The sequence below is a fragment of the Streptomyces purpurascens genome (assembly GCF_045040895.1).
Taxonomy (GTDB): domain Bacteria; phylum Actinomycetota; class Actinomycetes; order Streptomycetales; family Streptomycetaceae; genus Streptomyces; species Streptomyces purpurascens.
Genome location: NZ_CP108341.1, coordinates 2101670 through 2215116 on the forward strand (window position 1 = coordinate 2101670; position 113447 = coordinate 2215116).

The following is a 113447-nucleotide window of genomic DNA, read 5'->3' on the forward strand; positions in this document are numbered from 1 at the left end:
GCCGTGGTGTCAGTCGTGGCCCGTATCCTCAGGGACCATGCTCGATGACCTGACGACCGCAGTGCCCTCTCCCACGTCATGGCCGGCCGCGTATCCCCAGGGGTACGCGGTTGTTGACGTGGAGACCACAGGTCTGGCCCGGGACGATCGCATCATCTCCGCGGCCGTCTACCGGCTGGACGCGCGCGGCGAGGTCGAGGACCACTGGTACTCGACGGTCAACCCGGAGCGTGACCCCGGCCCCGTGTGGATCCACGGACTGACGAGCGAGGCGCTCGAGGGCGCGCCCCTCTTCCAGGACATCGCCGAGGAGTTCACGACCCGGCTCGAGGGGCGGGTGCTCGTCGCGCACAACGCCGTCTTCGACTGGCAGATGATCGCCCGGGAGTACGCGCGCGCGAAGCGGGAGGCTCCGGTGCGGCAGCGGCTGTGCACCATCGCGCTCTCCAAGGAACTCGGCCTCCCCCTGCCCAACCACAAGCTGGAGTCCCTCGCCGCGCACTTCGGCGTCGTCCAGCAGCGGGCGCACCACGCGCTGGACGACGCGCGCGTGCTGGCCGAGGCGTTCCGGCCCAGCCTCAGGGCCGCGGCGGCGAACGGCGTACGGCTGCCGCTGCTCGAGTGCCGGCCGCTGACCGAGTGGTCGGACCGTCCCGCGCCCCGCGTCGGACAGCAGGCGGGCTACGGCGGCTACCGGCCGACCAGTTGGCGCCCCGCCCGGAAGCGGCCCGCCTGCCCCTACCCCAACCCGGGGCGCTACGAGGCGGGCGGGCGGCTCAAGCAGGGCATGCGGGTCGCCTTCTCGGGTGACACCTCGGTGGAGCGCGACCTGCTGGAGGACCGCGCGACCGAGGCCGGGCTGCACGTGGCCACCAGCCTGTCCCGGCTGACCAGCCTGCTCGTCACGAACGACCCGGACTCGGGCACGTCCAAGGTGGTCAAGGCGCGGCAGTTCGGGACGCCGGTCGTGGACGAGGCGGCGTTCGGGCAACTCCTCGCGGATGTGGAGCCGGCGTCACAGGGGTGACCGTACGGACGGGTGATTGGCGAGCGACTCGCCCGGCATCCGCTCGCCCGGGCCGGGGTGACGGCTCACCCTGTGGCGCATGGCGACCTGTGAGGTATGTGGCAATCAGTACGGAATGACCTTCGAGGTGCACGCGCAGGGCGCGGTGCACGTCTTCGACTGCTTCTCCTGCGCGATCCACCGCATGGCACCCATCTGCGAACACTGCCGTGTACAGATCATCGGCCAGGGCGTGGAGGTCGAGGGCCATTGGTACTGCGGCGCGCACTGCGCACGCGCGGAGGGAAAGGCGGGAATTGTCGACAAGGTGTGAACCCGTACCCGCCTGAATGCACCCCACGACCGAGTTGTACGGTCGTGGGGTGTACCGCTTCCTGATGTCCCGGCAGTGGGTGATCCTCACACTGATCGCCCTGCTTCTCATCCCCACGATGATCAGGCTGGGCATCTGGCAGATGCATCGCTACGAGGAGCGCACCGCCCGGAACCAGCTGGTCTCGGACGCGCTGGCGGCCGACCCGGTGCCCGTGGAGAAGCTGACCGGACCCGGGCACACCGTCACCAGCGCCGAGCGGTACCGCACCGTGACCGCGAAGGGTCACTTCGACACGGAGGACGAGGTCGTCGTCCGCCGCCGCACCAACTCCGACGACGAGGTCGGCTACCACATCCTCACCCCGTTCGTCCTCGACGACGGCAAGGTCCTGCTGGTCAACCGGGGCTGGATCCCCTCCGACGGCCCGAGCCAGACCGCGTTCCCGAAGGTTCCCGTGCCGCCGGCCGGCGAGGTCACCGTCACGGGGCGGCTGATGCCCGACGAGACGACCGCGGCGAGCGGCATCAAGAACCTCGAGGGCCTGCCCGACCGGCAGATCATGCTGATCAACAGCGAGCAGGAGGCACGGCGCCTGGACGTCCGGGTGCTCGGCGGCTACATCGCCCAGACGGCACCCGAGCCCAAGGGCGACACCCCCGAGCTCCTCGGCAACCCGGGCAAGGAGGACGCCGCGCTGAACTACGCCTACGCCTACCAGTGGTGGCTGTTCGCCGCGGCCGTCCCGGTCGGCTGGGTGGTCCTGGCCCGCCGCGAGGCCCGGGACCGGGCACAGGCGGCGGCCGAGGACACCGACGCGACGGAGGCGGAGCCGGCGGCCGTGTGACCGCCGGCCGCCGGCTGTCGGCTGTCGGCTGTCGGCTGTCGGCTGTCGGCTGTCGGCCTCCCCACGGTCCAGGTCAACAGGCGCCCGCGGCCACGTCGACAGCAACGCCCCTGCGGCCGCCCCGGGCCACTGGCGGCAGCGCCGCTCAGGCCGAGCCCTGAGCCGTCACCAACCCCCCAGCGGGCCCGACCCCGACCCAGCGAGCAACAGGCACTGCCCCCACGGGCCGACCACCCGCAGCGCCCCCGCAGGCCCGTCCCCCGGCCCCATCAGCAGCACCGCCCCCACAGGCCTGCCCCCGGTCCGCTAGCAGCACCTCCCCCGCGGACCCGACCCGCGGTCCAGCGTGCGCAGCAGCTCGCGGACGTACCAGGCCACGGCCCGCGCACAGCGCACGGCCCTCATGAGCGGGCCCCTGCCAGGGACTCGGCCGGCTCCCCCGGCACCTCGATGCGGGACTCGGTGTAAGGCGCCTCGGAGAGCGGCTGGGAATCCGGGTTCCGGACCGCCCTTACGCACACCACCGCCGCGTTCACGAGCACCACGGCGACCAGCAGCAGGAACAGCGCGATCAGGACGCCGTCGACCGTGGAGTTGGTGACGACGGTCTGCATGTCGGCCGGGCTCTTGGCGGGCGGCAGGACCTGGCCGGCGTCGAGGGCGTCGGCGTAGCGGGCACGCTGGGCGAAGAAGCCCACCTTCGGGTCGTCCGAGAAGATCTTCTGCCAGCCGGCGGTGAAGGTGATGGCGACGACCCAGGCGAGCGGGACACCGGTGACCCAGGCCCAGCGCAGTTTCCCGGACTTGATCAGGACCGTGGTGCAGACGGCCAGGGCGATCGCGGCGAGGAGCTGGTTCGCGATGCCGAAGAGCGGGAAGAGCTGGTTGATTCCGCCGAGCGGGTCGGTGGCGCCGGTGTACAGGAAGTAGCCCCAGGCCGCGACGACCAGGGCGCTGCACAGCCAGATGCCCGGCTTCCAGTTGACCCGGCCGGCCGGCTTCCACACGTTGCCGAGCATGTCCTGCAGCATGAAGCGGCCGACCCGGGTGCCCGCGTCGACGGTCGTCAGGATGAACAGCGCCTCGAACATGATCGCGAAGTGGTACCAGAAGGCCTTCATCGCGGTGCCGCCGATGACCCCGGAGAAGATCTCCGACATGCCGACGGCCAGCGTCGGGGCTCCGCCGGAGCGGGCGATCAGCGTCTGTTCCTCGACGGCCTCGGCGGCCTGGGTCAGCTGGTCGGGGGTGATGGTGAAACCGAGGCCGGCGACCGCGTGGGACGCCGACTCGGCCGTCGTGCCGAGGAGAGCAGCCGGGGCGTTCATGGCGTAGTACAGGCCCGGCTCCAGGGTCGCGGCCGCGATCAGCGCCATGATCGCGACGAACGACTCCATCAGCATGGCGCCGTAGCCGATCATCCGGACCTGGGACTCCTTCTGGATCAGCTTCGGCGTGGTGCCGGAGGCGACCAGGGCGTGGAAGCCGGACAGCGCGCCGCAGGCGATGGTGATGAAGAGGAAGGGGAAGAGCGCGCCCGCGAAGACGGGCCCGGCGCCCGAGGAGGCGAAGTCGCTCACCGCGTCCGCGCGCAGCACCGGGGCGGCGACCACCACGCCCACCGCGAGCAGCGCGATCGTGCCGATCTTCATGAAGGTGGAGAGGTAGTCGCGCGGCGCGAGCAGCATCCACACCGGCAGCACGGAGGCGACGAAGCCGTAGCCGACCAGGCAGAACACGAGGGTGGTGGGGCTCAGGGTGAAGGCGGAGGCCAGCGAGGACTGCTGGATCCAGCTGCCGCCGACGATGGCGAGCAGGAGAAGCACGACGCCGATCAGGCTGGTCTCGACGACCCGGCCCGGCCGGATGACGTGCAGCCAGAAGCCCATGAACAGGGCGATGGGGATGGTCATCGCGACGGAGAAGGTGCCCCACGGGGAGTGGGCGAGGGCGTTGACGACGACCAGGGCCAGCACGCCCAGCAGGATGATCATGATGGCGAACACGGCGATCAGGGCGGCGGCCCCGCCCCACCGGCCGATCTCGTCCCGGGCCATCTGCCCGAGCGACTTCCCGTCCCGTCGCATGGACAGGAACAGCACGACCATGTCCTGCACCGCGCCCGCGAAGATCACACCGGCGACGATCCACAGCGTCCCGGGCAGATAGCCCATCTGCGCCGCGAGCACCGGCCCCACCAGCGGTCCGGCGCCGGCGATCGCGGCGAAGTGGTGGCCGAGCAGCACCCGGCGGTCGGTGGGGTGGAAGTCGACGCCGTCCTCGAGGCGCTCGGCGGGGGTGGCCCGGCGGTCGTCGGGCCGGAGCACCCGCCGGGCGACGAAGCGGGAGTAGAAGCGGTAGGCGATGGCGTACGAGCCGAGCGCCGCGACGACCAGCCAGACGGCCGAGATCTCCTCGCCGCGGGCGAGGGCGAGGACGCCCCAGGCGATCGCGCCGAGCAGGGAGACGGCGGTCCAGAGCAGGAGGGACCGAGGGGGCATTCGCCGCTTTTCGGGCGCTGGTCGGCCGGATTCGGGCAGGACTGATACGGGCATGGCGGCTCCTCACCGTGGCGGTGGTGTGCGACAGGACCTGCGCGGGGGCCGGTGCGGGGGCGCTTCGCTGACCTGCGCACCTCTCCCGCTCGCTGTCGGTCTGTGCAAGAGTTGCGCTCCCGCCGGAAGTGGATGACACGGCGTTCCCAGAAGATTTTTCGCCGGTTCCCTGTCCTCCGGACGGGCCGTCCGCGCAACTCTCGCGCAAGGGCACAGGCACACCAAGGACGGTGACCCATGGCTGAGGGCGCCATGACCGCGACGTTTCTCGCCGTGATCGGCGGGGCGTCGCTGCTCGCGGTCACCGCACGGCGGCTGCGTCCGGTGGACCGGCTGCCCTCCCTTGAGGGCTGGGCGCTGGCCGACCGCAGCCTGGGCCCCGGCTGGACCTGGCTGCTGCTCGGCGGCACGATCTTCACCGCGTACACCTTCACCGCCGTGCCCGGTCTCGCGTACGGCAACGGAGCGCCCGCCTTCTTCGCGGTGCCGTACACGGTGATCGTCTGCCCGCTCGCCTTCGTGCTGCTGAGCCGCCTGTGGAGCGTGGCCCGCCGGCACGGCTATGTCACCGCCGCCGACTTCGTACGGGGCCGCTACGGGTCGCCGCCGCTGGCCCTGGTGGTCGCGCTGACCGGGATCCTCGCGACGATGCCGTACCTGGCGCTGCAACTGATCGGCATCCGGGCGGTGCTGACCGCCGGGGGCGTCCATCCGCGGGGCGTGGCCGGTGATCTGGTGCTGGTGGCGTTGTTCGCGGGGCTCGCGGTGGCCACGTACCGGCACGGACTGCGCGCGCCCACGGTCATCTCCGCGCTGAAGGCGGTGGCCGTGTTCGTCTCGCTGACCGCCGTGACCTGGCTGGTCCTCGAACGGTTCGGCGGGCCCGGCCCGGTCTTCGACGGCGCCGCGGCGCGGCTGGGCGACCCGGCGCTGCTCCTGTCCCCCGCCCAGCAGCCCGCCTACGCCACCCTCGCCCTGGGCTCGGCCCTCGCCCTGCTGATGTACCCGCATGTGCTCACCGCCGGTTTCGCCGCCGACGGTCCGCGCACCCTGCGCAAGGTCTCGGTGGCGCTGCCCGCCTGGACCGGGCTGCTCGCGCTGTTCGGGTTCCTCGGCTTCGCCGCCCTCGCGGCGGGGGTGCGGGCGCCGCGCGGCGGTGCCGAGGCGGCCGTGCCGATGCTGGTCGACCGGCTGATGCCGGCGCCGCTGGCCGGGCTGGTGTTCGCCGCGATCGCCGTGGGGGCGCTCGTCCCGGCCGCGGTGATGTCGATCGCCGCGGCGACGAGCTTCGTCCGCAACGTCTACGTCGAGTACGTCCAGCCGACGGCCACGCCCAAGCGCCAGGTGCGCATCGCCAAGGCGGTTTCCATCACCGCGAAGGCGGGGGCCGTGGCGTTCGTGTTCGGGCTGCGCGACCAGGACGCCATCAACCTCCAGTTGCTCGGCGGCGTGTGGATCCTGCAGATCTTCCCGGCCGTAGCCGTCGGGCTGTTCACCGGTCGGCTGCATCCGCGGGCGCTGCTCGCCGGGTGGGCCGTGGGCATGGTGTCGGGGACGTACCTGGTGGTGCGCGAGGGGTTCTCCTCGATCGTGCCGCTCGGCACCGGCGCCGGGCCGCTGGAGATCTACGCCGGGCTCGCCGCCCTGCTGCTCAATCTGGCCGTCGCGATGGCCGGCACCGCGGCGCTGACCCGCCTCGGCGTCCCGCGCGGCGCCGACTCGACCGACCTGCCGCCCCGCCTGACCGTCCGGCGACGCCCGGAGACCGGAGCGAACAACCCGTGAGACGCAGCCAGAACTCCCCCACCGCGGCGCCGGCCGTGCCGGCGCCCGCCGCCGTGCCCCTGCCCCCGGCGGCCGCCGATCCGGCCGACCTGGAGCGGGAGGCAGGCGTGGCCCGCCTCTTCGAGCTGCACTACTCCTCGATGCTGCGCCTCGCCGTCCTGCTGGGCGCCGACGACCCGGAGAACGTGGTGGCCGAGGCGTACTACCAGATCTACCGCAAGTGGCGGCGCCTGCGGGACGCTGCCGCGGCGGAGGCGTATCTGCGGTCCACGGTCTGCAATCTGACGCGGATGCGGATACGCCACCTCCAGGTCGCCCGCCGGCACGAGGAGAACCCGCCGAGCCCGCCGGACGAGATGGTCGCCTCCGCCGAGCACGCCGCGCTGCTGCGCGACGACCAGCGCGTGCTCATCGACGCGCTCCAGCAGTTGCCGCCCCGGCAGCGCGAGGCGCTGGTGCTGCGGCACTGGCTCGGTCTGAAGGAGAGCGAGATAGCCGCCGCGATGGGTATCTCCGGTGGCTCGGTCAAGACACACACGGCACGCGGCATCGCCGCCCTGACCCAGGCGATGGAGGCCCGGCGATGACGAATCGAGACGCGACTCCGTCGCCTGGCACCAGCCCGGACCGGACCGGCCACGGCCGCACCGAACGCGAGCTGCGCGAGGCACTCGAGGCCCTGGCCGGCGGGGTGCTCCCCGACCCCGCCGCCTACCGCACGGCACGCGGCGAGTGGCTGCGGCGCGAACGCCGGCGGCGGCTCGTGCTCGCCGTGCTGATCGCGGTCGTCTTCACCCTGGCCACGCTGATCGGTCTGTGGGTGCTCAACCAGGCGCCGTCGGATCCCGGTGTCATCTTCTCGGGCACCGGCTCCCCCGCTGCCGAGAGCATGTCACTCCCCCGGCTCCACCCCTGATTGCAGGCCCAACTTGCCGGGAACCCGCACTCCGTGCATACCGGTATCGAGGACTACGCGCTCATCGGTGACGAACAGACAGCGGCCCTGGTGGGCACGGACGGCTCGGTCGACTGGCTGTGCCTGCCCCGCTTCGACTCGGCCGCCTGCTTCGCCAAGCTGCTGGGCGACGAGGACAACGGCTACTGGCGCATCGCCCCGGTGGGGGCGGACCGGTGCACCCGGCGCGCCTACCGCCGCGACACCCTCGTCCTGGACACCGAGTGGGAGACCGAGCAGGGGGCGGTGCGTGTCACCGACCTGATGCCCCAGCGCGACGAGGCCCCCGACGTCGTACGGATCGTCGAGGGCCTGGACGGCGAGGTGACGCTCCACAGCGTCCTCAAGCTGCGCTTCGACTACGGCTCGATCATCCCCTGGGTCCGCCGGGTGGACGGCCACCGCGTCGCCGTCGCCGGCCCGGACTCCACCTGGTTGCGCAGCGAGCCGGAGGTGCGCAGCTGGGGCGAGGACTTCGGAACGCACGCGGAGTTCACGGTCAAGAAGGGCGAGAAGGTCGCGTTCGTCATGACCTGGCACCCCTCACACGAGTCGCGCCCGTCGCTCGTCGACCCGTTCGAGGCGCTGCGCCACAGCGTCGAGGACTGGCGGGCCTGGGTGTCGCGCTGCCGCTACCGAGGGCCGTACCGGGACGCCGTCGTCCGCTCCCTGATCACCCTCAAGGCGCTCACCTACGCCCCGACCGGCGGCATCGTCGCCGCCCTCACCACCTCACTGCCCGAGGAGCCGGGCGGGGTGCGCAACTGGGACTACCGCTACTGCTGGCTGCGCGACTCCACCCTCACCCTGGGGGCGCTGCTGGCGGCGGGCTACCAGGACGAGGCCGAGGCCTGGCGGAACTGGCTGCTGCGCGCGGTCGCGGGCGACCCGGCCGACCTGCAGATCATGTACGGCGTGGCGGGTGAGCGGCGGCTGCCCGAGTACGAGCTGCCGTGGCTGTCCGGCTTCGCCGGGTCCGCCCCCGTCCGGATCGGGAACGGCGCCGTGAACCAGCTCCAGCTGGACGTCTACGGCGAGGTCATGGACTCCCTGTCGCTGGCCCGCGAGTCGGGCCTGTCCGCCCAGCCGGACGTGTGGGCGCTGCAGACGGCCCTGATGGACTTCCTGCGAACCCACTGGCGCCAGCCCGACGAGGGGCTGTGGGAGGTGCGCGGCGGCCGGCGCCAGTTCGTGCACTCGAAGGTGATGGTGTGGGTGGCCGCCGACCGTGCCGTACGCACCCTGGAGCGCCATCCGGAGCTGGACGGCGACCTGGAGGGCTGGCGCGCGCTGCGCGACGAGGTGCACCGCGAGGTGTGCGAGCGGGGCTACGACCGCGAACGCAACACCTTCACGCAGTCCTACGGTTCACGCGAACTGGACGCCGCCCTGCTGCTCATCCCACGTGTCGGATTCCTGCCGCCCGACGATCCGCGGGTGATCGGCACCATCGACGCGATCCGCGAGGAGCTGGACCACCGCGGGCTGCTGCTCCGCTACACGACCGACGACGCGGACGTCGACGGGCTGCCCGGTTCCGAGGGCACCTTCGTGGTGTGCTCGTTCTGGCTCGCGGACGCCCTGCACATGACGGGCCGGACGAAGGAGGCCCGCGCGCTGTTCGAGCGGCTGGTGGGGCTCGCCAACGACGTCGGCCTGCTGTCCGAGGAGTTCGACCCGGTGACCGGCCGGCAGCTCGGCAACTTCCCGCAGGCGTTCAGCCACATCGGCCTCGTGAACACCGCCCTCGCCCTGTTCGGTGAGGAGGGGGCAGGATAGGAACCATGGATCTTGGACTGAAGGACCGGGTGTACGTCGTCACCGGGGCCACGCGAGGCCTCGGCAACGCCTCCGCGCGCGAGCTGGTCGCGGACGGGGCGAAGGTGGTCGTCTCGGGCAGGGACGAGAAGAGCGTCGCCGAGACGGCGGCCGAGCTGGGCCCGAACGCGGTCGGGGTGGCCGTCGACAACGCCGACCCCGAGGCGGCGGCCCGGCTGATCGGGGCCGCGCGGGAGAACTTCGGGCGCTTCAACGGTGTCCTCATCAGCGTGGGCGGCCCGCCGGCCGGGTTCGTCGCCGACAACACGGACGAGCAGTGGCAGGCGGCGTTCGAGTCGGTGTTCCTCGGTGCGGTACGGCTGGCTCGCGCCGCAGCCTCCGAGCTGGAGCCCGGGGGTGTCATCGGGTTCGTGCTCTCCGGCTCGGTGTACGAGCCGATTGCGGGGCTGACGATCTCGAACGGGCTGCGGCCCGGGCTCGCGGGGTTCGCCAAGTCGTTGTCGGATGAACTGGGGCCGCGGGGGATCCGGGTGGTCGGGGTGCTGCCCGGCCGGATCGACACGGACCGTGTACGCCAGCTGGACGGGTTGTCGGCGGATCCCGAGGCGACGAGGGCCGCTTCGGAGTCGCGGATTCCGTTGCGGCGGTACGGGGCGCCCGAAGAGTTCGGGCGGGTGGCCGCGTTCCTGATGTCGCCGGCGGCCTCCTATCTGACCGGGGTCATGGTGCCCGTTGACGGGGGAGCACGGCACGGGTTCTGAAGTTGGCCGACCGCGGGTGTGTGGGGGCTTGTCGCGCAGTTCCCCGCGCCCCTGACGGGGCGGTCGGGCTCAACTCACTCGTTCCGCACGGTGCTTGACGCCCCGCAGCCTCACCTCCGCCGGGAGTGCGGCAAGGCCCGCCGATGTTCTGGCGTGGGCCAGGGCGCCGGTCGCCAGGTCCTGCAGGGCCGTTCCCGGGTCCACGTGCGGTTCCAGCGCGAGCCGTACCCGGGCCTCGGGGGTGGTACGGCGGCCCGTCAGGCGGGCATCGGCGCGGTCCACGCCGTCGGCCTGTTCCGCCTCCTGGGCGAGGGCGTTCTCCAGGGCCCGGCCGCGCAGCAGCGCGCCCTCGCCGTCGCCCGTGTCGACGAGGACCTCGGCGAGGCGGCGCCGGCGGAGTACCGCGACGAGCCACCACAGGGCGAGCAGCAGGAAGACGGCGAGTACGGCGATGACGGTCGGCCACCACCAGCCGTCCTCCCGCCAGCGCGTGCGTTCGGCGTAGCTCAGCAGAACGTCGTGCCGGCTGTCGTGGATCCACCACGTGGGTGCCGGGGCGCCGAGGCCGACGGCCAGTACCGAGCCGCCCAGCACCACCAGGACGAGGCCCACGAGCCCCAGGAACACACGGTTGACGATCCGGAGCACCGCCGTCACCCCTTCCTGCCGGGCCGCCGCACACGCACCGACACGGCGGGCGGCCGGGACAGCCCCAGTCCGCCGACCGCGTCGGTGAGCACGGCGTCCAGTTCGGTTCGTACGTCGTCCAGTTCACGGAAATGCGACGCGGCGCGTACCTTCGCCCGGGTCCGGCGCATCCGGACCTCCGCCGACTGCACACCGGCCACCTCCATGGCCCGGTCCCGCAGCGCGGACGCGGCGGCATCGCGGTGCAGTCCGGCGCGTACGTCGGCGTGCGCGCGCCGCATCGGGAGCACGTCCCGCAGACCGGGTGTGGCGGCCAGGACGAGCAGCCAGAGCCCGAGAGCGGCGGCGACCCCGGCCCCGACGAGCACCCAGGTGTCGTCCAGGGGCCGTTCGGCGAGCTGCCGGGCGAGCTCCCGGCGCCAGCTCATGACGGGCCGGTCGGCGCGCACGGACACGATGTCGTACAGGAACAGTCCGGCGAGGCCGAGGAGCAGCAGCGCGACGATGCCGGCGGGGACACGGCGGGCCGACCAGAAGCGGCCTTCGCGTCCGCCCTCGCCGTCGGGTGCGGGCGGCTGTCCGTCGGCGTCCGCCGGCGCGGACTGGTCGGGTCCGGCGCCGGTCTCCGACGCTTCGACGACCGGCAGGCGCTGTGTGGTGCCCTCGGGCTCGGGCGGTTCGGCCGGAGGGTTGCCCCGGGGTTCGCTCATCGCGTCCTCCCCTGTGCCGCGCCGGGCCCGGCGACCAGATGCAGCCGCTCCACCTGGACGACGACCTCCGGCACCTCCATTCCCGCCAGCGCGCCTACTCGATCGACGACCTGGTGACGCACCTGGCGGCAGCGGTCGCCGACGTCGCAGGGGTAGTCGAGTTCGACATGTACCCGGACGTGGGCGGCCTCGTGGTGGACGACCACGCTGGCGGACGGCCGGCCGGCGTCGGGCGGCAGCGTCCCCACGGCCTCGCGGGCCGCCTGCGAGGCGATCTTCGCGACCACCCGGTCGGCGATCCGGGTCGCGCCGCGCTCACCCGGCGGGACGGCGGTCAGGAGTCTGCCGAGCTCACCGGCCCCCGCGCTCACGGTCGTCACCGCCGCCGTTCGTGACGTGGACGGAAGAAGTCGCCGAAGTCCATGTCCCCCTCAAGGAACCGGCCGACGACGAAGCCGACGGCGCCCAGCGCCGCCACCAGCAGGAAGGCGCCGAATCCGCCGAAGTATCCGGCGAATGCCAACGCCATGCCGGCGATCATGCCGACCACGGCCATGCTCATGCGCTCCTCAGCTCCTCAGCCGCTGTGTTGTCCGATGGGCCGTGCCTCACTGAATCCGCCGCTCGGGTTCCTCTTCCTCCTCGTCCGGCAGCTTCACGTCGCTCACCGCGATGTTGACCTCGACGACCTCGAGGCCGGTCATGCGCTCGACGGCGGTGATGACGTTCTCCCGTACGTCCCGGGCCACATCGGCGATCGACACGCCGTACTCGACGACGATCTCCAGGTCGAGGGCGGCCTGCACCTCTCCGACCTCGGCCTTCACACCGCGCGACACCGACTTCGCGCCACCGGGCACGCGGTCGCGCACGGCTCCGAAGGTGCGGGAGATGCCGCTGCCCATGGCGTGCACGCCGTCCACGTCGCGTGCGGCGAGACCGGCGATCTTCTCCACCACGCCGTCGGCGATCGTCGTCCGCCCGCGCGAGCCCGGGTCTCCGCCACTGCGCTTGGCCAACGGACTCCTGCGTGCCGCGGGCGTCTCGCTCTCCCCGCCCCGGTTCTCGGTCATGTCAGTCATCGGCGTACGTCCTTTTCGGTTGTCGTCCTTCGACCACCGTAAGCACGGTTACGTGGTTGCGCGCCTTTGATGCGGCAGGCTGGAGGAATGACGGGTGACCAATGGACGCAGGCAGTGAGACATCAGCTGGGCCTCGGCAGGCTCCTGCCGCTGGGTGATGCGCGCGACGGCGCCTGGATCGCCGAGCAGGCGGCCGAGGCGGTGCTGCGGCGCGCGGCTCAGGAAACTCCGGGCGTACGCCTCGACGCGCTCCGGGTCGCGCTCGCCGACCCGGCGGACACCGGGGAGCCGGCCGTACCGGCCCCGCCGAGCGCGCAGCCGCCCGGACCCCTGCGGGTGACGGCGGAGTTCGCGGCCACGGCCTCGCAGCCGCTGCCGACGACGGCGTCCCTGCTGCGGGCGACGCTGGCGAACGCCGCGACGCAGGGGCTGGGTCTGACGGTGTCAGAGGTGGACCTGCAGGTGACGGTGCTGCTGGACGAGGAGCCGGAACCCGGGCCCGCCGTACGTCTCCCCGAACCGCCGCGGGCCGCGCGGCCCGTGGACGGCGACGAAGCCCGGGTGGCGACCGCCGCCCTCCATGTCCCGGGCGTGCTCCACCTGACCGGCGCGCTGGGCCACCCCGTGCACATCGAGAACCTCCCGGGCGAGGCCGCGCTGCCGCACCGTCACGTCCGGCTGGAACTCGCGGTGGCGGCGGACCACCGGGCCCGGGACGTGGCCCGCGAGGTCCGCACGGCGGTGCGGAGGACACTGTCGGACCACCCGACGGTGGCGGTACTGGTGAGCGGGATCGGCTGAGGGATCCCTGATCCGCCGGGCGGTCCCGCCTCAGTCCCCGATGCCCGCGAGGTCCCGCAGCCGACGGGCCTGGGCCTGGCGTTCCGCGCCGCGTTGGGCCTCGTACGTGCGGTCCTGGGCGCCGCGCAGCAGTGCCTTGGTCTCGATGACGGCGTCGCGGGGCGCGGCGAGGACGGCCGAGGCGAGGTCGCGGACCGTGTCGTCGAGCTGACCGGCCGGCACGGCCACGTTGGCCAGCCCGGTGGTGACGGCCTCCTCGGCCGTGACGAAGCGCCCGGTCGCGCAGATCTCCAGCGCGCGGGCGTATCCGACGAGTCCCACCAGCGGATGCGTGCCCGTCAGATCGGGCACGAGTCCGAGGCTGGTCTCGCGCATGGCGAACTGCACGTCGTCGGCGACGACGCGCAGGTCGCAGGCGAGGGCGAGCTGGAAGCCCGCCCCGATGGCATGTCCCTGGACGGCGGCGACGGAGACGATGTCGCTGCGCCGCCACCAGGCGAACGCCTCCTGGTACTCGGCGATGGTCGCGTCCAGCTCGGCGTCGTCACCACGCGCGAGGTCGATGAACGACGGTTCCCCGTCGAAGCCCTCGGGCGTGAACGCCTGCCGGTCGAGACCGGCCGAGAAGGACTTGCCCTCGGCCCGCAGCACCACGACACGGACGGAGCCCGGCAGCTGCCGACCGGCCTCGGTCAGCGCCCGCCACAGAGCGGGGCTCTGCGCGTTGCGCTTGGCCGGGTTGGTCAGCGTCACCGTGGCGACCGCGTCGTCGACGGTGAGCCGTACGCCGTCCTTGTCGAGTACGGGAACGAGGTCCTTGTCGGGCGAAGCCATGGACGCCTCCGATGTGTGCGGTCAGCTAAGTGACTGCACAGTAACCACCCGGTCGATCAGCCGACCGACCGGGTGGCCACCATCGGAGCCGAGGGGCCACCCGGGGTCAGGCCGTGGCCTTTTTGCCCCGGGTCGCCCCGCCACGCCCTCGCAGCGTGACGCCCGACTCACTGAGCATGCGGTGCACAAAGCCATACGAGCGGCCGGTCTCCTCGGCCAACGCCCGGATGCTCGCACCGGCGTCGTACTTCTTCTTCAGGTCTGCCGCGAGCTTGTCGCGCGCGGCGCCGGTCACCCGGCTGCCCTTCTTCAGAGTCTCGGCCACCCGTGCCTCCTCATGGGAAGTGCGCTCTGGTCTCCTCATGATCACCCCTCCGGGCCTTGATGGCCACCCATTCGGCAAGGTCCGTGAGACAAGGTTGTGACGACGGGAGCACATCCCCACATCCGGAATACGGAATTCCGAAGAGTGGCGTCCGTACGGCCGAACGGATTGCCCCGGAAAATGCCAGGTCAGAAAGGCGTCGCGGCCGAGCCCGGAAGAATCGGGGGCTCGGCCGCGAAATCGATGTAGGACACACCTCGGTACGAGGAGATCTCACACAGATGATGGATCACCGCTAGGCCGAATGATCCATACGCCGTTGATCACGTATTCGATCAAGCGAGGGCGACGAGGTCCGCGTAGTCGGCACCCCACAGGTCCTCGACGCCGTCCGGCAGCAGGATGATCCGCTCCGGCTGGAGCGCCTCGACCGCGCCCTCGTCGTGCGTGACGAGGACGACCGCGCCCTTGTACGTGCGCAGCGCGCCGAGGATCTCCTCGCGGCTGGCCGGGTCGAGGTTGTTGGTCGGCTCGTCGAGGAGCAGGACGTTCGCCGAGGACACCACCAGGGTCGCCAGCGCCAGACGGGTCTTCTCGCCGCCGGAGAGGACCCCGGCCGGCTTGTCGACGTCGTCGCCGGAGAACAGGAACGAGCCGAGCGTCTTGCGGACCTCCACCAGATCAAGGTCGGGGGCGGCCGAGCGCATGTTCTCCAGGACCGTGCGCTCCGGGTCGAGGGTCTCGTGCTCCTGCGCGTAGTAGCCCAGCTTGAGGCCGTGGCCCTCGATGACCTCGCCGGTGTCGGGCTTCTCGGCCCCGCCGAGCAGCCGGAGCAGGGTCGTCTTGCCCGCGCCGTTGAGGCCGAGGATGACGACGCGCGAGCCCTTGTCGATGGCCAGGTCGACGTCGGTGAAGATCTCCAGCGATCCGTAGGACTTCGACAGGCCCTCGGCCATCAGCGGGGTCTTGCCGCACGGGGAGGGCTCGGGGAAGCGCAGCTTGGCGACCTTGTCGGACTTCCGCTCGGCCTCCAGGCCGGCCAGCAGCTTGTCCGCCCGGCGGGCCATGTTCTGCGCGGCGACGGTCTTGGTGGCCTTGGCCCGCATCTTGTCGGCCTGCGAATGCAGCGCGGAGGCCTTCTTCTCGGCGTTCTGCCGCTCGCGCTTGCGGCGCTTCTCGTCGGCCTCGCGCTGCTGCTGGTAGAGCTTCCAGCCCATGTTGTAGACGTCGATCTGGGAGCGGTTGGCGTCCAGGTAGAACACCTTGTTCACGACCGTCTCGACCAGGTCGACGTCGTGGGAGATCACGATGAAGCCGCCGCGGTAGGTCTTCAGGTAGTCCCGCAGCCAGATGATCGAGTCGGCGTCGAGGTGGTTGGTCGGCTCGTCGAGCAGCAGCGTGTCCGCGTCGGAGAACAGGATCCGGGCCAGCTCGATACGGCGGCGCTGACCGCCGGAGAGCGTGTGCAGGGGCTGGCCGAGCACACGGTCGGGCAGGTTGAGCGCGGCGGCGATGGTCGCGGCCTCGGCCTCGGCGGCGTACCCGCCCTTGGTGAGGAACTCCGTCTCCTGGCGCTCGTACTGCTTGAGCGCCTTCTCGCGGGTGCCGCCCTTGCCGCTGGCGATGCGCTGCTCGTTCTCGCGCATCTTGCGGATCAGTATGTCCAGGCCGCGCGCGGAGAGGATGCGGTCGCGGGCGAGGACGTCGAGGTCGCCGGTGCGGGGGTCCTGCGGGAGGTAGCCGACCTCGCCGGAGCGGGTGATGGTGCCGCCGGCGGGGATGCCGTCGCCGGCGAGGCATTTGGTGAGGGTGGTCTTCCCTGCGCCGTTACGGCCGACCAGGCCGATGCGGTCGCCCTTGGCGACACGGAAGGTGGCGTTTTCGATGAGGACGCGGGCACCGGCGCGCAGCTCGATACCGGAGGCGGAGATCACGGACAGACTCCAGGGCGGATACGGGGGCGGGATGGGCGGCTGAGGACGTTCCCGCCGTCTAATGCGCGAGGAGAATGGCCATGCGGACAGTCTAACGGGGCCATGCAACCAACTTTTTCTGCGTGTGCGTGTTCGAGGGTCGCATCCCGGGGCGGGGGCCGTTGTCAGTGGTCGGTGGAAGACTGAGCAGCAGGCCGGACTCCGGCTTTCCGGCAGCGGGACACTCGGCGAGACACAAGGAAGTGATCGCTATGGCAGGCACGTCCGGCGGACGTCCGAGCATCTATCCGACGCTGCTCTACGCGGACGCGAAGACGGCGATCCGGCAGCTCACGGAGGCCTTCGGCTTCACGGAGCTCTCGGTGTACGAGGGCGAGGACGGCTCGGTGATGCACGCCGAGCTGACGCAGGGCAACGGCGCGGTGATGGTCGGTACCAAGGGCCGCGGCGGCGTGTTCGACGCGGCCATGAAGGAAGCGGGCACCACGGGGGTGTACGTGGTGGTGGACGACGTGGACGCACACCACCGCCGCGCCGTGGACCACGGCGTGGAGATCCTGATGCCCCCGACGGACCAGGACTACGGCTCGCGGGACTACATGGCCCGGGACCTCGAGGGCAATGTGTGGAGCTTCGGGACGTACGCGCCCGAGATAGCGGGCTGAGAGCCCCACCGGGCCCCTAGCTGCCGCCGGTGTGCACCTGGAACGCGGCCCGGCGTACGGCCTTGGCCAGGGCCGGGTCGGGGTGCGCCGCGGCGAGGGCGACCAGGACCTGCACGGTGCGCGGGTGTCCCACGGCACGTACCTCGTCGAGGAGCATCGGGATGGTCGGCTGCACCGCGGACTCCAGATGGCGCACGAGCAGCGGGGCCTCACCGTGGTCGGCGACGGCGGCCGCGGTGTCCACCCACAGCCAGGTCGCCTCCTGACGGGTGAGGACCTCGTGGGCGTCCTCCGGGTCGGCCCCGTCGTGCTCGGCCAGCCACAGCAGGGCGTACGGCCTGAGCGTCGGCTCGGCGACCACGCCGCGGACGTCGGGCTCGGCGGGGGCGCCGACCACGCGCAGCGCCTCGAAGGCGAGGCCGCGCAGCAGGGCGTCCTCGCCGCGGGCGGCACCGAGGAGTTCGGTGACGGCGCTGCCGACGGGGCGGGCGGCGAGCCAGGCGCGGTACTCGGCGCGGGCCGCGTTCGGGCGCAGCTGGGCGCAGCCGCGGAGCATGTCCTCGGCCGCCTGCTCGATGTTCCCGGCGGGGCTCTGCGCGGCGACGCAGATCTGCTCCAGCTTGACCCAGACGGCCCAGCTGCCGAGCGGGGTGAGCGTGGCCTGGCCGTCGCCGTAGGTGAGGGCGCCGACGGAGGCGAGGGCGCGCAGGGCCCAGTCGAGGAGGGGGGCGAGCGGGGCGTCGGTGGGCTCCGGTTCGGCCACCGGCTCGGGCTGGGGGCCGTAGGGGATCTCGCAGCGTGCGGTGCGCAGCTCCGTGACGCGCTGCTCCAGGAGGTCGAGGAGCTGCTCCACGGGGACGGGGCCGGCGGACAGCTGGAGGAAGGAGAGCGCCTGCGGCATGGCCGAGACGACCTCGGCGACGGCGGCGGGCTCGCGGTCCTCGGGCTCCGGGTAGGCGAGCGACCAGGCGTCGAAGAGGGCGACCCAGCCGCGCAGGACGGCGCTGTCGTCGCGGTCCCAGGCGCGCAGCCGCCAGCCGGGGCGCGCACTGTCGCCGTGCACCTCGACGAGGCCGGCGAGGCGGGCGGTGTCCCAGTCGCCCCTGACCTGAGCCGAGGTCAGACCCAGGTCGCGGGCGGCCCGTTCGGCGGTCGCGTCGGAGAGGGTGGCCTTGCCGTCGGCGGTGGCGCTGTCCCCGCCGGGGCCGAGCGCTGCGTCGGCCCAGCGGGCGACGCGGGCCGCGGCGGCCAGACCTGAGCGCGCCATTCTGGCCAGCTCCGCCGGTGCCGGGGTGCCCTCCGGGGGGCGCGGTGCGGGTCGGCGCGAGCGCCGCTGGTTCATCGCTCTGGGGGCGGCGGCCAGGGGTCGCGGGCGGACGAGTCGAAGCCTGGAGTCGCGCGGGATACGGGACGTCACGGGTGCAGTCTTCCGGTTGACGGTCCGAAAACCCAAACGGAATGTCACGGCGGGCGACGGGGATGGCCAACGCACCGGGCCCCGCGAGCGGCCGGGGGCCGGAAACAAGCCAGTCGTACGACGCTAAACGGAATCATTGCGACCGGTCGGTGGAGAGCGGGGCGGGACATGGTCGCGACGGGGCGCAGGGATGGTGGACGAGGTCACATGAGAGGCGTCAGGAAGCGTCGCAGCGCCTCCTCGTAGGCCTGCGGGTCGGCGTTCCACATCGCTCCGTGGGGCGCGTTGCCGACGGTGTACAGAGCGACCATGTCGGGGCGCGCGGCGGCGAGGTGGCGGGAGAACCGCCAGGGCGCCACCGTGTCGTCAGGTCCGTGGAAGACGAGCGCCGGGATGCGGAGGCCGTCGAACGGGGCCGGGCCCGCGACGCCGTCGTCGTACAGGCCGGTACGGCCCTGGGCCGCGCGGACCGCCAGGGGCAGCAGCACGCCCGGGGTGCGGCGGGCCGCGGCGAGGGCGCGCAGGGTGGTCTGCCAGCTGAGCACCGGGGAGTCCAGGACGAGCCCCGAGACGCGGTCGCGCAGTCCCGAGTGCGCGGCGGCGCGCAGGGCCATGGTGGCGCCGGTGGACCAGCCGTGCAGGACGACCTGCCGGGCGCCGTTGCGCACGGCGTAGCGGATCGCCGCGTCGAGGTCGCGCCACTCGGTCTCGCCGAGGTGGTTCAGACCGTCGGGCCGGCGGGGTGCGCCCAGGTCGCCGCGGTAGGCGAGGGCGAGCACCGGGAAGCGGTTGCGGTGCAGGAACTCCATGACGTTCATGGCCAGTTCCCGCGTGGTGCCCAGGCCGTGCACGGCGATCACCCAGGTGTCCCGGGCACCGGGCACGAACCAGGCGGGCAGGGCGCCGAGTTCGCCGGGGATGTCGACGTCGGCGTGATCGAGGCCGAGGGCCGCGCTCGGGTTGCCGACGTACACGTTCGGCGTGAGCCAGGCCTTGTCGCCGGCCTTCAGGGTGCCGTGCGTGACGCTCTCCAGGCGGCGTACGACGGTGTCGGCGGTGTGCGGGGCGGTGGTCAGGACGGGGCCGACCACCGCGTGGGAGCCGTCACCGGAGAGGCCGTAGCGGCCGGGGCGCAGGGCGGCCAGGTCCCGGGTGAGGATGATCTGCCCGGCGGCGGTGCCGTGCACGGTGAGCCGGGGTTCGGTGGGCAGCGGCCTGCCGGGAGGCGCCTTGAGCGCGGCGTCGCTGGCGAACCGTCCGGCGGCCACGGCGGCTGCGCCGGCTCCGATCACGGCGGTGGCGGCAGCGGCCGCCGCTTTGACAGTGCGCACGGCTCCAGTGTCCCGGCGGACGGGGCGAGGGACCAGTGGGCGGGGGCGGCGGGGTGACGAGCGCCGGGGGCGCGGCCGATCGGCGGGGTGGCTGTTGCCTGGCGGGCAGGGTTGGGCGGTCGGTGGGGGTGGCTGCGCCCGCGAGGCCGACGGTGGTGGCTGCGCCCGGCTGGACGGGGTGCCGGTGGCCGACGGAGGCGGGTACGACCGGCTGGACGGGGTGCCGGTGGCCGACAGAGGCGGGTACGACCGGCAGGGCGGGATGCCGGTGGCCGACAGAGGCGGCTGCGCCCGACTGGACGGGGCTCGGTAGCCGACGGAGGTGGCTGCGCTCGCAGGGCGAGGCGCGGGCTGTCGGTGGTGTGGCGGCTGCGCCCGAAGGCCGGGCGCGGGCGCTCACCCCATGGCCTCCGTGCCCGGGGCGGTGGCGCGGGCGGCGAGGGCCGGCGGGGCAGGGGGCTGCCGGAAGGGCGAGTCCCGCGGCACCGGATGTCCGGGGCGGGCGGTTCAGCCGCGCTGGCCGTACCCCCGTAGCCGGTCCTCCACCTCGGCCAGTTGTTCCGTGGACAGCAGGCTCGGGGACAGGCCCGGTACCGATGTGGCGGTCAGCCACAGCCGGCACATCCATTCCAGCTGGGCGGTGCGGTCGTAGGCCTGGTCCAGGGTCGCGCCGTAGGTGATCGTGCCGTGGTTCCCGAGGAGACAGCCGGAGCGGTCGGCGAGGGCGCGGAGCATGTTCTCGGCCAACTCGTCGCTGCCGTACGTCGCATACGGCGCAACCCGGACGGGTCCGCCGAGCGCGGCGGCCATGTAATGGATCAGCGGGAGCTCGCTCACGAGCGTCGAGACGGCCGTCGCGTGCACGGCGTGGGTGTGGACGACGGCGCGGGCGCCGGTCGTGCGGTAGACGGCGAGGTGCATGGGCAGCTCGCTGGTCGGGACGAGCGCGCCGAGGACCTGCCGGCCGTCGAGGTCGACCCCGGTCACGTCGTCCGGCGCCAGCCGGTCGTAGGGCACGCCCGACGGCGTGACCAGGACGGTGTCCCCGACGCGCACCGAGACATTGCCGGACGTTCCGACGACGAGCCCGTCGGTGACCGTCCGGCGGGCCGTCGCGACGAGGTCCTCCCAGGCGCGCGCCTCCTCGGGGCGCACACCGCTCCGCCGTGACTCCCCCACATCCTGTCCGCCGCCTCGGACGTCCCCCGTGCCCCGCCCGTCGCCTCGCTGCTCAGCCATGCGGCGATCCTGCCAGGCAGCCCTTCAACGCGCCGCCGGGCGGGGGCACTTTAGGCCGGAAACCGAGCATCCGTAAGGGCGCAGACCGGCACAAACCCGTCATGGATCTCTCTTGGCCGGAGATCATCGGGCATTCAACGGCCTTCCAGTACTCTCTGGGGGATTTGCCGTGCACGCAGCCATTCCGGGGGGAATCACATGGCCCGTGACCACATATCGACCCGCCGCCGCGGCCGCCTACTGGCGGCCTCCGCGGCGGCACTCGCGCTGGGAGGAACCGCGCTCGCGGAGTTTCCGGCCGCGGCGGCGAGCCGCCCGAAGGGACACGACGTCTCGTCCCACCAGAAGAACGTCGACTGGCGCAGCGCGAAGGCGAAGGGCGCCAGATTCGTCTACGTCAAGGCGACCGAGTCCACCACCTACCGCAACCCCTACTTCAGCCGGCAGTTCAACGGCTCGCGCGCGGCGGGCCTCGTCCGCGGCGCCTACCACTTCGCACTGCCGAACAGGTCGTCGGGCCAGGCGCAGGCGGCCCACTTCGTACGCAACGGCGGCAGCTGGAGCGCGGACGGCTGGACGCTGCCGCCGGCGCTCGACATCGAGTACAACCCGTACGACAAGAAGCACAAGTGCTACGGCCTGAGCAAGGCCGGGATGGTCAGCTGGATCAAGTCGTTCAGCGGCGAGGTCAAGCGGCTCACCGGCCGCCGCCCGGTGATCTACACGACCACCCACTGGTGGAACACGTGCACGGGCAACAGCCGTGCCTTCGCCGCGAACCACCACCTGTGGGTGGCCCGCTACGACGCGGCGAGCGCGGGGCCGCTGCCGGCCGGCTGGTCCTCCTGGACCTTCTGGCAGTACGACAACGGCGACGGCACCCTGCCGGGTGACCAGAATCTCTTCGACGGGTCACTCGATCGACTGAAACAGTTCGCAAGGGGTGCTTGATCGTTGGGGCGTGAGGGCAGCCATACCAGGGCGGAATGGCAGTCCCCTGTTGCGGACACCCCTGCGCCCCTCCCAGTTCATCTTCCGTTCACTCTGGTTACCTACGTTCGTCCCGCCAACGACGCCGAACGATTGCCTGGGTAAATGGAAAGCTTCTCGCTGATCCTCGCGATTGTGGTGGTAACCGCACTCGCGTTCGATTTCACGAACGGTTTCCACGACACCGCGAACGCGATGGCCACGACCATTTCCACGGGCGCCATGAGACCGAAGATCGCGGTGGCCATGTCCGCGGTCCTCAACCTGGTCGGCGCCTTCCTGTCCGTCGAAGTCGCGAACACGATCTCCAAAGGCCTCGTCGACGAGGCCGGCATCCGTCCCGAGGTCATCTTCGCCGCCCTGGTCGGCGCGATCCTCTGGAACCTGCTGACCTGGCTCGTCGGTCTGCCGTCCAGTTCGTCGCACGCCCTGATGGGCGGCCTGATCGGCGCCACGATCGCCTCGGCGGGCGTCGGCGCGGTGCACGGTGACGTCCTGGTCACCAAGGTGCTGATCCCGGCGATCGCCGCCCCGCTGGTCGCGGGCATCGCCGCACTGCTCGCCACCCGGCTGACGTACTCCCTCGGCAGGAAGGCCGACGGCGAGGCCTCCAAGAAGGGCTACCGGGCCGGCCAGATCGCCTCCGCGGGCCTGGTCTCGCTGGCCCACGGCACCAACGACGCCCAGAAGACGATGGGTGTCATCACCCTCGCCCTGGTCGCCGGCGGCGCCGTCGCCCCCGACTCCGACCCGCCCACGTGGGTCATCCTCTCGGCGGGTATCGCCATCGCGCTCGGCACCTACCTCGGCGGCTGGCGCATCATCCGCACCATGGGCAAGGGCCTGACCGACCTCCAGCCGCAGCAGGGCTTCGCCGCCCAGACCAGCGCGGCGACGGTCATCCTGGCCTCCTCGCACCTCGGCTTCTCCCTCTCCACCACCCACTCCGTGTCCGGCGCGGTGATGGGTGCGGGACTCGGCCGCAAGGGCGGCGTGGTCCGCTGGTCGACGGCGACGCGGATGTTCGTCGCCTGGGGTCTCACGCTGCCGGCGGCGGCCCTGGTGGGCGCGCTCGCCGAGTACGTGACCGGCTTCGGGAACTGGGGCACGGCGGTCGTGGCGATCTTCCTGGTCGCCTCCAGCGCGGTGATCTGGAAGCTCTCGCGCCGTGAGGTCGTCGACCACACGAACGTCAACGAGGTCGAGGAGGAGCCGGCCGGCGTCGTGACCACCGCGATCGCCGCGGTGACGCCGCCTCCGGCGGGCCCGTCCGAGGAACTGGCCGCCACGATCCCGGCCCAGGCCTCGGCCGAACGTGAGCCCTCCACCACGACCACCACGGTCTGATCCCGCCCACCGGTGACAAGGAAGAATCTCTGAGATGAAGATCGACTGGGCGACCCTCGGCTCCGTCTTCGGCGTCAGCCTCGTGGCCACCGTGACCCTCGTCGGCCTGTTCACCCTCGGCATCACGGGCCTGTCGCGCCGCGAGCGGGCGGTGGCGGCGGGCGGGTCGGCGGGGCTTGCGGTGACGGGGGCGTATGCGTGCTTCGCGGCGTGTGCGGCGGCTGTGGGGTATGGGATCTATCTGATCGTGGCCTGACCGGCCGCCTGGCCGCCAGAGCCTTCAGCGCCCTGCGACGCCCTTTCGATGGGCGGCGCAGGGCGCCGTCGTCTCCATGCCGGCGGGCGCCTCGCGCAGTTCCTCCTGCAGGAAGTCCCGGTCGGCATGCGCGCGGGCGCACAGAGTGCGCAGCCACCGGTTCGGGTCCAGCGGCACCGCCAGTTGCTCGCCGCCACCGAAGACCGCTGACGCTCCGTCCTCGTCCAGCCGCCAGGCCTCGGCACTGTGCCATTGGCCGCCGGCGCCTCTCGGCGGAAGGTTCAGGCGCAGGGAGAGGGCCGACCGCAGGTCCCAGAATCGGATCCGACCCGCGGTGTCCTGGAGGAGAAGCCCCTGCTCGCTGAAGTCCACGATCTCGGCGACCCCCGGCTCCTCCAGCCGCCGCCCGAGCCAGCCGCCCCCGGCGACGTTTCGCAGTGACACCGTGTCAGAACTGGCGGAGACGAGAGCGACCGTGCGGCCGTCAGGCCCGAACACCACATGTCGGCCCGATCCCCGCGCCACCCGCGCGCCCAGTTCGAGGGGACGGCCGACGAGGCGACCCTGAGACAGGTCCCGGATCCGAAGCACTCCGTCGGCGAGAACCGACACGTGGTCCGGATGCTTCGGGATCGCCGCCAGACTGCAGCCGACGCGGACGCAGTCCCGCCGCACCGCGCGTACGGGGTCCGCGAGCCGCTCTCCGGTGGCCGCGTCGATCCACTCGAGTCCGGCGTCGGTGATCACTGCCAGCCGGTCGCCCTCCAAGGGCACGATGTCGCCCAAGGACGTGCTCCGGACCAGTGTCACCCGGTCCTTCAGAGCCGGCACCGAGTAGCTCCACACGCCAAAGGCGTCCCACACCACCGCACGGCGTCCGGAAGAGGTGAAGACGGCGCCCTGCAGCAGGGTCCCCAAGGCAGGCACCCGTACGCTCCTGAACTCGCGGGCACGGCCGACGAGTTGCAGTTCGCGGTTCGAGGTGAACACCAGCCGGAAGCGGCCTCTGCGGTCCGGCACACTGGGTGTGCTTCCGCCACGCGGGCGCAGCGACTCCCCTGCGGCCGGTTCCGCTTCCACGACCAGGAGGTCCGAACCGGCCGGAAGCAGCACCCGGATCCGGTTCGCGCTCACCCGTTTCACCACCGGCTGGACATCGTGGAAAGTCTCCGCTTCCCGGTCGGTGGGCACCGTCGTGTAGTAGCGGCGGCCGTCGTCCCAGGGCGTGAAGGCGAGGAGATCGATGGTTCCGGCCTCCTGCTGTTCGGCCTGGGCGCTGTCGACCAGGCAGCAGCCCGTCATGTCGATGCCGCTCGCGGTACTGCCGGAGAGCCCTCGAACGCGTCGTCCGGTCACGGCGTCGTGCACCGCCACAGGTCTGTCCAACTGCTCTACGAGGATCCGGCCGTCAGGCAGCAGGTCCGCAGCGTGCTTCACCGGGGCCCTCAAGAGTCGGTCGCCGTCCAACGACCAAGCCCGGGCCTGGTCCCAGTCCTCGTCGGGGGTGCCTGTCAACAGCACGACGCCCTGCCCCTGAGGAAGCAGCCGTGCCTCGCTGATGCCCAGGCGGCCGGGCAGCGGCACCGAGCGGGCCCTCGGCGGCTTGCCCTGGCCCCTGTCCCACAGCACGACATGGCTCGCGTCCCGCTCCCGCCCCGAGGACGTCTCGTAGGCCAGCAGCAACCGGCCTTCCGCGTCGAAGTCGAGATTGTCCACGGAGTCGACCGCGCCGCTGCCCCTGGGCAGCCGCAGCACTTGCGACCGCCACCGTCCGGGACAGCCTGTGGGACGCACGGCGACGCGGTCGGCCACGACGGCGGCCAGCAAGCAGCCGTCGTCACTCAGTTCCAGCGCACTCGCGTCAGCGACCGGCAGGTCCAGGGTGCTACGAGTGAAGCCGCCGATCGCCCAATCCCGCCACACGACCGTGTCTCCCACATTCGACACGCTCACGACGGTGTCGCCTCCAGCACTCGCGACGAGGTACGACAGGCTGCCTGCCCAGGCGTTCCTGCGCTGTCCCACCACCGACCGCATGGCCAGGTAGCGGTCGAGGACGGCCTGCCGCGCGGCCGGGGTGTCCGCGTTGTTCAGCGCGGCAAGGGACAGTTGCAGTGATGTGGACGGCGATTGGCCGGAGAGGGTGCCCGCTTCGGCGGCCAGCGCCTGCGACGCCTGCTGTCTGAGCTGTTCGGCCCGGGCGGCACTGCTCCGGCCGAACTGGACGGCCAGCACCACCGACACGACGAGCAGCAGGGCGACCGTCGCCGCCCCGGCCCTCCAACGCCGGAGTCCGCGCCGCCGGTGCCGGACACTGCGCTGGATGAACTCCCGCTCCACTGCCGACACGTCCTCCGGGCGTGAACGGCTCCTGCTCAGAGCCGTCTCCAGCGCCACTCCCCTGAGAAGTCGTCCCGGGTCCCGGAACTCCTCCTCCCAGAGCGCCCGTTGTTCCCGCACCTGCTCCTGCCAGGTCCTGAAGCGCCTCGACTCCTCCAGCCACACGCGCAGCTGTTCCCATTTGCGGGTCAGGGCTTCGTGCGCCAAGTCGGCGACCACCGCACCGTCGTCTCCCTGCGTGATGCGCAGGAAACGGGTCCGCACCGCGAGGGCTTCGGCAGCGGCGCGCTGGCCTGGGGGAAGATCGGCGAGGCGGGCCGGTCTACGGGTGAAGCCACCCCCGTCGTCGGGCCGGGCCAACTGCACGAAGAGCCTGCGGACCGGGTCCTCGCCATGCTCCGCGATGACCTCCCCGACCCGCTTCTCGGCGTGGGTGGACAGCGCGCCGGTCACTCCGCCGAGGGCCTCGTAGCCGCTGTGGGTCAGGCGTACGCCGGCCTGGAGGGACCAGAGTTCGGTGAGGGCGAATTCCACCATGGGCAGGTGGCCGGGTTCGTTCTCGGCGTCGTCGACGATGCGTTCCGCGAGGCCGGGGTCGAGGGTGAGGCCGGGGACTCGGGAGGCCGGGCCCTCGATGGCGCCCAGGAGTCCGGTACGGCCCAGGGGCGCGACGATCTGGGCGCAGTCGCTGAGGACGTGGGCCGTGGCGGGTTCCACGAGGTCGTCGAGGCACGCGGAGCGGAGCGTGGCGAGGACGCGGAGCCGTTTGTCCTCGGCCGGGACGGAGGCGAGGGCCACGACCAGGGCCAGCAGGGTGCGGGCGGTGGCCGGTTCGGCCGCCACGGTCTCCTCGAGCTGCACTGCGTTCCTGGTCGGCCACGCCCACGTCCGGTTCCAGCAGCGGCGCCAGCGCTCGCGCCAGGGTGAGCGAGGCACGCGTCCCCGGCAGCGCGCGGATCTCCGACACCGTATGGCCGGCGGCGCGCAGGTGTGGGAGCGCCCCGGCGCGGACGAGGGAGGTCTTTCCGCTGCCGGACGGGCCGACCACCGGCACGACGAGGTGCCGGTCCACGGCGTCGAGGAGGCGTTGGGTCTCCTTCTCCCGGCCGAAGAAGTGCTCGGCGTCCTCCTCCCGGAAGGCGTCGAGTCCGCGGTACGGGCAGCGGCGCAGGCCCGGCTGGAGGTCCAGGAGGGCGGCCGCGGGGATGAGATAGGAGGTGCCGGCCGTGCGGCCGCGGTCGGTCGCGACCGTCATGCCGACCACGGCCGCGAGTTGCTCGTCCCAGACGGGGGCTCCGCTGCACCCCGGGGAGATGTGGTGTGCGGTGCCCTCCGCCTCCATGGAGATCCAGCCCTGCCCGACGGCGCCGAGCAGCCGCCCGCCGATCCAGGCGCCGTGTTCGGCCGTGGCGGGGAAGGCCAGGATCCGGAAGCGGTGGTCCCAGACGTCGCCGGCGCCTGCCAGCGGGACCGGCGTGGTGAGGGTGCCGGGGGTGTCCTCGGGCAGCCGCAGCAGTGCGATGTCGCCGGTGCCGTCCGCGGCCACCGGCCGCCAGGCCGACACGGAGGCCTCGTAGGCGACACTGCCCCGCTGGAGCGGGAACTCGACCGTCACGGGGCTCGTCGGCGCGGAGTCGGCCCGTGCGTCGGTGTCCAGGGCCTGTGCGACCACGTGGGCGCAGGTGACCACCGTGCCGGGGGCGAGCAGGAATCCGGAGCCGACGGGAGTGCCGTCGGCGGACCGGACCCGGGCCACCGCGGCGCCGAGCCCCTCCGGGAACCGGTCGTTCTGCACTGGTCCTGTCCTCTCCGCATGTGTGCACCCCGTGCGAGGTATTGGAGGGTTTGCGCCAGGCACCCGCAAGCGGGTCGGCGAAACGTGCCCCGCACAGGGGAATTCGCCCCGAGCCGGTCCGCGGGAGCGGAGCGTCGTGCTAGCGGTGTGGGCTTGTCCACACTCTCCCCTCGCAGGTCAACGGCAAGTTGACGGCTGTTCGCGGCCGTGGTGGACTGCCGGGGCCAATACGGCGGTAGGAGAGGAAGCCGGTGGAAGTCCGGCGCGGTCCCGCCACTGTCACCGGGGTAGCAATCACCGGGAGCCAGGAACTCTCACCGCCGGTCTCGTCGAACCAGGGCGTGGACACCCTGAGTGAGGACATATCGCCATGTTCGGCTGCCGATCGAGGGTCAGTACCCCACCGTTGCCCGCTCCCGTGGCCGGCTGAGCCCATGGGTGCCGGTCGCGTCCACGCGTACGGTGCCGCCGTCGGCCTGATCGGTGATCTGCTGCTCGGCGATCCTCGCCGGGGGCATCCGGTCGCCGCGTTCGGGCGGGCCGCGGGTGCGGTGGAGCGGGTGTTGTGGCGGGACCACCGGGGGTGGGGCGCGCTGCACACCGTGGTGTGTGCGGGCGGGGCCGTCGCGCTCGGGGCCGTCGCCGCGCGTGCTGTGCGTGCGTCCGATGCCGCTTCCGTCGTGGTGACCGGCGCGGCCACCTGGGCCGTCGTCGGGGGGACTTCGCTCGCCCGGGAGGCGCAGGCCATCGGGCGTGCCCTGGAGGCCGGGGACGTCGAAGCGGCCCGTGCACGGCTGCCGCATCTGTGCGGACGGGATCCGCAGTCCCTGGACGCCGACGGGATCGCCCGGGCCGTAGTCGAGTCGGTCGCGGAGAACACCTCCGACGCGGTCGTGGGGGCGCTCGTGTGGGGGGCCGTCGGCGGTGTGCCGGGGCTCGTCGGGTTCCGGGCCGTCAACACCCTCGACGCCATGGTCGGGCACAAGTCGGCCCGGTACCGGCGCTACGGGTGGGCCTCCGCGCGGCTGGACGATGTGGTGGGGTGGCCGGGGGCCCGGCTGACCGCCGTGCTCGCCGCCGTGGCCGGGGGCGATCCGCGGGGAGCCGTGACGGCCTGGCGTGCCGACGCCGCCAAGCATCCGAGTCCCAACGCCGGGCCCGTGGAGGCCTCGTTCGCGGGGGCCCTCGGGGTGCGGCTCGGCGGGACCCTGTCCTACGGCGGGCGCGTCGAGCACCGTCCCGTGCTCAACGGCGCGGGGCGCGGCGTCGGCACCGGGGACATCGAACGGGCCGTACGGCTGTCCAGGCGCGTCGGCTGGCTCGCGCTCGGCGTCTGTGTCGCCGCGCGCCACATCGTGAAGGGGCGTACGTCATGACGGGCGGGGGGCTTCTCGTCGCCGGTACCACCTCCGACGCCGGCAAGAGCGTCGTGACCGCCGGGATCTGCCGGTGGCTGGTGCGGCAGGGTGTCAAGGTCGCGCCCTTCAAGGCGCAGAACATGTCCCTGAACTCGTTCGTGACGCGGGAAGGCGCCGAGATCGGGCGGGCGCAGGCCATGCAGGCGCAGGCGTGCCGTGTGGAGCCGACCGCGCTGATGAATCCGGTGCTGCTCAAGCCCGGCGGCGAGCAGAGCAGTCAGGTCGTGCTGCTGGGCAAGCCGGTCGGCGAGCTCAGTGCGCGCGGGTACCACGGAGGACGGCAGCAGAGGCTGCTCGGGACCGTGCTGGACTGCCTGGAGCGGTTGCGGGGCACGTATGACGCGGTGATCTGCGAGGGGGCCGGTTCGCCGGCCGAGATCAATCTGCGGCGGACCGACATCGTCAACATGGGAATCGCCCGCAACGCCGGGCTCCCCGTGCTCGTGGTCGGCGACATCGACCGGGGCGGGGTCTTCGCCTCGTTCTTCGGGACCGTCGCCCTGCTGTCGCGCGAGGACCAGGACTGCGTCGCCGGGTTCCTCGTGAACAAGTTCCGCGGGGACGTCTCCCTGCTGGAGCCGGGGCTCGACATGCTCCACGGCCTCACCGGGCGGCACACGTACGGCGTGCTGCCCTTCCGGCACGGGCTCGGGATCGACGAGGAGGACGGGCTGCGCGTCTCCCTGCGGGGGACGGTCCGGGAGTCCGTTGTCGCCCCGCCCGTCGGCGAGGACGTGCTACGCGTCGCCGTCTGCGCGGTCCCTCTCATGTCCAACTTCACGGACGTCGACGCGCTGGCCGCCGAGCCCGGTGTCGTCGTGCGGTTCGTGGACCGGCCCGAGGAGCTGGCCGACGCCGACCTCGTCATCGTGCCGGGGACCCGGGGGACCGTCCGTGCGCTGGAGTGGCTCAGGGAGCGCGGGCTGGCCGACGCGCTCGTGCGCAGGGCCGCCGAGCAGCGGCCCGTCCTCGGCATCTGCGGCGGCTTCCAGATCCTCGGCGAGGACATCGAGGACGACGTCGAGAGCCGCAGGGGCCGGGTCGACGGGCTCGGGATCCTGCCCGTGCGGGTGCGGTTCGCCCGCGAGAAGACCCTCACCCGGCCGACGGGCGAGGCCCTCGGGGAGCATGTCGAGGGCTACGAGATCCACCACGGGGTCGCCGATGTCACCGGCGGCGATCCCTTTTTGGACGGCTGCCGGGTCGGCCAGACCTGGGGCACGCACTGGCACGGCTCGCTGGAGTCGGACGGATTCCGGCGTGCCTTCCTTCGCGAGGTGGCGGTCGCCGCCGGCCGCCGCTTCGTACCGGCGCCGGACACCTCGTTCGCCGCGCTGCGCGAGGAGCAGCTCGACCGGCTCGGCGACCTGATCGAACAGCACGCGGACACGAACGCGCTGTGGCGGCTCATCGAGTCCGGCGCGCCGCCGGGGCTGCCCTTCGTCCCGCCGGGAGCGCCCGCATGAGGGCCGTGGCGGTGGTGTGGACCGCCGGCACGGCGACCGCGGGCCACCTGAGACGCTGGTCCGGCTGCCTGATCCATCCGCAACTCGAAGGCGACTTGGAGGACGACGAAAAGTGACCACCCCCTTTCCGTTCACGGCCGTGGTCGGCCAGGACGATCTGCGGCTCGCGCTGCTGCTGAACGCCGTGTCACCGGCGGTCGGCGGTGTGCTGGTGCGCGGCGAGAAGGGCACGGCCAAGTCGACGGCCGTGCGGGCGCTGTCGGCGCTCATGCCGGAGGTGGACGTCGTCTCCGAGTGCCGCTTCTCCTGCGACCCCGGCTCGCCCGACCCCGGCTGCCCGGACGGGCCGCACGAGCCGGGGGGCTTCGCCTCCCGGCCGGCCCGCATGGTCGAGCTGCCCGTCGGCGCCTCCGAGGACCGGCTGGTCGGCGCGCTGGACATCGAACGGGCCCTGTCGGAGGGCGTGAAGGCCTTCGAGCCCGGCCTGCTCGCCGACGCGCACCGCGGCATCCTCTACGTCGACGAGGTCAACCTCCTCCACGACCATCTGGTCGACCTGCTGCTGGACGCGGCCGCGATGGGCGCCTCGTACGTGGAGCGTGAGGGCGTCTCCGTGCGGCACGCCGCCCGCTTCCTGCTCGTCGGCACCATGAACCCCGAAGAGGGCGAGCTGCGGCCGCAGTTGCTCGACCGGTTCGGGCTGACCGTCGAGGTCGCGGCCTCGCGGGAGCCCGAGCAGCGGGTCGAGGTCGTACGACGGCGGCTGGCGTACGACGACGACCCGGCCGGGTTCGCCGCCCGCTGGGCCGAGGAGGAGGCCGACGTACGGGCCCGGATCGTGGCCGCGAAGAAGCTGCTGCCGTCGGTGCGGCTGGGCGACGACGCGCTGCGGCAGATCGCGGCGACCTGTGCGGCCTTCGAGGTGGACGGCATGCGGGCCGACATCGTGATGGCCCGGACCGCTACGGCGCTCGCGGCCTGGGCCGGGCGTACGGACGTGCTCGCCGAGGACGTACGGCAGGCCGCGCTGCTCGCGCTGCCGCACCGCCGGCGCCGCAACCCCTTCGACGCGCCGGGCCTGGACGAGGACAAGCTGGACGAGACCCTGGAGGAGTTCTCCGGGGACGACGACCCGGACCCGGACCTCGACCCGGACCCGGACTCGGGGCCGGACGGGCCCGGCGGGGGCGGTGGACAGCCGGCGCCCGAGGACGGGCCTCAGGGCGGTGACCAGGAGGCCCGGCCGGAGGGCGAACAGGACGGGCAGCCGCAGCCGCAGCCTTCGGGAGCCGGCGAACAGTCGGCCGCACGCGCTTCCGAACCGTTCCGGACCAAGGTGCTGAGCGTGCCCGGACTCGGCGAGGGTGCCGCCGGGCGGCGTTCGCGGGCGCGGACCGAACACGGCCGGACCACGGGCGCCCGGCGGCCGAAGGGCTCCCTCACCAAGCTGCACCTGGCGGCGACCGTGCAGGCCGCGGCCCCGCACCAGCGGGCGCGCGGGCGGTCCGGGCCGGGACTCGTGGTGCGCCGCGACGACCTGCGGCAGGCCACCCGCGAGGGCCGCGAGGGCAATCTCGTGCTGTTCGTCGTGGACGCCTCCGGGTCGATGGCGGCGCGGCAGCGGATGAGCGCCGTGAAGGGGGCCGTGCTGTCGCTGCTGCTGGACGCGTACCAGCGGCGGGACAAGGTGGGTCTGGTGACCTTCCGGGGGTCGGGCGCGGAGGTCGCGCTGCCGCCGACCTCGTCCGTGGACGCGGCGGCGGCCCGGCTGGAGTCGCTGCCGACCGGCGGTCGTACTCCGCTGTCGGCCGGGCTGCTGCGCGCGCACGACGTGCTGCGGGTGGAGCGGCTGCGCGATCCCGCGCGGCGGCCGCTGGTCGTGGTGGTGACGGACGGGCGGGCCACCGGGGGCCCGGAGCCGGTCGCCCTGGCCGGGCGTGCGGCGCGGCTGTTCGCGGCCGAGGGCGTCGCGTCGGTCGTCGTGGACTGCGAGTCGGGTCCGGTACGGCTGGGGCTCGCCGGGCAGCTCGCGGGTGAGCTGGGCGGCACCGCCGTGACGCTGGACGAGCTGCGGGCCGACTCGATCGCCGGGCTGGTCAAGGATGTGCAGGGTACTTCGAGGAGGGCCGCGTAATGCCGCAGGGACAGCCGAGTGTCGTTCCGGACGACGGTCTGACGACCCGACAGCGCCGGAACCGGCCGCTCGTCTTCGTGCACACGGGCGTCGGCAAGGGCAAGTCCACCGCCGCCTTCGGGCTCGCGCTGCGGGCCTGGAACCAGGGGTGGCCGATCGGGGTGTTCCAGTTCGTCAAATCGGCGAAGTGGAAGGTCGGCGAGGAGAACGCGCTGCGGGTGCTCGGGGCGTCCGGTGAGGGCGGGTCCGTCGACTGGCACAAGATGGGCGAGGGCTGGTCGTGGGTGCAGCGCGACGGGCAGATGGACAACGAGGAGAAGGCCCGGGAGGGCTGGGAGCAGGTCAAGCGGGACCTGGCGGCCGAGACGTACAAGCTGTATGTGCTGGACGAGTTCGCCTACCCGCTGCACTGGGGCTGGATCGACACCGACGAGGTCGTTGAGGTGCTGCGGAACCGGCCCGGGACCCAGCATGTCGTGATCACCGGGCGGAACGCGCCCGAGAAGCTCGTCGACTTCGCGGACCTGGTGACCGACATGTCCAAGGTGAAGCACCCCATGGACGCCGGGCAGAAGGGGCAGAGGGGCATCGAGTGGTGATGTCCTCGTCCGTCCCACGGCTGGTCATCGCCGCGCCGGCTTCCGGCAGCGGCAAGACCACCGTCGCCACGGGCCTGATGGCCGCGTTCGCCGCGCGGGGACTCGCCGTGTCCCCGCACAAGGTCGGGCCGGACTACATCGACCCCGGGTATCACGCGCTCGCGAGCGGGCGGGCGGGACGGAACCTCGACGCCTATCTGTGCGGGCCGGACCTGGTCGGGCCGTTGTTCCTGCACGGGGCGCGGGGGTGTGACATCGCCGTCGTCGAGGGCGTGATGGGGCTGTTCGACGGGGCGGCCGGTGAGGGCGAGCTGGCGTCCACGGCTCATGTCGCCAAGTTGCTGCGGGCGCCGGTGGTGCTGGTCGTCGACGCGTCGTCGCAGTCCCGGTCGGTGGCGGCGCTGGTGCACGGGTTCACCTCCTGGGATCCGGAGGTGAGGGTCGGGGGCGTGATTCTGAACAAGGTCGCGTCGGACCGGCACGAGTGGCTGCTGCGGGAGGCCATGGAGCAGGTCGGGGTGCCGGTGCTCGGGGTGTTGCGGCGGGCGCCGCAGGTGGACACGCCGTCGCGGCATCTGGGCTTGGTGCCGGTCGCGGAGCGGCGCGAGGAGGCCCTGGGGGCTGTCGCGGCCATGGCCGCGCAGGTTTCCGAGGGTTGTGATCTGGACGCGTTGATGAAGTTGGCCCAGGGCGCGGGCGCGTTGTCCTGCGCCGCCTGGGATGCGGCCGAGGCGGTCTCCTCGCCCGGCCGCCATCCGACGCGGTCGCACGAGAGACCCCGGCCGCGGGTTGCCGTGGCCGGCGGTGAGGCGTTCACCTTCTCCTACGCCGAGCACACCGAGCTGCTCACCGCCGCCGGTGCCGAAGTCGTGCCCTTCGACCCCCTGCGGGACGAGGAACTGCCCGAGGGAACGAGCGGGTTGGTGATCGGGGGCGGGTTCCCGGAGATGTACGTCTCCGAGCTGTCGGCCAACGAACCCCTGCGCAAGGCCGTCGCCGGCCTGGCCGAGAGCGGCGCCCCGGTCGCCGCCGAGTGTGCGGGGCTGCTGTATCTGTGCCGGGAGCTGGACGGGCAGCCGATGTGCGGGGTGCTGGACGCCGGGGCGCGGATGACGCGGCGGCTCACCCTGGGATACCGGGACGCCGTGGCGGTCGGCGACAGTGTGCTCGCGGAGGCGGGGACACGGATGCGGGGGCACGAATTCCACCGGACCGCCGTGGAGCCCGGCTCGGGGCCGGATCCCGCCTGGGGGTTCCGGTCCCCGGAGCGGCGGGTCGAAGGCTTCGTACGGCGCGGTGTGCACGCGAGTTATCTGCACACGCACTGGGCGTCCGAGCCCGGTGTCGCCCTCCGGTTCGTGGAGAGGTGCCGGACGTCATGAGCGACACGCTGGTCGGCGTCGGGATCGGGGCGTCGCGGGGTGTCTCCGTCGAGGAGGTGCTCGGGCTTGTCGAGGACACTCTGCGGGAGGCCGGGCTGTCCGCGGCGTCCGTCGCCGAGCTCGCCACCGTCGACGCCAAGGCAGAGGAGCCGGGCGTCGTGGAGGCCGCGCGGCGGCTCGGGGTGCCCCTGGTGACCTACTCCGCCGGGGAATTGGCTGAGGTCGAGGTGCCGCACCCGTCCGACGCGCCGCTCACCGCCGTCGGCACCCCGTCGGTGGCCGAGGCCGCCGCGCTCGCCGGCGGTGGTGAACTCCTCGTCCCCAAGCGGAAGTCGGCCGCGAGCCCCGCGAGGGCGACCTGTGCCGTCGTGCGGCGCCCGCAGGGCGCCGAGCCGGGTCCCGGCCCGACCCGTCCGGCCGGATCCGAGGCCGCGCTCAACGTCCCGCCGTTCCACCCCACTTCCGCCGAGGAGCACCTGTGACCACCCCTCCCGCCCTGCTCGTCGCAGGCCAAGGCACCCGCGACGACACCGGATCCGAGGCGTTTCGCGCGTTCGTACGGGAGCTGGGGTCCCGGCGCCCCGAACTGCCCGTCGCGGGCGGCTTCGTCGAGCTGTCGCGGCCACCCCTGGGCGACGCCGTCACCGAGCTGGTGGAGCGGGGCGTACGCCACTTCACCGCCGTTCCGCTGATGCTGGTGCCCGCCGGGCACGCCAAGGGCGGCATCCGGGCGGCCCTGGCCCGTGAGACGGAGCGGCACCCCGGGATCTCGTACACGTACGGGCCCCCGCTCGGCCCGCACCCGGCGCTGCTGGACCTGCTGGAACGGCGGCTGGACGAGGCGCTGGGCGGCACCGCGGGGCGCAGGCCGGGCGACCGGGCCGATGTGACGGTGCTGCTGGTGGGGCCCGGGTCCACGGACCCGGACGCCAACGCCGAGGTGCACAGGGCGGCGCGGCTGCTGTGGGAGGGCCGCGGGTACGCGGGGGTCGAGACGGCGTTCGCGTCGCTGGCGGCGCCGGACGTGCCGAACGGGCTCGACCGGTGCGTGCGGCTGGGGGCCCGGCGGATCGTGGTCCTGCCGTACTTCCTGTTCACCGGCGTCCAGCCGGACCGGGTGCGGCAGCAGACGGAGGGCTGGGCGGAGGCGCACCCGGAGATCGAGGTGCGCTCGGCCGGCGTCATCGGTCCGGAGCCGGAGCTGCTGGACCTGGTGTGGGAGCGGTACGAGGAGGCCCTCGGGGGCCACCACGCGCCCGGGCACTTCCACCAGGGGGTGGACTCGCATGCGCACTGAGAGCGGCCACGATCTGCGACACCACGGGGACGCGGAGGTCCGGGACGACGGCGGCTCGCTCGTCGATCTCGCCGTGAACGTCCGGGCCGACACGCCTCCCGTGTGGCTGCGGGAGCACATCGCCGCGTCGCTGGGCGGGCTCGCGGCCTACCCCGACGGGCGGGCCGCACGCGCGGCGGTGGCGGCGCGGCACGGGCTGCCGGCGGAGCGGGTGCTGCTGACGGCGGGGGCGGCGGAGGCGTTCGTGCTGCTGGCGCGGGCGCTGAAGGTGCGGCGGCCGGTCGTCGTCCACCCGCAGTTCACGGAGCCGGAGGCGGCGCTGCGGGACGCGGGACACACGGTCGACCGGGTGCTGCTGCGCGCGCAGGACGGCTTCCGGCTGGACCCGGCGGCCGTTCCCGAGGACGCGGACCTGGTGGTGATCGGCAATCCGACGAACCCGACGTCGGTGCTGCATCCGGCGGAGACGATCGCCGGGCTCGCCCGTCCCGGGCGGGTGCTGGTGGTGGACGAGGCGTTCATGGACGCGGTGCCGGGCGAACGCGAGGCCCTGGCGGGCCGCGTCGACGTCCCCGGCCTGGTGGTGCTGCGCAGCCTGACCAAGACGTGGGGGCTGGCCGGGCTGCGGATCGGGTACGTGCTGGCCGCGCCGGAGACCATCGAGGACCTGGAGCGGGCGCAGCCGCTGTGGCCGGTGTCGACGCCGGCGCTGGCCGCGGCGCAGGCGTGCGTGGGACCGCGTGGCGTGGCCGAGGCGGCTCACGCCGCCCATCGCGTCGCGGCGGACCGCGCCCACCTGGTGGCGGGCCTCGGGCGGTTCGCCGCGGCGGGGTTGCGGGTGGTCGAGCCGGCGGAGGGCCCGTTCCTCCTGGTCCGCCTGCCGCACGCGGCGGCCGTCCGCCGACGCCTGCGCGACCTCGGCTACGCCGTGCGCCGCGGCGACACGTTCCCCGGCCTGGACGAGGAGTGGCTGCGGCTGGCGGTACGGGACCGCAGGACGACGGACGGGTTCCTGCGGGCGCTGGAGCGTGCGGTGACGGGCTGACGGTTCACGGTGGGCGGGCCCGCGGGGATTCCCGGCGGGGCGTCGCTCGCCGGCGCCGTCGGGCTCGTCGAGCCGGCGGCCGGCTCCGGCAGACGGCTGCCCGGCCTGGGCGGCCCCCGCCGTCTCCGCCCCGGTCGGTGTACCGGGAGCGGCCCGGGCGAGTCGGCGAGGAGGCGCGCGGTCCGGGCCCTCCCCGCCCTGGACCGATCCCCCAACCCGGGAGGTCAGCCCCGGCGGCGTGCCAGGGCCACCGCTCCCCCGCCCACGGCGAGCAGGGCGATCGCGCCGCCCAAGACGTACGGGGTCGTCGAGCTGCCGCCCGTCTCGGCCAGGCCCTCCTCGGCCGGCGCGCCCTGCGGCTCGAGCTCGGCGGGGGCGTCGGAGGGCTCGGCGGACGGCTCGGCCGGTGGCTGTGCGGCGGGCGCGGCCTTCGGTGTCTCGCAGGTCGCCTCGGCCAAGGTGAGCGTGCCGTTCACCTCGGCCACGTTCAGCTTCAACGGGTTGACGGACACCTTGAGTTCGAGGGCGGTGGCGGCGGCCGTCCGGGACGTCGTCCGTGTCTTCGAGAGGTCCAGACGTACGTCGCCGACGCCCGGCACCTTGACGTCCGTCGGGCCTCCGGCGCTCAGGGTGACGCGCTTGCCGAGCACGGTCACCGAGCCGGGCAGGTCGGTCGTGGCGACCGGCTTCTTCCCTGCCTCGCAGACGGCCTTCGCGGTGATCTGCTCGATCTCGATGACCGACAGGATCGGGAGGCCGGGGACATGGACGCGGGCGCGGGCCAGGGTGGTGCTCCCCTCGGCCTTCGTGGCGGTCGCGGTGGCTCTCGCCCGGGCCGCCTTCGCGCGCAGCACGCTGAAGGGCTGTCCGCCGTTCACCCCGTCCAGGCGGGCGGTCAGGGCGGTCTTCTCGGCGCTCTGCGGGGCCTGGACCTCGTTGAGGGAGACGGCGAGCGGAGCCTCGACCGACTTGTTCAGCAGGGAGACATCGAGGCCGGTGCGCAGGACGACGGCGCTCGCGCGGCCGTGGTCGCCGGTGGCGTGCGCCGGGCTCACGCCGGTCAGTGCCACAGGCCCGGCGGCGAGGGCCGTGGCCGTCGCCACGGTCGCCAGGCGGCGTGCGGGCATGCGGAAGGAAGTGCTGTTCACGGTGGGGACTCCAGGAGAGACAGGCTCGGGACCCGGAAAGACTCGCGCACCCGGCGTACGGCGTCAGCGATCTGACACCTCTTCACTCCAACGTGGCGAGACCGTGGAAGTTTTCGAATCCCCCGGCACAGACGTTCCCCGGCTTCACCCGCTTGGCTACCCGACCACGCGCCCGTTCAGCACCACCCGGCGCGGTGCCGCCAGTACGCGTACGTCCGCCCGGGGGTCCTCGTCGTAGACGACCAGGTCCGCCGGGGCGCCCTCGTCCAGGCCGGGGCGGCCGAGCCAGGTGCGGGCCGTCCAGGTTCCCGCCGCCAGGGCGTCGAGGGGCGGGATACCGGCGGTGACCAGCTCGGCGACCTCGGCCGCCGCCAGGCCGTGGGCGAGGCCGCCGCCGGCGTCGGTGCCGACGAAGACGGGGATGCCGGCGTCGTAGGCGCCCCGGACGGTGTCGTAGCGGCGTTCGTGGAGCCGGCGCATATGGGCCGACCAGCGCGGGAACCGGGACTCGCCGCCGTCGGCGAGCTGCGGGAAGGTCGCGATGTTGACCAGGGTCGGCACGATGGCGACGCCCCGTTCGGCGAACAGCGGGATGAGCTCCTCGGTCAGGCCCGTCGCGTGTTCGATGCAGTCGATGCCCGCCTCGACGAGGTCCTGCAGCGAGTCCTCCGAGAAGCAGTGCGCGGTGACGCGGGCGCCCAGGCGGTGGGCCTCGGCGATCGCCGCCTCCACCGCGCCGCGGGGCCAGCAGGCCGACAGATCGCCGAGGTCGCGGTCGATCCAGTCGCCGACCAGCTTGACCCAGCCGTCGCCCCGCTTGGCCTCCTGGGCGACGTAGGCGACCAGGTCCTCCGGCTCGATCTCCCAGGCGTAGTTGCGGATGTAGCGGCGAGTGCGGGCGATGTGCCGCCCGGCGCGGATGATCTTCGGCAGGTCCTCGCGGTCGTCGACCCAGCGGGTGTCGGAAGGTGAACCCGCGTCGCGGATCAGCAGCGTGCCCGCGTCCCGGTCGGTCAGGGCCTGCTTCTCGGCGACGTCCTGGGGGACCGCGCCGTGCCGGTCGAGTCCCACGTGGCAGTGCGCGTCGACGAGGCCGGGCAGGGCCCAGCCCTTGACGGTGCGGATGTCGCGGGCACCGGCGGGACGGTCGTAGGAGACGCGGCCGTCCACCACCCACAGTTCGTCCCGGACGTCCTCGGGCCCGACGAGCACCCGTCCCTTCACGTGCAGCACCGTGCGATCGCTCATGCACCGCACCCTAATGAGCCGCGGACCTCGCCTGCGAGGGGGGACGTACCCGCCGGTTACCCTCGATGCCGTCGGCCCCGTGCAGACGCCGTTCGCCCCGTGAATGAAGAGAGCCCCACCGTGACGCACCCGTTTCTGGACCTGGCCCCGCTCGGCGCGGACCACTTCGCCGCGATCGAGGACCGTGTGGCGCGGCTGCTGAGCACCGAGCAGGACGTCGTGATCATGCAGGGCGAGGCGCTGCTGCCGCTGGAGGGCGCGATCCGTGCGACGGCCGGCCCGGGGACGACGGCGCTGAACGTCATCACGGGCCCGTACGGGCAGACCTTCGGCGACTGGCTGCGGGACTGCGGTGCCACGGTGGTCGACCTGGCGGTGCCCTTCCACACGGCGGTCACGGCCGAGCAGATCCGGCAGGCCTTCGCCGAGCACCCGGAGATCGACTTCGTGTCCCTGGTGCACGCGGAGGCGGCGACCGGGAACACCAATCCGGTCGCGGAGATCGGCGAGGTGGCGCGGGCGCACGGGGCACTGTTCTACCTGGACGCGGTGGCGTCGATCGGTGCCGAGCCGGTGCTGACGGACGCGTGGGGCGTGGACCTGTGCGTGATCGGGGCGCAGAAGGCGATGGGCGGTCCTGCCGGTGTCTCGGCGGTGTCGGTCAGCGAGCGGGCCTGGGCCCGGATGGCGGCGAACCCGCGGGCGCCGCGCCGGTCGTATCTGTCGCTCCTCGACTGGAAGGAGCGGTGGATCGACGGCGGCCGCAAGGCGCTGCCGCACGCTCCGGCGCAGCTGGAGATGCTGGCGCTGGAGGCGTGCGTGGAGCGGATCGAGGCGGCGGGGCTCGATGCCGTGATGGCCCGGCACGCCTCCGCCGCGGCGGCCACGCGGGCCGGGGCGGTCGCGCTCGGTGGCGGCCTGGAACCGTACGTGTACGAGGCCCGGGACGCGGCGCCCGTCGCCACGACGCTCCGGGCGCCGTCCGGGGTGGTGGCGTCGGAGCTGGTGGCCAAGGCGCTGACGTCGGATCCGGCGGTGCCGGTCGCCGCCGGCGGGGGTGCGCTGGCCAAGGAGATGATCCGGGTCAACCACTACGGCTCGGACGCGACGCCGGGCGCCGTCCGGGCGAGCCTGGCGGCGCTCGGGGGTGCGCTCTCCGAGCAGGGGCTGAGGGTGGACGTGGAGGGGGCGCTGCGGGCCGTGGAGGAGGCGTGGCGGTAGTCGGGGGCTGAGGTCTTCGGTTTTCGCCCCCGCCGCCCCTTCCCGTCCCTGCCCAGGGGCTCCGCCCCTTCGACCCCGCTGGGGCTGCGCCCCCAGGCCCCCGCTTCGGCCTGAAGGGCCTCGTCCTCAAGCGCCGGACGGGCTGGAAGGCGAGCACCCGCCGTTGTCAGTGGCCCGTGCCATGCTCCCCGTATGACGACCGACACATCTGCCGACCGTTCCCCGACCCTCCCCGACGGCCGTCCCGTGCCGCACCTCAGCGGTGACGAGCGGGCCATGCTCGAGAGCTGGCTGGACTTCCACCGGGCCACGCTGGAGCTGAAGTGCGCGGGGCTGGACGACGCGCAGGCGCGGATCCCGTCGGCCGAGCCGTCGGCGCTGACGCTGCTCGGGCTGGTGCAGCACCTCGCCGAGGTCGAGCGGAACTGGTTCCAGAGAGTGACCGCCGGTCTCGGCGTACCGCCACTGTTCGAGGACCCGACCGGCTACGGACTGGATCCGGGGCGGGGCCTCGACGAGGCGCTGGGGATCTGGCGGCGGGAGATCGCGCGGGGTCGGGAGCTGTGCGCGGGGCTGCCGCTGGACCACGTCGGGCGGGTCGCCGAGGGGCCGGTCCCGGGGATGGAGGTCAGCCTGCGATGGGTGCTGATTCACATGATCGAGGAGTACGCACGGCACAACGGTCACGCCGATATCCTGCGAGAACGCATCGACGGAGTGACCGGGGCCTGAATTACACGTTCCCTGCGCGACATCCCACATGTAAGCTGGCACACAATTAAGAATTCTTTCAAGAACAGCTTCCCGTATTCTTCTGCCCGCTTTCCCCGGTCCTAAACCCAGAGATTCTGGGGACACTTCGCGGGGAAATTCGGGCAGGTCTCGTGGGGATTACATGGCTGTGACGCGTTACACACTGTGACCACTTCGCCCGATATTTCCGGTACAAACTTGGGCATCTCACCACCCCTACACCTAAAGACTCGCGCCCGCGCGATAACACAGTCATGGCTCATGCGCGACCCCGTCCGGCGATGCGATTTTGAATTTCTCTGGGTAAATTCAATTGGCATGACTGCCGTACAAGCAGATCCGCAAATCGACCGTCCCACCGTGGCCGACGGAGCCGCACTGTGGCGGATGGCGAAGGACTCGAAGGTTCTGGACCTGAACTCGTCCTACAGCTATCTGCTGTGGTGCCGCGACTTCGCGGCGACGTCGGCCGTGGCGCGTGACGAGCACGGCGAGCCGATGGGCTTCATCACCGGGTACGTGCGGCCGGACAGCCCGCGCACCCTGCTGGTCTGGCAGGTGGCCGTGGACGAGGCACACCGCGGGCGCGGGCTGGCCGCCACGCTGCTCGACGGGCTTGCCGCCCGCACCGTGGCCGACCTCGGGGTGACGACGGTGGAGACCACCATCACTCCGGGCAACACCGCCTCGGAGCGCCTGTTCACGTCGTTCGCCGAGCGTCACGGCGCCCGGCTGGAGCGCGAGGTGCTCTTCGACACGGCCGTGTTCCCCGACGGGCCGCACGACCCCGAGGTCCTGTACCGCATCGGCCCGCTGCCCCACTGACTTCCCGTCCCACCCCCACTCCCGCAGACCTCCCCCACGCACCGAGGAGCGATTCGTCGTGACCATCACCCAGCCCGACCTGAGTGTCTTCGAGACCGTTGAGTCCGAGGTACGCAGCTACTGCCGCGGCTGGCCCACCGTCTTCGACCGCGCCGTGGGCAGCCGTATGTACGACGAGGACGGCCATGAGTACCTCGACTTCTTCGCCGGAGCGGGGTCACTGAACTACGGGCACAACAACCCGGTCCTGAAACGCGCGCTGATCGACTACCTGGAGCGCGACGGCGTCACGCACGGGCTCGACATGTCGACCACCGCCAAGCGCACGTTCCTGGAGGCCTTCCAGAACCTGCTGCTGCGGCCGCGCGACCTGCCGTACAAGGTCATGTTCCCCGGCCCGACGGGCACCAACGCCGTGGAGGCCGCGCTGAAGCTGGCGCGGAAGGTGAAGGGGCGCGAGTCGATCGTCTCGTTCACCAACGCCTTCCACGGCATGTCGCTGGGCTCGCTGGCCGTGACCGGCAACGCCTTCAAGCGGGCCGGCGCCGGTATCCCGCTGGTGCACGGCACGCCCATGCCGTTCGACAACTACTTCGACGGCACGGTCGAGGACTTCCTGTGGTTCGAGCGACTGCTGGAGGACCAGGGCTCCGGCCTGAACAAGCCGGCCGCCGTGATCGTCGAGACCGTGCAGGGCGAGGGCGGCATCAACGTGGCCCGGCCCGAGTGGCTGCGCGCCCTGTCCGAGCTGTGCGAGCGGCAGGACATGCTGCTGATCGTCGACGACATCCAGATGGGCTGCGGCCGCACCGGCGCCTTCTTCTCCTTCGAGGAGGCGGGCATCGTGCCGGACATCGTCACCGTCTCGAAGTCGATCAGCGGCTACGGCATGCCCATGTCGCTGTGCCTGTTCAAGCCCGAGCTCGACGTCTGGGAGCCCGGCGAGCACAACGGCACCTTCCGCGGCAACAACCCCGCGTTCGTCACGGCCACCGCGACCCTGGAGACGTACTGGGCCGACGGCTCCGCGATGGAGAAGCAGACCCGCAAGCGCGGCGAGCAGGTCGAGCAGGCGCTGATCTCCATCACCGAGGAGAACCTGGCCGACGTGAAGGAGTACCGGGGCCGCGGCCTGGTGTGGGGCCTGGAGTTCCACGACAAGGAGCGCGCCGGAAAGGTCGCCAAGCGCGCCTTCGAGCTCGGGCTGCTGATCGAGACGTCCGGCCCGGAGAGCGAGGTCGTCAAGATGCTCCCCGCCCTCACGATCACCCCCGAAGAGCTGGACGAGGGCCTGCGCACGCTGGCCCGCGCCGTCCGAGAGACCGCCTGACACACCAACCGAGCACCACTCACCTAGGAGGCATCGCAGCACCGTGATTGTCCGTTCGTTCAAGGAGATCGAAGGTACCGACCGGCATGTGAAGTCGGCGTCCGGTACGTGGGAGAGCAAACGCATCGTCCTCGCCAAGGAGAAGGTCGGCTTCTCCCTGCATGAGACGGTCCTGTACGCGGGTACGGAGACGTCGATGTGGTACGCGAACCACATCGAGGCCGTTGTCTGCGTGGAGGGTGAGGCCGAGCTGACCGACCACGAGACCGGGAAGTCGTACACGATCACGCCCGGGACCATGTACCTCCTGGACGGGCACGAGAAGCACACGCTGCGGATCAAGCAGGATTTCCGCTGCCTCTGCGTCTTCAACCCGCCTGTCACCGGACGGGAGGACCACGACGAGAACGGCGTATACCCGCTGCTCACCGAGGAGGTGTGACGTTTCATGACCGCCACCTACGACACCACCACCGGTATGCCGGACCTCTATCCGAGTCGTGGCGCCGCCGAGGTGCTGACGCCGCGCCAGGACCCGGTCGTCTGGGGTGCGCCCGACGCCCCGGGCCCGGTGGCGCCGGCCGACCTGCTGTCGTTCGAGCGTGACGGCTTCCTCGCCATCGACGAGCTGATCACCGAGGACGAGGTCGCGGTCTACCGGAACGAGCTGAACCGACTGGTGCACGACCCGGACATGCGGGCCGACGAGCGGTCGATCGTCGAGCCGAAGTCCAAGGAGATCCGCACGGTCTTCGAGGTGCACAAGATCAGCGAGGTGTTCGCCAGGCTGGTGCGCGACGAGCGCGTCGTCGGCAGGGCGCGGCAGATCCTCGGCTCGGACGTGTACGTCCACCAGTCGCGGATCAACGTCAAGCCGGGCTTCGGGGCCAGTGGCTTCTACTGGCACTCGGACTTCGAGACGTGGCACGCCGAGGACGGTCTGCCGCGGATGCGCACGGTGTCGGTCTCGATCGCGCTGACCGAGAACTACGACACCAACGGCGGGCTCATGATCATGCCGGGGTCGCACAAGACGTTCCTCGGGTGCTCGGGAGAAACGCCGAAGGACAACTACAAGAAGTCGCTGCAGATGCAGGACGCGGGCACGCCCTCCGACGAGGCGCTGAGCCGGCTGGCCTCGCAGCACGGCATCAAGTTGTTCACGGGCAAGGCCGGTTCGGCGACCTGGTTCGACTGCAACGCCATGCACGGTTCCGGCGACAACATCACGCCGTTCCCGCGCAGCAACGTGTTCATCGTGTTCAACAGCGTGGAGAACACGGCGGTCGAGCCGTTCGCGGCGCCGGTCCGGCGACCCGATTTCATCGGAGCCCGGGAGTTCACGCCGGTGCGGTGACGCCCCTTTGAGCACCGGGCCGGGCCTCCTCGTGTGGGACGGGAGGCCCGGCCCGGTCATGTCCTCAGCCGGACAGGACGTCCAGGAGCCGGTCGACGTCCGCCGGGGTGTTGTAGAGGTGGAACGCGGCCCGCAGATTGCCGGACCGGTCGGACACCTGGATGCCCGCCCTGCTCAGCTCACCCTGCCGGTGGCCGAGCCCCGGCACGGACACGATCGCCGAGCCCGGCGCGGGCACCGGCGCGTGGCCCAGCTCGTCGAGCCCGGCCCGGAAGCGGTCCGCGAGCGCGAGATCGTGGGCGTGCACGGCGTCGACGCCCAGTTCCTCGAGCAGCTCCAGCGAGGCGCGCAGCCCGGCGTAGGTGAAGAGGGCCGGGCTGATGTCGAACCGCCGTGCGGACCGGGCGAGTTGCTCGACGGGGCCGTAGCAGCTGTCCCAGGGGACCTCGCCGGCGACCCAGCCGGCGAGCAGCGGGGTGAGCCCACCGAAGTCCTGCGGGGCGACGAAGAACGCGGCCCCGTGCGGCCCCATGAGCCATTTGAAGCCGACGGCGGCGAGGAAGTCGTCCGCGTCGGCCTCCATCGGCAGCCAGCCCGCGGACTGGGAGGCGTCGACGTAGGTGCGGGCCCCGTGCGCCCGGGCCGCCTCGCGCACGGCGGGCAGATCGGCGAGCCGGCCGTCTGCGGACTGGGCGGTGCTGACCGCGACGAGCGCGGTGCCGGGGCGGACCGACTCGGCGAGCCGCTCCAGGGGCACGGCGCGCACCTTGAGGTCGCCGCGCACGTGGAACGGGTTCACCAGGGACGCGAAGTCGCCCTCCGCCGTGAGGACTTCGGCGCCGGCGGGCAGCGAGGCGGCGATCAGACCGCCGTACTCGGCGACCGAGGCGCCGGTCGCGACGCGCTCGGCCGGCACCCCGGCCAGCCGGGCGAAGGACGCGCGGGCGGCCTCCGCGTCCTCGTACAGGGGACCCAGGGGCGTGCCCTCGGCACGCATCCGCACCGCCTGGTGCACGGCGGTGACGGTACGGGCGGGCAGGAGCCCGTTGCTCGCGGTGTTGAGGTAGGTCTGCTTCGGGGTGAACTCGGCACGGACGAGGTTCTCGAAGGTCTCCATGGGACCACTCTGCGTCCCGGGGGAACCCCCCGTCCATTGCCGATGTCTGCGTGACGTCGCTAAGAAGCGCTTATGGATACGCCCCGACCTGCGGGTTTCAGTGCTGGGGCACCGCACAGCCGTCCGGGCCACACGCGTCCGCGCCGTCGGTGGCTCCGCTGTCGACGATCTTCAGCGGCGCGCGCTCACCGAACGCCTGCGTCAGGGCCTGGGCGAAGACCTCGGCGGGCTGGGCGCCGGAGACGCCGTACTTCCGGTCGAGCACGAAGAACGGCACACCGTTCGCGCCGAGCTGCGCGGCCTCCCGCTCGTCGGCCCGGACCTCGGCGGCGTACGCCTCCGGGTCGGCGAGCACCGCACGGGCGGCGTCCGCGTCGAGCCCGGCGGCCACGGCAAGCTCCACGAGCCGCTCGTCCTCGCCGAAGACCGAGCGCTCGTCGGCGAAGTTGGCCCGGTACAGCGCGTCGAGCAGCCGCTCCTGGCGGCCGTGCTCCTTGGCGAGGTGGAGCAGGCGGTGCATGTCGAAGGTGCTGCCGTGGTCGCGGCCCCGGGTGCGGTAGTCAAGACCCTCGGCGGCGGCCTGCGCGCCCAGGTTGTCCTCGCCCGCCTCGGCCTGCGCGGCGCTCATCCCGTACTTCCTGGTGAGCATCGTGATCACGGGCTGGATGTCGTCCTTGGCGCGGCCCGGGTCCAGCTCGAAGGAGCGGTGTACGACCTCGACCTCGTCGCGGTGCGGGAAGTCCCGCAGCGCCTTCTCGAAGCGGGCCTTGCCCACGTAGCACCAGGGGCAGGCGATGTCGCTCCAGATCTCGACGCGCATGTCTCGGCTCTCTCCAGCTCGTACGGGTACGGAGACTCCCTCCGCCGAGTGCATGAACGTTCAAGCAGCGGGCTTCATTCCCCGGAAACGGTGAGACGCAGCCGCATGTGGTGATCGCCCGGGGCGACCGGCGACTCCGGGTCCGGCACCCAGCCCTGGCGACCGTAGAAGCCCCGCGCCCGCTCATTGGCCACATGCACGTCGAGCCAGGCCGTACGCACCCCGCCGGTCCGCCACTCCTCCACACACGCGGCATGCAGGGCGGTGCCGATTCCGGCGCGCCAGCGGTCGGGGTCGACGTGGAACTGGAACAGCGTGACGGTGCCGGCGGGAGCCCCCTCCGCCCTGCGGAAGGAGGCGATCCCGGCCAGGCGCCCGTCGCGCACCGCGCACAGCACCCGCCCGTCGGACCTCCCTATCGCCTCCCGCCACCGGCCCTGCCAGTCGGCCCCGTCGTCCGGGAACCCGTCCGGGTAGTAGGTGGCCCGGGCGCGCCGGTGTAACGCGGCGACCTCCCCGGCTTCGGCGGGCAGTGCGGTCCTGATCTCCAGACCGTCGACATTCGGGTTGGTTTCGATCATGCAGCACAGGACGCGCCGGGCGAGGAGGCGGTTCCACCGGCGGACCTCAGCTGCCGTCCCGCAGGTCCTTCGGCCAGTTCGGGCGGAACTCGATGTGGTCGTACGTCACCACGCAGCCCTCCCCCATCGGGGACTGCGTCATGAAGCCGACCAGGGCCGCGCCCGCCTCCTTCTCCTCGCCCAGGGTGAAGAGGCGGACGAAGGTCCAGCGTTCGCCGTCGCGGGAGGCGTGGAAGCCGAAGGCGCGGCCGGTGCGGCTCACCCGCAGCCAGACGGAACTGCCCTCGACCGTGAAGGAGTTGGCGTCGTCGGAATGACCCCGGGTGACGACCGTGCAGACGGTGGGGACGTCCGGGGAGTACTCCAGGCAGAGCTTGGCCCAGGCCCGTTCCCCGACATGCACGTAGAGCACGCCCGCGTCGAAGGCCGCACCGAACCCCACTGTGACCCGGGCGATCAGCTGGAAGTCCCCCTCGGGCGCCCCGAGCAGCCGCGGCGCGTCGGCGGCGGGGTCCAGCCCCTCCCCGGTGGGCGGCACGAACCGATCCTGCCTGGGCCCGGCCCACCCGGAGAGCACACCGTCCTCGTAGGACCAGTGACCGTCAGGCCCATACGTACGCAGACCGAAAGGAAGTTCGGAAAGTTCCAGATCCATCCAACCAACTCTTCCAGGTCCCACCTCAAGGGGCGCGGGGAACTGCGCGATCAACCACAACGAACCGGAAGACCGCGATTCACCGCACCCCCACGGCGCTACCGCTCCAAACGCCCGTTGAACCGACGAGGCAGCCCCAGCGGGTTGTCGTCCCGCAACTCCGCAGGCAGCAACGCCGCCGGCGCGTTCTGATACGCCACCGGCCGCAGCCACCGCTCGATGGCCGTACCGCCGACCGACGTGGACGTGGAGGTCGTGGCCGGGTACGGACCGCCGTGGTGCTGCGCGGGCGCGACCGCGACACCCGTCGGCCAGCCGTTCACGAGGACGCGACCGGCCAGCGGCGTCAGCTCCGCGAGGATCTCCGCCCCGCGGCCCTCCCCCGCCGCCTCCTCCTCGGACAGCTGCACGGTCGCCGTGAGGTTCCCCGGCAGACGCGACAGCACCGCCTTCACCTCGGCGTCGTCCTCGTAGCGGGCCACCACGGTGACCGGCCCGAAGCACTCCTCCAGGAGCAGGTCGTGCTCGCCCTCCGCGGCCAGCCTGCTCGCCGGGACGGTGAGGAAGCCCGCGCTGACGGTGTGCTCGCCGCCCGAGCCGGGCGTGACCGGGGACTCCACGTCGGACAGCCGCGCGCGCTCGGCGACACCGGCGACGAAGTTGTCGCGCATGCGGTGGTCGAGCAGGACTCCGGCGTCGGTGTCGCTGACGGCGTCGGTCAGGGACTTCAGCAGCGCGTCACCGGCGTCCCCGGCCGGCGCGAGGACGAGGCCCGGCTTCACGCAGAACTGGCCGACGCCCAGCGTCATCGACCCGGCGAGGCCCGCGCCGATCGCCTCGGCGCGCTCGGCGGCCGCGGCCTCGGTGACGACGACCGGGTTCAGGGAGCCCAGCTCGCCGTGGAAGGGGATCGGGACGGGGCGGGCGGCCGCCGCGTCGAAGAGGGCACGGCCACCGCGTACGGACCCGGTGAAGCCGGCCGCCGCGACCTGCGGGTGCTTGATCAGCTCGACGCCCGCCTCGAAGCCGTGCACCAGCCCGACGACGCCCTCGGGGATGTCGTGCCGGGCGGCGGCACGGCGCAGCACCTTGGCGACGTACTCGGACAGGGCCGGGTGGTCCGGGTGGGCCTTGACGACGACCGGGCAGCCGGCCGCGAGGGCGCTCGCGGTGTCGCCGCCCGCGACCGAGAAGGCGAAGGGGAAGTTCGACGCCGAGTAGACGGCGACGACGCCCAGCGGCACCTTGTAGCGGCGCAGGTCCGGGATCGGCGGGGTCGCGGTGTCGTCGGGGTGGTTGACGACGACGTCGAGGAAGGCGCCCTCGTCGACTATGTCGGCGAAGGCCCGCAGCTGGAAGCAGGTGCGGGCGAGTTCGCCGGTCAGCCGGACCGGGCCGAGCGCGGACTCGGCGTCGGCGGTCTCGACGAGACCGTCCTTGGCCGCCTGCAGCTCGTCGGCGGCGGTGCGCAGGAAGGCCGAGCGGACGGCGCGGTCGGCGAGTGCGCCCCGCGCCTCGTCCGCGGCCCGGACGGCGGCGTCCACCTCCTGGGCTGTGGCCTCCACCGCAACCTGCTCGCGCTGCTTCCCGGTTCGGGGGTCGACACTCCAGACTGGTGCTGCTGCCACCGCGGGTCCCTCCACATTCGTTGCCGCATGCAATGCCGCAGTATGTACGTCATCACCAGGGATGTTCGATATACTGAACGCTGTCTCTGATGATGAATGCTGTCGGAGACTATATCTCCAGCTTCTCGTCGAACGAAGGGGTCAAGGGCGATGTCGGCAGGCGAGACAGGCGGCGGTGCGCAGGTCAAGAGCGCGGTGCGGACCGTGGAACTGCTGGAGTACTTCGCCGGCCGGCCCGGTATGCACTCCCTCGCGGCGGTCCAGGAGGCCGTCGGGTATCCCAAGTCCAGCCTGTACATGCTGCTGCGCACCCTGGTCGAGCTGGGCTGGGTGGAGACGGACGCGACGGGCACGCGGTACGGCATCGGCGTCCGGGCCCTGCTGGTCGGCACGTCGTACATCGACGGCGACGAGGTGGTCGCGTCGGCCCGCCCGACGCTGGACCGGCTCTCGGACGACACCACGGAGACCATCCACCTGGCCCGCCTGGACGGCACGAACGTCGTCTACCTCGCCACCCGCCAGTCGCAGCACTATCTGCGCCCCTTCACCCGGGTCGGCCGCCGTCTGCCCGCGCACTCCACGTCCCTCGGCAAGGCGCTGCTGAGCACGTACTCGGACGAGCAGGTCCGCAAGATGCTCCCGGAGACGCTGCCCGCGCTGACCGAGCACACGATCACCGACCGGGAGAAGCTCATCGAGGAGCTGCACCAGGTGCGGGAGCAGGGCTTCGCCGTGGACCGCGAGGAGAACACGCTGGGGCTGCGCTGCTTCGGCGTGGCGATCCCGTACCGCACCCCGGCGCGGGACGCGATCAGCTGCTCGGTGCCGGTGGCCCGGCTGACGCCGGCGCACGAACAGCTGGTGAAGGACGCGCTGTTCGACGCACGGGACCGGCTGACACTGGCCACCCGTAGGCTCTGAGGCATGAATGCCGAGCTGCGCGCGATCCACGACAGCGATCTGCCGGTCTTCTTCCGGCAGATGAACGACCCCGAGGCATTGCACATGGCGGCCTTCACCCCCAAGGACCCGGCCGACCGGGATGCCTTCGACGCCCACTGGGCCAAGATCCGCTCCTCGTCCGCGGTGGTCCGCACGGTGCTGGCCGACGGTGACGTGGTCGGCAGCGCGGCGGTGTACGGGGAGCCGGGCGAGCGCGAGGTGACGTACTGGATCGACCGCGCGTACTGGGGCAAGGGCATCGCGACCGACGCCCTGCGGGCGCTGGTGACGGAGGTGGCCGAGCGTCCCCTCTACGCGCGGGCGGCCTCGGACAACGTGGGGTCGCTGCGTGTCCTGGAGAAGTGCGGGTTCCGTGCCGTGGCGTCGGCCAGGGGGTACGCCCAGGCCCGGGATGCCGAGATCGACGAGACGGTGCTGATCCTGGAGGGCTGAGGGACCTCTCCCCCCATCCGGATCTCCCCCATCCGGCGGAGGCGGGTCGTCACCGTGCAGGACGTGCCGTCGGCCTTCCGCGCGGGAGCCTGATCGCATGACGCAGTCGCTCGCTCCCGCCGCCGCGCCCACATCCGCTCCCGGACCTTCGGGGCTCAGCCGCCCCCGGCGCGTTCTCCGCGCCGTCGCCGTCCTCTCCTGCCTGCCGTACCTCGGGCTCAAGGCCGCCTGGATCGCCGGGAGCCACGTCGGTATCCCCGAGGGGAGCGCCCTGCTCGACGACCGTGTCGGCATGGCCGTGATCAACGGACTGTCCGTGCTGCTGGACAGCGCGGTGATCGTGCTGGCGCTGGTGCTGACCCGGCCCTGGGGGCTGAAGGTGCCCGCGTGGCTCCTGGCGTTTCCCGTGTGGGTCGCCACCGGGCTGCTCGCGCCGATCATGACCGGGTTCCCGGCACAGCTGGTCGTGAAGGCGTTCGACGGAGGCCGCACCTCCTCCCCGGGCCGGGAGGCGTTCCTGTACGAGTGGGTGTTCACCGTGGTGTACACCGGGTTCATCCTCCAAGGGATCGCTCTCGGTGCCCTGTTCGTGCTCTACGCCCGCGATCGCTGGGGGCACCTGTGGCGCGGCCGGGTGTGGGAGCTTCCCGTCGGAGTCGTCGGGCCCGCCCACCGCGCCCTGGCCGTCGCGGCCGCCGTGCTCGCCCTGCTGCCGCTCACCGTCCATCTGCTGTGGGCCTGCGGCGTCACCGCCGGGCTCAGCGAGGGACGGGCGGCGGACCGCACCGCCGACTTCCACGTCCTGGAGGCCGTGTACGTGATGTTCCTCGTCGCGGCCGTCGCCGGCGGCTTCCTGCTGGCGTTCCGGCGCGGCCGGGCCCTGCCCGTGGCGGTGCCGCTCGGGCTCGCCTGGGTCGGCTCGGGTGCCGTGGCCTGCTGGGGCGGCTGGCTGACGCTGGCCTCCCTCGGCGGTGTGGAGGACCTCGCCGACCGTCCTACGCCGCTGATGAGCCTCGCCTACGCTGGGCAGATGCTCGTCGGCTTCCTCGTCGCCGCCATCGGCGTCTACTACTTCGCCGAGCGCTCGGCCAGGGCCGCTCGGCGGGCGGCGTGAGACAGGCCGCCCGGCTTCTGTTCGGCCGGCGGGCGCGGCTGCGCTGGGTCCATCTGATCCTCGGCGGCGCGCTCGCCATGCCGTATGTGCTGGTCGGCTCGGTGATCATCGGCCCGGCCACCGGCGGCACGGACGTCTTCGGGTCCTTCCCCCTCCAACTCGCCTCGTTCGGGGTGGGGCTGCCGCTCGCCGCCGTCACGTCCGTGTTCCCGCTGACCCGGCCGCTGGAAGCCGCCGCCGTGCGCTGGCTGTGCGGTGTCGACGCGGACCGGCTCGCCTTCGGACCGGCCCGGACGCGGGGCGAGAAGGGGCGTACGGCGGGCTGGTTCACGCTCCATCTCGGGTTCGGCGGGATCATCGCGGGGATGTCGCTGGCCGTGCCGCCGTTCGCCGCCGTGCTGATCGTGCTGCCGCTCCTCGCGGGGTTGCGCGGCACCCGGCTCGGACTGCCCCAAGTCTTCGACCACGCCTGGGCGTTGGCGCTCACGCCGGTCGCGGGCGCGGCGATGCTCGTCGCCCTCGCGGGCTGCGCGGCCGGCTGCGGTGCACTGCTGGCCCGCTGGGCACCCGCCCTGCTCGGCCCGTCTCCCGAGGGCCGGCTGGCTGCGGCCGAGGCACGCGCCGCCGACCTCGCCGTACGCAACCGGCTGGCGCGGGAGCTGCACGACTCGGTCGGTCACGCGCTGAGCGCGGTCACCCTCCAGGCGAGCGCGGCACGCCGGGTCCTCGACTCCGACCCGGAGTTCGTCCGCGAGGCCCTCGCCGCGATCGAGGACACGACCCGGCGTACCGTCGGTGAACTCGACGCCGTGCTGGGCGTGCTGCGCGAGGGCGACGGCCCCGGGACGGCCCCCGCACCCACCCTCGCCGGCGACCTCGACGGCCTGCTGTCCCGTACCCGGGCGAGCGGGACCCGGGTGACGGCCACGATCGACGCCGACCCGGAGGCGCTGCCTCCGCTGCTGTCCCGCGAGGCCTACCGCATCGTGCAGGAGGGGCTGAGCAACGCCCTGAGGCACGCCGGTCACCGGGTCGCCGTGGACGTGCGGATCGCGGTGGCGGGCGGGCGGTTGGAGATCACCGTGGAGAATCCGGTGACCGGCCCCGCGCCCTCCCGGCCCGGCGGCGGCCACGGGCTGCGCGGCATCGCGGACCGGGCCAGGCTGCTGGGCGGAACGTCGACGGCCGGACCGACCGCCGCACAGACCTGGCGTCTGCGCGTACACCTGCCGATGAAAGGACCCGCATGACCCGCCCGGCACCCGTCCGTGTCGTCCTCGCCGACGACGAGCGCATGGTGCGCACCGCGCTCCGCGCCATCCTCTCCGCCGAGCCGGACCTGGAGGTGGTGGGCGAGGCGGCCACGGGTGCCGAGGCCGTGTCGGTCGTACGGGACCTGCGGCCGGACGTCGTCCTCATGGACGTGCGCATGCCGGAGATCGACGGCATCCGCGCCACCGAGCAGATCCTGGCGACGCTGGACGAGCCGCCCCGGATCGTCGTCGTGACGACGTTCGAGAACGACTCCTACGTGTACGACGCGCTGCGCGCCGGAGCCGCCGGGTTCCTGCTGAAGCGGGCGGACGCCGACGCCCTCGTGCAGGCGGTCCGGCTGGTGGCGCGCAGCGACAGCCTGCTGTTCCCGGCGGCCGTCCGCACGCTCGCGACCGAACACGCACGCGCGCACCCCGCGCCGCCCGCGTGGGTGGCGAAGCTCACGGGACGCGAGCGGGAGGTCCTGCGGCACATGGCGGACGGGCAGACCAACGCGGAGATCGCCCGCCGAATGGAGGTCGGCCCCGCCACGGTGAAATCGCACGTGGCGGCGGTCCTGGCCAAGACGGGCACCCGGGACCGTACACAGGCGGTCATCGCGGCGTACGAGGCGGGATTTCTGAACGCCGGATGAGAAAACGGACGGGTGGGAACGATCCGCCCCTCCTGGCTCGTCCTCATGTTCGGGATGAACAAGACGATCAGGCGCGCATCGGTCTTCGCGCTGCTCCTTGTGTTCGCTCTGCTGGTCAGGGCGACCTGGGTGCAGTTCTACGACGGTCAGGCGCTCGCAGACGACAAGGACAACCGGCGGAACGCCATCGAGACGTACTCGGCGCCGCTCGGGAACATCATCGTGGGCGGCCGGTCGGTGACCGGCTCGACCCCGACCAAGACAGGCGACCTCAAGTACAAGCGCACGTACACGGACGGTGAGCGGTACGCGGCGGTGACGGGCTACGCCTCGCAGGCGTATGCGCCGACTCAGCTGGAGGGCATCTACACCGACCTCCTGAACGGCACGGACAACCGTCTGAAGTCCGTGATGGACACCGTCACCAACCAGCGGGCCGAGCCGGGCAACGTGGTCACCACGATCGACCCGGACGTGCAGAAGGCGGGGATCGACGCGCTCGGCGACAAGAAGGGCGGCGCCGTCGCCGTCGACCCGAAGACCGGGAAGATCCTCGCGGTCGTGTCGACGCCGTCGTACGACCCCTCGTCGCTGACGGACGCCAACACCGCCGGGGCGGCCTGGAAGAAGCTGACGAGCGATCCGGAGAAGCCGCTGACCAACCGTGCGCTGCGGCAGCCGCTGCCGCCCGGCTCGACGTTCAAGCTGGTCGTGGCGGCGGCGGCGCTGGAGGACGGGCTGTACGACTCGGTGGACGACAAGACCGAAAGCCCGGACCCGTACACGCTGCCGGGCACCAGCAAGGAGCTGTCGAACGAGAACCCGAGCGCGCCCTGTACGGACGCCACGATCCGCACGGCGCTGCAGTACTCGTGCAACAACGTCTTCGCGAAGATGGCCGTCCAGCTGGGCCAGGACAAGGTGAAGGCGATGGCCGAGAAGTTCGGCTTCAACGACGACAAGCTGGATGTGCCGGTCCGGGCCTACACGAGCGTGTACCCGTCGGACATGTACCCGTCGCAGACCGCCCTGACGGGCATCGGCCAGTTCGACGTCACCGCGACCCCGTTGCAGATGGCCATGGTGTCGGCGGCCATCGCCAACGGCGGCAAGCTGGTCTCGCCGCACATGGTGTCGCAGATCACCAACAGCGGCGGTGATGTGCTGCAGGACTACGACGACGAGACGGACTCGAAGGAGATCGTCAGTTCCTCGACCGCCGAGCAGCTGCAGTCGGCGATGCAGACCGTCGTGGACAAGGGCACCGGCTCCAACGCCCAGATCCCGGGCGCGACCGTGGGCGGCAAGACGGGCACCGCCCAGCACGGCGAGAACAACAGCCAGGTGCCGTACGCCTGGTTCACCTCGTACGGCAAGTCCGGCTCGTCGGGCAAGGAGGTCGCCGTTGCGGTCATGGTCGAGCAGTCCGGCGCCGCCCGCTCGGAGGTCAGCGGCAACGGCCTGGCGGCGCCGGTCGCCAAGGCGATGATGGAAGCGGCGCTGAAGGACTGAACCTCCGACTGAACCTCCGCCGTACGAAAGCCGTCTCTACAGACAGATGGGCCGCCCCCTTCCCCCCGGGGGCGGCCCTTCGCCTTGCCGCACGCCTTACTTGGCTCCGAGCAGCTGCTCGATCGGGTCGATCGCGAAGTACACGAGGAACAGCGCCGAGGTCCCCCACAGCAGCCAGTGGACCTCCTTGGCCTTGCCGAGCACGGTCTTGATGACGACGTAGGCGAGGAAGCCCGCGCCGATGCCGTTGGTGATCGAGTAGGTGAACGGCATCACGGCGATGGTGAGGAACGCGGGGATCGCGATGTCGTACCGGTCCCAGTCGATGTGCTTGACCTGGGTCATCATCAGGAAGCCGACGGCGACCAGGGCCGGGGCGGCCGCCTGCAGCGGGACGATGGTGAGCAGCGGGGTCAGGAACAGCGCGAGGGCGAACAGGCCGCCGGTGACGAGGTTGGAGAAGCCGGTGCGCGAGCCCTCGCCGACGCCGGCCGCCGACTCGATGTAGGAGGTCGCGGAGGAGGCCGAGGCCGCGCCGCCCGCGACCGCCGCCGCACCGTCGATCAGCAGCACCCGGCCGAGGTTCGGGACCTTGCCCTCCTCGTCCAGCAGACCCGCCTCGGCGCTGACGCCGACGACCGTGCCCATGGTGTCGAAGAAGTCGGACAGGATCAGGGTGAAGATCAGCAGGACGACCGTGATGACGCCGACGCCGGGGGCGCTGAACGCGCCGAACAGGTCGAAGTCGCCGATGAGTCCGAAGTCGGGGGTGTCGACGAGGTTGCCGGGCCAGGACGGTGTGGTCAGGCCCCAGGTCTTGATGTCGGCGATGGAGTTGATCACGATCGCCACCGCCGTCATGCCGACGATGCTGATCAGGATGGAGCCCTTGACCTTGCGGGCGAGCAGGCCGATCGTCAGCAGCAGGCCGAGACAGAAGACGAGCATCGGCCAGCCGGTGAGGGTGCCGGTGCCGCCCAGCTGAACGGGCACGGTGGTGTTCGCGGCGTCCGGGATGCGGCTGACGAACCCGGCGTCGACGAAGCCGATGAAGGCGATGAACAGGCCGATGCCGACGCTGATCGCCTGCTTGAGCGGCTGGGGTATGGCGTGCATGACGGCCTCGCGCAGACCGGTCACCACCAGCACGCAGATCAGCAGGCCTTCGAGGACGATCAGGCCCATCGCGTCGTCCCAGCTCATCAGCGGGGCGATCTGGAAGGCCACCACGGCGTTCAGGCCGAGTCCGGCGGCGAGCGCGAGGGGGAGGTTGCCGCCCACGCCCATGATGATCGTCATGACCGCGGCCACCAGGGCGGTGGCGGTGGTGAGTTGGACGGCGTCCAGCTGGTGCCCGAACTTGTCCTTCGCGCTGCCCAGGATGATGGGATTCAGGACAAGGATGTAGGCCATCGTGAAGAACGTGGCGAAGCCGCCGCGTATCTCACGGCCGAAGGTGGACCCCCGCTCGGAGATCTTGAAGAACCGGTCGACGCTGTTCACCGCCGGTGGTGCGGCGTCGGACCGGTCGGCCACCTTCTGTGATTCGGACATGACGAGTGCTCCTCGGTGCCTGGGTGATCGTTGTGCGGATGCTGGCTGGATTGTCCTCGCGTTGAACCACGTTCAGGTTTTCTTCGTGTTACGGAATCAGAGTCCGGCCCGCCATACGCCGTTCGAAGCTCCGTACGAACCATCCTGATGAACGCTGCTACGCTTCCCGATCTCGTCCGGGCCTCCCCCGGATGATCACATGTCATCTACATGACACGCACAGGCACCCCGCCCGGGAGTGCCCGAAGCCGCTGCGAGGAGAGGTCGCCCGTGGGCACAGTCGTCGACGACGCCGCCTCCGTGGAGTTCCACGCCTTCTTCGAGCGCCACTACGCCGAACTGTCCCGCCTGGCCTACCTGTTGACGGGCGAGTCGGACACCGCCGACGATCTGGCGGCGGACGCGTTACTGGCGCTGTGGCACCGCTGGGACCGGGTGCGCGCGGCCGACCATCCGGCGGCGTACGCCCGCGGTGTGGTCGCGAACATGGCCCGCACCCGCATCCGCAGTGCCGTGCGCGAGCGGCGGCGCATCGCCCTGTTCTGGTCGCAACGCGAGGAGAGCACCGAGAACCCGGACGTCGCGGGCGTCGTCGACGTCCAGGAGGCGTTGCGCAGGCTGCCGTTCCGCAAGCGGGCCTGTGTGGTGCTGCGGCACGCGTTCGACCTGTCCGAGAAGGACACCGCGCTCGCCCTCGGCGTCTCGGTGGGTACGGTGAAGAGCCAGACCTCGAAGGGAATGGCCGAACTGCAGCGGTTGCTGGGCACGAAGGGAGTGCCGCAGCGCATGCACGCGGCGGTGGGCGCGCCCCGTTGCTCACCCGCCGTGGAGGGCTTGCGGGCGCGCACCGGTGAGGGCGGAGGGAGGGACCGATGACCATGCGGCGGGACGTGCACGAGGAGCTGCGCGCCCGGCTGCACGAGGCGGCCGGGGGGCACGAGCCCGACCGGGAGAGCATCCTGGCCCGGGTCGAGCGCGGCATGGCCGGTCCGGCCGCGTCCGCCCACCGGGAGACACGTCCGCCGGTGTTCGGCTGGATGCGGGTGGCCGGTGCGACGGCCGCGGTGGCGGGCGTGCTGGCGGTGGGCGGTTACGCGGTCGCGTCCGCGGTGAAGGAAGAGGCCGCCCCTCCGCAGCAGGAGGTGGCGACCTCGCCGACGCCCACACCGTCGCCGGACGCGACGAGCCGGGCCCCCGTGCCACCGGTGGATCCCACGCCGACCGCCTCGCCGGAGCGCCGCGAGTCCGCCCCGCCGCCCTCCGGGAAACCGAGCGCCTCCGTCACCGCGCGGCCGCCCGCCGCCACGGAGGACGGGCCGCTGTGGTCGGACGGCTCGGTCGACCCGCACAGCAACGACTTCTGGGCACAGAGCAACATCACGATCAAGACCCGTGAGGAACTGACCGCGCTGACCGTGCGGTTGAGCGTCGCCCAGACCGGCGGGGTCTCCGACGCGGGCGCCTGGCGGTCGCTGCCCGAGAACGACTTCACTCTCACGGTCGGCGAGCAGGACGGCCGCCTCGTCTACACCTGGACCCTCAAGGAGGGCCGCAAGGTCCCGGCGGGCGAGTGGGTGTTCGCGGGCCAGTTCGACCACGACCGCGGGGGGCGTGACGCGGGCACGGACCGCTACACGGTGACGGCCGCCGCGGGGTCGGACCGGCTGTCGGTGGGCGGCGGCTTCGCGGCCGTGGACGACGCGGACGACGCCGGGGGCGACTCGTAGGGCCGCCACCTCGTCGACGGCACTCTGCCGCCGGCCGGGTCCGACGCACGCGCGTGAAAAAGATCTGAAGACGCGGCAACCCTTTCCTCACCGGTGGCGACCACTACGCGCAAAGAGTCACCCCCACTCGAGGAATCGGTACATGACTGCACCAGCAGAACAGCGCGTCCGCCATCGCCGTAGCGTCATGAAGCGGCGGGGTGTGATCGCCGGACTGTCCGCGTTCGCCATCACCGGAGCGGCGATCGTCACCACGTCGATGCTGTCCACCGCGGGCGCCGCGTCCTCCTGGCCCGCGGACAAGGGCAGCGAGCCCGTGTCGAAGACCATCCCGGTCTCCGGTGTCCGCGACGGCGGGATGAAGAAGTTCTACGGCAGCGGCGCGCTCGGCGGCGACAGCCAGGACGAGGGCCAGGACCCGCTCTTCGAGCTGGCGGACGGCGCCACGCTGAAGAACGTCATCATCGGCACCCCGGCCGCGGACGGCGTGCACTGCAAGGGCAGTTGCACGCTGCAGAACGTGTGGTGGCTGGACGTCGGCGAGGACGCGGCCAGCTTCAAGGGCAAGTCCTCCTCGGCGGTGTACAAGGTGATCGGCGGCGGCGCGAAGAACGCCGACGACAAGGTGCTGCAGTTCAACGGCGCCGGCACGCTGAACGTGTCGGGCTTCCAGGTGCAGAACGCCGGCAAGCTGGTCCGTTCCTGCGGCAACTGCGGGACGCAGTACAAGCGCACGGTCGTGCTCGACGACATCGACGTGACGGCGCCGATGAACTCGATCGTCGGCGTGAACGAGAACTACGGCGACACGGCCACGCTGTCGAAGATCCGCATCCACGGCGACAGCAAGAAGAAGATCAAGACGTGTGTGCGCTTCACGGGCAACAACACGGGCAAGGAGCCGACCGAGCTGAAGCCGCCGGGCCCGGACGCCAAGACCTGCAAGTTCAAGGCCTCCGACATCAGCTACCAGTGAGGCAGCGGCTCATGTGAACCCCCGGCCGGCCCGTGTCCCCCCTCGGGCCGGCCGGATGCCGGATGTCCGGGCCCCCAGTCGGACCTTCGGCACCCGACCCTCCGGAGCCCCCCTCCGGACGGTCGGACGGTACTGGCCGAGCCCCCCTCGGCCAGTCGGCAGGACGCCCCCGCCGGTGCGAACCGGCGGGGGCGTCGGCATGTGCGCACATGACCCGCATCACGGGCCGGCGGTGAACCCACGGGGACCCGCCGGACGACCGACCAAGTGTGTGGAGCCGACCGTCTGGGCGGGGCGCGCCGCAGCGGTCGTTCCGCCGCTGACGGAACCGGGGATCCTGCGGCTGCTGACCTGGCCTGTGCAGCCGTCGGACAGCACGGCCGCCACGGTCGCCGCCGCCGTACTGGCCGTCGGCGGGCCGCTCCTCTACGCCGCCCGGGGCAGCCGTACGACGGCCGCCTAGTCCATCGTCGAGCCGATGGTCGTGGAGCCGGTCGTCAGGAACGTCGTCGCGGGGAGGGAACCGTCCGCCTCGCGTGCCCCGTACGCGCCGGCCGCGTCCGTCGACCTGAAGGGCGGGGTGGCGACGCCGCTGTCCCAGTTGTTGCCGGCGGAGACCGTCGAGGAACCCCGCTTCACGGGGCCGCCCTTGTCCCTGGCCGCGAGGTTCTTGCCGAGGCGGGCCTTGCCGGTGGCGAAGTAGAAGCCGTTCTGGGCGTTGGCGTACGCGGTGTTGCGGTTCAGGGCGATGGCGCCGGTGTTGGAGTTCTCGGTGAAGCCGTGGAGCGTGTTGTCCCAGGCCGCGTTGTTGTTGACGACGTGGGCGACGGAGGCTCCCCCGCCGCCCAGTTTGAAGCCGTTGCCGTTGCCCTCGAAGGCCGGGTCGTTCCAGCGGTTCTTCCCGTTGCCGAAGGCCCAGGAGTGCTCGAGGGTGACCGGCGAGGAGAACTGCCAGAGGTCGAGGCCGTCGTCGGAGTTGTCGTACAGCCGGGCGCCCGTGATCCTGTTGCCCGTCCCGGAGCCGAACTTCACGGCGATGCCGTCGGCGTTCTGGCCGTGTCCCGCCGGGTCGTAGTTGCCGTGGCTGTCCAGGTTCTGCACGAGGTTGCCGGTGGTGCCGTCGCCGCGCAGGGTGAAGCCGGAGTCGCCGTTGCCGGCGGTGACCAGGTTCCTGAACACGCCGCCGGCCGAGGACGTGGCGACGAAGCCCTGGGCCGGGGCGTTGACGAAGGCCAGGTCCTGGACGGTCCAGTGGTCGCCGTAGAGGCCGGCCAGCCAGGAGCCGGCGGGCAGCTTGGAGCCGTCGATCCGCACCTTCTCGCTGCCGTACGGCCGCAGCGTGATGCGTGCCGAACTCGTGCCGTTCGCCGTGGACTTGAGGGTCGCGGCCGGATAGTAGGTGCCGCCGCGGACCTGGATGACGGTGCCGGCGGTGGCGTTCTTCACGGCCGCTTCGAGCTGGGCCGCGGTGGAGACGGTGACCGCTGCCGAGGCGGCCTGCGCGCCACCGCTCGACAGCCCGAGGTAGACGCCGCCCGCGCCCGCTGCCACGGCCACGGCCGCGGCGATGGCGAGCGTACGGGTCCTGCGGTGGCGTCCGGTGCTGAGCGGCACGGAGCGTTCCTTTCCTGGGGAATGAGGGACGGAAACGGTTCGCAGGGGCCCGCTCCGATCCGTTTCCGCCCAGCAGTCGCCGCCGCGCCGGGAAAGGGTTGCCGTCGTCACGTGCACCGGTGTGCCCGGGTTCCGAAACTTTCGGAACCACGGGCCTCATGCACACCCGTTGACGCACTGCCCCCGTCCGGTGAAACTCCGAGGGCCGCTATCCAACAGAATCCCCCACACTCCGACAGGAAGTGTCATGCGCCCCCGCACGCTTCTGCTTCCGTTCCTGGCCCTGACCGGCCTCCTCCTGACTCTCCTCACGGCGCCGCCCAGCACCGCAGACCCCGGAGCACCACCCGTGAAGCACTCCAAGTACGCCGGCTATCTCTTCGCCTATTTCACCGGTGAGGGCACCGCCGACGGCGAGCAGATCCGTTACGCCCTCAGCCGGGGCAACGACGCGCTGCACTGGCGTGAGCTGAACGCCGGCAAGCCGGTCCTGACGTCGACGATCGGCGAGAAGGGGCTGCGCGACCCGTTCGTCATCCGCTCCCCGAAGGGCGACCAGTTCTACCTGATCGCCACCGACCTCAGGATGTACCAGAACTCCAGCGGGAGCTGGGACGACGTGCAGCGGCACGGCAGCAAGTCGATCATGGTCTGGGAGTCCACCGACCTGGTCCACTGGACCGACCAGCGTCTTGTGAAGGTCTCCCCGGACACCGCGGGCAACACCTGGGCCCCGGAGGCCTACTGGGACGACAAGCTCGGTGAGTACGTCGTCTTCTGGGCGTCGAAGCTGTACGCCGACGACGACCCGGACCACAAGGGCGACACGTACAACAAGATGATGTACGCGACCACGAAGGACTTCCGCACCTTCAGCGAGCCGAAGGTCTGGAACGACCCCGGTTACTCGGTCATCGACTCCACGGTCGTGAAGTACAAGGACGAGTACTACCGCTACACCAAGGACGAGCGGGACCCCACCTCCTCCAGCCCCTGCTCGAAGTTCATCACCGGCGAGAAGTCCACCTCCCTGACCTCGACGAAGTACGACTTCGTGGCCGACTGCATCGGCAAGGGCGCGATGGACCGCGGTGAGGGCCCGACGGTGTTCAAGTCGAACACCGAGAAGAAGTGGTACCTGTTCATCGACGAGTACGGCGGCCGCGGCTACCTGCCGTTCGAGACCACCGACCTCGCCTCGGGCAAGTGGACCCCGTCCACGAACTACCAGCTGCCGGCGAGCCCCCGGCACGGCACGGTGCTCCCGGTGACGCAGAAGGAGTACGACCGGCTGCTGGCGGCCTACCCGAGCACCTCCACCACGGTGGTGGACGCGACGGCGGGGCACCAGAAGGGCTACTCGATCGTCACGGACAGCGCCTCGAAGGTCGTCCTGCCGATGGAGCCCAAGGCCGACCTGCGCGACCTTGCCCCGAAGCTCTGGGTGGGTGAAGGCGCCAAGCTGAGCCCGAAGTCCGGTACGCGCCGCGACTTCCGCACGCCGCAGAAGTACACCGTGACGGCGGCCGACGGTACGAAGCGCACCTGGACGGTCGAGGCGGTCCGCACGCGCAGCCCGCTCCTGCCGGGCCTGAACGCCGACCCCGACGTGCACTATCTCGACGGCAGATACTGGATCTACCCGACGACGGACGGCTTCGAAGGCTGGAGCGGCACCAAGTTCAAGGCGTACTCGTCGAAAGACCTGGTCAACTGGAAGGACCACGGCGTCATCGTCGACCTCGGGCCGGACGTGAGCTGGGCCGACAAGAACGCCTGGGCGCCCGCGATCGCCGAGCGCGACGGCAAGTACTACTTCTACTTCTGCGCCGAGCAGCAGATCGGCGTGGCGGTGGCCGACTCCCCCGCCGGCCCCTTCAAGGACGCGCTCGGCAAGCCGCTGGTCGCCAAGGGCGGGGCGCTCAAGGGCCAGATGATCGACCCGTCGGTCTTCACGGACGACGACGGCCAGGCGTACCTGTACTGGGGCAACGGCCACGGGTACGTGGTGCCGCTCAACGACGACATGGTGTCCTTCGACGCGTCGAAGGTGAAGGACATCACCCCGGACAACTTCCGCGAGGGCTCCTTCGTGATCAAGCGGAAGGGCACGTACTACTTCATGTGGTCGGAGGACGACACCCGCAGCGAGAACTACCACGTGGCGTACGCGACGGGACCGTCCCCGCTCGGCCCGTGGACCAAGCGCGGGACGATCCTGGAGAAGCGGCCCGAGTACGGCATCCTCGGCACCGGTCACCACTCGGTGGTGAACACGCCCGGCACCGACGACTGGTACATGGTCTACCACCGCTTCGCCCTCAACGGCCCGGGGCTGCCGGGCGGCGACGGCATGCACCGCGAGACCACCATCGACCGCATGGAGTTCGCGGCCGACGGCAGCATCAAGCCGGTGGTGCCGACGCTGGAGGGCATCGAGCCGGTACGGCGGTGACGCTTCAGTCCATCGTCGCTCCGATGGTGGTGCTGCCCGTGGCCAGGAACGTGGTCACGGGCAGCGCGCCGTTCGACTGGCGGGCGTTGTAGGTGGTCGAGGCGTTGGTGGACCGGAAGGCCGGGGTCGCGATCCCGGAGTCCCAGTTGTTGCCGGCCGACACCACCGACGAGCCCTTGCTGACCGACCCGCCGCCGTTGCTCACGGCGAGGTTCTTCCCGAGCCTCGCCGAGCCGGTCGCGAAGTAGTAGCCCCACTTGGCGTTGGCGTACGCCGTTGTCCGGTTGATGACGATGGCGCCCCTGTTGCTGTTCTCGGTGAAGCCGTTGCCGGCGTTGTCCCAGGCGGCCGAGTTGTTGACGACGTGGGCGACCACCTCCCCGTCACCGCCCAGTTTGTAGCCGTTGCCGTCACCCGCGAACGCGGAGTCGCCCCAGCGGTTCTTGCCGTTGCCGAACGCCCAGGTGTGCTCGACGGTGACCGGCGAGGAGAACGACCAGAAGTCGAGGCCGTCGTCGGAGTTGTTGTACAGGCGGGCCCCGGTGATGAGGTTGCCCGTGCCGGAGCCGAACTTCACGGCGATGCCGTCCGCGTTCTCGCCGTGCGTGGCCGCGTCGTTGTGGCCGTAGGAGTCGATGTTCCGCACGGTGTTGTTCACGGTGCCGTCGCCGGTGAGCGTGAAGCCGGAGTCGCCGCCGTCGATGGTCTTGATGTCGTTCCACACCGTGCCGGTGCAGGACTGGCACACGACCGCGCTGTCCGGGGAGTTCTGGAAGGTGATCTTCGAGACGTTCCAGTAGTCGGCGGTGAGCTTGAAGATCCAGTTGCCGTCGGGCAGGTTCGAGCCGTCGATCTTGACGGTCTCCGAGCCGTACGCGGTGAGCGTGACCGGCGACGAGGACGTGCCGTTGGCCGTGGACTGGAGGGTGGCCGTCGGGTAGTAGGTGCCACCGCGCACCTGGATGACGGTCCCCGGTGCGGCGTTCTTGATCGCGTCGGCCAGGTCGGCCGAGTTGCTGACGACCACGGTGGCGGCCTGGGCCTGGGTGGGGAGCACGGCGAGGCCGGTGCCCAGGGTGAGGGCCGCCAGGGCGGCGAGGGCGGTACGACGAGACATGGGAGAGCGGTTCCTTTCTCGTACGGGGTGGGGGGGTGGTTCACAGGACGGAGTCGAGCCAGCCGAAGACCTCGTCCTGCAGGGGGTCGGTGAAGACATGGCCGAGCTCCGGCCAGGTGCTCAGCCGCAGCCGTTCCTCGGCGCGGCGGGACCGCCAGACGGCGCGCAGCTTGTCGTGGGCGACGCGTACGCCGTCTGCCGGGAACAGCGTGTCGAGCCCGCCGTTGAGGAACAGCATCGGCCTGGGGGCGGCGATGCTCGCCACGTCGGGGATGTCGAGATGCCGGGCGAGACCGGGGTGGAGCATGTAGTACGCCGACTGTCCGCGCAGCGTGTTGTTGCCGGGCACCATCATTTCCTTCAGGCCGGTCATCCAGCACACGCTCGCGGCGGCCGCGATGTGGTCGCTGAGGGCGGCGGTCTGCCAGGCGCGGTAGGCGCCCATGGAGAAGCCGACGGCCGCGACCCGCCGGGCGTCCACCCGGTCGAGCCCCGCCAGGAAGGCGGCGGCCCGCTGGTCCTCGCGGGCCATGAGCCCGGCGAGCGAGGAGCCGAGGTTGTAGAAGTTGGACGCCAGCGCCTGCTGCTGTTCGTAGGCGAGGGGCCCGCGGTCGCCCCAGCCGAGCGCGTCCAGGCACAGCACCGCATAGCCCCGCCGGGCCAGTTCGTCACCGACGAAGCGTCCGCTGAAGTACTTGTCCGCCCACGCCTGGGCCGAGGCGAGACGCGTGTCGTCGTACCAGGGCCGGACGAGCTTCTCCTTGCCTATGTCGAACCTGGCGCCGTGGTCGTGCAGGAGCAGCACGGCGGGGAAGGGCCCGTCGCCGTGCGGGGTGAGCAGGGCGCCCCGCACGCGCTCGTAGCGGGTGAGGGAGACGGTGACCAACTCGCGGGTGCAGTCGCGCCCTTGAGTCCGCCCGGTGTACTCCGGCGCGAAGGGCACCCGGTCCTGCCGCTCGACCAGGAGGTGCTCCTCGACGGTGGACCGGGCAGCATGCCGCCAGGCCCGGAAGTCGCGGATCGGGGACGTGCCCCAGGCGAGCGGGAAGGTCAGCCGTTCCTTCAGCGCGGGGTGGAAGTCGGGCAGCGGCCCGTCCACGACCGCCGCCTCCGCCCCGCTCACCGCTCCCCCGGCCAGCAGCGCCGAACCCGCCCCGACCACGAACGACCGCCGTCCGAGCGACTCATGGGCGTCCATACGACCTCCCGGCTCCGGCGTGCCGCAGTACGTATCGCTCGACCGCCGACGAGGACGTGAAGGCGCGGTAGTCGTACACGTCTGCGGGGTCCCAGCCGACGTCGCTCCCGAGGCCGAGTCCGCTCGCCACCGCGTTCAGACGGGCGGGCCGGCCGTTGAACCAGGAGCCGGTGTCGCGGAACCGCTCACCCCCGTAGTCCGCGACGGCGAGGGACGGGCCTCCCCGGGGATAGCGGAAGACATTGCGCTCGGAGAAGATCGCGGACTCCACGCCGACGCCCAGGGCATAGAGCGGTGCCTGCCCCTGGTAGACGTTGTTGACGACGTGCACCTGCCCGAAGCGGACGCGCGGGGCGCGCTGGACGATGCCGGTGAACAGGTTGCGGGCGAAGGTCACCTTGAGATGCCCCCGGTCCCGGTCACCACGCCCGTCGCCCGACCCGATGAGGAGCGCCTTGTCGTGGTCGTCGAACCGGCTGTCCGAGACGGTGATGAAGTCGGAGCCGTCCTCGATGTCCAGCAGCCCGTCGTGCCGCTGGACGCGCTCGCCGTGGAAGCCGAGGGGTGCCTCGCGGTCGGGGAAGCGGCCGTCGGTGAAGGTGCAGTGGTCGATCCAGATGTTCTTGCCGGTGATCACGGTCAGGGCGTCGAAGCGTGCGTTCCAGCTGCCACGGGTGCCGTCGTCCGGGGACCAGCTGGTGAAGTGGTCGACGGGCGCCTCCAGACGGAGGTTGCGCACGATGATGTCGCTGCCGGTGTTGACGGTCAGGAACACCCCGAGCAGCCGGGCGTCGCGACCCACGCCGACGAGCGTGGTGTTGCTCGGCACGGTGAGCTGGATCTGCGCCTTCTCCTTGTTCGACCCGGTCTGGCGCAGCTGCCGCTGCTGCTTGCAGTGGTCGAAGCGGGTGTCGGACCAGACGGCGCCGTCCTCGCCGAAGCAGGACATGTACTTGCCGAGGTCGTAGCCGGGCGCGTAGTCCTGCTCGCCGAGCAGGGACCCGTCGTCCGCCTCGTGCCCGGAGATGGCGCCGGCGACCCGGATCACCTTGGGCGCGGTGGGATCGCCGTCGTTGGCGAGGGCCTGCTTCAGCTCGGCCCGCGTGTCCACCGTCCAGGTCCTGCCGCCCGCCCCGCCGTCGGTGCCGGAGCCGGTCGAGGCCCAGCCGACGGGGGCGTGCTCGGCGGCGGAGGCCGCGGGAGCCGGCCAGAGCAGGCACACGCCGAGGAGGAGAACCGCGGCCCTACGCACAGGGCCTCCAGTCACCGAGGTAGTTGTCCCGGGTGTGCGACGCCGCCTGAGACGCGCCGAGTTGGGGCCGGTTCTCCGGTACGGAGACGACGGCGCCGGGCCCCGTGTTGCGGTACTCGGCGAACCGCATGGTCTGCCACGGATGGTTCGCGCGCATGTCGGTGTACGGGGTCACCGCGTCGATGCCGGGCCCGATCCGGGTCTCCCGCACGACGAGCGACGGCCAAGCCGTGGTCTCGTACGACGGCACCCAGGGCCGGGCCAGTTTGTACGCCGCGTCCTCGGCGCCGGAGGTGATACGGCATCGGACGGCGAGGATGCCGTACGGGTTCGCCCGGGCCGTGGAGGGGGCGAAGACCATGCCCTTGGGCGTGAAGTCCACGTCCCGTGCCAGCGTGCGGAAGTGGCACTGCTCGAACACGGCGGTCGCCCGCCCGAAGACGAAGTCGACGTCCCCCTCGATGTAGCAGTGCCGGAAGTACTGCCGGTCGAAGGTGCCGAGGGCGCCGGTCTCGACGAAGACGGTGTCCTGATGGGCCAGGAGACGCACGTTCTCGAAGCGGGTGCGGTCGCCGTACGTGTACGAGGCGACCGCCTGGGTGCCGGTGATGCCGGGGTGGTCGGCGCGCAGCCAGTCGTTGGCCAGGGTCAGGTCGCGGACGGTCAGGCCGGGGGCGGCGGAGGTGAAGGTCGCGGAGCCCGCCGTGCCGTACGTGCCCGAGCCGTCCGGCTTGGGCGTGCCGTTGGCGTTGTCGTACACGATGACGACGTCACGCGGGTCCCGGGTGGCGCCCCTGAGGGTCAGCCCGGCTTTCCGTGCCGGGATGCTGACGACCTCGCGGTACGTCCCGGGGTGCACGACGACGGTCCAGCCCGGACCGTCCACGGCGTCCACGGCGGCCTGGACGGAGTCGCCGGGCCGGACGTGCAGGGTGCGGCGGCCGGCCGAGGCGAAGGCCGGGGCGGCTCCGGCGGCGACCAGGCCGCCGGCGAATCCGGTGAGGAGGGTACGCCGGCGCATTCAGCACGCCTCCTTCCACGGCTCCCAGTCGCCGAGGCAGGCGGCGGGGGTCGCGGACCGGGCCTGCTGGGGCGTCAGTTGGGGCCGGTTCGCCGGGACGGTGATCGTGGCGCCCGGACCGGAGTTGCGGTACTCGGCGAAACGCTGCTCCTGCCAGGGATACGACTCCGACATGTTGGTGTAGGGCGCGACCGCGTCGATGCCCGGGCCGAGCCGGGTGTCCCGGACGGTGAGCATCGGGCGGGCGGTGGTGTCGGAGCTGGGGACCCAGGGCCGGGCCAGCTTGAAGTGGCCGTCGGGAGCCTCGCTGCTGACGCGGCTCCTGGTCACCAGGTAGCCGAGGGGGTTGGCACCGGCCGTCGAAGGGGCGAAGACGAAGCCGTACGGGGCGGCCGGCAGGTCGGTGCGGTTCAGGGTCCGGAAGTGGCAGTGCTCGAAGACGGCGGTGGCCCGTCCGAAGACGAAGTCGACGTCGCCCTCGGCGTAGCAGTGGGCGAAGTACTGGCGGGCGAAGGTGCCCAGTGCCATGGAGTCGGCGTACAGGGTGTCCTGGTGGCCGAGGAACCGGCAGTGGTGGAAGGCGGACCGGTCGCCCTGGACCTTGAGGGCGACGGCCTGGGTGCCGGTGATGTCGGGGTGGTCGGCGCGCAGCCAGTCGTTGGCGAAGGTGATCCAGCGGGCGGTGAAGCCGTCGGCCTGCACGGTGGTGGTGGCGGAGCCGGTGGTGCCGTGGGTGCCGCCGCCGGGCTTCGGGGTCCCGGCCGCGTTGTCGTACACGATCACGACGTCACGGGGTCGCTCGCTCGCCCCGATCCAGGTCATCTCCGTACGGGCGGGGTCGACGGCGACCGTCTGACGGTAGACGCCCGGCGCGATGACCAGGGTGTACCCGCTCCCGGACGCGGCGGCCACGGCGTCCCGGACGGTGGTGAAGTCACCGGCGCCGCCCGGGTGGACGTACAGGGTCTTCGGGCTCCGGCGCGCGGCCGTTGAGCCGTACCGGCCGAACGGACGCGGACGGGTGCCGGCCCGCGCGGGGGCGGACGCGAGGCCGAGGGCGGCGCCCGCTGCGGCGCTCGCGACGAGGAACCCCCGGCGGGAGAGGGAACGGTGGGGTTGCGAGAGCATGCGGCTGCTCCTTCGCTACGGCGGGTGCGGGAGGGGAAGGGCCGGGACGGGCGCACCCCGGGGCCAGGGGTGCGATGCGGGCCGCCCCGGCCTGTTCAGGAGGAGCGGGTCAGGTCAGCACACGCGGCCGGCGCCCGCGCCGGCGTTGACGATGCCCGGGACCGCCTTCGCCGGGTCGACACCGGCCCGCAGGGTCGGCGTCCAGCCGGCACCCGACTGGAGCGTCTCCCCGGGGATCTCGGCGTTGTGCACGGCGATCAGGTCGACGGCCTTGCCGTTGACGTAGTTGCCGTTCGCGGTGAGCGGCGCCTCGTTCCACTTCTTGAGGATCTTCCCCGTGCTGATGCCCTGCGCGAGCGTGAACGCGTTGTGCTCGGCGACGAGCCGGGACTCCTTGCCGATGCCGTAGACGTAGCCCCACTTCTGGCCCTTGGTGACCACGAAGTGGTTGTTGTACGAGTCGACCTGCCCGAACCGCACGCGCGGCGCCCGCTCGACGATGCCCTCGAAACGGTTGTGGTGCAGCGTGACCTTCAGCTTGCCGGTGTCGTCGGCGGTGGCGCTGTCGCTGTTGCCGATCAGCATGGTCTTGTCGTGGTCCTTGAAGGAGTTCCAGGACACCGTCACGTGGTTGGAGCCGCGTACGACGTCGGCCAGCCCGTCGTGCTGCTGGTAGGTCTTGCCGAAGTAGGACGGCAGGGAACTGTCGGGGTACCGGCCGTCGGTCAGGGTGTTGTGGTCGATCCACACATGGGTGGAGCCGTAGACGACGACCCCGTCGTACTCGGAGTTCCAGGCGCCGGTCTTGTTGTCGTCGGTCGGGTCCCACTGCGGGAAGCAGTCGACCGGGGCCTCGATGGTGAGGTTGCGGACGATGACGTTGTCGACGCCCTTGATCTGGAGGCTGCCGCCGAGGATCCCGGAGTTCTTGCCCAGGCCGATGATGGTGGTGTTGGCCGGCACGTTCGCCTTGATGGCCTTGTCCTGCTGGGCGGCGGACGCGGCCCGCAGGTCCTCCTGCGCACCGCTGACCGGCTTGTCGTGCCCCCAGACGGCGGGGTCGTAGTCCGCGAGGTACTTCTGGAAGTCGTACCCCTCGGCCTCGAACGCCTCGCAGCCCTGGGAGACGGCGTCGATCATCCCCTGCACCTTGATGATCCTGGGCGCGGAACCGCCGTCCTTCAGGGCGGCCTTGAACTGCTCCCAGGTGGTGACGGTGTAGACGTGCGCGGCATCGGCCGTGGCACCGCCCGTGGTGCCGGTGCCGTACGCGCCCCACCCGTCATTGGTGCCGAGGGTCTGGCGAGCCGCGTCCCGGGGGCCGGCCTGCGCGGTGGTGCCGCTCAGGGACAGCACGAGCGCGGTGCACCCGACCAGGAGGGCGACTCTACCTATGACGTGATCATGACACTTCTGGATCTTCACGGTGCGGCTCTCTTCCTTCTTCTGTGTCGAGGGGTGTTACGCGGCGGACTCGGGCCAGCTGATCCAGGACTCCGGAATCTCCGCCTCCAGCCGGCACACGTCGCGCGGCCCGAGCACCCGGGCCCGGAGCAGCTCCCGAGCCACGAGACGGGCCACGGCGATCGCGCCCGGCGGGTTGAAGTGCGTGTTGTCCTGCTCGGTCGCGGTCCAGTTGAAGTACGTCTTCGTCTTCTCGACCCCGAGCTCCTGCCACAGGGCGAGCGACAGCGCCTGGATGTCCAGCAACGCGACCCGCTCCTCGGCGGCGAGCGCCCGCATGGCCGCCGGATACTCACCGTGCGTCGGCACGGCCTTCCCTGCCGCGTCGAACCTCCGCCGCTCGACGGCGGTGGCCAGCACGGGCCGCGCCCCACGGGCCCGGGCACCGTCGACGTACATCCGCAGATGGTGCTGATACGTCGACCAGGGCTCGGTGTAGCGGGTGGGGTCTTCCGCCTTCTCGTCGTTGTGAGCGAACTGGATGAGAAGGAAGTCACCCGGCTCGATCACATCGAGAATCGCATCGAGCCGCCCCTCGTCCACGAAGCTCTTGGAACTCCGCCCGTTCACGGCGTGATTGGAGACGGGCCGAGAGCGGTGAAGGAAGAAGGGAAGCGCCATTCCCCACCCGGTCTCGGGCGCGGCGGCAGCATACTTCTGGGCGGCGGTGGAATCACCGGCGATATAGAGGGTGCGGCTGCGTCGACCATGGGTGGCTTGTGCCGTACCAGCGGCGGATAATCCGAGAGACACCGAGGCAACAGCGGCAACGGCAACCTGTCTTCGACTAAGAGACACCAAGACCAACTCCCTTTTTCTTGGGGGCGCGGGGAACTGCGCGACAAGCCAGGGACGGCCCGCAGACTGCGAACCACAGGCCGCCCCACGACGAATCCCAGCAAATCAACCGTTCTGCTGGTCCCACTCCTCCTGAGCCGCATTCAACTGCCCAGCCATCGTGTCCAGGAATTCCTTCGCACTCATCTTCCCGAGCAACACCTTCTGGAAGTTCGGCTCATTGTCAGCCTTGGAGATGGTGTTCCAGTCGGGCAGGTAGTACGGCAACTGCACAATCGTCGTCGACCCGTCCGACAACGCGTCAGCGGCCAGCTTCGTAGGCTCGGCCTTCGAAATCCACGCATCCGACGCCGCGTCCGTGTTCGACGGCACCTGCCCCGCCGCCTCGTTGAACCGCGAGTTCTCCGCCTTGGACGTCGCGAACTCGATGAACTTCCAGGCGGCTTCCTTGTTCTTGCCGCTCTTGAAGAGCCCAAGACCGTCAACGGGGTTGGACACCTGCACCCGCTTGCCGCCGGAGCCCACCGGCTGGGGAATCCCGCGGAACTTCCCGGCCCCCAGCGCCTTCACATGGTCCTGGTACGACCCGAGGTTGTGGTTCAGCATGCCGATCGTGCCGGAGTCCCACTGCGCGACCATCTTCGTGAAGTCGTTGTTGAGGTCGGCCGCCGGAGTGACCTTCTTGTACAGCGCCGCGTACTTCTCCAGCGCCGCCACGTTCTTGGGGTCGTTGACCGTGGTCTTGTCGCCGCCGGCGTTCCAGAACGACGTGATCCCGGACTGCCCGTACATGGCGTCCAGCGCCTGGGCGATGGACCCGGAGCCACCACGAATGGTGTAGCCGAACTCGTTCTTGCCCTTGTTCGTGAGCTTGTCCGCGGCCTCGAAGAACCGCTCCCACGTCGTGGGCTCCTCAAGGCCCGCCTTCTCGAACAGGTCGGTGCGGTAATACAGCACACCGTTGTTCGCGGAGGTCGGAATCGAGTACAGCTTGTCGTCGCCGCCGCCGGCCGCCTTCAGCGACTCGACCATGTCCTTGTTGAGCTTGCCGTTCAGCGAGGACTTGCCGAGCCGCTCGTCCAGCGGCTCCAGCGCGCCCTGCGCGGCGAACCCGGCGAGCATCGCCGCGCCCACACCGCCGACGTCCGGCAGGCCGCCGCCCTGGAGGGCGGTGTCGACCTTGGACTGGTACTCGGTGGAGGCGATCCCGACGTACTCGACCTTGATGTCCGGGTTGGCCTTCTCGAAGTCGGCGATGATCTCCTTCCAGATCTCGGTGCGGACACCGCCGTTGTTGTCCCAGAAGACGATCTCGCCCTTGCCGCTGCCCTCGGAACCCTTGTCACCGCCCGCCCCGCTGCCGTCGTCGCCGCAGGCGGTGACGGTCAGGGCGAGCGCTGCCCCCAGGGCGACGGCCGTGGCGGCGCGCCTGCTTCTGCGAATGCTGATCTTCATTGGTCGGCTCTCTTCTTCTGGATCCAACTGGCTGTGAACGTGCGGGGGGTCAGTGGTGGCGGGCGTACGGAGCCCAGTCGTCCGTGCCCTCGAGGTAGTGCGCGACGGTGTGGGTCCGCGCGGCGGCGTCGCTCATCTGCGGCCGGTCCGCGGTCACGCCCGCCCCGGGCCCGTGGTTGCGGTACTCGGTGAACCGCGCGTCCTTCCACGAGAACCCGCTCATGTCGGTCCAGGGCGAGGACTTGACCGCGACGGGCAGCTGGGTGTCCCGGATCAGGACCTGCGCGATCGCGTCCGGCTCACCGCCCGGGTGCCAGGGCCGTCCGAGGTGGAAGGTCCCGGCGGGCGCGTCGCTCACGATCTTCGACTTGGTGATCAGGAACCCGTACGGGTTGCCCTTCCAGGTCGAAGCGGCGGTGATGTAGCCGTTGTTCGTGTCCGAGCCGCGGCTCAGCGCCCGGATCACGGACCGCTCTATCACCGTCGTGGCACGGCCGTAGACGAAGTCGACGTCACCCTCGATGTAGGAGTCGCGGACGTAGACCCGGCTGAGGGTGGTCAGCTTGGGGCTGTCGGTCATCAACGTGTCCTGGTTGCCCAGGAACGCGGTGTCCTCGAAGACGATCCGGTCGCCGGTCGTCTTCATCGCCAGCGCCTGCTCGCCCTTGAGCTCGTGCGCGGCCTCGTCGAAGTCGTTGCTGAAGGTGAGGTTGCGCGCCGTGACGTCGTTCGCGGCGATCCGGACGGTGGCGCTCCCCGTCGAACCTCCGTACTCGGCGGGCGTGTCGAAGACGATGACGGTGTCCGAGCGGTCGCGTCCGGTCCCCCGCAGCGCGAGGTGCGGCTTGCTCGCCGGGATGTACACCTTCTCGCGGTAGGTGCCGGGCGCGACGGCGATCGTCACCGGGGTGTCATTGCCGTCGGGCACGGCGTCCACGGCGGACTGCACGGTCGGGTAGGCGGCCGGCACCCGCAGCTCGACCGGGCCGCCGATCCGCTTCTGCGGCCCCGAGAACCGCTTCACCAGCGCGGGCACGGCGGCGGCCGGGTCGAGCCGGTAGGCGTAGAACTCCCGGGGGTCGAACGCCGCGCCCCACGCGTCGTGCCGGCCCGTCGTGTTCCGCAGGATCGACCCGCGCTGCACCAGCTCGGCGGTGGCATCGGCCTGGTAGGGGTGCTGGACACCGTCGTAGAAGCTGTTCTCGATGACCATCTTCGTCTTGCCGCGCGACCAGTTCCCGTACGTCCACACGGGGTCGCCGTCGGACAGCTGCGAGGACAGGTAGTTGTTGTAGAGGTGCGCGTAGGCGCAGTTGTCGGCGGACGGGTTGCGCTGCTTGGTGCCCGTGAACCAGTTGTGGTCGACGGTGATCTGCGTCCTGACGTTCGGGGTCCAGCCGATGCCGAAGGTCTTGTTGTTGTTCGTGAACCGGTTGTAGGAGACGGTGACGTACTCGCTGTCCTTGCGGATGTCGAGCTGGCCGTCGCAGATCCGCGAGAACCGTATGTGGTCGATCCACACGTGGTGGGCGGTGTCGAGGCGGATTCCGTCGTAGTCGGTGTCCTTGCAGTCCCAGTTGCCTTCGATGGCCGTGTCGCGGATGGTGAGGTTGCGGATGACGACGTTGTGGGTGCCGGGGTCGAGGGTGAAGCCGCCGTGCACGATCTCGGCGGTGTCGCTCACGCCGATGATGGTCTTGTCCGAGGCGACGGGTATCTCCGTGCCGAACGGGTCCATCTCCACAGCACCCTCGACGCGGATGACGTAGGGCTCCTCGGCCGCCGCGTACTTCGCCAGCGCGGCCTGGTCGGTGACGGTGACGACCTTGCCGCCCGCGCCGCCGGTGGTGCCGCCGGCGAGGGAGGCGAAGCCGTGCGGGCGGTCGGTCCAGCGGTCCGCCGCTGGCACGGCCCGGGCGGACGGCGCCGCCTGGGCGTCACCGATCGCCCCGAGGCTCAGCGCGGCGACGAGGCCGAGCACGGCGGCCACGACCTTGCCGCGCCTCGGTCTCGACAAGCGCTTGCTACGGAAGTGCGTCATTGCGGCTCCCAACAGGCGTACGACGGCAGGTGCGTTACGGGGGGCTGATCCGGAACCGGTTGAAGGTCGCCGCGCCGGCGTGTCCCTGACCGGTGGGCGCGAGGGCGAACAGGCCGAGCAGGGCGCCGACCCAGCGCCATGGGGTGGCGGCGAAGACCGGGCCCGAGGGCCGGAAGCCGTCGCCGGTGTCGGCCGAGAAGCGGCAGCGTGCGTCCGCGCCGATCTCGATCCGCAGCCGGGCCCGGCCCTCGGGCGCGAGCCGCGGGTGGGCGGCGTCGCGTTCGGCGTCCGCGACCGCCTCGGCGAACCGGTGCACGAGGTGCGCGGTCCCGTCCGTGCCCCGCTGGAGGCCGATCCAGCCGAACGCGTCCCCGAGGACGGCGAGTCCGGCCCGGGCCCCGGGCTCGTCGCTGTCGAGCCGCAGCTCCACCTCGACCGTGCGGGGCGCACCGGGCAGCCGCTGGGTGAGCACGCTGGGCAGCTTGCGCAGATCGTGGGCGTCGGCCGAGCGGACGCAGGTCAGCCTGAGCCCGTCGCCGGAGTGCTGGGTGGCCCAGCCGTCACCCGGGTTGGCCGTCCACTGCCACTGGCGGCCGTACCGTCCGCCGGGGAAGTCGTCGTCGGTGGCGGGCGCCGCGGGCGGTTGCGGCGGCAGGTCGGGCATCTCGTGCACGGCGACGGGGGCGCCGTCGTCCCCGAGCACCGGCCAGCCGTCGGGACCCCAGCGCATCGGCTGGAGGTGGACGACCCGGCCGTAGGCGCCGCGCTGCTGGAAGTGCAGGAACCAGTCCTCGCCGGTCGCGGTGCGCACCCAGCCGCCCTGGTGGGGGCCGTTGACGTCGGTGTCCTTCTGCTCCAGGACGATCTTCTCCTCGTACGGCCCGAAGAAGCCGCGCGAGCGGAAGGCGCCCTGCCAGCCGGTCTCGACGCTCCCGGCGGGGGCGAGGATCCAGTACCAGCCGTCGTGCTGGTAGAGCTTGGGGCCTTCGAGGGTGAACCAGCCGGGTATGCGGTCGGCGTCGACGATCACCTTGCCCTCGTCGAGGAGTGCGGTGCCGTCGGGATGCATCCGATGCCCGGTGAGGCGGTTCTTGATGCCGGAGCGGGACTTGGCCCAGGCGTGCACCAGATAGGCCTCGCCGGTCTCGTCGTCCCACAGGGGGCAGGGGTCGATCAGGCCCTTGCCGGCCTTGAGCAGGTGCGGCCGGGTCCAGGGGCCTCTGATCTCAGGGGCGTTGACCTGGAAGATGCCCTGGTCGGGGTCGCCCCAGAAGATCCAGAAGCGTTCGTCGTGATACCGCAGGGACGGGGCCCAGACGCCGCAGTCGTGCCGGGGCCGCTCGAACTCCTCCGCCGGTTCGAGACGGTCCAGCGCGTGGCCGACCAGGGTCCAGTTCACCAGGTCGCGGGAGTGGAGTAACGGCAGGCCGGGGGCGCGGCCGAAGCTGGAGGCGGTCAGGTAGAAGTCGTCGCCGACGCGGACGACGTCCGGGTCGGACCAGTCGGCGTCGAGGACCGGGTTGCGGTAGGTCGGGGTGGTCACGGGCTCACCGCCTTGCGGACGAGGGCCGCCGCGGCGTCCCGGCCGAGCCGGCCGTCGGCGACGACGGTGACGACGCGGCGGACGACGGTCTCGCCCGGCGGTATCGGCAGCCGCTCGTCGTGGGCCAAGGAGGAACCCACCCCGGGGTACTCCCCGGTGCGCACGAACCACGGGTCGCGGCGGGTCTGTTCGGTGGCCCCGGCGAAGACCAGCGTCCAGCCGGTGCCGGTCAGGGCGAGCCAGTCGGCAGGCCGGCCGTGCGCCTCGGTCTCGCCCTCGGTGCCGGCGGTGAAGACGTCCGGGGGCGTGGCCTCCTTGCGTGCGCGCCAGAAGAAGCCGCCGTACGCCGCGCCCGGGCGCCCGTTCGTCGCCGGGCTGCCGATCGACAGCGGGTCCTTGGTGACGTTGGTGAGGGAGAAGGTGAGGTCCAGGGCCCAGGCCTGGTCGGTGAGTTCGGTGGCCGCGACCGTACGGCGCTCGCGCAGCAGCTCGCCGCCCGCCGCCACCCAGCGCAGCTCCTCCACGAAGCCGTCCGGGTCGCGCAGCTGGAACGTGACGTGCCGCTGGGAGCCGTGGTTGTCCAGCTCGGTCGGGCCCTGGTCGCGGACGTAGGTGCGCCCGCCCCAGAAGTTGAACCCCTCGACGTCGGGAACGGCTACACCGACGCCGAGGTGGTGTGCGTGGTCGGCGGGGCTCAGCTCGGTGACCGCCGTACCGGACAGGGTGGTGACGGGATGCAGGTAGGGGCGCGGGGAGAGCCGCGCCGACAGCTCGGGCCGGGTGACGTACCGGCCGACCGGCCGGCCCGCGACGCGCAGGACCGCGGTGTCGTTGCTGGTCATCGGGTGCTCACCTCTTTCGACAGGTGCGCCCAGGGGGCGCCGAGCTCGGAGTAGAGGGAGAGGGTGTCGGCGGCGGCCGCGACGAGGCCGTCGATGCCGGGTACGACACGGCGGTTCTCGTCGGGGATCCGGTGCCAGGCGGTGTCGGGCAGCGGCGCCGGGTCGGGCGCGGTGCGGATGGCCTCCACGACCTTCATGAAGGCGCCGGTCTCGTCCGGCGGGACCAGCAGGGCCGCGCCGGTGGCGAGGTGCGCGACGAGGTTCTCCAGCAGGTCGGTACGGCCGTGGTCGGACTCCTCCGGGCCGTGCCCCGCGCGCTGGAGCAGCACCCGGTCCTGCTTGTACCAGAAGGTGATCCGGCCGCTGCTGCCGTGCACGAGGACGTACGGCTCGTCCGGCTCCTCGGCGCACAGCGTCGCGGCGACGGTCACCGGGTGGCCCTGCGTGGTGGTGATCCGGACGCAGGAGGTGTCGTCGGACTCGATGGCGTTGGCGCGCAGCAGCTCGGTCTCGATGCCGCTGACGTGCTCGGCGCGGGTGCTGCCGCCCAGGGCGAGGGCGGTGGCGACCGCGTGGGCGAGCGGGTTGGTCAGCGCCCCGTCGATCACGTCGACGCCGTTCAGCCGCCGCTTGCCCGCCCAGGGCGCCCGCCGGAAGTAGTCCTCGTCGCGCACCCAGGCACCGGCCCCGCCGAGCCCGACCAGCCGGCCGATCGCGCCCTGGCCGATCAGCTCGCGGATGGCGGGCAGGGCGTGCGAGCCCAGCGACTGGAAGCCGATCTGGCAGACGACCCCGGCCGCCGCGACCCCGTCGGCCATGCGGCGGAACTCCGCGTAGGAGGGGGCGGGCGGCTTCTCCAGCAGGAGGTGCACGCCCCGCTCGGCCGCGATGAGCGCGAGGTCGGTGTGGGTCGGGATCGGCGTGCAGATCACGGCGATCCGCGCGCCGGTGGAGTCCAGCAGGGCACCGAAGTCGGCGGACTGCTCGGGCGTGCCCAGGTCGCCGAGCTCCTCCTCGGTCAGCGGCGTCAGCTCGCAGACGCCGGCCAGCCGTACGAGGCCCTGCTTCTGGAGCCGGCGGATGTTCTCGACGTGCCAGCGGCCGTGGCCCCGGGCACCGGCGAGGACGACAGGCAGAGGTGTGTTCATGGAGTCGATCATGCGACCGGTCACGGGATCCTCCCCGCTCCCGCGCCGCGGGCCACGGCCCGGTCGGCCGCCGCGGCGCTGTCGATCGGCCCGTGCAGGGCGGGGGTCCAGCCGACGTCGGCGGTCAGATCGCGCTCACTGCCGGAGTTGTAGGCGTTGTGGATGGCGAGCAGGTCGACCGGGTAGCCGTTGAAGAGGCTGCCGCTCTGGTGCAGGGCACTGCCGTTCCAGCTCTTGACCAGGTCGGCGACCTCCACATGGCCGGGGGCGTGGAAGGCGTTGTTCTCGGCGAAGATCCTCGACTCGGTGGAGACGCCGAGGGAGTAGCGGTAGTCGTCGCCGGTGACCTCGTACCGGTTGTTGTAGACGTGCACCTGCCCGAAGCGGACGCGCGGGGCGCGCTGCACGACCGACTCGAAGGCGTTGTGGTGCAGGGTGACCCGGAGCTTGCCCCGGTCGCCGGTGGCGGTGTCGCCGTTGCCGATGAGCATCGCCTTGTCGTGGTCGGCGAACCGGCTCCAGGAGACCGTCACGAGGTCGGAGCCGTTGGTGATGTCGAGCAGTCCGTCGTGACGCAGGTAGTTGCGGGCGAAGTAGGTGGGTTCCTTCGCGTCCGGGTGGCCCCGGTCGGATGCGGTGACGTGGTCGACCCACACATGGGTGGCGCCGGTCAGCCAGATCGTGTCGTAGGCCGCCTTCCAGTCGCCGAGGCCGCCGGTGTTGGGCTGCCAGACGGGGAAGCAGTCGTAGGCGTCGCGCACGTCGAGGTTGCGGATGATCACATTGCCGGCGTTCCTCACCTGAAGGCTGGCGCCCTTCAGGACGGCCGAGTCGCCGAGGCCCACGATCGTGGTGTTGGAGCCGACGGGCAGCACGATCCGCTCGGCCTGCCGGGCGGCGGAGGCCTGGCGGGCCTCCTCCTGCGGGCCGCTGGGCTTGGCGGAGCCCCAGGTGCGGGGGTCGTAGGCGGCGAGGTACTTCTTCAGGCCGTAGCCGCCGGTGGCGTAGTCGGAGCAGTCCAGACGGTCGCCGTCGTCGTCGGTGTTGGCGTCGATGGTCCCGGCGATCCTGATGATCTTCGGGGTGTCGCTGCCGCCGTCGAGGGCGCGGACCAGTCCGGCCCGGTCGGTGACGGTGAAGACGTGCTCCTCGTCGGCGGCCGCGCCTCCGGTGGTCCCCGCGCCCTCGGAGGCCCAGCCGTCGTTCGCGGGCAGGGTGTCGCGGCTGATGTCACGGTCCTCGGCGTGCGCGGGCACGCAGAGAAGTCCCAACAGCCCTGCGGCGACCGCGAGGTGTCTGAGTCTCATCCCTTCACCGCCCCCGCGCTGAACCCGGTGATCAGCCACTTCTGGATGAAGGCGAACACGATCACGACCGGGACGGCCGCGATGATGCCGCCCGCGGCGAGGGCGCCCAGGTCGACGCTGTCCGCGCTCATCAGGGAGTTGAGGCCGACGGGGATCGTCTGCTTGTCCTGGTTGTTCAGGAACATCAGGGCGAACAGGAAGTGGTTCCAGGAGTGGACGAAGGCGAACGAGCCGACGGCGATCAGGCCGGGCCGCAGCAGCGGCAGCACCACGATCCGGAAGGCCGTCATGCGGTTGCAGCCGTCCACCCAGGCCGCCTCCTCCAGGGAGTACGGCACGTTCTTGATGAAGTTGCTGATCAGGATCATCGACAGCGGCAGCTGGAAGACCGTCTCGGCGAGGATGACGCTGCCCAGCGAGTTGATCATCTGCAGTTCGGCGAAGATCTCGAACAGCGGCACCAGGAGCAGGGCGCCCGGCACGAACTGGGAGCACAGCAGCGCCAGCATGAACGCCCGCTTGATCTTGAAGTCGAACCGGGCGAGGGCGTAGCCGCCGGCCAGCGCGACGAGCGTCGTCATGAGCAGGGTGGCGACGCCGACGAGCACGCTGTTGGTGAAGTAGGTGCCGAAGCTGCGGTCCGTCCACACCTTCTCGAAGTGCTCGAAGGTGATCGGCCAGGGCACGAGCGAGGTCGAGCCGGCCGGGCGCAGCGAGAAGAGCAGGATCCAGTAGAAGGGGATGAGGGTGAAGACCAGGTAGATCCCCAGGGGCAGGTAGACCTGCCAGCGGGGGGCCTCGTCCCAGGCGCGGTTCCTCTTCGTGGGCCGCGGCGGTTCGGGGGTGGCGCGCACGGGAGCGGGCGCCGCCTTGGTGGCTTCCTTGACGCTCACTTGTTGTCGCCTCCGAACTTGCTCAGCCGCAGATAGACCATCGAGCAGAAGAGCAGGATCACGAACGCGACCGTGGTCAGGGCGGACGCGTAGCCGAAGTTGTGGGCGTCGACCGAGGTGTTGGCGATGTACAGCGGGAGGGTCGTGGTCTCCCCCGCCGGGCCGCCGCCGGTCAGGGTGTAGAGCAGGTCGACGTTGTTGAACTCCCACACCGCGCGCAGCAGCGTGGACAGGATGATGGCGTCCTTCAGATGCGGCAGCGTGATGTGCCAGAACTGCTTGATGCGGCTGGCCCCGTCGACCTCGGCGGCCTCGTACAGGTCCTTCGAGACGGACTGGAGGTCGGCGAGGATGAGGATCGCGAAGAAGGGCACGCCGCGCCACAGGTCGGCCACGACCGCCGCCGGGAACACCGTGGAGGTGTCCGACAGCCAGCTCGTCCCGTAGGAGCCGATGCCGAGGTCCGCGAGGTAACGGGTGATGCCCGTCTGGGAGTTGAAGAGCAGCACCCAGATGGCGGAGGTGAGCACGCCGGAGACGGCCCACGGGGAGAAGACCAGGGCGCGTCCCAGGCCCCGGCCCACGAAGGTCTGGTTGACGATGAGGGCCAGCGCGAGACCGAACAGCAGCTGGAGTCCGACCTCGACGAAGACCCACTTGGCGCTGAAGACCAGCGTGTCCCAGAAGACCGGGTCCTCGGTGAAGGCGTGGACGAAGTTGTCGAAGCCCGCGTAGCCGTTCCGCCACGGCTTGGTGGGGTTGTAGTTCTGCAGGCTGTAGTAGAAGACGCTGATGACCGGGTAGGCGATGAAGCCCAGCATGAGCAGGGCGGCCGGGGCGATCAGCAGGTACGGGAGCCTGCGCGGCGTGGCGGAGGCCCGGCGCCGCCGGGGTGGCGCGGGCGGTTTCGCCACGGCTGCGGCTTGGGCCATGACTGTTCTCCGTTCTCAGTACGTCGTGCGTCGGTGCGTGCGTGCGCGTACGTGCGCGCGGGAAGCGCTTTCTTCCTGTGCAGGGTCGTGCCGGGCCGTGCTGAGGAGCAGGGGCGCACCCGAAGGAGGCGCTGGTGGTGCCTTGGTACCTGGGTGGTGCGGTGGCGCTCGGGTCGTGCCGGTCTGATGGGGCTCAGCCCGCGTACGGGTCCTGCACCTTGCCTGAGCGAGCCAGGAACTCGAAGTCGCAGCCGGTGTCGGCCTGCGTGATCTGCTCGTTGTAGAGCGCGCCGTAGCCGCGCTCGTACCGGGTGGGCGGCGGCGTCCAGTCCGCCCTGCGCCGCTCCAGCTCCCCGTCGTCCACGTGGAGGTGGAGGGTGCGCGCCTCGACGTCGAGGGTGATGGAGTCACCGGTGCGGACGAGGGCGAGCGGTCCGCCGACGTACGACTCGGGTGCCACGTGCAGCACGCAGGCGCCGTAACTCGTGCCGCTCATCCGGGCGTCGGAGATGCGGACCATGTCGCGGACGCCCTGCTTGAGCAGGTAGTCGGGCAGCGGCAGCATGCCGTACTCGGGCATGCCCGGGCCGCCCTTGGGGCCGGCGTTGCGCAGCACGAGCACGTGCTCGGGGGTGATGCCGAGCGACGGGTCGTTGATGGTGCGCTGCATCGTCCGGTAGTCGTCGAAGACGACGGCGGGACCGGTGTGCTTGAGCAGGTGCTGCTCGGCCGCGATGTGCTTGATGACGGCGCCGTCCGGGCAGAGGTTGCCGCGCAGCACGGCGACCCCGCCCTCCCGCGCGACCGGGTTGTCCCGGGTCCGGATGACGTCGTCGTCGTGAACGACGGCGTTCCCGATCTGCTCTCCCAGGGTTCCGTTGACGGTGGGCCGGTCCAGGTGCAGCAGGTCGGTGATCCGCGAGAGGAAGGCGGGCAGACCACCGGCGAAGTAGAAGTCCTCCATGAGGTACGTCTGTCCGCCGGGCCGGACGTTGGCGAGCACCGGCACGGTGCGGGCGATGCGGTCGAAGTCGTCGAGGGTGAGCTCGACCTGGCAGCGCCCCGCCATCGCGATCAGGTGGATGACGGCGTTGGTGGAGCCGCCGAGCCCGAGCACCGTGGTGACGGCGTCATCGAAGGCCTCGCGGGTGAGGATCCGGGACGGCTTGAGCGCGGTCCAGGCGAGCTCCACGGCACGGCGCCCGGAGGCGGCGGCCATCCGCTCGTGCCCGGAGTCGACGGCCGGGATCGAGGAGGCGCCCGGCAGCGTCATACCGAGGGCTTCCGCCGCCGCGGTCATCGTCGACGCGGTCCCCATGGTCATGCAGTGACCGGGTGATCGCGCCAGCCCGCCCTGCAGATCCCTCAGTTCACAGTCGGTCAGATTGCCCGCGCGGTGCTCGTCCCAGTACTTCCACATGTCGGTGCCGGACCCGAGGGTCTCACCGCGCCAGTGGCCCGGCAGCATCGGCCCCGCCGGCATGAAGATCGCCGGTACGTCGGCCGAGGCCGCGCCCATGAGCAGCGCGGGCGTCGACTTGTCGCAGCCGCCGAGCAGCACCGCCGCGTCGATCGGGTACGACCGCAGCAACTCCTCCGTCTCCATCGCGAGCAGGTTGCGATAGAGCATCGGGGTCGGCTTCTGGTACGTCTCGGAGAGCGTGGCGACCGGGAACTCCAGCGGGAAGCCGCCGGCCTGCCACACCCCCCGCTTGACCGCCTCGGCGCGCTCGCGCAGATGGACATGGCAGGGATTGATGTCGGACCAGGTGTTCAGGACGGCGATCACCGGGCGGCCCCGGTACTCCTCCGCCTCGTAACCGAGCTGGCGCATACGGGCGTTGTGCGACCAGGTGCGCAGCTGGCCCTCGGCGCCGTACCACTGATGGCTCCTGAGGTCCTCGGGACGCAGCCTGCCGGTCATATCGACCACCCCGCGGCGATGGCGGCGACCTCGGCGCGCTCGCTCTGAGGCAGCGGCCTGCTCGGCGGCCGCACCTCGCGGCGGCACAGTCCGAGGGAGGCGAGGGCCTCCTTGACGACGGTGACGTTGTTGGCGGAGCCGCTGTCGGCGCGCAGTTCCTCGAAGCGGCGGATCTGCTCCCAGACCTTCATGGCGGCCGGGTAGTCGCCGGAGCGCAGCGCCTCGATCATGTTCAGGGAGACGGCGGGGGCGACGTTGACGAGCCCCGAGGTGAAGCCGGTGGCTCCTGCGGAGAAGTAGGAGGGGGCGTACGGCTCGGCGAGGCCCGCCACCCAGACGAACCGTTCCAGCCCGGCGTCCCGGGCGAAGGCGGCGAACCTGGAGGCGTCCGGGACGGCGTACTTCACGCCGATGACGTTCGGGCAGGCGTCGGCGAGTTCGGCGAGCCGGGCGCCGGTGAGCTGCGGATTGCGGACGTACGGGACGACGCCCAGCTCGGGCACGGCCTCGGCGACGGCGCGGTGGTAGTCGACCCAGCCGGCCTGGGAGACATACGGGTGGACGGGCTGATGGACCATCACCATCTGGGCGCCGAGCTCGCGGGCGTGCCGGGCGGAGGCGATCGCGGTGGGCACGTCGTGGCCGACCCCGACCAGGACGGCGGCCCGGTCCCCGGCCTCGTCCATGGTCAACTCGGTGACCAGGAGGCGCTCTTCGGGGGTCAGGGCGTAGAACTCGCCGGTGTTGCCGTTCGGGGTGAGGGTCGTGATGCCGCCGTCGAGCAGACGGCGCAGCAGGGCCCGGTAGGTGTCCTGTGCGACGGAGCCGTCCTCGGCGAACGGGGTCACCGGGATCGCCACCACGTCGGCCAGGGCCGCCCGCTGGGTCTCGAACGCCACGCTGCTCATTGCTGACCTTCCTGTTCCAGTCCTGCCTCGGGGAAAGCGCGCTGCACGAAGGACGCGATGTGGGCGTGGAGGGCGCGGGCCGCGCCCTCGCCGTCACCCTCGAGTGCGAGCCGCAGGATCTCCCGGTGCTCGCCGGCCTCCCGCTCCCAGGAGGGCGAGGCGGCCCAGGCGACGGCGGAGACCAGGGCGGCCTGGTCGCGGACCTCGTCGAGCATCCGGCCGAGCAGCGGGTTGCCGCAGGGCAGGTACAGGGCGCGGTGGAACTCCCGGTTGGCGAGGGAGCGTTCGGCGGTGTCGATGGCCGCGTCGGCCCTGGTCAGCGCATCACGGGCGGCGTCCAGGGAGGCCCCGCGCTGTACGGCGCGCCTCAGCGCCTCGGGTTCCAGCAGCAGCCGTACGTCGTACACCTCGCGCGCCATGTCCGCGTCCACCAGGCGCACCGTGACGCCCTTGTACTGGCTCATCACGACCAGCCCGGTCCCGGCGAGGGTCTTGAGCGCCTCGCGCACCGGGGTCTTCGACACCCCGAACTGCGCGGCGAGCTCGGTCTCGACCAGCGCCTGCCCGGGCGTCAACTGCCCGGTGAGGATGCGGTGTTTGATCCCCTCCAGCACGAACTGCGTGCGGGAGGGGATCGGCGTGGGCACAGAGGTCATGCGCGCCTCTCGGATCTCGCGTATCGCGTCTCATATATGACGTACGAAGTACGACGCGATGACGGTAGGAGGGCGCGTGTGGTTCGTCAATGCTTTCGACAAAGGAAAGGGAAATCGCTTTCTACGACCGGGGCCTCCACCCCGGGTCCCGCCCGCTCAGTCCCACCGCCCTGGCCAGCAGCGGCGCGTCCGCCTCGACGCGTACGACGGGGCCGAAGATGTCGCCGCGGCCGGGGTCGTCGGCTGATGCCGCGAGGAAGTCGTGGCAGACCTGGAGTGCGGCCGGGTCGGGGGCGTAGGACCGGCCGGTCGCCCGGGCCAGGTCCCAGCCGTGGATCACCAGTTCGTCGATGGCGACGAGGCCCGCGATCTCGCCGGGCAGGTCCAGGCCTCCGGCGCGGGTCATACCGGTCCACGCGGCCGGGTCGCGCCAGGCCTCGGCCAGTTCGCCGAGCACCTCGGGCAGCTCCTCGCGCCAGCCCTGTCCGAGCTCGGGCAGGGCGGCGCCCGGCTCGGTGTCGGTCGTGACGCCCAGGTCCTTGCGGCCGGCGTCACGGAAGGCGGCGGCGAGTCCGGCCAGGTGGGCCAGCACATCGCGCACCGCGTACTTCGGGCAGGGCGTCGGGTCCGCCAGCTGCTCGTCGGTGACGCCCTCGGCCAGGCGCGCCACGACCGCCGTCTGCGGTCCGAGGTCGAGGGTCGGGGTCGTGTCGGTCATCCGGTGCTCCTCGTGTTGTGGTTCCTGGGAGGTAGACCGACGGCGATCGCGGAACTCATCGCCCGGACTAAAATACACATAGGGGTTATTCCAGGCACCTTCGGTGACAGGTGGTGCGTGATGGCACAGGACGGCGAGCTGAGACTGCATCTGCGGTACGAGCTGGAGGATCTGTGCCCGGTCGTGTTCCGAAAGCTGACCGATCCCCAGGAACTGGCACGCTGGTGGGGCCCGGACGGGTTCAGCACCCCGAGTGTGGAGATCGACCTCCGCCCGGGTGGTGCCTACCGGATCGCGATGCAGCCCCCGGAAGGCCAGCTGTTCCACCTGGTGGGCGAATTCATCGAGGTCGATCCCCCGGTAGGCCTGTCGTACACCTTCCGCTGGGAGGATCCCGACCCCGAGGACCGGGAGACGGTGGTGACGCTGTCGCTGTACGACACCGACGTCAGACGGTCCGAGCTCACCCTCGACCAGGGCGACTTCGCCACTGAGCGGCGGCGGGCCCTCCACGAGGAAGGCTGGGTCCAGGGCCTCGGCAAGCTCGGGGAAATGCTCGCCTCACAATGGGATTGATCGCTGTCCCCACGCTGGAATTAAGGCACCCTCCCGATCCCCCCGCACGGTCCTTAGTCCCACGATGGCCAGGCATGACGACCAAGTCGACCTGGCCTCTCGCCCTCGTCCTGCGCGACCGCGACGCGGGGCTCTACCTCTCCTCCGTGGTGGTCTCCGGCTTCGGCACCTCGGCCCTGTGGCTGGTGTCCGGCGTATGGGTCAAGGACCTCACCGGCTCGGACGGCCTGGCCGCGCTGTGCATGCTGGCCATGTGGCTGCCGACCCTGGCCGGCCCGCTGCTGGGCACCCTCGCCGACCGGGGCCGCCGCAAGCCGCTGCTGATCGGCGTGAACGTGCTCCTGGGCACCCTGCTGCTCACCCTCGTGAGCGTCGACGCCCCGGGCGACCTGTGGCTGCTGTACGCGGTGCTGTTCGTGTACGGCGCGGCGGGCGTCGTCCACGACGCGGCCGAGTCGGCGCTCGTGGCCGACGCCGTCGACTCGGCCCTGCTGGGCGACTTCAACGGCCTGCGCATGACGGCCACCGAGGGCATGAAACTCCTGGCCCCGCTCGCGGGCGCGGGCCTGTACGCGGCGTACGGCGGTGCGAGTGTGGCCCTCCTGGACGCGGCGACGTTCGTGCTGGCCACGGGGCTGTACGCGCTGCTGCGGGTGCGGGAGGAGAGGCCCGCGCCGCCCACCGGCAGCCGGCGGAAGCGGACCGTCGAGGGCGCCCGTCACCTGTGGGCGCACCCCGTGCTGCGCCCCCTGGTCCTGGCGGGCGGCGCCACCATGCTGTGCGCCGGAGTGAACGGGGCGATGGTCTACGCCGTCGTCGACGACCTCGGGCACTCCCCCGCGTTCGCCGGTGTGCTGTACGCCGTGCAGGGCGCCGGGTCGGTCGCGGTGGGCCTGCTCTCCGGCACGGCCCTGCGCCGCCTGGGCGAGCGGCGCTTCGCGGCGTGCGGCATCGCCCTGCTGGCCGTCGCGGTGGCCCTGCGGGCGGTGCCGTCCGACCCACTGGCGCTGGTGTGCGGCGCGGCGATCGGCGCGGGCCTGCCGGCCGTACTGATCGCCACGCTGACCTCGGTGCAACGCGAGACCCCCGGCCCGCTGTTGGGCCGGGTCACCGCCACGGCCAACACGCTGGTGTACACCCCGAACGTGATCGGCCTGGCCGCCGGGGCGGCCCTGGTCGAGCTGGTCGGCCACCGGCTGGTACTGGCGGCCCTGGGGGCGACCCTGCTGGCGACAGCGGCCCCGCTGCTCCGGCGCCCGGCGCACGCGGAACGGACCGCTCCGAGGTCGCCGTCGGACGCCAGCCCGGCGTGAGGGAGCCACGGACCGGCGGCGCCCAGCCACCGGGGCGGCGCGGCCTGGCCGAGCCGGCCCTCACCGGCCGGTGCGGTCGACCCTGGGCGCCACAACCATCGTGGCGACAGCGGCCCCACTGTTCCAACGCCCGGCGCGCCCGAGGTCGCCGTCGGACGCCAGCCCGGCGTGAGGGAGCCACGGATCGGCGGCGCCCAGCCACCGGGGGCGGCCCTGGCCCGAGCTGACCCTCACCGGCCGGTGCTGTCCTGTCGGCCCTGGGGCGCAGCCCTCTTGGCGACCGCCAACCCCGCCTGGCAGAGCCACAGCTCGATGGCACCGAGCCACCGGGGCAGCCCCCGCCGCGTCAGCGACCCGCGAGAGCGGAGCGAACCGCCTCCAGGTCCCCGTCCGACGCCAACCCGGCGTGATACAGCCGCAGTTCCGTGGCGCCGAATCGGTGGGCCTCTGCCGCGTCGGTGGCGAGGGTGGCGGGGCTGCCGCCCATGCCGGAGACGACGGGGAAGTTGGCGGCGATGACGGCGCCCTCCTTGCCCTGGCGCGCGAAGGGCGTCAGTGTGCCGGTGCCGCCGGCGCAGGGCACGACCACGCCGTCCGCGACGGAGAGGATGTGCGCCGGGTCGACACCGGGGTTGGCGCCGACGTGGTAGGACACCGGGTCCGCGTGCAGCAGCACCTGGAAGCCGTCGGGGGCGGCGGCCCGGACCGCCGCGACGGCCTCCTCCTGGAGCGTGCGGGCGGTGTCGTCGCGCCACGCGCGCGTGGTGTGCGCGAGCGTCTCGCCGAGGAGCTTCTCGATGCCCGTCCAGCCCCCGTCGGAGGGCGTCACCCCCTGCCAGACCGGCTCCAGCGCGGTCCGCACGGCGGCGGCCAGCTCGTCACCGTCCAGGCCGTGCCGGCCGTAGCCCTCCCGGCAGGACGGGCAGAAGCAGAGGGCCATCAGGTACTCCCCGGCGTCCCCGAGGCCGACGCCGCCGGTCTTGTCGTGGGCGTGCAGATGCTGCAGGCCGTACCAGCCGAGGGACTCCAGCTCGGTGCCCCGCGCTCCGGGCCGTACGGCCGCCTCGGCCGCCAGGTCGGTCAGGTACGCGCGCGTGGCGGGCTGGGCGATGCACGGCGCCCAGGGGTAGCGGTCACCGTAGGCGTTGACGACCGAGGTGTCCGGGTGCTCGGCGCCCAGCCGGGAGTTGTGCGCGAGGACGACCCAGGTGTGCACCTCGAGGCCGGCGTCCGCGAGGGCGGCGGCGGCCTCCCCGAAGGCGTCCCCGGGGGCCCAGGCGCCGGCCGCGTAGGGGCGCAGCTCCCGCCCCTCCCAGCGGTCGCCCGCCGGATAGAGCACGGAGGCGTGCTCGGCGGTGACGATGCGGTGCCGCGGGTGGCGGGGCGTGAGCGCGCGCGTGGAGTGGTAGGCGGCGGCGAGCGTCACCTGCCCAACGCCGAGGCGAGCGATCCGCGCGGGCGCCTCCGGGTCCCCGTTGACGTCCCAGGGGTAGACGAATGCCGACGCCTTCACTTGGCCTCCTCCAGCAGCGCGTAGCCGCGTTCGATCAGTTCGGCGAGCTGCTTGACATGATCCTCGGTCGGCTCGTGCAGCGGGGGCCGTACCTCGCCCACGTCCAGTCCGCGCAGCCGTACACCGGCCTTGACGAGGGCGACGGCGTAGCCGCGGCCCTGGTCGCGCAGCTCGACGAACGGGCGGAAGAAGCCGTCCAACAGCTTCTCCACGGTCCGCTCGTCGCCGTTCCCGAGGGCCTGGTGGAAGGCGAGGGCGAGTTCGAGGGCGAAGCAGAACACGGCGGAGGAGTAGAGCGTGACGCCGAGGGCGCGGTAGGCGAGCTGGGTCTGCTCGGCGGTCGGCAGGCCGTTGAAGTACAGGAAGTCGCCCGGGACCTCCATGCGCACCGCACTGATGATGCGCTGCATGAGGTCGAGGTCGCCGAGCCCGTCCTTGAGGCCGATGATCCCGTCCGTGCGGGCCAGTTCGACGACGGTCTCCGGCGTGAAGACAGCGTTGTCGCGCTGGTAGACGACCACGGGCAGGGAGGTCGCGGCGGCCACCTCCCGGTAGTGCCGCAGCAGCCCCTCCTGCCCGGCGACGACGAGGTAGGGCGGCATGGCGAGCAGCCCGTCCGCCCCGGCGGCCTCGGCGAGGCGGGCGTAGCGCACGGCGAGCGCGGTGCCGTACCCGGCGCCCGCGACGACCGGCACGCGCCCCTCGGTCGCCTCGACGGCCGCCCGGACGCACCGCTCGAACTCCTCGGGTGTGAGCGCGTGGAACTCACCGGTGCCGCAGCAGGCGAACACGGCGGCGGCTCCGGCCTCGACCCCGCGGCGCACATGCGTGCGGTAGGCGTCGAGGTCCACGGAGCCGTCGGGGCCGTACGCGGTGACCGGGAAGAACAGCGGTCCGCTGGGGATGGTGAGCCGAGCGGCGAGAGGGGCTGACGTCACGGGCTCTCCCGGTTCCATATTCATGATTGGCGTCTATATTTCTGAACACCTCCACGCTAAGGCGCCCCCTCGGTGCCGGTCAAGCGCACGAACCCGCGACGCACCAGCGGATTCGCCGCTCCCGCGACATACTTGACGGGCTCCACCCCAGCTCCTTAGCGTGTCCACGCATATGAATGCCGTGCGCCCATGTACACGGCGGCCCATTCAAGGAGACCCGAGGATGCCCGCTCCCCGCACCGTTCTGCTCACCGGCGCCGCCGGCGGCCTCGGCACCCTGATGCGGGACCTGCTCCCGGCCTACGGCTACGAGTTGCGCCTGCTCGACCTGCGCCCGATCGAGGACGCGCCGGACGCGATCGTCGCCGACCTCGGCGACAAGGACGCCGTGCGCGAGGCGGTCCGCGGCGTCGACGCGATCATCCACCTCGCGGGCATCTCCCTGGAAGCCCCCTTCGAGAAGATCCTCAAGGCGAACATCGAGGGCACCTACCACCTGTACGAGGCCGCCCGCGAGGAGGGCGTCGGCCGGATCGTCTTCGCCTCCTCCAACCACGCCGTCGGCTACACCCCGCGCCCTCAAGGCGACGACCCGCTCATCCCCATCGACACCCCGCACCGCCCGGACACCTTCTACGGCCTGTCCAAGTCCTTCGGCGAGGATCTCGCGCAGTTCTACTGGGACAAGCACGGGATCGAGACGGTCTCGGTGCGCATCGGCTCCTGCTTCGCCGAGCCGACCAGCGTGCGCATGCTGTCGGTGTGGATGAGCCCGGCCGACGGCGCCCGCCTCCTCCACGCGACCCTGACCGCCGAGAACGTCGGCCACACCGTCGTCTACGGCTCCTCCGCCAACACCCGGCTGTGGTGGGACCTCAGCACGGCGCGGGCGCTCGGCTACGACCCCCAGGACGACTCCGAGCCGTTCGCCGAGAAGCTGATCGCCGAGCAGGGCGAGCTGCGGGAGGGCAACGAGGCGCACGCCTACCTCGGCGGCCAGTTCGTGACGGACCCGCCGATCTGGCCGTACTGACCTGAGGACACGCCTGCCGGCGGCGGGCGGGCAGAGAACGGACCCGCCCGCTCGGGCATTCGGGCACGGCCCGGATGCGGCCGGGCAGCGCCCCCGGAGGCGCGGGGAACCGCGCGACCAGCCACAACGCACCCGCGGACGGCCACGACACCCCGGCGACAGGCCGCGCGTCTCCGGGACCGAACGGGCACACACGGGCAGGATCGCGCCCGCAACGGACCTGGCCACCGTCGAGCACCCGCTGTAGAACTTCCCCCATGGCCCGACGAGGGCCCGAACGGGCAGCACAGCAGGAGGCGGGTGACGGCCATGAACAGAACCGCGGAAGAACGTCAGCGCGAGATCGTGCTCGTCGCACGACGTGACGGCTCGGTCGACGTCACCGCGCTCGCCACCGAGCTGGGCGTGGCCAGGGAGACCGTACGGCGGGATCTGCGCGTCCTGGAGGACCACGGCCTGCTCCGGCGTACGCACGGCGGCGCCTATCCCGTGGAGAGCGCCGGCTTCGAGACGACACTCGCATTCCGCGCCACCAGTCACGTCCCCGAGAAGCGCCGGATCGCTGCCGCCGCGGCCGAGCTGCTCGGGGACGCCGAGACCGTCTTCGTCGACGAGGGCTTCACCCCGCAGCTCATCGCCGAGGCACTCCCCAGGGACCGGCCGCTGACCGTGGTCACCGCGTCCCTGCCGGTCGCGGGCGCGCTCGCCGAGACCGACACCGTCTCCGTCCTGCTGCTCGGCGGCCGGGTCCGCTCCGGCACCCTGGCCACCGTCGACCACTGGACGACGAAGATGCTGGCGGGCTTCGTCGTCGACCTGGCGTTCATCGGCGCCAACGGCATCTCCCGCGAACACGGCCTCACCACCCCCGACCCGGCCGTCAGCGAGGTCAAGACACAGGCGATCCGGGCCGCCCGCCGCACGGTCTTCGCGGGCGTGCACACCAAGTTCGGAGCGGTCAGCTTCTGCCGGTTCGCCGAGGTCGGCGCGCTGGAGACGATCGTGACGAGCACGCTGCTGCCGACGGCCGAAGCCCATCGCTACTCACTGCTCGGACCCCAGGTCATCCGGGTCTGACACCACACCGACGTCCCCCATCGGGTGCGGCCACACCCTGTGCTGCCCCTTATCTCCCCATATATCCAGGAGCGATCCATGCGAACCCAGAGCCGACGACGGCCACCGCGAGCCACGCTCGCCGCGGCCGCCGCAGGGACGCTACTCGCCCCGCTGCTCTCCGGCTGCTGGGTCGGGGCGGGCGGGGCCGGATCCGGCGGCGACGCCATCAACGTCCTCATGGTCAACAACCCCCAGATGGTCGAGCTGCAGAAGCTCACCCGCGCCCACTTCACCCGAGAGACCGGCATCAAGGTCAACTTCACGGTCCTGCCCGAGAACGACGTCCGCGACAAGATCAGCCAGGACTTCGCCAACCAGGCCGGCCAGTACGACGTGGCCACCCTGTCCAACTACGAGATACCGATCTACGCCCGCAACGGCTGGCTGCACGAGATGAACGGCTATGTGGCCAAGGATCCGGCCTACGACGAGCGGGACGTCCTGAAGCCGATGCGCCAGTCCCTCACCGCGGAGGACGGCAAGCTCTACGGCCAGCCCTTCTACGGCGAGTCGTCGTTCCTGATGTACCGCAAGGACGTGTTCGAGAAGAAGGGCCTGACGATGCCCGCGCACCCCACCTGGCAGCAGGTGGCGGACCTCGCGGCGAAGGCGGACGGCGCCGAACCGGGCATGAAGGGCATCTGCCTGCGCGGCCTGCCCGGCTGGGGCGAGGTGATGGCACCGCTGACGACGGTCGTCAACACCTTCGGCGGCACCTGGTTCGACAAGAACTGGAAGGCGCGGCTCGACTCACCCGCCTTCGAGAAGGCGACGAAGTTCTATGTCGACCTGGTGCGCGAACACGGCGAGTCCGGCGCCGCCCAGTCCGGCTTCGCCGAGTGCCTGAACAACATGACCCAGGGCAAGGTCGCCATGTGGTACGACGCCACCTCCGCGGCCGGATCCCTGGAGGCGGCGAACTCCCCGGTCAAGGGCAAGGTCGGCTACGCCCCCGCCCCCGTCGAGAAGACGAAGTCGTCCGGCTGGCTCTACACCTGGGCCTGGGGCATCCAGCAGTCCTCCCGCAACCCGGACAACGCCTGGAAGTTCGTCTCCTGGGCGTCCGGCAAGGGCTACGAGGAACTGGTCGGCGACCAGGCCGGCTGGTCCAACGTCCCGGCCGGCAAGCGGGCGTCGACGTACGCCAACGCCGACTACCGCAAGGAGGCCGCCGCCTTCCAGGAGATGACCAAGGAGGCCATCGAGGGAGCCCGGCCCGACGATCCCGGCGTGCAGCCGCGGCCCGCGCCCGGCATCCAGTTCGTCGGCATCCCCGAATTCACCGACCTCGGCACCAAGGTCTCCCAGGAGATCAGCGCGGCCATCGCCGGACGCCAGTCCGTCGAATCGGCCCTGAAGAAGTCCCAGCAGCTCGCCGAGAAGATCTCCGAGGAGTACGAGGGACGATGACCGCCACGACAACGGCCCCCGTGGCCTCCCCCGAGCTCCGCACCCCGGCCCGCAGGCCCTCCGCCCGGCTGCGCGCCTGGGCCACCCGGGCCCCGCTGCTCCCCGCCCTGATCTTCATGGTCGTCGTCACCCAGCTGCCCTTCGTGGCCACGCTGGTGATCTCCTTCTTCGACTGGAACGCCCTCTATCCCGACGCCCGGCACTTCACCGGCCTCGACAACTACCAGGAGGTCCTCACCGACGCGGACCTGCGCCACTCGGTGTGGACGACCGTCCTGCTGACCGTGGCGGTGGTCCTGGCCAGCCTGGTGCTGGGACTCGTCCTCGCCCTGCTGCTGGACCGGAGGTTCCGGGGCCGGGGCATCGTCCGCACCCTGCTGATCGCGCCGTTCCTGGTGGTGCCGGTCGCTGCGGCCCTGCTCTGGAAGCATGTGCTCTACAACCCTGAATACGGCCTGCTCAATGGGTTGTTGCACTATGTGGGCGGACCACAGCCCGACTGGATCTCCAACACCCCGCTGCTCGCGGTCGAGGCCTCCCTCGTCTGGCAGTGGACGCCGTTCATGATGCTGATCCTGCTCGCCGGACTGCAGAGCCGCGACCACGAGCAGATCGAGGCGGCCCGGGTCGACGGCGCGAGCGACTGGCAGATCTTCGTCCATCTGACGCTCCCGCATCTGCGCCGCTACCTCGAACTGGGCGCCCTGCTGGGCTCGATCTACATCGTCCAGAACTTCGACGCGGTCTTCACGATCACGTCCGGCGGCCTGGGTACCGCCAACCTCCCCTACACCGTCTACCAGAGCTTCTACCAGGCCCACGAGAACGGCCTCGCCTCGGCCGCGGGCGTCCTGGTCGTCATCGGCTCGATCGTCATCGCGACCTTCGCCCTGCGCGTGGTGTCGTCCCTGTTCCGCGAGGAGGTGTCCCGCGCATGAACGTCGTACGCCGCAACAGTATGGGCCTCATGGCCTGGCTGGCCGGGATCGTGTTCTTCCTGCCCATCGCCTGGATGGCCCTGACGTCCCTCCACTCGGAAGCCGACGCGGCGACCAACCCGCCCTCCTTCGCGGCCTCCCTGACCCTGGACGGCTACCGCGAGTTCTTCGGCGCGGGCGGCGGCGCGAGCCCCTGGCCGGCGCTGATCAACTCGACGGTCGCGTCACTGGCCTCGACCCTGCTGGTGCTGCTGCTGGCCTTCCCGGCGGCGTACGCGTTGTCGATCAACCGCGTCCGCAAGTGGACGGACGTCCTGTTCTTCTTCCTCTCCACGAAGATGCTGCCGGTGGTGGCGGGCCTGCTGCCGATCTACCTGTTCGCGAAGAACGCCGGGATGCTCGACAACATCTGGCTGCTGGTCATCCTCTACACGTCCATGAACCTGCCGATCGCGGTGTGGATGATGCAGTCCTTCCTCGCCGAGATCCCGGTCGCGGTGATCGAGGCGGCGAAGGTGGACGGGGCCCGACTGCCGACCGTCCTCGCGCGCGTCGTCGCCCCGATCGCCCTGCCCGGCATCGCGGCGACCTCCCTGATCTGCTTCATCTTCAGCTGGAACGAACTGCTCTTCGCACGGGTGCTGACCGGCGTGGTCGCCGAGACCGCCCCCGTCTTCCTGACCGGCTTCATCACCAGCCAGGGCCTGTTCCTGGCGAAGGTGTGCGCCGCGTCGCTCGTCATCTCCCTGCCGGTGCTCGCCGCGGGGTTCGCCGCCCAGGACAAGCTGGTCCAGGGCCTGTCGTTGGGAGCCGTGAAATGAAGGCCGCCGTCATCGAGTCCGTGGGCAAGGCCGTCGTCGCCGAGGTCCCGGACCCGACGCCAGGGCCGCGCGAGGTCGTCGTCGAGGTGGCCGCCTGCGGCCTCTGCGGCACCGATCTCCACATCCTGCAGGGCGAGTTCGCCCCGAAGCTGCCGATCGTGCCCGGGCACGAGTTCGCAGGCCAGGTGGTCGGGGTCGGCACCCAGGTCACGGAGGTGTCGGTGGGCGACCGGGTCGCGGTCGATCCCTCGCTCTACTGCTACGAGTGCCGCCACTGCCGTACGGGCCACAACAACCTCTGCGAACGCTGGGCGGCGATCGGCGTGACCACGGCGGGCGGCGCCGCGCAGTTCGCGGTGGCCCCGGTGGCGAACTGCGTGAAGCTCCCGGAACACGTCCGCACCCAGGACGCGGCCCTCGTGGAGCCGCTGTCCTGCGCGGTACGCGGCTACGACGTGCTCCAGTCCCGCCTCGGCGCGCACGTCCTGATCTACGGCTCCGGAACGATGGGCCTGATGATGCTGGAACTGGCCAAGCGCACGGGCGCGGCGAGCGTGGACGTCGTCGACGTGAACCCGGCCCGTCTGGAGACGGCCCGTCGCCTCGGTGTCTCGGCGTCGGCCGCGAACCCCGACGAACTGGACCGGCCGCAGGGCTGGGACCTGGTCGTCGACGCCACGGGCAACGCGGCGGCGATCCAGGACGGCCTGGACCGGGTGGCGAAGGCGGGCACGTTCCTGCAGTTCGGCGTGGCCGACTACGCGACCCGCGTGACGATCGACCCGTACCGCATCTACAACCAGGAGATCACCATCACGGGCTCGATGGCGGTGCTGCACAGCTTCGAACGAGCGGCGGAGCTGTTCGCGAACGGAGTGCTGGACCCGGAGATCTTCATCAGCGACCGCATCCCGCTGGAGCGGTACCCGCAGGCGCTGGAGCAGTTCGCGGCCGGCGTGGGCCGGAAGATCGTCGTGGTGCCGTAGAAAGGCCGGACGGGTCAAACGGCGCGTGGGATGCGACCCCCTCCGGCCGCACCCCACGCGTCCCCCGAGTCACCGCCGGTCGTGCAAGATCCTTCCGCGCCAGTCTTGTGCAGCCGGACCGCCGAAGGGAACATCCGCCTGATGCCGATCTTCGACGGATTGATAGCGGAACACCTATCAATGGACCGCGGTCACAGGGCGCGGGTCGGCCGAGGCGGGCCAGGCGAAATTCGCTGGGGGCGCCTGTCTCCCGCCCCGTACCCTCCCGGCATGCCACGACCCCACGGATTCAGCTACGAGCAGCACACCGGCGGAACCGTCCGCATCACCCACCACGGCCGCCCCGCCACCACCCTGAACGGCCCCCGGGCCGCGCGGTTCCTCGCCGAGGTCGAGACCTCCGACCCCCAGCTCGTCATGGCGCGCTGGACCGGCAACTACAAGCGGGGCAACGAACGCACCGCGCGTGCTCATCCCCGCAATCGCCGCTGACCCGATTGGCCTCAAGGTAAGGGAACGGCAAAACCGCCTCGCTCGTTCACCCGGCATGACAGCTATGACCCCCGGCTCGAACATCCCCCTGTCCGCCGCCCGCGTGACGGTGGACGTCGCCGCCCCGGTGCGGCTCGACGTATCGGGCCTGCTGCTCACCGCCGACGGCAAGGTGCGCTCCGACGACGACTTCATTTTCTACAACCAGCCGTCGGGCCCGGGCGTGACGTACCGCTCCGGGGGCGGCACCGCGCCCGACGCGATCACGGTCGACACGGCGGCCGTGCCCCCCGGCATCGAGAAGATCATCGTCACCGCCAGCCCGGATGCCGCGGGCCAGACCTTCCAGGGCGTCGAACCGACCGCGACGATCCGCAACGCGGACGACAGCTCCGTCCTGGCCTCCTTCACACCGCCGCAGCTCGGCAGCGAGACGGCCCTGGTGATCGTGGAGATCTATCTGCGCAACGGCCAGTGGAAGGCCCGCGCGGTCGGCCAGGGATACTCCAACGGCCTCGCGGGCATCGCCACGGACTTCGGTGTGACGGTGGAGGAACCGGCCGCCGCTGCCCAGCCGGTGACTCCACCGCCGGCCCCGATGCAGCCGCCGGTGGCCCCGCCGGCCCCGCCCGTCACCGCGCCCGCGGCACCCCCGGCCCCGGCCACTCCTCCCCCGCCCGCGCCCGGCACCGGGAAGATCAATCTCGACAAGGGCCGCGTCAGCCTCCAGAAGAACCAGACCGTCTCCCTCGTCAAGGGCGGCCGCCCGCTGCTCTCCTCGGTCAAGATGGGCCTCGGCTGGGAGCCGGCGTACCGCGGCAAGGACATCGACCTCGACGCCTCGGTCATCGCCTACGGCCCGCAGCGCAACCACATCGACAGCTGCTACTTCGGCAAGCTCCAGATCGTGGGCGGCGCGATCAAGCACTCCGGCGACAACCTCACGGGTGAGGGCGGCGGGGACGACGAGGTGATCATGGTCGACCTCGGCCGGCTGCCGCAGGAGGTCACGGGCCTGGTCTTCACGGTCAACTCCTTCTCCGGCCAGAAGTTCACCGAGGTGGCCAAGGCCTACTGCCGCCTCCTGGACGGCACGACGGGCGAGGAACTGGTCCGCTTCGACCTCACCAGCGCCGAGCCGCAGACCGGCGTGATGATGGCCAAGCTGATCCGCCAGTTCTCCGGCGAGTGGGACATGACAGCGATGGGCGACTTCGTGAAGTCCCGCACGGTCAGGGGCATGGTCAAGCCGGCAGCCCAGGCCCTGTAATCACCCTCTCCCCCGCGCCCCTTCAGGGGGCGCGGGGAACTGCGCGACAAGCCACACACTTCCCGCACCCTGCAAACCTCCGCACCCCTACGGCGCCCGGGCCCGGCGACCGGCACCGCCACTCACACACCCCTAGGCCGCAACCCCTCCACCAACAGCATCAGATACCGCCGCACATACCCACACTCCGCATCCGCCAGCTCCGCCGCCGCCGCGACCCCATGGACCAGCCGCAGGATGTCGACCGGCTCGACATCCCCCCGCAGCGCACCCGCCTCCCGCGCCGCACGGACCAGCCGCCCCGCCGCGCCCTTCACCGAGTCGCCGCAGGCCGCCCCCACGGGGGAGCCGGTGTCCGTGACGGCCGGGCCCAGCAGGGCCTTGAGACCGCGCACCGCGATCAGCCCGGCGCCGAGTTCGTACAGCCACTCCACCAGCGCCTCACCCGGCGCCAGCTCGGCCGCGAGCTCGTCGGCCCGGGCAGCGATCGCCTCGATCCGGTCGAGGTACACGGCCTCCAGCAGCGCGTGCCGGGTCGGGAAGTGCCGGTACAGCGTGCCGGAGCCGACCCCGGCCCGCTTGGCGATGTCGTCGAGCGACGCGCTCTCCCCATGCGCGGCGAAGGCCTCCCCGGCCGCCTTCAGCAACCGCTCGTAGTTACGCCGGGCGTCCGCCCGCATGGGCCGGACCTGCGCCACAGTCACTCCCTGCAGAACGGGGACATTCCCCGCATCCTATCGAGGCGAGATCCGGCCCACCGCCTTACATCTTCATCGCCCCCGCCGCCAGGTCCCGCAGGAAGTGCCGCGCGCCGATCAGGAACACCAGGATCAACGGGATGACGCTCATCAAGGCGCCCGCCATCACCAGGGAGTAGTCGGTGTTGTAGAGGACGTTGAGGTTCGCCAGGGCGACCTGGAGGGTGACCTTGTCCGGGTCGATCATGACGACCAGGGGCCAGATGTAGTCGTTCCACAGGCCGATGAACGTGAAGATGCCGAGGAAGGCCAGGGCCGGGCGGAACAGCGGCAGGGCGACCGTCCAGTAGAGGCGGAAGAAGCCGGCGCCGTCGATCCGCCCGGCGTCCAGCAGTTCGTCCGGCAGTGAGTTCTGGGCGTACTGGCGCATCCAGAAGATGCCGAACGCGTTCGCCGCGCTGGGGATGATCAGTGCCTTCAGCGAGCCCGCCCAGCCGAACTCGGCCATGGTGACGAACTGCGGCACCAGGGAGAGCTGCGCGGGGATCATGTACGTCACCAGCAGCATGCCGAAGAGGAACTTCTTCGCCGGAAACTCGTACTTGGCGAAGGCGAACGCGGCCAGCGAGTCGAAGAACAGCACCAGCACCGTCCCGAGCACGGCGACGACCACGGTGTTGAACAGCGAGCCGAAGAAGTCGACGGTGTCGAGCACCCGCCCCATGTTGTCCAGCAGATGCGGCCCGGGCAGCAGCTTGGGCGGGTAGCGGTAGATGTCCTGCGTGGTGCCGGAGGCCAGCACCACCAGCCAGTAGAAGGGGAACAGCGAGACCAGCACACCGAACAGCAGCGTCGCCCGGACGCCGATGCGGCTGAGCCTGCTGCCGGAGCCGATGGCCAGGCCCGCGCTGCCGGTCGTCCTGTCGTCAGCGGCCATGGCGAGCCCCCTTGCGGCGCAGCAGACCGGCGATGCCGGGACGGCGGTCGTCGTCCGAGCCGGCGACCAGCCGCCAGTTGACGATGGTGAAGATGGCGATGATCGCGAAGAGGACCCAGCCCATCGCGGCGCCGTAGCCGAACTGGTGCTCCTTGAAGGCCTTCTGCCACAGATAGAGCACGATGGTCATCCCTTCCTGTCCCGGACCGCCCGTGGTTCCGACGTCGGTCGACTGGAAGAGCACCTGGGACTCGGTGAAGATCTGCAGGCCGTTGATGGTGGAGGTGACCGCGGCGAACAGCACCACGGGCCGCAGCTGCGGCAGCACGACCCGGAAGAGGGTCTGCCGGCTGTTCGCGCCGTCGACGCGGGCGGCCTCGAAGTGCTCGGTGGGGATGGCCTGGAGGCCCGCCAGGAAGATCAGCGCGTTGTAGCCGACCCACCGCCAGATGATCATCAGGGAGACGGACGACTTGATGCCCCACTCCGAGGACAGCCAGCCGATCCCGTCCACCCCGATCGCCCGCAGCACCGCGTTGGCGAGGCCCGCCTGGGCGAAGACCGAGCCGAAGACGACGGTCATGGCGACCATCGAGGTCACGTTGGGGATGAAGTACGCCACCCGGTAGGCGCCCGTGAAGCGGACCTGCGAATGGAGCAGGAACGCCAGCACCAGGGCCAGGAACAGCATCGGCACCGTCGAGAGGAACCAGATCTCGAAGGTGTTGAGCACCGAGTGCCAGAACACCGAGTCCTGCAGCAGCCAGCCGTACTGCTGGAACCCGACGAAGCGCATGTCCCCGATGCCGTCCCAGTCCTGGAAGGACAGATAGACAGAGAAGACGATCGGGAAGGCGCCGAAGACGGCGAACAGCACGTAGAACGGGGAGATGGCGAGCAGGGGCGGGAAGTGACGCTTACGGCCGCCCGGGGTGGTGGACTTGGCAGGGCGGGCAGGTGGCCGCTCGTCGGCCGCCGGCGCACCGGCCGGATCGAGAACCGTGGCCATGTCAGCTCACCCCCACCCGGGACAGCGTGGTCTCGGCCGTGTTCACGGCGTCCCGCCACGCCCGGTCGGGGTTCTTGCCGAGCAACTCCACATTGGTCAGCTCCTGGAAGAACGGGGTGTTGGCGGTCTCCTCGTAGGGGCTGAAGTAGACGACCGGGGCCTTCTGGGCGGCCGGGCCGAAGACGTCGATGGGCTGCTGACCGCCGAAGAAGGGGTCGGGCTTGTGCATCGCCGGGTCGGCGTAGGTGGCCGGAGTGGTGGGGAACAGGGCCATCTCCTGGTAGCTCTTGAGCTGGTTCGCGGGGCTGAGCAGCCACTTCAGGAAGGAGAAGGCCGCTTCCGGTTCCCGGCAGTAGCGGGTCAGGGTGACGTAGGAGCCGCCGTAGTTGCAGGGGCCGTCGGGCAGGGTGGTCAGCCGCCAGGATCCGGAGGTCTTGGGGGCGGTGTCCTTCAGGCCGTAGCTGGCCCACACCGCCGTGGTCATGGTGGCGACCCGGCCGCCGCTCATGGCCGCGGTGAAGTCGGGCGTCCCGTCGGTGATCCGGGCGCTGAGCTTCTGCCGGAGGATCTCCACGGAGAGATCCCAGGCGCGGCGGACGTGCTCCTGATCACCGATGAAGCGGTTGCCGGCGTCCACGAACTGCTGGGGGCTCTGGAGCAGGACCTGCTGGAAGACGTTGCCGATGTTGCTCACGAGGTAGGGCTTGCCGGGTCCCTTCGCCCGCAGTGTCCGTCCGGCGGCGATGAACTTCTCCCAGGTGGGCACCCCTTCGGCGACGTCCGCCGGTTCGTAGGGCAGTCCGGCCTTCTCGAAGAGGTCCCGGCGGTAGTAGAGCGCGGTGGGGCCGGCGTCCAGCGGGAAGCCGATCATCCTGCCCGTCGGGGTGAAGCAGGCCTTCCACTTCCAGTCGAGGTACTGGTCGCGGACGGATTCCGCGCCGAGCGTGCGCAGGTCGAGGAACTCGTTCTCGTCGGGGAAGAACGTGGCGAGGTTGTCGCTGTTGACGACCGTCAGGTCCGGAACGTAGGCGCGGGCGGCGAGGCTGGTGCGCACCTTGGAGTCGATCTCGCCGTCCGGGATCTGGGAGCCCTTCACCCTCAGTCCCGGCACGCCGGGCACACCGCGCCTGGCGGTGGCGAGCAGCTTGTCGCTGAGCGAGCCCTTCCAGTACCAGAGGCTGAGGTGGTCCGTGCCGACGGAGGCCGATCCCGCTTCGGCGCCGCATCCGGTCAGACCGAGCAGGCCCGCTCCCGCGCCACCCAGGGAGGCCCCCAGAAAGCGTCTGCGGGACATCGTTCGGTGTTCCATGGGCGCGCACTCGCTTTCCGGGCGTTACCGCGGCCGGGGGACAGCGCTGCCGCGGGCCCGTTCTCACGGGGATGGGGGGACGCTTCCGGGATGAGGAAGTGAAGACAACGATGTCGGCGGGCGCGTGGTAGTCGGGCCGACGGTCTCGCGATGGGGATTTCTGAGGGTTCGTGAACGTTCACGTGAGCGTTGCCGTTGAGTATCGGGGCGCCCGAAAACCGGTGTCAAGGGAACTGCACGGCAGATCTGCCGACGGGCCCGACGGCCCGGGTGGTCAGGCGGACTCGCGTACGACCAGTTCGGGCGTCACCCACGCGTCCGCGCCCCGCAGCGGCTCCTCACCGGCGCACAGCCGGGCCATCTGCTCCACGGCCAGCCGTCCCAGCTGCCGCTTGTCGATGTGCAGGGTGGTCAGGGCGGGGTCCACCAGCTCGCCCAGGGAAAGGCCGTCGAAGCCCAGCACGGCCAGATCGTCCGGAACCCCGCGGCCATGGCGACGGGCGGTGCGCATCGCCCCGACCGCGATCAGGTCGTTGAACCCGAAGACGGCGGTGATCTCCGGCCGCGCCTCCAGCAGCCGCTCCATGCCGGCCTCGCCCCCCGCCACGCTGTGCTCGGGGCACAGCACGATCCAGCTCTCGTCGACGGGCAGGCCGTGCCGCCGGACCTGCTCGAGGAAGGCCTGCTTGCGGGCACCGGGTTCGCGCTCGCCGTCCAGCATGCCGATCCGGCGGTGCCCGGCCTCGACCAGGTGGGCGATGCCCTGCTCGACACCGGCGGAGGCGTCGATTCCGACGGCCGCGAACCGGGTCTGCTGCGGGCCGCGCTCCAGCAGCACCAGCGGTACGCCCCCGAGGTGCCGGGTGAGCACGTCGTCCGAATCCTTGAAGTAGCCCACGACCGCGTCCGCCTGGTGGGAAAGCACGTCGAGCGCCTGCCGCTCCCTGGCGTCGTCGATACGGGAGTCCCATACGACGACCTGCCAGCCGCGCTGCTCGGCCGCCTCCAGCACTCCGGCGGCCACCTCGGGGAAGAACGGGTTCCGCAGGTCCGGGATGACCAGGCCCGCCGTCACCGCCCCCTTCTGGACGAGCCCGCGCGCGAACCGGCTGGGCCGGTAGTCCAGGAGCCGTGCCGCCTCCAGCACCCGCTCCTTGGTGCCCGGGTCGATCTCACCCTTGTCGTTGACCGCCCGGGAGACCGTCTGGCGTGACACCCCGGCCAGTCGTGCGACGTCATGGATCGTGGCCCGGCGCCGGGCACCGTCGGGCCGCTCGCCACCCGGCTCCACCCGTTGTCTGTCGGTCCACACGCTGAGCACTGTATCCGGCGCCGGACGCGGCCCGGCAGGGGCAGCGGGGCGGGCCGCTCAGTCGTCGAGTTCGGTGAACAGCGTCAGCTGCAGGTCACCGGGGGCCTCCAGCCGGGAGTTCAGGGAGTTCCAGGGGGTACGCGTCGGCTCGGCGACGACCTCGGCTCCGGCGGCGGCCAGCTTCGCCGTGACGGCGACGGAGTCGTCCACCTGAAAGGCGACCCGGACATGACCGGCCACCCGCCGCCCCACCTCGACCTCGTCGATGAAGGCAGCGTGGTTCGGATCGGTCAGCTCCAGCGTGGCCCGCCCGGCATCGAGAATCGTGACCCGCCCGTCCTCCGAGACGAACGCGCCCCGCTCGGCCAGACCGAGCACGTCCCGGTAGAAGTGCAGCGCGGCGTCGTAGTCCTCGGCGGTCACGACGAGTCGGAGCTCTCGAACGGCTGGTTCCTCGGGCATGGGGCTCCTCCGTGATCTCGGACAACCGCTGACAACCCGCACACCGGCCGGTTGATTCCCACGCTCCCCCCGAACGCCCGCGCCCGCAGGCCCTCAGAACAGCGCGCTGTACGCGTTCAGCGCCGGCTGCCCGCCCAGGTGGGCGTAGAGGACCGTGGAATCGCGGCCGATCTCCCCGTTGGAGACCAGGTCGATCATCCCGGCCATGGACTTCCCCTCGTACACGGGGTCGGTGACCATGCCCTCCGTCCTGGCGGCGAGCCGCATCGCCGCCAGGGTGGACTCGTCAGGGATGCCGTAGATGCCCGCGTGATACCGCTCGTCGAGTTCGATGTCGGACTCGGTCAGCTCGCGCTTGAGGCCGATGAGCTGCCCGGTGTTCTGGGCGATGCGGGCGATCTGCGTGCGGGTGGCGGCCGGCTTGGCCGAGGCGTCGATGCCGAGCACGCGCCGGGGCCGCCCGCCCGTCTCCTCCAGCGCGGCGAACCCGGCGACCATGCCGGCCTGCGTCGACCCGGTCACCGAGCACACGACGACGGTGTCGAAGAAGACGCCCAGCTCCCGCTCCTGCTGGACCACTTCATGGGCCCAGGCGGCGAAGCCCAAGCCGCCGAGCGGATGATCGGAGGCACCGGCCGGGATGGCGTACGGCTTCCCGCCACCCTCCTCGACCTCCCTGAGCGCCTGTTCCCAGCTCTCCTTGAACCCGATCCCGAACCCGGCCTTCACCAGCCGCACATCGGCCCCGGCGAGCCGGCTGATCAGGATGTTGCCGACCTTGTCGTACACGGCGTCGGGCCAGTCCACCCAGCTCTCCTGCACGAGCACGCACTTGAGCCCGGCCCGGGCGGCGACGGCCGCGACCTGGCGGGTGTGGTTGGACTGCACCCCGCCGATCGACACGAGCGTGTCACAGCCCTGGGCGAGCGCGTCGGCGACCAGGTACTCCAGCTTGCGGGTCTTGTTCCCGCCGTACGCGACACCGGAGTTGCAGTCCTCGCGCTTGGCCCAGAGGGAGGCGCCGCCGAGGCGCTCGGTCAGCCGCTCCAGGCGGTGGACGGGCGAGGGCCCGAAGAGCAGGGGGTAACGCTCGTACGAGGAAAGGGGCATGGGTCCTCCCGGGATCGGGGGTCGGTCTCAGTCGGCGAGTTCTTCGAGCCCCCGCCAGATCTCCGCCGTGACGCGGACCGCCTCGGCCACGTCACCGGCCGCACAGGCCTCGATCAGCCGCTCGTGCAGCCCGGCCGAACGGCAGCTGCCGCCCTGGCCGAAGCGCCGTCGCTCCAGGCGGCGGATGAGCGGGGTGTAGCGGGCGGCGGTCGCGGCGGCCGCGCGGTTGCCGCTCACCCGGACGAGGACCTCGTGCAGCGCGTCGTCGGCACGCAGGGCCGCGTCCACGTCTCCGCTGCCGACGGCGGCGGCGAACCGCTCGTTGGCGGCACGCATCGCCTCGATGTCCGCGGCCTTCAGCCGGGGCACGGCGACCCGCGTCACCAGCTCGTGCATGGCGCCGACCACGGCGGCGGCGTCCCGCACGTCGGAGGCCACGAGCGGAGTCACCCGGGTGTAGCTCTGCGGCTTGCTCTCCAGCAGCCCCTCGTCCACCAGCCGGGAGAACGCCTCCCGCACCGGCGCCCGGGACAGCCCGAGCCGCTCCGCGAGCTCGGCGTCCCGCACCACCGCACCGGGTTCGATCTCCCCGGCCACGATGGCGTCCCGGATCGCCGCGTACGCCCGGTCCCTGAGCAGGGTCCGGGGCACGGGCCGGATGGCCTCCATGGACTGAAATGTTAGATGTCAGCCGCCACCGCAAACAAGAGGCACCGGGACAGGACCGTGGCTCGGACAGGGCCATGACGCGGGCAGGACCGTGGCCCGCACTCCCCACGCGGTGCGGGCCACGGTCTCTCAGGCCGCCCAGGGCCAGTCGGCGTCGCGGGACGCCTCGATCAGCGGAACCATCCGGAAGGCCGCGTCCGACAGGCCGCCGAAGGTGTGCCGGTTCCCCGTGCCCGACGGGCCGTGGCCCGCCCGGTATCCGGCGAGGTTCCAGGTGTAGACCGGCACGTCGGCCGGGACCTGCTCGGTCGGGTCGCCCCGGTGGTGGTGCGTGTACTGCTCGTCGGTGACGATCAGCACCCGGTCGTGCTTCCGGTAGTGCCGGCGCACCGCCTCCGTCGTGTCGGTGCCGCCCAGGTCGCCGAAGCGGTCGAGGATCTTCAGGACCGACTCGCCCTCGCGGAACCGCACACGGTCGCTCGTCGAGCCGAACTCGACCAGGTCCGCGCGCTCCGCCCGCAGCGCGAGCGCCGTACCGAAGATCGCCGCCGCGTCGGCGCGGGTGAGCTCCGAGCGGTCGGACAGCCGGGACCAGAACATCGAGCCCGAGCGGTCCACGAGCACCAGCGTCCGGCCGGGCAGCGCGGGCACGTTGGCCAGCGAGTGGCCGAGGGCCCGCTCCAGCGCGTACGACCAGCGCAGTGACGGCGCGTGCTGGTACGCGGCGAGGTACCGGAAGGGGAACTGCCGCGAGCGCGCGACCTCCGCCGGGTCGCTGATCCGCGCGGCGACCCGCGCGGCGACCTCGTCGGACACCCCGGCCTCGTCGAAGTTCCGCAGGTTGCGCACGAGCGCCATGGTGCCCATGGACGGAATCACGGCCTCCCAGGCCGCCTTGTCCATCGGCCCCTGGAGCCAGCCCGCCAGTGTCTCCCACGTCATTCCGGCCGCGGCCAGCCGCTCGGCGCCGCCCTCGGCGGTCACGACCGCGCGCCGCTCCTCGACCGGCAGCGCCATCAGCTCGCGGTGCGCGCCGAGGACGCGATCCGCCTCCGGCGGCACCGCGGTGTCGGGGTTGTGCCGCCGGTCGAGGGCGTAGCGGAACAGCTCGCCCTGCCACGGCTTGTCCGGATCGGGGACCGCGTGCACGAGGTTGAGGATGTCGCCGAAGCGGTAGCCCTTGGAGGCGGTGTCGTACTTCAGCAGTGCCTTGCCGTGGTAGAGGCGGCGCACGGCGTCGGCGATGCCCCGCTTGACCGGCTTGGGCACGTTGCGGCCGTACATCGCGGTCCAGTACGCGAGCAGTTCGCCGGGCTCGTCGGGCCGCTGGAGCACGGAGGCGACGACCTGCCGGTTGGACGGGCCGTCGGTCGCGCCCGCGTCCAGGCGGGCCTTGACGTACTCGGCGGCGCCGACGACCGAGGCGGTACGCAGGTTGCCCTCGCGGCGCAGCCAGCCGAGCAGGCCGGCCGTCCATGCCGGATCGGTGACGGCGAGTTCGCGCACGAGCTTCGCGAAGCGGTCGTCGCGGTCGGCGCCGGCCTCGTAGAAGGTCTGCTGCGAGACGAAGTTCGAGACGGCGAGCAGGAAGAGCTCGGAGCGGGCATCCCGCTCGCGACCGCGGCCGCCCTCGTAGGTGCGCAGCACACGTCCGGTGGACGTGACGCGCGAGACGGGACGCGCGCGGGCTGCCTTGGAGTTGAATCGCGCCATGATGAATTCCCCCGAATTCGTTCTTACTTATTTCCGGGGGAGACGCTGCATGCGAGAAAAGAGTTGGGTGCCCGAGGACAGAAGTCGGCGACGGACTAATTCAGATGCTCTACCCATTGAGCTACAGCGACCCGAAAGTCGCCGGCGGGACTCGAACCCGCAACCCTCCGATCCCATGAAGTAACCGTTGCCTTCGCACCGGGCACCCACCACATGCTGCGCCTCCCGAGATCAAGTCGGCGGCGGCGTCGGATTCTTTGGAAGAGAAGTAGCCGCTGCCATCGCACCGGGAGGTGCGTGACGTTGTGATCTCACTGTAGGAGGCGCAGCGCGGGCACTGCGACCGAATTATTTACCGCTTCTGGCGCTTCCAGGGACCGGTGATGGCCAGCATGATGCCCGGCGTCTGAATGTTGGCGTACAGCGTCCGGCCGTCCGGGGAGAAAGTGACACCGGTGAACTCGCTGTATTCCGGCTCCTCCTCGGTGCCGGTGTTCAGCTCGTTGCGGGCGATCGGGTACGTACGTCCGCTGTCGGTGGCCCCGAACAGGTGCTGCACGCCTTCCCCGTCCTCGGCGATGACGAGGCCGCCGTATGGGGAGACGGTGATGTTGTCGGGGCCGTCGAAGGCGCCGTCCTTGGAGGGGTCGGGATTCACGCCGAGCAGGACCTTCAACGTGAGCGTCCGGCGCTTGGGGTCGTAGAACCAGACCTGCCCGTCGTGCTGGACGGGGCTCTCCTCACGGGCGTACGAGGAGACGATGTAGGCACCGCCGTCGCCCCACCACATGCCCTCCAGCTTGCGGGCGCGGGTGACCTGGTCGTCCTTGAACTGCTTGCGCACAGGGGTGGTGCGGGCGTCGCGGTCCGGTACGTCCACCCAGTCGACGCCGTACACGGTGCCGATCTTCGTGGCCCGGGACAGGTCGTCGACGAACTTGCCGCCGGAGTCGAAGCACTTGGGCGCCTGGAGGACACCGGCGTCGTCGGCGAGCCTGCGGAACTTGCCGGGGCCGTACTCGAAGCCCCTGGGCGGGGTCCAGCGGAAGAAGAGGCCGTTGGGGCCGGCGGCGTCCTCGGTGAGGTAGGCGTGGCCGCGCTTGGGGTCGATGACGACGGCCTCGTGGTCGTAGCGCCCGAAGAACTTCAGGGGCTTGGGGCTGCGATTGGCGCGCCGGTCGCACGGATCGACCTCGAACACATAGCCGTGGTCCTTGGTCATGCCGTTGACGCCGGCCTTGTCGGAGTTCTCCTCGCAGGTGAGCCACGTGCCCCAGGGGGAGCTGCCGCCGGCGCAGTTGGTGGAGGTGCCGGCGATGCCCACCCACTCGGCGACACGTCCGTCGGGGCGCACCTCGACGACCGTGCAGCCGCCGGCGGCGGCCGGGTCGTAGACGAGGCCCTCGGTGAGCGGCACCGGGTGCTCCCAGTTGGCGCGCGGGCCCTTCAGCTCGTGGTTGTTGACGAGCAGGGTGGTGCCGCGGGGGCCGTCGAAGGTGGCGGTGCCGTCGTGGTTGGACGGCGTGAACTCGCCGGACTCCAGCTTCGTCTTACCGCTGTAGGTGAGGATCCGGTACGTGAAGCCGGCGGGCAGGGCGAGGATGCCCTTGGGGTCCGGGACCAGCGGCCCGTAGCCGACTCCGTGCCCGGAGTCCGCGGACGCGTCCCCCGCGCTGTCGGTGTCGTAGGACGCGAGGGCGTTCGGTGCGGTGGCGAGGGCGCCGACACTGCCCGCCAGCGCGACACCGGCACCGGTGATCGCGGAGGTTCTGGCGAAGTCCCTGCGGGTGAGCGACATGGTGTCTCCTGTGACGGTGAGTATGCCGTGGAGGGTGGCGGACCTCGTTCGGCGACACCGTGCCGTTCATCCATGAACGCCGGTTGAACAACACCCCGGGGGCACGGGGAACTGCGCGACAAGCCGAGACGGCGCCGCACCGGCGAACAGGATCAGCCGCCCTGTTGCGACCGCGCCTTGAAGGCAGCCTTCCGCGCTTCTTTCGCGACCTTCTTGTCGGGATGCAACCGCCCCATCGCCTCGAGCACATCAGCCACGGCAGGATGATCCACCCGCCACACAGCCGCGAAAAACCCACTGTGCTGCTGAGCAAGCCCCTGCACCAACGCCCGCAACTCCTCGGAGTTCCCTTCGGCGGCAAGCTGCGCCGCCACCGTGTCGATGGTCAGCCAATACACCATCGCCTCGGACGGCGCCGGCACATCCACCGCACCGTGCTCGGTCAGCCACACCCGCGCGAGGCCGCCCAGCTCGGCATCGTCGAGGACCTCCCGCAGCGCCGGCTCGGCCGAAGCCCCCACCAGCGACAAGGCCTGCTGACACCGCAACCGCCGCAGCGGCGCCCCGGCATCCGAGCCCCGCGCCGCCGCCAGCAACTCCCGCGCGGAGGCGAGGGAGTCACGGCGGGCCAGCCACTGCTCGGTCTCGGCCTGCGCCGCGGCCGGCGGGAACGCCGCCGTGCCGTCGAGCAGCGCGTCGGCCCCCTTGTCCGCGAGGTCCCCGACCGCCGGTGCCTCGAACCCGGCCTCCAGCAGCCGGGCACGCATCCCGTACAGCCCGAGCGGGGTGAGCCGGACCATGCCGTACCGGGAGACGTCGGTGTCGTCGACGGGCGCCGCGGGCTCCTCGTCGGCGTCGGCCATGAGCGCCTCGTCCACCGGCTGGTACTCCACGAACCCCACCGGCTCCAGCATCCGGAACTGGTCGTCCAGCCGCATCATCGCGTCGGACACCTGCTCCAGGACGTCGTTGGTGGGCTCGCCCATGTCGCTGGGCACGATCACCGACGCGGCCAGCGCGGGCAGTGGCACCGGCGCCTCGCCGGGCGTGTCCTCGCCGGCGGTCAGCAGATAGAGGTTGCCGAGCACCCCGTCGAGGAACTCGGCCTCGGACTCGGGGTCCCAGTCGAGGGCGGAGAGGTCGAGCTCGCCGTCCTCGTCGACGAGATCCGCGAGCCCCTCCAGGTCGGGCACGCTCGCGTCGGCGAGCACCGTCTCCAGGGCGGCGAGCCACAGGGCGAGCACGTCCTGCGGCGAGCCACCGGTGAGCAGGGCCAGGTCATCGCCCGCCCGGACGGTGCCCTCGTCCTCGTCGACGACCTCGACGAGCCCGGTATCCACGGCCACCCGCCACGCCTCACTGGCGTCGGCGGGGGCATCGTCCCCGCTCAGCCCGAGCGTCTCGACCGCCGCGGGCAGCTGCTCGTCGACGAGCCCTCCCCCGGCGTCGACGCGGGTGTCCGGCCCGGCCCAGCGGGCGAGCCGGGCGGCCCGGGACAGCAACGGCGTGGACAGTGCGGCACGCGCCAGCTCCGCTTCGGAGTGCAGCCGCACCGGCGGCAGGGGGGAGCTGTCTGACATCGGCTGTTTCTCCTAGGGCGCCTCATACGACTCAGCCGCTCAGCCTAGACGGATTTCCACCCATGCCGCCTACTTCATCTCCCCGTCAGCGGCCGTACATGGCCGAAACCTTGACAAGTGACGTGACCAGGCTGGAGATTGACGCGCGTAGAAGTCGGCGGACAGTTGTTCACCGGGTCGGCCCCACCCCGCCCGCCCGTCCACCGCCCGCTACGCGCGTCACACCGCCCGCCCCACAGGTAGCGGCAGACAGTCCACGCACCACCCTCGTCCCGGCACCTGTCATGTCCCCGGAGGGAACCCCGTTGCCGAGCAAGTCGTCCGCGCGTCTCGCCGCGCTCACCGTCGCCGCCGTGTGCTCCGCGGCATCCACGATCGTCCTCACCACCCCCGCGCACGCGGACTCGCTCCGCGTCCACGACGTCCAGGGCAGCACCCGGACCTCCCCGTACGCCGGGAAGCAGGTCACGGACGTGGCCGGAATCGTCACCGGCATCCGGACGTACGGTTCCTCCCGCGGCTTCTGGATCCAGGACCCGAACCCGGACGCCGACCCGGCGACCAGCGAGGGCGTCTTCGTCTTCACCAGCTCGACGCCGAAGGGGGTCGCCGTCGGTGACTCCGTCACGGTCAGCGGCACGGTCGCGGAGTACGTCCCCGGCGGCGCCACCTCCGGCAACCAGTCGCTGACGGAGATCACCAAGCCGACGTTCACGGTCCTCTCCAGCGGCAACGAACTCCCCGCCGCCACCAAGATCGACGCCAGGTCGGTCCCCGCCGCCTACGCGCCGCCCGGCGACACCACGGCGAACGGCTCGATCAACTCCCTCGCCCTCAAGCCCTCGAAGTACGCCCTGGACCACTACGAGGCGCTGGAGGGCATGACCGTCCGCGTCTCCGACACCCGTGTCGTCGGCGCCACCGACCCGTACACCGAGCTCTGGGTGACGGTGAAGCCGCACGAGAACCGCAACCGCCACGGCGGCACGGTCTACGGCTCCTACGACGCGCAGAACACCGGCCGCCTCCAGATCCAGTCCCTCGGGGCGACGGCCGACTTCCCGAAGGCGAACGTAGGCGACACCCTCTCCGGCACGACGGCGGGCCCGCTCGACTACAACCAGTTCGGCGGCTACACCCTCGTCGCGAGCGAACTCGGCACGCTCAAGACGGGTGACCTGAAGCGCGAGACCACCCGTAGTCAGCGCGGCGGTGAACTGTCGGTCGCGACGTACAACGTCGAGAACCTCGACCCGTCCGACGCCACTTTCGCCGAGCACGCCTCCGCGATCGTGAACAACCTGAAGTCGCCGGACATCGTGTCCCTGGAGGAGATCCAGGACAACAACGGCGCGACGAACGACGGCACGGTCGCCGCCGACCAGACCCTGACCAAGCTGATCGACGCGATCGTCGCGGCCGGCGGCCCGAAGTACGACTGGCGCTCGATCGACCCGGTCAACGGCGCCGACGGCGGCGAGCCGGGCGGCAACATCCGCCAGGCGTTCCTGTTCAACCCGGAGCGGGTCTCCTTCACCGACCGCGCGGGCGGCGACGCCACGACGGCCACCGACGTGACGAAGATCCGCGGCAAGGCCCACCTCACGCTGAGCCCCGGCCGTATCGCCCCCGCCGACGAGGCCTGGAAGAACAGCCGCAAGCCGCTGGCCGGCGAGTTCGCCTTCCGCGGCCGTACGGTCTTCGTGATCGCCAACCACTTCAACTCCAAGGGCGGCGACCAGGGCCTGACCTCCCAGTACCAGCCGCCGTCCCGCAGCTCCGAGACCCAGCGCCACCAGCAGGCCACCCTGGTGAACGCCTTCGTCAAGGACATCCTCGACACCCAGAAGAACGCGGACGTCATCACGCTGGGCGACATCAACGACTTCGAGTTCTCGAAGACCGCCAAGCTCCTCGAGGGCCGAGGCGAACTCTGGTCGGCGATCAAGTCGCTCCCCCGCAACGAGCGTTACTCGTACGTCTACCAGGGCAACAGCCAGGTCCTCGACCAGATCCTGATCAGCCCGTCGATCCGCCGCGACTGCGACTTCGAGTACGACAGCGTGCACGTCAACGC

At 71.4% G+C, this 113447-nt stretch carries 103 protein-coding genes, 2 pseudogenes and 1 riboswitch (1 of these 106 cut by a window edge); of the genes and pseudogenes, 50 read left to right on the forward strand and 55 right to left on the reverse strand.

Features of this window, described 5'->3' with window-relative positions; translation table 11 throughout:
• Window positions 1-37: 37 nt before the first annotated feature.
• The 3 genes from OHU35_RS09590 to OHU35_RS09600 all read left to right on the forward strand — a co-directional run bounded on the left by OHU35_RS09590 (window position 38) and on the right by OHU35_RS09600 (window position 2187).
• A complete protein-coding gene (locus OHU35_RS09590) occupies window positions 38-1027 on the forward strand; it encodes a DEDDh family exonuclease (protein WP_359896796.1) in 990 nt (329 codons plus the stop codon).
• A 79-nt stretch (window positions 1028-1106) separates the two neighbouring features.
• Entirely contained in the window at window positions 1107-1340 is a 234-nt protein-coding gene (locus OHU35_RS09595; protein WP_078615365.1) for a hypothetical protein, read from the forward strand.
• A gap of 49 nt (window positions 1341-1389) precedes the next feature.
• Window positions 1390-2187, forward strand: a complete 798-nt coding sequence (locus OHU35_RS09600) for an SURF1 family protein (protein WP_405505150.1) — start codon at window positions 1390-1392, stop codon at window positions 2185-2187.
• 401 nt (window positions 2188-2588) lie between these two features.
• On the opposite strand, the gene OHU35_RS09605 is transcribed toward OHU35_RS09600, so the two are convergent.
• Window positions 2589-4742: a carbon starvation CstA family protein gene (locus OHU35_RS09605; protein WP_308400977.1), complete on the reverse strand. Its 2154-nt coding sequence runs from the start codon at window positions 4740-4742 to the stop codon at window positions 2589-2591.
• 237 nt (window positions 4743-4979) lie between these two features.
• Between OHU35_RS09605 and OHU35_RS09610 the strand changes: the two genes are divergently transcribed.
• From OHU35_RS09610 to OHU35_RS09630, 5 genes are read left to right on the forward strand one after another with little or no spacing between them, the layout of a single operon-like run.
• A complete protein-coding gene (locus OHU35_RS09610) occupies window positions 4980-6527 on the forward strand; it encodes a sodium:solute symporter (RefSeq protein ID WP_405505151.1) in 1548 nt (515 codons plus the stop codon).
• Entirely contained in the window at window positions 6524-7114 is a 591-nt protein-coding gene (locus OHU35_RS09615) for a sigma-70 family RNA polymerase sigma factor (protein ID WP_372498793.1), read from the forward strand. Before OHU35_RS09610 ends, OHU35_RS09615 begins: the two co-directional genes overlap by 4 nt.
• Window positions 7111-7443, forward strand: coding sequence for a hypothetical protein (locus OHU35_RS09620; protein ID WP_359896801.1), 333 nt, complete (start codon window positions 7111-7113; stop codon window positions 7441-7443). Before OHU35_RS09615 ends, OHU35_RS09620 begins: the two co-directional genes overlap by 4 nt.
• 33 nt (window positions 7444-7476) lie before the next feature.
• Window positions 7477-9261, forward strand: coding sequence for a glycoside hydrolase family 15 protein (locus OHU35_RS09625; protein ID WP_405505152.1), 1785 nt, complete (start codon window positions 7477-7479; stop codon window positions 9259-9261).
• A gap of 5 nt (window positions 9262-9266) precedes the next feature.
• Window positions 9267-10022: an SDR family oxidoreductase gene (locus tag OHU35_RS09630; protein WP_405505153.1), complete on the forward strand. Its 756-nt coding sequence runs from the start codon at window positions 9267-9269 to the stop codon at window positions 10020-10022.
• Window positions 10023-10091: 69 nt separating this feature from the next.
• Here the strand turns inward: OHU35_RS09630 and amaP are convergent, their stop codons facing one another.
• From amaP to OHU35_RS09655, 5 genes are read right to left on the reverse strand one after another with little or no spacing between them, the layout of a single operon-like run.
• Window positions 10092-10679 carry an alkaline shock response membrane anchor protein AmaP gene (gene amaP / locus OHU35_RS09635; protein ID WP_405505154.1) on the reverse strand — a complete coding sequence of 196 codons (588 nt, stop codon included), beginning with the start codon at window positions 10677-10679 and terminating at the stop codon, window positions 10092-10094.
• On the reverse strand, window positions 10676-11380 hold the full coding sequence (locus OHU35_RS09640) for a DUF6286 domain-containing protein (RefSeq protein ID WP_359896804.1): 705 nt from the start codon (window positions 11378-11380) through the stop codon (window positions 10676-10678). The genes amaP and OHU35_RS09640 overlap by 4 nt, the downstream gene beginning before the upstream one ends.
• Complete coding sequence (locus OHU35_RS09645) at window positions 11377-11760, reverse strand: hypothetical protein (RefSeq protein ID WP_405505155.1); 384 nt, start codon at window positions 11758-11760, stop codon at window positions 11377-11379. The genes OHU35_RS09640 and OHU35_RS09645 overlap by 4 nt, the downstream gene beginning before the upstream one ends.
• Entirely contained in the window at window positions 11757-11942 is a 186-nt protein-coding gene (locus OHU35_RS09650; protein ID WP_184599696.1) for a hypothetical protein, read from the reverse strand. Before OHU35_RS09650 ends, OHU35_RS09645 begins: the two co-directional genes overlap by 4 nt.
• 46 nt (window positions 11943-11988) lie before the next feature.
• Window positions 11989-12462 (reverse strand): Asp23/Gls24 family envelope stress response protein, encoded by a 474-nt coding sequence (locus OHU35_RS09655; protein ID WP_184599695.1) that lies wholly within the window; start codon window positions 12460-12462, stop codon window positions 11989-11991.
• An 87-nt stretch (window positions 12463-12549) separates the two neighbouring features.
• Between OHU35_RS09655 and OHU35_RS09660 the strand changes: the two genes are divergently transcribed.
• A complete protein-coding gene (locus OHU35_RS09660; RefSeq protein WP_189730281.1) occupies window positions 12550-13263 on the forward strand; it encodes a nucleopolyhedrovirus P10 family protein in 714 nt (237 codons plus the stop codon).
• Between the two features lie 30 nt (window positions 13264-13293).
• Here the strand turns inward: OHU35_RS09660 and OHU35_RS09665 are convergent, their stop codons facing one another.
• From OHU35_RS09665 to OHU35_RS09675, 3 genes are all read right to left on the reverse strand, one after another.
• On the reverse strand, window positions 13294-14097 hold the full coding sequence (locus OHU35_RS09665; RefSeq protein ID WP_189730283.1) for an enoyl-CoA hydratase/isomerase family protein: 804 nt from the start codon (window positions 14095-14097) through the stop codon (window positions 13294-13296).
• Window positions 14098-14203: 106 nt separating this feature from the next.
• Window positions 14204-14422, reverse strand: coding sequence for a helix-turn-helix domain-containing protein (locus tag OHU35_RS09670; RefSeq protein ID WP_010037790.1), 219 nt, complete (start codon window positions 14420-14422; stop codon window positions 14204-14206).
• Between the two features lie 335 nt (window positions 14423-14757).
• Entirely contained in the window at window positions 14758-16356 is a 1599-nt protein-coding gene (locus OHU35_RS09675; protein WP_189730285.1) for an ABC-F family ATP-binding cassette domain-containing protein, read from the reverse strand.
• A gap of 251 nt (window positions 16357-16607) precedes the next feature.
• On the opposite strand from OHU35_RS09675, the gene OHU35_RS09680 reads away from it, so the two are divergent.
• Window positions 16608-17021 (forward strand): VOC family protein, encoded by a 414-nt coding sequence (locus OHU35_RS09680; protein ID WP_189730287.1) that lies wholly within the window; start codon window positions 16608-16610, stop codon window positions 17019-17021.
• Between the two features lie 16 nt (window positions 17022-17037).
• Here OHU35_RS09680 and OHU35_RS09685 read toward each other — a convergent pair whose 3' ends face one another.
• The gene (locus OHU35_RS09685; RefSeq protein ID WP_189730289.1) at window positions 17038-18438 is read right to left on the reverse strand and encodes a hypothetical protein; all 1401 of its coding nucleotides are present in this window, start codon (window positions 18436-18438) and stop codon (window positions 17038-17040) included.
• Between the two features lie 203 nt (window positions 18439-18641).
• Entirely contained in the window at window positions 18642-19769 is a 1128-nt protein-coding gene (locus OHU35_RS09690) for an alpha/beta fold hydrolase (RefSeq protein WP_359896811.1), read from the reverse strand.
• 94 nt (window positions 19770-19863) lie between these two features.
• Here OHU35_RS09690 and OHU35_RS09695 point away from each other — a divergent pair, with 94 nt between their 5' ends.
• Window positions 19864-20082: a hypothetical protein gene (locus OHU35_RS09695; RefSeq protein ID WP_405505156.1), complete on the forward strand. Its 219-nt coding sequence runs from the start codon at window positions 19864-19866 to the stop codon at window positions 20080-20082.
• A 194-nt stretch (window positions 20083-20276) separates the two neighbouring features.
• On the opposite strand, the gene OHU35_RS09700 is transcribed toward OHU35_RS09695, so the two are convergent.
• The gene (locus OHU35_RS09700) at window positions 20277-21008 is read right to left on the reverse strand and encodes a class II aldolase/adducin family protein (protein WP_405505157.1); all 732 of its coding nucleotides are present in this window, start codon (window positions 21006-21008) and stop codon (window positions 20277-20279) included.
• Window positions 21009-21206: 198 nt separating this feature from the next.
• Between OHU35_RS09700 and OHU35_RS09705 the strand changes: the two genes are divergently transcribed.
• From OHU35_RS09705 to OHU35_RS09715, 3 genes are all read left to right on the forward strand, one after another.
• The gene (locus OHU35_RS09705; RefSeq protein WP_359896815.1) at window positions 21207-21959 is read left to right on the forward strand and encodes a lysozyme; all 753 of its coding nucleotides are present in this window, start codon (window positions 21207-21209) and stop codon (window positions 21957-21959) included.
• A gap of 144 nt (window positions 21960-22103) precedes the next feature.
• Window positions 22104-23345 (forward strand): inorganic phosphate transporter, encoded by a 1242-nt coding sequence (locus OHU35_RS09710; protein WP_189730297.1) that lies wholly within the window; start codon window positions 22104-22106, stop codon window positions 23343-23345.
• Between the two features lie 34 nt (window positions 23346-23379).
• Window positions 23380-23601 carry a hypothetical protein gene (locus tag OHU35_RS09715; RefSeq protein WP_184599685.1) on the forward strand — a complete coding sequence of 74 codons (222 nt, stop codon included), beginning with the start codon at window positions 23380-23382 and terminating at the stop codon, window positions 23599-23601.
• Window positions 23602-23625: 24 nt separating this feature from the next.
• Here OHU35_RS09715 and OHU35_RS09720 read toward each other — a convergent pair whose 3' ends face one another.
• Window positions 23626-26802: a hypothetical protein gene (locus OHU35_RS09720; RefSeq protein ID WP_405505158.1), complete on the reverse strand. Its 3177-nt coding sequence runs from the start codon at window positions 26800-26802 to the stop codon at window positions 23626-23628.
• Window positions 26803-26836: 34 nt separating this feature from the next.
• Window positions 26837-27799, reverse strand: a pseudogene (locus tag OHU35_RS09725) (serine protease); the annotation flags it as partial.
• 129 nt (window positions 27800-27928) lie between these two features.
• Window positions 27929-28072, forward strand: a riboswitch (cobalamin riboswitch).
• Between the two features lie 98 nt (window positions 28073-28170).
• On the opposite strand from OHU35_RS09725, the gene OHU35_RS09730 reads away from it, so the two are divergent.
• From OHU35_RS09730 to cobC, 8 genes and pseudogenes are all read left to right on the forward strand, one after another.
• Complete coding sequence (locus OHU35_RS09730; protein WP_189730301.1) at window positions 28171-29112, forward strand: cobalamin biosynthesis protein; 942 nt, start codon at window positions 28171-28173, stop codon at window positions 29110-29112.
• Window positions 29109-30620: a cobyric acid synthase gene (locus tag OHU35_RS09735; protein ID WP_405505159.1), complete on the forward strand. Its 1512-nt coding sequence runs from the start codon at window positions 29109-29111 to the stop codon at window positions 30618-30620. The genes OHU35_RS09730 and OHU35_RS09735 overlap by 4 nt, the downstream gene beginning before the upstream one ends.
• Before the next feature lie 112 nt (window positions 30621-30732).
• Complete coding sequence (locus OHU35_RS09740; protein ID WP_359896824.1) at window positions 30733-32754, forward strand: putative cobaltochelatase; 2022 nt, start codon at window positions 30733-30735, stop codon at window positions 32752-32754.
• Entirely contained in the window at window positions 32754-33353 is a 600-nt protein-coding gene (gene cobO, locus OHU35_RS09745; protein WP_189730307.1) for a cob(I)yrinic acid a,c-diamide adenosyltransferase, read from the forward strand. The genes OHU35_RS09740 and cobO overlap by 1 nt, the downstream gene beginning before the upstream one ends.
• Window positions 33353-34735, forward strand: coding sequence for a cobyrinate a,c-diamide synthase (locus OHU35_RS09750; RefSeq protein WP_189730309.1), 1383 nt, complete (start codon window positions 33353-33355; stop codon window positions 34733-34735). The genes cobO and OHU35_RS09750 overlap by 1 nt, the downstream gene beginning before the upstream one ends.
• Window positions 34736-34752: 17 nt before the next feature.
• Window positions 34753-35115: pseudogene (locus tag OHU35_RS09755) on the forward strand (cobalamin biosynthesis protein); the annotation flags it as partial.
• A 98-nt stretch (window positions 35116-35213) separates the two neighbouring features.
• A complete protein-coding gene (locus tag OHU35_RS09760) occupies window positions 35214-36032 on the forward strand; it encodes a sirohydrochlorin chelatase (protein ID WP_405505160.1) in 819 nt (272 codons plus the stop codon).
• Window positions 36022-37077 carry an Rv2231c family pyridoxal phosphate-dependent protein CobC gene (gene cobC, locus OHU35_RS09765; protein WP_189730313.1) on the forward strand — a complete coding sequence of 352 codons (1056 nt, stop codon included), beginning with the start codon at window positions 36022-36024 and terminating at the stop codon, window positions 37075-37077. The genes OHU35_RS09760 and cobC overlap by 11 nt, the downstream gene beginning before the upstream one ends.
• Window positions 37078-37301: 224 nt before the next feature.
• On the opposite strand, the gene OHU35_RS09770 is transcribed toward cobC, so the two are convergent.
• On the reverse strand, window positions 37302-38225 hold the full coding sequence (locus tag OHU35_RS09770; protein ID WP_405505161.1) for an SCO1860 family LAETG-anchored protein: 924 nt from the start codon (window positions 38223-38225) through the stop codon (window positions 37302-37304).
• A gap of 156 nt (window positions 38226-38381) precedes the next feature.
• Window positions 38382-39473, reverse strand: coding sequence for an amidohydrolase family protein (locus tag OHU35_RS09775; RefSeq protein ID WP_189730317.1), 1092 nt, complete (start codon window positions 39471-39473; stop codon window positions 38382-38384).
• 120 nt (window positions 39474-39593) lie between these two features.
• Between OHU35_RS09775 and OHU35_RS09780 the strand changes: the two genes are divergently transcribed.
• The 6 genes from OHU35_RS09780 to thpD all read left to right on the forward strand — a co-directional run bounded on the left by OHU35_RS09780 (window position 39594) and on the right by thpD (window position 44959).
• A complete protein-coding gene (locus OHU35_RS09780; RefSeq protein WP_405505162.1) occupies window positions 39594-40694 on the forward strand; it encodes a pyridoxal-phosphate-dependent aminotransferase family protein in 1101 nt (366 codons plus the stop codon).
• Window positions 40695-40886: 192 nt separating this feature from the next.
• Window positions 40887-41426, forward strand: coding sequence for a DinB family protein (locus OHU35_RS09785; protein WP_189730322.1), 540 nt, complete (start codon window positions 40887-40889; stop codon window positions 41424-41426).
• 339 nt (window positions 41427-41765) lie between these two features.
• A complete protein-coding gene (gene ectA / locus OHU35_RS09790; RefSeq protein WP_189730324.1) occupies window positions 41766-42272 on the forward strand; it encodes a diaminobutyrate acetyltransferase in 507 nt (168 codons plus the stop codon).
• 58 nt (window positions 42273-42330) lie between these two features.
• Window positions 42331-43602, forward strand: a complete 1272-nt coding sequence (gene ectB, locus OHU35_RS09795) for a diaminobutyrate--2-oxoglutarate transaminase (protein WP_184599671.1) — start codon at window positions 42331-42333, stop codon at window positions 43600-43602.
• A gap of 43 nt (window positions 43603-43645) precedes the next feature.
• Window positions 43646-44044 (forward strand): ectoine synthase, encoded by a 399-nt coding sequence (locus OHU35_RS09800; protein ID WP_184599670.1) that lies wholly within the window; start codon window positions 43646-43648, stop codon window positions 44042-44044.
• Window positions 44045-44050: 6 nt separating this feature from the next.
• Complete coding sequence (gene thpD, locus OHU35_RS09805; RefSeq protein ID WP_189730326.1) at window positions 44051-44959, forward strand: ectoine hydroxylase; 909 nt, start codon at window positions 44051-44053, stop codon at window positions 44957-44959.
• Window positions 44960-45023: 64 nt separating this feature from the next.
• Here thpD and OHU35_RS09810 read toward each other — a convergent pair whose 3' ends face one another.
• The 5 genes from OHU35_RS09810 to OHU35_RS09830 form a co-directional block, all read right to left on the reverse strand.
• On the reverse strand, window positions 45024-46076 hold the full coding sequence (locus OHU35_RS09810) for an aminotransferase class V-fold PLP-dependent enzyme (RefSeq protein WP_189730328.1): 1053 nt from the start codon (window positions 46074-46076) through the stop codon (window positions 45024-45026).
• A 97-nt stretch (window positions 46077-46173) separates the two neighbouring features.
• Window positions 46174-46896 (reverse strand): DsbA family oxidoreductase, encoded by a 723-nt coding sequence (locus OHU35_RS09815; protein ID WP_405505163.1) that lies wholly within the window; start codon window positions 46894-46896, stop codon window positions 46174-46176.
• 74 nt (window positions 46897-46970) lie between these two features.
• Window positions 46971-47477, reverse strand: a complete 507-nt coding sequence (locus tag OHU35_RS09820; protein WP_405505164.1) for a GNAT family N-acetyltransferase — start codon at window positions 47475-47477, stop codon at window positions 46971-46973.
• A 46-nt stretch (window positions 47478-47523) separates the two neighbouring features.
• Window positions 47524-48132 (reverse strand): DUF1349 domain-containing protein, encoded by a 609-nt coding sequence (locus tag OHU35_RS09825; RefSeq protein ID WP_359896841.1) that lies wholly within the window; start codon window positions 48130-48132, stop codon window positions 47524-47526.
• 98 nt (window positions 48133-48230) lie between these two features.
• Window positions 48231-49760 (reverse strand): aldehyde dehydrogenase (NADP(+)), encoded by a 1530-nt coding sequence (locus tag OHU35_RS09830; RefSeq protein WP_189730336.1) that lies wholly within the window; start codon window positions 49758-49760, stop codon window positions 48231-48233.
• A 150-nt stretch (window positions 49761-49910) separates the two neighbouring features.
• Between OHU35_RS09830 and OHU35_RS09835 the strand changes: the two genes are divergently transcribed.
• The 6 genes from OHU35_RS09835 to OHU35_RS09860 all read left to right on the forward strand — a co-directional run bounded on the left by OHU35_RS09835 (window position 49911) and on the right by OHU35_RS09860 (window position 55693).
• The gene (locus OHU35_RS09835; RefSeq protein ID WP_189730338.1) at window positions 49911-50684 is read left to right on the forward strand and encodes an IclR family transcriptional regulator; all 774 of its coding nucleotides are present in this window, start codon (window positions 49911-49913) and stop codon (window positions 50682-50684) included.
• Window positions 50685-50687: 3 nt separating this feature from the next.
• Window positions 50688-51158 (forward strand): GNAT family N-acetyltransferase; N-acetyltransferase, encoded by a 471-nt coding sequence (locus tag OHU35_RS09840; RefSeq protein ID WP_405505165.1) that lies wholly within the window; start codon window positions 50688-50690, stop codon window positions 51156-51158.
• A gap of 97 nt (window positions 51159-51255) precedes the next feature.
• A complete protein-coding gene (locus tag OHU35_RS09845) occupies window positions 51256-52272 on the forward strand; it encodes a hypothetical protein (RefSeq protein WP_405505166.1) in 1017 nt (338 codons plus the stop codon).
• A complete protein-coding gene (locus OHU35_RS09850) occupies window positions 52269-53522 on the forward strand; it encodes a sensor histidine kinase (protein ID WP_405505167.1) in 1254 nt (417 codons plus the stop codon). The genes OHU35_RS09845 and OHU35_RS09850 overlap by 4 nt, the downstream gene beginning before the upstream one ends.
• A complete protein-coding gene (locus OHU35_RS09855; RefSeq protein WP_189730348.1) occupies window positions 53519-54181 on the forward strand; it encodes a response regulator transcription factor in 663 nt (220 codons plus the stop codon). Before OHU35_RS09850 ends, OHU35_RS09855 begins: the two co-directional genes overlap by 4 nt.
• Window positions 54182-54235: 54 nt before the next feature.
• A complete protein-coding gene (locus OHU35_RS09860; protein WP_189730443.1) occupies window positions 54236-55693 on the forward strand; it encodes a penicillin-binding protein 2 in 1458 nt (485 codons plus the stop codon).
• Between the two features lie 96 nt (window positions 55694-55789).
• Here OHU35_RS09860 and OHU35_RS09865 read toward each other — a convergent pair whose 3' ends face one another.
• The gene (locus OHU35_RS09865) at window positions 55790-57247 is read right to left on the reverse strand and encodes an NCS2 family permease (RefSeq protein WP_405505168.1); all 1458 of its coding nucleotides are present in this window, start codon (window positions 57245-57247) and stop codon (window positions 55790-55792) included.
• 270 nt (window positions 57248-57517) lie between these two features.
• On the opposite strand from OHU35_RS09865, the gene OHU35_RS09870 reads away from it, so the two are divergent.
• From OHU35_RS09870 to OHU35_RS09885, 4 genes are all read left to right on the forward strand, one after another.
• Entirely contained in the window at window positions 57518-58123 is a 606-nt protein-coding gene (locus OHU35_RS09870; protein ID WP_189730352.1) for a SigE family RNA polymerase sigma factor, read from the forward strand.
• On the forward strand, window positions 58120-58974 hold the full coding sequence (locus OHU35_RS09875; RefSeq protein ID WP_189730354.1) for a hypothetical protein: 855 nt from the start codon (window positions 58120-58122) through the stop codon (window positions 58972-58974). The genes OHU35_RS09870 and OHU35_RS09875 overlap by 4 nt, the downstream gene beginning before the upstream one ends.
• Window positions 58975-59116: 142 nt before the next feature.
• Complete coding sequence (locus tag OHU35_RS09880; RefSeq protein WP_405505169.1) at window positions 59117-59950, forward strand: pectate lyase; 834 nt, start codon at window positions 59117-59119, stop codon at window positions 59948-59950.
• 271 nt (window positions 59951-60221) lie between these two features.
• On the forward strand, window positions 60222-60413 hold the full coding sequence (locus OHU35_RS09885) for a hypothetical protein (protein ID WP_189730358.1): 192 nt from the start codon (window positions 60222-60224) through the stop codon (window positions 60411-60413).
• On the opposite strand, the gene OHU35_RS09890 is transcribed toward OHU35_RS09885, so the two are convergent.
• The gene (locus OHU35_RS09890; protein WP_405505170.1) at window positions 60410-61564 is read right to left on the reverse strand and encodes a right-handed parallel beta-helix repeat-containing protein; all 1155 of its coding nucleotides are present in this window, start codon (window positions 61562-61564) and stop codon (window positions 60410-60412) included. The two genes, OHU35_RS09885 and OHU35_RS09890, sit on opposite strands and share 4 nt — an antisense overlap.
• Before the next feature lie 247 nt (window positions 61565-61811).
• On the opposite strand from OHU35_RS09890, the gene OHU35_RS09895 reads away from it, so the two are divergent.
• A complete protein-coding gene (locus OHU35_RS09895) occupies window positions 61812-64019 on the forward strand; it encodes a family 43 glycosylhydrolase (protein ID WP_405505171.1) in 2208 nt (735 codons plus the stop codon).
• A 4-nt stretch (window positions 64020-64023) separates the two neighbouring features.
• Here OHU35_RS09895 and OHU35_RS09900 read toward each other — a convergent pair whose 3' ends face one another.
• From OHU35_RS09900 to OHU35_RS09990, 19 genes are all read right to left on the reverse strand, one after another.
• Entirely contained in the window at window positions 64024-65136 is a 1113-nt protein-coding gene (locus tag OHU35_RS09900) for a right-handed parallel beta-helix repeat-containing protein (protein WP_405505172.1), read from the reverse strand.
• Window positions 65137-65176: 40 nt separating this feature from the next.
• Window positions 65177-66334, reverse strand: coding sequence for a dienelactone hydrolase family protein (locus OHU35_RS09905; RefSeq protein ID WP_405505173.1), 1158 nt, complete (start codon window positions 66332-66334; stop codon window positions 65177-65179).
• The gene (locus OHU35_RS09910; protein WP_189730367.1) at window positions 66321-67586 is read right to left on the reverse strand and encodes a polysaccharide lyase family 1 protein; all 1266 of its coding nucleotides are present in this window, start codon (window positions 67584-67586) and stop codon (window positions 66321-66323) included. The genes OHU35_RS09905 and OHU35_RS09910 overlap by 14 nt, the downstream gene beginning before the upstream one ends.
• The gene (locus OHU35_RS09915; RefSeq protein WP_189730369.1) at window positions 67579-68607 is read right to left on the reverse strand and encodes a pectinesterase family protein; all 1029 of its coding nucleotides are present in this window, start codon (window positions 68605-68607) and stop codon (window positions 67579-67581) included. Before OHU35_RS09915 ends, OHU35_RS09910 begins: the two co-directional genes overlap by 8 nt.
• Window positions 68608-69735 (reverse strand): pectinesterase family protein, encoded by a 1128-nt coding sequence (locus tag OHU35_RS09920; protein ID WP_189730371.1) that lies wholly within the window; start codon window positions 69733-69735, stop codon window positions 68608-68610.
• 114 nt (window positions 69736-69849) lie between these two features.
• Window positions 69850-71160 (reverse strand): polysaccharide lyase family 1 protein, encoded by a 1311-nt coding sequence (locus OHU35_RS09925; protein WP_189730373.1) that lies wholly within the window; start codon window positions 71158-71160, stop codon window positions 69850-69852.
• 36 nt (window positions 71161-71196) lie between these two features.
• Entirely contained in the window at window positions 71197-71997 is an 801-nt protein-coding gene (locus OHU35_RS09930) for a rhamnogalacturonan acetylesterase (RefSeq protein WP_189730445.1), read from the reverse strand.
• Between the two features lie 105 nt (window positions 71998-72102).
• Entirely contained in the window at window positions 72103-73452 is a 1350-nt protein-coding gene (locus OHU35_RS09935; RefSeq protein ID WP_189730375.1) for a sugar ABC transporter substrate-binding protein, read from the reverse strand.
• Between the two features lie 49 nt (window positions 73453-73501).
• Window positions 73502-75493: a pectinesterase family protein gene (locus OHU35_RS09940; protein WP_405505174.1), complete on the reverse strand. Its 1992-nt coding sequence runs from the start codon at window positions 75491-75493 to the stop codon at window positions 73502-73504.
• A 34-nt stretch (window positions 75494-75527) separates the two neighbouring features.
• Window positions 75528-77036 carry a family 43 glycosylhydrolase gene (locus tag OHU35_RS09945; protein ID WP_405505175.1) on the reverse strand — a complete coding sequence of 503 codons (1509 nt, stop codon included), beginning with the start codon at window positions 77034-77036 and terminating at the stop codon, window positions 75528-75530.
• On the reverse strand, window positions 77033-77878 hold the full coding sequence (locus tag OHU35_RS09950) for a PmoA family protein (protein WP_405505176.1): 846 nt from the start codon (window positions 77876-77878) through the stop codon (window positions 77033-77035). Before OHU35_RS09950 ends, OHU35_RS09945 begins: the two co-directional genes overlap by 4 nt.
• Entirely contained in the window at window positions 77875-79026 is a 1152-nt protein-coding gene (locus OHU35_RS09955; RefSeq protein WP_359896877.1) for a Gfo/Idh/MocA family oxidoreductase, read from the reverse strand. Before OHU35_RS09955 ends, OHU35_RS09950 begins: the two co-directional genes overlap by 4 nt.
• Window positions 79027-79046: 20 nt before the next feature.
• The gene (locus OHU35_RS09960) at window positions 79047-80333 is read right to left on the reverse strand and encodes a polysaccharide lyase family 1 protein (RefSeq protein ID WP_405505177.1); all 1287 of its coding nucleotides are present in this window, start codon (window positions 80331-80333) and stop codon (window positions 79047-79049) included.
• Window positions 80330-81226: a carbohydrate ABC transporter permease gene (locus tag OHU35_RS09965; RefSeq protein WP_359896882.1), complete on the reverse strand. Its 897-nt coding sequence runs from the start codon at window positions 81224-81226 to the stop codon at window positions 80330-80332. Before OHU35_RS09965 ends, OHU35_RS09960 begins: the two co-directional genes overlap by 4 nt.
• Window positions 81223-82158, reverse strand: a complete 936-nt coding sequence (locus tag OHU35_RS09970) for a carbohydrate ABC transporter permease (RefSeq protein WP_189730387.1) — start codon at window positions 82156-82158, stop codon at window positions 81223-81225. The genes OHU35_RS09965 and OHU35_RS09970 overlap by 4 nt, the downstream gene beginning before the upstream one ends.
• 193 nt (window positions 82159-82351) lie before the next feature.
• Window positions 82352-84082, reverse strand: coding sequence for an L-arabinonate dehydratase (gene araD / locus OHU35_RS09975; RefSeq protein WP_189730389.1), 1731 nt, complete (start codon window positions 84080-84082; stop codon window positions 82352-82354).
• Window positions 84079-84990 (reverse strand): dihydrodipicolinate synthase family protein, encoded by a 912-nt coding sequence (locus OHU35_RS09980; RefSeq protein ID WP_189730391.1) that lies wholly within the window; start codon window positions 84988-84990, stop codon window positions 84079-84081. Before OHU35_RS09980 ends, araD begins: the two co-directional genes overlap by 4 nt.
• Window positions 84987-85646 carry a GntR family transcriptional regulator gene (locus tag OHU35_RS09985; RefSeq protein ID WP_189730393.1) on the reverse strand — a complete coding sequence of 220 codons (660 nt, stop codon included), beginning with the start codon at window positions 85644-85646 and terminating at the stop codon, window positions 84987-84989. Before OHU35_RS09985 ends, OHU35_RS09980 begins: the two co-directional genes overlap by 4 nt.
• Before the next feature lie 121 nt (window positions 85647-85767).
• Window positions 85768-86364 (reverse strand): TIGR03086 family metal-binding protein, encoded by a 597-nt coding sequence (locus OHU35_RS09990; RefSeq protein ID WP_405505178.1) that lies wholly within the window; start codon window positions 86362-86364, stop codon window positions 85768-85770.
• 120 nt (window positions 86365-86484) lie between these two features.
• Here OHU35_RS09990 and OHU35_RS09995 point away from each other — a divergent pair, with 120 nt between their 5' ends.
• Both OHU35_RS09995 and OHU35_RS10000 read left to right on the forward strand, forming a co-directional pair.
• Entirely contained in the window at window positions 86485-86940 is a 456-nt protein-coding gene (locus OHU35_RS09995) for an SRPBCC domain-containing protein (protein ID WP_405505179.1), read from the forward strand.
• A 74-nt stretch (window positions 86941-87014) separates the two neighbouring features.
• Entirely contained in the window at window positions 87015-88253 is a 1239-nt protein-coding gene (locus tag OHU35_RS10000; protein WP_405505180.1) for an MFS transporter, read from the forward strand.
• A gap of 346 nt (window positions 88254-88599) precedes the next feature.
• Here OHU35_RS10000 and OHU35_RS10005 read toward each other — a convergent pair whose 3' ends face one another.
• Together OHU35_RS10005 and OHU35_RS10010 are read right to left on the reverse strand one after the other, a co-directional pair.
• Window positions 88600-89766 (reverse strand): hypothetical protein, encoded by a 1167-nt coding sequence (locus tag OHU35_RS10005; RefSeq protein ID WP_359896891.1) that lies wholly within the window; start codon window positions 89764-89766, stop codon window positions 88600-88602.
• A complete protein-coding gene (locus OHU35_RS10010; RefSeq protein WP_405505181.1) occupies window positions 89763-90704 on the reverse strand; it encodes a 5-dehydro-4-deoxyglucarate dehydratase in 942 nt (313 codons plus the stop codon). The genes OHU35_RS10005 and OHU35_RS10010 overlap by 4 nt, the downstream gene beginning before the upstream one ends.
• A 223-nt stretch (window positions 90705-90927) precedes the next feature.
• Between OHU35_RS10010 and OHU35_RS10015 the strand changes: the two genes are divergently transcribed.
• The 8 genes from OHU35_RS10015 (at window position 90928) to OHU35_RS10050 (ending at window position 98773) form a co-directional block, all read left to right on the forward strand.
• Window positions 90928-91737 carry an NAD(P)-dependent oxidoreductase gene (locus OHU35_RS10015; protein WP_189730405.1) on the forward strand — a complete coding sequence of 270 codons (810 nt, stop codon included), beginning with the start codon at window positions 90928-90930 and terminating at the stop codon, window positions 91735-91737.
• A gap of 309 nt (window positions 91738-92046) precedes the next feature.
• Window positions 92047-92814 (forward strand): DeoR/GlpR family DNA-binding transcription regulator, encoded by a 768-nt coding sequence (locus OHU35_RS10020; protein WP_189730407.1) that lies wholly within the window; start codon window positions 92047-92049, stop codon window positions 92812-92814.
• A 78-nt stretch (window positions 92815-92892) separates the two neighbouring features.
• Window positions 92893-94266 carry an ABC transporter substrate-binding protein gene (locus OHU35_RS10025; protein ID WP_405505182.1) on the forward strand — a complete coding sequence of 458 codons (1374 nt, stop codon included), beginning with the start codon at window positions 92893-92895 and terminating at the stop codon, window positions 94264-94266.
• Window positions 94263-95204, forward strand: coding sequence for a carbohydrate ABC transporter permease (locus OHU35_RS10030; protein ID WP_405505183.1), 942 nt, complete (start codon window positions 94263-94265; stop codon window positions 95202-95204). Before OHU35_RS10025 ends, OHU35_RS10030 begins: the two co-directional genes overlap by 4 nt.
• Window positions 95201-96025 carry a carbohydrate ABC transporter permease gene (locus OHU35_RS10035; protein ID WP_189730412.1) on the forward strand — a complete coding sequence of 275 codons (825 nt, stop codon included), beginning with the start codon at window positions 95201-95203 and terminating at the stop codon, window positions 96023-96025. Before OHU35_RS10030 ends, OHU35_RS10035 begins: the two co-directional genes overlap by 4 nt.
• Window positions 96022-97011 carry a zinc-dependent alcohol dehydrogenase family protein gene (locus tag OHU35_RS10040; protein WP_189730414.1) on the forward strand — a complete coding sequence of 330 codons (990 nt, stop codon included), beginning with the start codon at window positions 96022-96024 and terminating at the stop codon, window positions 97009-97011. Before OHU35_RS10035 ends, OHU35_RS10040 begins: the two co-directional genes overlap by 4 nt.
• Window positions 97012-97281: 270 nt before the next feature.
• A complete protein-coding gene (locus tag OHU35_RS10045; RefSeq protein ID WP_189730416.1) occupies window positions 97282-97503 on the forward strand; it encodes a hypothetical protein in 222 nt (73 codons plus the stop codon).
• Window positions 97504-97567: 64 nt separating this feature from the next.
• On the forward strand, window positions 97568-98773 hold the full coding sequence (locus OHU35_RS10050; protein WP_189730449.1) for a TerD family protein: 1206 nt from the start codon (window positions 97568-97570) through the stop codon (window positions 98771-98773).
• Window positions 98774-98895: 122 nt separating this feature from the next.
• Here the strand turns inward: OHU35_RS10050 and OHU35_RS10055 are convergent, their stop codons facing one another.
• The 11 genes from OHU35_RS10055 to OHU35_RS10105 form a co-directional block, all read right to left on the reverse strand.
• Window positions 98896-99471 carry a TetR/AcrR family transcriptional regulator gene (locus tag OHU35_RS10055; protein WP_405505184.1) on the reverse strand — a complete coding sequence of 192 codons (576 nt, stop codon included), beginning with the start codon at window positions 99469-99471 and terminating at the stop codon, window positions 98896-98898.
• 64 nt (window positions 99472-99535) lie between these two features.
• A complete protein-coding gene (locus OHU35_RS10060) occupies window positions 99536-100408 on the reverse strand; it encodes a carbohydrate ABC transporter permease (protein ID WP_189730420.1) in 873 nt (290 codons plus the stop codon).
• Complete coding sequence (locus tag OHU35_RS10065) at window positions 100398-101417, reverse strand: carbohydrate ABC transporter permease (protein ID WP_189730422.1); 1020 nt, start codon at window positions 101415-101417, stop codon at window positions 100398-100400. Before OHU35_RS10065 ends, OHU35_RS10060 begins: the two co-directional genes overlap by 11 nt.
• A gap of 1 nt (window position 101418) precedes the next feature.
• Window positions 101419-102711 (reverse strand): ABC transporter substrate-binding protein, encoded by a 1293-nt coding sequence (locus tag OHU35_RS10070; protein ID WP_405505185.1) that lies wholly within the window; start codon window positions 102709-102711, stop codon window positions 101419-101421.
• A gap of 289 nt (window positions 102712-103000) precedes the next feature.
• A complete protein-coding gene (locus OHU35_RS10075; RefSeq protein WP_189730426.1) occupies window positions 103001-104038 on the reverse strand; it encodes a LacI family DNA-binding transcriptional regulator in 1038 nt (345 codons plus the stop codon).
• A 57-nt stretch (window positions 104039-104095) separates the two neighbouring features.
• Complete coding sequence (locus tag OHU35_RS10080) at window positions 104096-104500, reverse strand: VOC family protein (protein ID WP_189730428.1); 405 nt, start codon at window positions 104498-104500, stop codon at window positions 104096-104098.
• Window positions 104501-104593: 93 nt separating this feature from the next.
• Complete coding sequence (locus OHU35_RS10085; protein WP_189730429.1) at window positions 104594-105610, reverse strand: 1-aminocyclopropane-1-carboxylate deaminase; 1017 nt, start codon at window positions 105608-105610, stop codon at window positions 104594-104596.
• 27 nt (window positions 105611-105637) lie between these two features.
• Complete coding sequence (locus OHU35_RS10090; protein ID WP_189730431.1) at window positions 105638-106279, reverse strand: GntR family transcriptional regulator; 642 nt, start codon at window positions 106277-106279, stop codon at window positions 105638-105640.
• Window positions 106280-106408: 129 nt separating this feature from the next.
• A complete protein-coding gene (locus OHU35_RS10095) occupies window positions 106409-107992 on the reverse strand; it encodes a TROVE domain-containing protein (protein ID WP_189730432.1) in 1584 nt (527 codons plus the stop codon).
• A gap of 352 nt (window positions 107993-108344) precedes the next feature.
• Entirely contained in the window at window positions 108345-109790 is a 1446-nt protein-coding gene (locus OHU35_RS10100; RefSeq protein WP_405505186.1) for an alkaline phosphatase PhoX, read from the reverse strand.
• A gap of 152 nt (window positions 109791-109942) precedes the next feature.
• Window positions 109943-111370: a hypothetical protein gene (locus OHU35_RS10105; protein WP_359896912.1), complete on the reverse strand. Its 1428-nt coding sequence runs from the start codon at window positions 111368-111370 to the stop codon at window positions 109943-109945.
• Between the two features lie 305 nt (window positions 111371-111675).
• Here OHU35_RS10105 and OHU35_RS10110 point away from each other — a divergent pair, with 305 nt between their 5' ends.
• Window positions 111676-113447 carry the 5' portion of an endonuclease/exonuclease/phosphatase family protein gene (locus tag OHU35_RS10110; protein WP_405505187.1) on the forward strand. It continues 58 nt past the right edge of the window, so the window shows 1772 of its 1830 coding nt (coding positions 1-1772); it begins with the start codon at window positions 111676-111678; its stop codon lies beyond the right edge, outside the window.

What these genes read in the sequence shown, in the direction of transcription:
- OHU35_RS09990 (WP_405505178.1), bottom strand. Translation starts at nt 86,364, where the DNA reads ATGACCGACACGACCCCGACCCTCGACCTCGGACCGCAGACGGCGGTC.
- araD (WP_189730389.1), bottom strand. Translation starts at nt 84,082, where the DNA reads ATGACCGGCAGGCTGCGTCCCGAGGACCTCAGGAGCCATCAGTGGTAC.
- OHU35_RS09650 (WP_184599696.1), bottom strand. Translation starts at nt 11,942, where the DNA reads ATGAGCATGGCCGTGGTCGGCATGATCGCCGGCATGGCGTTGGCATTC.
- OHU35_RS09835 (WP_189730338.1), top strand. Translation starts at nt 49,911, where the DNA reads ATGTCGGCAGGCGAGACAGGCGGCGGTGCGCAGGTCAAGAGCGCGGTG.
- OHU35_RS10050 (WP_189730449.1), top strand. Translation starts at nt 97,568, where the DNA reads ATGACCCCCGGCTCGAACATCCCCCTGTCCGCCGCCCGCGTGACGGTG.
- OHU35_RS09955 (WP_359896877.1), bottom strand. Translation starts at nt 79,026, where the DNA reads ATGAACACACCTCTGCCTGTCGTCCTCGCCGGTGCCCGGGGCCACGGC.
- OHU35_RS10100 (WP_405505186.1), bottom strand. Translation starts at nt 109,790, where the DNA reads ATGTCGCTCACCCGCAGGGACTTCGCCAGAACCTCCGCGATCACCGGT.
- OHU35_RS09680 (WP_189730287.1), top strand. Translation starts at nt 16,608, where the DNA reads ATGGCAGGCACGTCCGGCGGACGTCCGAGCATCTATCCGACGCTGCTC.
- OHU35_RS10025 (WP_405505182.1), top strand. Translation starts at nt 92,893, where the DNA reads ATGCGAACCCAGAGCCGACGACGGCCACCGCGAGCCACGCTCGCCGCG.
- OHU35_RS10015 (WP_189730405.1), top strand. Translation starts at nt 90,928, where the DNA reads ATGCCCGCTCCCCGCACCGTTCTGCTCACCGGCGCCGCCGGCGGCCTC.
- OHU35_RS09895 (WP_405505171.1), top strand. Translation starts at nt 61,812, where the DNA reads ATGCGCCCCCGCACGCTTCTGCTTCCGTTCCTGGCCCTGACCGGCCTC.
- OHU35_RS09705 (WP_359896815.1), top strand. Translation starts at nt 21,207, where the DNA reads ATGGCCCGTGACCACATATCGACCCGCCGCCGCGGCCGCCTACTGGCG.
- OHU35_RS09825 (WP_359896841.1), bottom strand. Translation starts at nt 48,132, where the DNA reads ATGGATCTGGAACTTTCCGAACTTCCTTTCGGTCTGCGTACGTATGGG.
- OHU35_RS09970 (WP_189730387.1), bottom strand. Translation starts at nt 82,158, where the DNA reads ATGGCCCAAGCCGCAGCCGTGGCGAAACCGCCCGCGCCACCCCGGCGG.
- OHU35_RS10000 (WP_405505180.1), top strand. Translation starts at nt 87,015, where the DNA reads ATGACGACCAAGTCGACCTGGCCTCTCGCCCTCGTCCTGCGCGACCGC.
- OHU35_RS09815 (WP_405505163.1), bottom strand. Translation starts at nt 46,896, where the DNA reads ATGCGCGTCGAGATCTGGAGCGACATCGCCTGCCCCTGGTGCTACGTG.
- OHU35_RS10090 (WP_189730431.1), bottom strand. Translation starts at nt 106,279, where the DNA reads ATGGAGGCCATCCGGCCCGTGCCCCGGACCCTGCTCAGGGACCGGGCG.
- OHU35_RS09845 (WP_405505166.1), top strand. Translation starts at nt 51,256, where the DNA reads ATGACGCAGTCGCTCGCTCCCGCCGCCGCGCCCACATCCGCTCCCGGA.
- OHU35_RS09590 (WP_359896796.1), top strand. Translation starts at nt 38, where the DNA reads ATGCTCGATGACCTGACGACCGCAGTGCCCTCTCCCACGTCATGGCCG.
- OHU35_RS09880 (WP_405505169.1), top strand. Translation starts at nt 59,117, where the DNA reads ATGACTGCACCAGCAGAACAGCGCGTCCGCCATCGCCGTAGCGTCATG.
- OHU35_RS10085 (WP_189730429.1), bottom strand. Translation starts at nt 105,610, where the DNA reads ATGCCCCTTTCCTCGTACGAGCGTTACCCCCTGCTCTTCGGGCCCTCG.
- thpD (WP_189730326.1), top strand. Translation starts at nt 44,051, where the DNA reads ATGACCGCCACCTACGACACCACCACCGGTATGCCGGACCTCTATCCG.
- OHU35_RS09715 (WP_184599685.1), top strand. Translation starts at nt 23,380, where the DNA reads ATGAAGATCGACTGGGCGACCCTCGGCTCCGTCTTCGGCGTCAGCCTC.
- OHU35_RS09700 (WP_405505157.1), bottom strand. Translation starts at nt 21,008, where the DNA reads ATGGCTGAGCAGCGAGGCGACGGGCGGGGCACGGGGGACGTCCGAGGC.
- OHU35_RS10095 (WP_189730432.1), bottom strand. Translation starts at nt 107,992, where the DNA reads ATGGCGCGATTCAACTCCAAGGCAGCCCGCGCGCGTCCCGTCTCGCGC.
- OHU35_RS09595 (WP_078615365.1), top strand. Translation starts at nt 1,107, where the DNA reads ATGGCGACCTGTGAGGTATGTGGCAATCAGTACGGAATGACCTTCGAG.
- OHU35_RS10045 (WP_189730416.1), top strand. Translation starts at nt 97,282, where the DNA reads ATGCCACGACCCCACGGATTCAGCTACGAGCAGCACACCGGCGGAACC.
- OHU35_RS10065 (WP_189730422.1), bottom strand. Translation starts at nt 101,417, where the DNA reads ATGGCCACGGTTCTCGATCCGGCCGGTGCGCCGGCGGCCGACGAGCGG.
- OHU35_RS09820 (WP_405505164.1), bottom strand. Translation starts at nt 47,477, where the DNA reads ATGATCGAAACCAACCCGAATGTCGACGGTCTGGAGATCAGGACCGCA.
- OHU35_RS09915 (WP_189730369.1), bottom strand. Translation starts at nt 68,607, where the DNA reads ATGCGCCGGCGTACCCTCCTCACCGGATTCGCCGGCGGCCTGGTCGCC.
- OHU35_RS09610 (WP_405505151.1), top strand. Translation starts at nt 4,980, where the DNA reads ATGGCTGAGGGCGCCATGACCGCGACGTTTCTCGCCGTGATCGGCGGG.
- OHU35_RS10040 (WP_189730414.1), top strand. Translation starts at nt 96,022, where the DNA reads ATGAAGGCCGCCGTCATCGAGTCCGTGGGCAAGGCCGTCGTCGCCGAG.
- OHU35_RS09605 (WP_308400977.1), bottom strand. Translation starts at nt 4,742, where the DNA reads ATGCCCGTATCAGTCCTGCCCGAATCCGGCCGACCAGCGCCCGAAAAG.
- OHU35_RS09630 (WP_405505153.1), top strand. Translation starts at nt 9,267, where the DNA reads ATGGATCTTGGACTGAAGGACCGGGTGTACGTCGTCACCGGGGCCACG.
- OHU35_RS09655 (WP_184599695.1), bottom strand. Translation starts at nt 12,462, where the DNA reads ATGACTGACATGACCGAGAACCGGGGCGGGGAGAGCGAGACGCCCGCG.
- OHU35_RS09810 (WP_189730328.1), bottom strand. Translation starts at nt 46,076, where the DNA reads ATGGAGACCTTCGAGAACCTCGTCCGTGCCGAGTTCACCCCGAAGCAG.
- OHU35_RS09710 (WP_189730297.1), top strand. Translation starts at nt 22,104, where the DNA reads ATGGAAAGCTTCTCGCTGATCCTCGCGATTGTGGTGGTAACCGCACTC.
- ectA (WP_189730324.1), top strand. Translation starts at nt 41,766, where the DNA reads ATGACTGCCGTACAAGCAGATCCGCAAATCGACCGTCCCACCGTGGCC.
- OHU35_RS09940 (WP_405505174.1), bottom strand. Translation starts at nt 75,493, where the DNA reads ATGACGCACTTCCGTAGCAAGCGCTTGTCGAGACCGAGGCGCGGCAAG.
- OHU35_RS09735 (WP_405505159.1), top strand. Translation starts at nt 29,109, where the DNA reads ATGACGGGCGGGGGGCTTCTCGTCGCCGGTACCACCTCCGACGCCGGC.
- OHU35_RS10035 (WP_189730412.1), top strand. Translation starts at nt 95,201, where the DNA reads ATGAACGTCGTACGCCGCAACAGTATGGGCCTCATGGCCTGGCTGGCC.
- OHU35_RS09865 (WP_405505168.1), bottom strand. Translation starts at nt 57,247, where the DNA reads ATGTCCGAATCACAGAAGGTGGCCGACCGGTCCGACGCCGCACCACCG.
- OHU35_RS09920 (WP_189730371.1), bottom strand. Translation starts at nt 69,735, where the DNA reads ATGCTCTCGCAACCCCACCGTTCCCTCTCCCGCCGGGGGTTCCTCGTC.
- OHU35_RS09785 (WP_189730322.1), top strand. Translation starts at nt 40,887, where the DNA reads ATGACGACCGACACATCTGCCGACCGTTCCCCGACCCTCCCCGACGGC.
- OHU35_RS09960 (WP_405505177.1), bottom strand. Translation starts at nt 80,333, where the DNA reads ATGAGACTCAGACACCTCGCGGTCGCCGCAGGGCTGTTGGGACTTCTC.
- OHU35_RS10030 (WP_405505183.1), top strand. Translation starts at nt 94,263, where the DNA reads ATGACCGCCACGACAACGGCCCCCGTGGCCTCCCCCGAGCTCCGCACC.
- OHU35_RS09665 (WP_189730283.1), bottom strand. Translation starts at nt 14,097, where the DNA reads ATGGCTTCGCCCGACAAGGACCTCGTTCCCGTACTCGACAAGGACGGC.
- OHU35_RS09935 (WP_189730375.1), bottom strand. Translation starts at nt 73,452, where the DNA reads ATGAAGATCAGCATTCGCAGAAGCAGGCGCGCCGCCACGGCCGTCGCC.
- OHU35_RS09950 (WP_405505176.1), bottom strand. Translation starts at nt 77,878, where the DNA reads ATGACCAGCAACGACACCGCGGTCCTGCGCGTCGCGGGCCGGCCGGTC.
- OHU35_RS09775 (WP_189730317.1), bottom strand. Translation starts at nt 39,473, where the DNA reads ATGAGCGATCGCACGGTGCTGCACGTGAAGGGACGGGTGCTCGTCGGG.
- OHU35_RS09995 (WP_405505179.1), top strand. Translation starts at nt 86,485, where the DNA reads ATGGCACAGGACGGCGAGCTGAGACTGCATCTGCGGTACGAGCTGGAG.
- OHU35_RS10070 (WP_405505185.1), bottom strand. Translation starts at nt 102,711, where the DNA reads ATGTCCCGCAGACGCTTTCTGGGGGCCTCCCTGGGTGGCGCGGGAGCG.
- OHU35_RS09620 (WP_359896801.1), top strand. Translation starts at nt 7,111, where the DNA reads ATGACGAATCGAGACGCGACTCCGTCGCCTGGCACCAGCCCGGACCGG.
- OHU35_RS09860 (WP_189730443.1), top strand. Translation starts at nt 54,236, where the DNA reads ATGAACAAGACGATCAGGCGCGCATCGGTCTTCGCGCTGCTCCTTGTG.
- cobO (WP_189730307.1), top strand. Translation starts at nt 32,754, where the DNA reads ATGCCGCAGGGACAGCCGAGTGTCGTTCCGGACGACGGTCTGACGACC.
- OHU35_RS10020 (WP_189730407.1), top strand. Translation starts at nt 92,047, where the DNA reads ATGAACAGAACCGCGGAAGAACGTCAGCGCGAGATCGTGCTCGTCGCA.
- OHU35_RS10060 (WP_189730420.1), bottom strand. Translation starts at nt 100,408, where the DNA reads ATGGCCGCTGACGACAGGACGACCGGCAGCGCGGGCCTGGCCATCGGC.
- OHU35_RS10105 (WP_359896912.1), bottom strand. Translation starts at nt 111,370, where the DNA reads ATGTCAGACAGCTCCCCCCTGCCGCCGGTGCGGCTGCACTCCGAAGCG.
- OHU35_RS09875 (WP_189730354.1), top strand. Translation starts at nt 58,120, where the DNA reads ATGACCATGCGGCGGGACGTGCACGAGGAGCTGCGCGCCCGGCTGCAC.
- OHU35_RS09905 (WP_405505173.1), bottom strand. Translation starts at nt 66,334, where the DNA reads ATGGACGCCCATGAGTCGCTCGGACGGCGGTCGTTCGTGGTCGGGGCG.
- OHU35_RS09980 (WP_189730391.1), bottom strand. Translation starts at nt 84,990, where the DNA reads ATGAGCAGCGTGGCGTTCGAGACCCAGCGGGCGGCCCTGGCCGACGTG.
- OHU35_RS10080 (WP_189730428.1), bottom strand. Translation starts at nt 104,500, where the DNA reads ATGCCCGAGGAACCAGCCGTTCGAGAGCTCCGACTCGTCGTGACCGCC.
- OHU35_RS09985 (WP_189730393.1), bottom strand. Translation starts at nt 85,646, where the DNA reads ATGACCTCTGTGCCCACGCCGATCCCCTCCCGCACGCAGTTCGTGCTG.
- OHU35_RS09660 (WP_189730281.1), top strand. Translation starts at nt 12,550, where the DNA reads ATGACGGGTGACCAATGGACGCAGGCAGTGAGACATCAGCTGGGCCTC.
- OHU35_RS09750 (WP_189730309.1), top strand. Translation starts at nt 33,353, where the DNA reads ATGTCCTCGTCCGTCCCACGGCTGGTCATCGCCGCGCCGGCTTCCGGC.
- OHU35_RS09840 (WP_405505165.1), top strand. Translation starts at nt 50,688, where the DNA reads ATGAATGCCGAGCTGCGCGCGATCCACGACAGCGATCTGCCGGTCTTC.
- OHU35_RS09855 (WP_189730348.1), top strand. Translation starts at nt 53,519, where the DNA reads ATGACCCGCCCGGCACCCGTCCGTGTCGTCCTCGCCGACGACGAGCGC.
- OHU35_RS09900 (WP_405505172.1), bottom strand. Translation starts at nt 65,136, where the DNA reads ATGTCTCGTCGTACCGCCCTCGCCGCCCTGGCGGCCCTCACCCTGGGC.
- cobC (WP_189730313.1), top strand. Translation starts at nt 36,022, where the DNA reads ATGCGCACTGAGAGCGGCCACGATCTGCGACACCACGGGGACGCGGAG.
- OHU35_RS09640 (WP_359896804.1), bottom strand. Translation starts at nt 11,380, where the DNA reads ATGAGCGAACCCCGGGGCAACCCTCCGGCCGAACCGCCCGAGCCCGAG.
- OHU35_RS09730 (WP_189730301.1), top strand. Translation starts at nt 28,171, where the DNA reads ATGGGTGCCGGTCGCGTCCACGCGTACGGTGCCGCCGTCGGCCTGATC.